The 113,650-nt window shown below is 70.9% G+C and carries 105 protein-coding genes, 7 tRNA genes and 1 other RNA gene (1 of these 113 cut by a window edge); 31 read left to right on the plus strand and 82 right to left on the minus strand.

Annotation, left to right across the window (positions count from 1 at the left end; genetic code table 11):
* Positions 1 to 204: 204 nt before the first annotated feature.
* Entirely contained in the window at positions 205 to 420 is a 216-nt protein-coding gene (locus tag EDF48_RS07715) for a hypothetical protein (RefSeq protein WP_123292166.1), read from the plus strand.
* A gap of 7 nt (positions 421 to 427) precedes the next feature.
* A complete protein-coding gene (locus EDF48_RS07720; protein ID WP_131879199.1) occupies positions 428 to 2,281 on the plus strand; it encodes an ABC transporter ATP-binding protein in 1,854 nt (617 codons plus the stop codon).
* A gap of 19 nt (positions 2,282 to 2,300) precedes the next feature.
* On the opposite strand, the gene EDF48_RS07725 is transcribed toward EDF48_RS07720, so the two are convergent.
* The 4 genes from EDF48_RS07725 to EDF48_RS07740 all read right to left on the minus strand — a co-directional run bounded on the left by EDF48_RS07725 (position 2,301) and on the right by EDF48_RS07740 (position 7,084).
* Positions 2,301 to 3,728 (minus strand): NAD-dependent succinate-semialdehyde dehydrogenase, encoded by a 1,428-nt coding sequence (locus EDF48_RS07725; RefSeq protein WP_243698076.1) that lies wholly within the window; start codon positions 3,726 to 3,728, stop codon positions 2,301 to 2,303.
* A gap of 134 nt (positions 3,729 to 3,862) precedes the next feature.
* A complete protein-coding gene (locus tag EDF48_RS07730) occupies positions 3,863 to 4,483 on the minus strand; it encodes an isochorismatase family protein (protein WP_131845653.1) in 621 nt (206 codons plus the stop codon).
* A 23-nt stretch (positions 4,484 to 4,506) separates the two neighbouring features.
* The gene (gene dacB / locus EDF48_RS07735; RefSeq protein ID WP_131879203.1) at positions 4,507 to 6,015 is read right to left on the minus strand and encodes a D-alanyl-D-alanine carboxypeptidase/D-alanyl-D-alanine-endopeptidase; all 1,509 of its coding nucleotides are present in this window, start codon (positions 6,013 to 6,015) and stop codon (positions 4,507 to 4,509) included.
* A gap of 73 nt (positions 6,016 to 6,088) precedes the next feature.
* Positions 6,089 to 7,084 carry a Gfo/Idh/MocA family oxidoreductase gene (locus EDF48_RS07740; RefSeq protein ID WP_131879205.1) on the minus strand — a complete coding sequence of 332 codons (996 nt, stop codon included), beginning with the start codon at positions 7,082 to 7,084 and terminating at the stop codon, positions 6,089 to 6,091.
* 129 nt (positions 7,085 to 7,213) lie between these two features.
* Between EDF48_RS07740 and EDF48_RS07745 the strand changes: the two genes are divergently transcribed.
* Complete coding sequence (locus EDF48_RS07745; protein ID WP_131879207.1) at positions 7,214 to 8,893, plus strand: HAD family acid phosphatase; 1,680 nt, start codon at positions 7,214 to 7,216, stop codon at positions 8,891 to 8,893.
* Positions 8,894 to 8,896: 3 nt separating this feature from the next.
* Here EDF48_RS07745 and EDF48_RS07750 read toward each other — a convergent pair whose 3' ends face one another.
* The 12 genes from EDF48_RS07750 to EDF48_RS07805 form a co-directional block, all read right to left on the minus strand.
* Complete coding sequence (locus EDF48_RS07750; protein ID WP_123938665.1) at positions 8,897 to 9,337, minus strand: BLUF domain-containing protein; 441 nt, start codon at positions 9,335 to 9,337, stop codon at positions 8,897 to 8,899.
* A gap of 179 nt (positions 9,338 to 9,516) precedes the next feature.
* Complete coding sequence (locus EDF48_RS07755; RefSeq protein WP_131879209.1) at positions 9,517 to 10,320, minus strand: glycoside hydrolase family 16 protein; 804 nt, start codon at positions 10,318 to 10,320, stop codon at positions 9,517 to 9,519.
* A gap of 195 nt (positions 10,321 to 10,515) precedes the next feature.
* Positions 10,516 to 10,588, minus strand: a tRNA-Thr gene (locus EDF48_RS07760).
* A 46-nt stretch (positions 10,589 to 10,634) separates the two neighbouring features.
* Positions 10,635 to 11,270, minus strand: coding sequence for a TetR family transcriptional regulator (locus EDF48_RS07765; protein ID WP_131879211.1), 636 nt, complete (start codon positions 11,268 to 11,270; stop codon positions 10,635 to 10,637).
* A 48-nt stretch (positions 11,271 to 11,318) separates the two neighbouring features.
* Positions 11,319 to 12,461 (minus strand): DNA polymerase III subunit delta', encoded by a 1,143-nt coding sequence (locus tag EDF48_RS07770; protein ID WP_123292158.1) that lies wholly within the window; start codon positions 12,459 to 12,461, stop codon positions 11,319 to 11,321.
* Positions 12,462 to 12,522: 61 nt separating this feature from the next.
* Positions 12,523 to 13,158: a dTMP kinase gene (gene tmk, locus EDF48_RS07775; RefSeq protein ID WP_131879213.1), complete on the minus strand. Its 636-nt coding sequence runs from the start codon at positions 13,156 to 13,158 to the stop codon at positions 12,523 to 12,525.
* Positions 13,155 to 15,962, minus strand: a complete 2,808-nt coding sequence (gene topA, locus EDF48_RS07780) for a type I DNA topoisomerase (RefSeq protein WP_131879215.1) — start codon at positions 15,960 to 15,962, stop codon at positions 13,155 to 13,157. Before topA ends, tmk begins: the two co-directional genes overlap by 4 nt.
* Entirely contained in the window at positions 15,938 to 16,387 is a 450-nt protein-coding gene (locus tag EDF48_RS19290; RefSeq protein WP_207913235.1) for a hypothetical protein, read from the minus strand. Before EDF48_RS19290 ends, topA begins: the two co-directional genes overlap by 25 nt.
* 16 nt (positions 16,388 to 16,403) lie before the next feature.
* Entirely contained in the window at positions 16,404 to 16,766 is a 363-nt protein-coding gene (locus EDF48_RS07790) for a TadE family type IV pilus minor pilin (protein ID WP_131879217.1), read from the minus strand.
* Entirely contained in the window at positions 16,750 to 16,962 is a 213-nt protein-coding gene (locus tag EDF48_RS07795; RefSeq protein WP_123292154.1) for a DUF4244 domain-containing protein, read from the minus strand. Before EDF48_RS07795 ends, EDF48_RS07790 begins: the two co-directional genes overlap by 17 nt.
* 84 nt (positions 16,963 to 17,046) lie before the next feature.
* Positions 17,047 to 17,847 carry a type II secretion system F family protein gene (locus EDF48_RS07800; protein ID WP_165932353.1) on the minus strand — a complete coding sequence of 267 codons (801 nt, stop codon included), beginning with the start codon at positions 17,845 to 17,847 and terminating at the stop codon, positions 17,047 to 17,049.
* Between the two features lie 59 nt (positions 17,848 to 17,906).
* Positions 17,907 to 18,803, minus strand: a complete 897-nt coding sequence (locus tag EDF48_RS07805) for an ATPase, T2SS/T4P/T4SS family (RefSeq protein WP_243698062.1) — start codon at positions 18,801 to 18,803, stop codon at positions 17,907 to 17,909.
* Positions 18,804 to 19,682: 879 nt separating this feature from the next.
* Here EDF48_RS07805 and acs point away from each other — a divergent pair.
* Positions 19,683 to 21,635, plus strand: a complete 1,953-nt coding sequence (acs, locus tag EDF48_RS07810) for an acetate--CoA ligase (protein WP_131879223.1) — start codon at positions 19,683 to 19,685, stop codon at positions 21,633 to 21,635.
* A 79-nt stretch (positions 21,636 to 21,714) separates the two neighbouring features.
* Here acs and EDF48_RS07815 read toward each other — a convergent pair whose 3' ends face one another.
* Both EDF48_RS07815 and EDF48_RS07820 read right to left on the minus strand, forming a co-directional pair.
* Positions 21,715 to 22,176: a RidA family protein gene (locus tag EDF48_RS07815; protein WP_131879225.1), complete on the minus strand. Its 462-nt coding sequence runs from the start codon at positions 22,174 to 22,176 to the stop codon at positions 21,715 to 21,717.
* The gene (locus EDF48_RS07820) at positions 22,173 to 22,331 is read right to left on the minus strand and encodes a DUF4177 domain-containing protein (RefSeq protein ID WP_017888699.1); all 159 of its coding nucleotides are present in this window, start codon (positions 22,329 to 22,331) and stop codon (positions 22,173 to 22,175) included. The genes EDF48_RS07815 and EDF48_RS07820 overlap by 4 nt, the downstream gene beginning before the upstream one ends.
* Before the next feature lie 50 nt (positions 22,332 to 22,381).
* On the opposite strand from EDF48_RS07820, the gene EDF48_RS07825 reads away from it, so the two are divergent.
* The 5 genes from EDF48_RS07825 (at position 22,382) to EDF48_RS07845 (ending at position 27,851) form a co-directional block, all read left to right on the plus strand.
* Complete coding sequence (locus EDF48_RS07825) at positions 22,382 to 24,943, plus strand: transglycosylase domain-containing protein (protein WP_131879227.1); 2,562 nt, start codon at positions 22,382 to 22,384, stop codon at positions 24,941 to 24,943.
* On the plus strand, positions 24,940 to 25,896 hold the full coding sequence (locus EDF48_RS07830; protein WP_131879229.1) for a metallophosphoesterase: 957 nt from the start codon (positions 24,940 to 24,942) through the stop codon (positions 25,894 to 25,896). The genes EDF48_RS07825 and EDF48_RS07830 overlap by 4 nt, the downstream gene beginning before the upstream one ends.
* A 91-nt stretch (positions 25,897 to 25,987) precedes the next feature.
* A tRNA-Pro gene (locus EDF48_RS07835) sits at positions 25,988 to 26,061 on the plus strand.
* A gap of 150 nt (positions 26,062 to 26,211) precedes the next feature.
* Positions 26,212 to 27,237, plus strand: coding sequence for an ATP-binding protein (locus tag EDF48_RS07840; RefSeq protein ID WP_131879231.1), 1,026 nt, complete (start codon positions 26,212 to 26,214; stop codon positions 27,235 to 27,237).
* Positions 27,234 to 27,851 carry a response regulator transcription factor gene (locus EDF48_RS07845; RefSeq protein ID WP_131879233.1) on the plus strand — a complete coding sequence of 206 codons (618 nt, stop codon included), beginning with the start codon at positions 27,234 to 27,236 and terminating at the stop codon, positions 27,849 to 27,851. Before EDF48_RS07840 ends, EDF48_RS07845 begins: the two co-directional genes overlap by 4 nt.
* 91 nt (positions 27,852 to 27,942) lie before the next feature.
* Here EDF48_RS07845 and EDF48_RS07850 read toward each other — a convergent pair whose 3' ends face one another.
* From EDF48_RS07850 to ffs, 12 genes are all read right to left on the minus strand, one after another.
* Positions 27,943 to 28,992, minus strand: coding sequence for an LLM class flavin-dependent oxidoreductase (locus EDF48_RS07850; RefSeq protein WP_131879235.1), 1,050 nt, complete (start codon positions 28,990 to 28,992; stop codon positions 27,943 to 27,945).
* A 375-nt stretch (positions 28,993 to 29,367) separates the two neighbouring features.
* Complete coding sequence (locus EDF48_RS07855; protein WP_123292145.1) at positions 29,368 to 29,994, minus strand: thymidine kinase; 627 nt, start codon at positions 29,992 to 29,994, stop codon at positions 29,368 to 29,370.
* Positions 29,994 to 30,626, minus strand: coding sequence for a response regulator (locus EDF48_RS07860; RefSeq protein ID WP_111084224.1), 633 nt, complete (start codon positions 30,624 to 30,626; stop codon positions 29,994 to 29,996). The genes EDF48_RS07855 and EDF48_RS07860 overlap by 1 nt, the downstream gene beginning before the upstream one ends.
* 55 nt (positions 30,627 to 30,681) lie before the next feature.
* Positions 30,682 to 31,926, minus strand: a complete 1,245-nt coding sequence (locus EDF48_RS07865) for a hypothetical protein (RefSeq protein ID WP_131879237.1) — start codon at positions 31,924 to 31,926, stop codon at positions 30,682 to 30,684.
* Positions 31,923 to 33,176 carry an ATP-binding protein gene (locus EDF48_RS07870; RefSeq protein ID WP_131879239.1) on the minus strand — a complete coding sequence of 418 codons (1,254 nt, stop codon included), beginning with the start codon at positions 33,174 to 33,176 and terminating at the stop codon, positions 31,923 to 31,925. The genes EDF48_RS07865 and EDF48_RS07870 overlap by 4 nt, the downstream gene beginning before the upstream one ends.
* A gap of 153 nt (positions 33,177 to 33,329) precedes the next feature.
* The gene (locus EDF48_RS07875; protein WP_131879241.1) at positions 33,330 to 34,436 is read right to left on the minus strand and encodes an Rv2578c family radical SAM protein; all 1,107 of its coding nucleotides are present in this window, start codon (positions 34,434 to 34,436) and stop codon (positions 33,330 to 33,332) included.
* A 46-nt stretch (positions 34,437 to 34,482) separates the two neighbouring features.
* The gene (locus tag EDF48_RS07880) at positions 34,483 to 35,970 is read right to left on the minus strand and encodes a malate:quinone oxidoreductase (RefSeq protein ID WP_131879243.1); all 1,488 of its coding nucleotides are present in this window, start codon (positions 35,968 to 35,970) and stop codon (positions 34,483 to 34,485) included.
* 96 nt (positions 35,971 to 36,066) lie between these two features.
* Complete coding sequence (locus tag EDF48_RS07885; protein ID WP_131879245.1) at positions 36,067 to 37,119, minus strand: aspartate-semialdehyde dehydrogenase; 1,053 nt, start codon at positions 37,117 to 37,119, stop codon at positions 36,067 to 36,069.
* A 32-nt stretch (positions 37,120 to 37,151) separates the two neighbouring features.
* Positions 37,152 to 38,417 carry an aspartate kinase gene (locus tag EDF48_RS07890; RefSeq protein ID WP_131879247.1) on the minus strand — a complete coding sequence of 422 codons (1,266 nt, stop codon included), beginning with the start codon at positions 38,415 to 38,417 and terminating at the stop codon, positions 37,152 to 37,154.
* A gap of 116 nt (positions 38,418 to 38,533) precedes the next feature.
* Positions 38,534 to 39,133 (minus strand): recombination mediator RecR, encoded by a 600-nt coding sequence (gene recR, locus EDF48_RS07895; RefSeq protein ID WP_111084231.1) that lies wholly within the window; start codon positions 39,131 to 39,133, stop codon positions 38,534 to 38,536.
* On the minus strand, positions 39,133 to 41,925 hold the full coding sequence (locus EDF48_RS07900; protein ID WP_131879249.1) for a DNA polymerase III subunit gamma and tau: 2,793 nt from the start codon (positions 41,923 to 41,925) through the stop codon (positions 39,133 to 39,135). The genes recR and EDF48_RS07900 overlap by 1 nt, the downstream gene beginning before the upstream one ends.
* Positions 41,926 to 41,996: 71 nt before the next feature.
* Positions 41,997 to 42,093: signal recognition particle sRNA small type (ffs, locus tag EDF48_RS07905), an RNA gene on the minus strand.
* A 37-nt stretch (positions 42,094 to 42,130) separates the two neighbouring features.
* Between ffs and EDF48_RS07910 the strand changes: the two genes are divergently transcribed.
* Positions 42,131 to 42,805, plus strand: a complete 675-nt coding sequence (locus tag EDF48_RS07910; protein ID WP_131879251.1) for an SDR family oxidoreductase — start codon at positions 42,131 to 42,133, stop codon at positions 42,803 to 42,805.
* Positions 42,806 to 42,972: 167 nt separating this feature from the next.
* On the opposite strand, the gene EDF48_RS07915 is transcribed toward EDF48_RS07910, so the two are convergent.
* Together EDF48_RS07915 and pta are read right to left on the minus strand one after the other, a co-directional pair.
* A complete protein-coding gene (locus tag EDF48_RS07915; RefSeq protein ID WP_131879253.1) occupies positions 42,973 to 44,169 on the minus strand; it encodes an acetate kinase in 1,197 nt (398 codons plus the stop codon).
* A gap of 66 nt (positions 44,170 to 44,235) precedes the next feature.
* Positions 44,236 to 46,344: a phosphate acetyltransferase gene (gene pta, locus EDF48_RS07920; RefSeq protein WP_123292134.1), complete on the minus strand. Its 2,109-nt coding sequence runs from the start codon at positions 46,342 to 46,344 to the stop codon at positions 44,236 to 44,238.
* A 121-nt stretch (positions 46,345 to 46,465) separates the two neighbouring features.
* Between pta and EDF48_RS07925 the strand changes: the two genes are divergently transcribed.
* Together EDF48_RS07925 and EDF48_RS07930 are read left to right on the plus strand one after the other, a co-directional pair.
* Positions 46,466 to 46,553: transfer RNA gene (locus EDF48_RS07925), tRNA-Ser, on the plus strand.
* 292 nt (positions 46,554 to 46,845) lie between these two features.
* Positions 46,846 to 47,490, plus strand: a complete 645-nt coding sequence (locus EDF48_RS07930; RefSeq protein WP_131879255.1) for a hypothetical protein — start codon at positions 46,846 to 46,848, stop codon at positions 47,488 to 47,490.
* A 19-nt stretch (positions 47,491 to 47,509) separates the two neighbouring features.
* Here EDF48_RS07930 and EDF48_RS07935 read toward each other — a convergent pair whose 3' ends face one another.
* Both EDF48_RS07935 and EDF48_RS07940 read right to left on the minus strand, forming a co-directional pair.
* Positions 47,510 to 49,528 (minus strand): helicase HerA-like domain-containing protein, encoded by a 2,019-nt coding sequence (locus EDF48_RS07935; RefSeq protein ID WP_131879257.1) that lies wholly within the window; start codon positions 49,526 to 49,528, stop codon positions 47,510 to 47,512.
* A gap of 64 nt (positions 49,529 to 49,592) precedes the next feature.
* The gene (locus EDF48_RS07940; protein ID WP_111084464.1) at positions 49,593 to 50,849 is read right to left on the minus strand and encodes a multidrug effflux MFS transporter; all 1,257 of its coding nucleotides are present in this window, start codon (positions 50,847 to 50,849) and stop codon (positions 49,593 to 49,595) included.
* 225 nt (positions 50,850 to 51,074) lie between these two features.
* Between EDF48_RS07940 and EDF48_RS07945 the strand changes: the two genes are divergently transcribed.
* The gene (locus EDF48_RS07945; protein WP_165932354.1) at positions 51,075 to 51,656 is read left to right on the plus strand and encodes a TetR family transcriptional regulator; all 582 of its coding nucleotides are present in this window, start codon (positions 51,075 to 51,077) and stop codon (positions 51,654 to 51,656) included.
* A 56-nt stretch (positions 51,657 to 51,712) separates the two neighbouring features.
* Here EDF48_RS07945 and EDF48_RS07950 read toward each other — a convergent pair whose 3' ends face one another.
* The 5 genes from EDF48_RS07950 to EDF48_RS07970 form a co-directional block, all read right to left on the minus strand.
* A complete protein-coding gene (locus EDF48_RS07950; protein WP_165932355.1) occupies positions 51,713 to 52,285 on the minus strand; it encodes a substrate-binding domain-containing protein in 573 nt (190 codons plus the stop codon).
* Between the two features lie 31 nt (positions 52,286 to 52,316).
* Entirely contained in the window at positions 52,317 to 53,723 is a 1,407-nt protein-coding gene (locus EDF48_RS07955) for an MFS transporter (protein ID WP_131879263.1), read from the minus strand.
* 90 nt (positions 53,724 to 53,813) lie between these two features.
* Positions 53,814 to 54,959: a cystathionine gamma-synthase gene (locus EDF48_RS07960; RefSeq protein ID WP_131879265.1), complete on the minus strand. Its 1,146-nt coding sequence runs from the start codon at positions 54,957 to 54,959 to the stop codon at positions 53,814 to 53,816.
* Positions 54,960 to 54,973: 14 nt separating this feature from the next.
* The gene (locus EDF48_RS07965) at positions 54,974 to 56,338 is read right to left on the minus strand and encodes a cystathionine beta-synthase (protein WP_131879267.1); all 1,365 of its coding nucleotides are present in this window, start codon (positions 56,336 to 56,338) and stop codon (positions 54,974 to 54,976) included.
* Positions 56,339 to 56,519: 181 nt separating this feature from the next.
* Positions 56,520 to 58,412, minus strand: a complete 1,893-nt coding sequence (locus tag EDF48_RS07970) for an ABC transporter ATP-binding protein (RefSeq protein ID WP_243698063.1) — start codon at positions 58,410 to 58,412, stop codon at positions 56,520 to 56,522.
* Positions 58,413 to 58,553: 141 nt separating this feature from the next.
* On the opposite strand from EDF48_RS07970, the gene EDF48_RS07975 reads away from it, so the two are divergent.
* Together EDF48_RS07975 and EDF48_RS07980 are read left to right on the plus strand one after the other, a co-directional pair.
* Complete coding sequence (locus EDF48_RS07975; protein ID WP_123338869.1) at positions 58,554 to 59,978, plus strand: amino acid permease; 1,425 nt, start codon at positions 58,554 to 58,556, stop codon at positions 59,976 to 59,978.
* Between the two features lie 186 nt (positions 59,979 to 60,164).
* Positions 60,165 to 61,091 carry a hypothetical protein gene (locus EDF48_RS07980; RefSeq protein WP_131879269.1) on the plus strand — a complete coding sequence of 309 codons (927 nt, stop codon included), beginning with the start codon at positions 60,165 to 60,167 and terminating at the stop codon, positions 61,089 to 61,091.
* A gap of 135 nt (positions 61,092 to 61,226) precedes the next feature.
* Here EDF48_RS07980 and rplL read toward each other — a convergent pair whose 3' ends face one another.
* The 4 genes from rplL to EDF48_RS08000 all read right to left on the minus strand — a co-directional run bounded on the left by rplL (position 61,227) and on the right by EDF48_RS08000 (position 64,691).
* Positions 61,227 to 61,607 (minus strand): 50S ribosomal protein L7/L12, encoded by a 381-nt coding sequence (gene rplL / locus EDF48_RS07985; RefSeq protein WP_123938632.1) that lies wholly within the window; start codon positions 61,605 to 61,607, stop codon positions 61,227 to 61,229.
* 51 nt (positions 61,608 to 61,658) lie between these two features.
* Entirely contained in the window at positions 61,659 to 62,174 is a 516-nt protein-coding gene (gene rplJ, locus EDF48_RS07990) for a 50S ribosomal protein L10 (protein ID WP_123292121.1), read from the minus strand.
* 265 nt (positions 62,175 to 62,439) lie between these two features.
* Positions 62,440 to 63,954, minus strand: a complete 1,515-nt coding sequence (locus EDF48_RS07995) for a HAMP domain-containing sensor histidine kinase (protein WP_131879271.1) — start codon at positions 63,952 to 63,954, stop codon at positions 62,440 to 62,442.
* Entirely contained in the window at positions 63,951 to 64,691 is a 741-nt protein-coding gene (locus tag EDF48_RS08000; RefSeq protein ID WP_131879273.1) for a response regulator transcription factor, read from the minus strand. Before EDF48_RS08000 ends, EDF48_RS07995 begins: the two co-directional genes overlap by 4 nt.
* Before the next feature lie 104 nt (positions 64,692 to 64,795).
* On the opposite strand from EDF48_RS08000, the gene EDF48_RS08005 reads away from it, so the two are divergent.
* The 5 genes from EDF48_RS08005 (at position 64,796) to EDF48_RS08025 (ending at position 70,426) form a co-directional block, all read left to right on the plus strand.
* Complete coding sequence (locus EDF48_RS08005; RefSeq protein WP_131879275.1) at positions 64,796 to 65,833, plus strand: acyl-CoA/acyl-ACP dehydrogenase; 1,038 nt, start codon at positions 64,796 to 64,798, stop codon at positions 65,831 to 65,833.
* A complete protein-coding gene (locus tag EDF48_RS08010) occupies positions 65,830 to 67,185 on the plus strand; it encodes a bifunctional PIG-L family deacetylase/class I SAM-dependent methyltransferase (protein ID WP_243698064.1) in 1,356 nt (451 codons plus the stop codon). Before EDF48_RS08005 ends, EDF48_RS08010 begins: the two co-directional genes overlap by 4 nt.
* A complete protein-coding gene (locus EDF48_RS08015) occupies positions 67,182 to 67,892 on the plus strand; it encodes a glycosyltransferase (RefSeq protein WP_243698065.1) in 711 nt (236 codons plus the stop codon). The genes EDF48_RS08010 and EDF48_RS08015 overlap by 4 nt, the downstream gene beginning before the upstream one ends.
* A 129-nt stretch (positions 67,893 to 68,021) precedes the next feature.
* Positions 68,022 to 69,614, plus strand: a complete 1,593-nt coding sequence (locus EDF48_RS08020) for an ABC transporter permease (RefSeq protein WP_131879281.1) — start codon at positions 68,022 to 68,024, stop codon at positions 69,612 to 69,614.
* 134 nt (positions 69,615 to 69,748) lie between these two features.
* Positions 69,749 to 70,426, plus strand: a complete 678-nt coding sequence (locus EDF48_RS08025; RefSeq protein WP_111084468.1) for an ABC transporter ATP-binding protein — start codon at positions 69,749 to 69,751, stop codon at positions 70,424 to 70,426.
* Between the two features lie 86 nt (positions 70,427 to 70,512).
* Here EDF48_RS08025 and EDF48_RS08030 read toward each other — a convergent pair whose 3' ends face one another.
* The 6 genes from EDF48_RS08030 to EDF48_RS08055 form a co-directional block, all read right to left on the minus strand.
* The gene (locus EDF48_RS08030; protein WP_131879283.1) at positions 70,513 to 71,445 is read right to left on the minus strand and encodes a hypothetical protein; all 933 of its coding nucleotides are present in this window, start codon (positions 71,443 to 71,445) and stop codon (positions 70,513 to 70,515) included.
* A 125-nt stretch (positions 71,446 to 71,570) separates the two neighbouring features.
* Complete coding sequence (locus EDF48_RS08035) at positions 71,571 to 72,410, minus strand: carbohydrate ABC transporter permease (RefSeq protein ID WP_111084253.1); 840 nt, start codon at positions 72,408 to 72,410, stop codon at positions 71,571 to 71,573.
* Positions 72,403 to 73,398: a sugar ABC transporter permease gene (locus EDF48_RS08040; protein WP_111084254.1), complete on the minus strand. Its 996-nt coding sequence runs from the start codon at positions 73,396 to 73,398 to the stop codon at positions 72,403 to 72,405. Before EDF48_RS08040 ends, EDF48_RS08035 begins: the two co-directional genes overlap by 8 nt.
* Positions 73,399 to 73,623: 225 nt before the next feature.
* Positions 73,624 to 74,925, minus strand: a complete 1,302-nt coding sequence (locus EDF48_RS08045; RefSeq protein ID WP_123938625.1) for a sugar ABC transporter substrate-binding protein — start codon at positions 74,923 to 74,925, stop codon at positions 73,624 to 73,626.
* Positions 74,926 to 75,029: 104 nt separating this feature from the next.
* The gene (locus EDF48_RS08050) at positions 75,030 to 76,175 is read right to left on the minus strand and encodes a Gfo/Idh/MocA family oxidoreductase (RefSeq protein ID WP_131879285.1); all 1,146 of its coding nucleotides are present in this window, start codon (positions 76,173 to 76,175) and stop codon (positions 75,030 to 75,032) included.
* Positions 76,172 to 76,918, minus strand: coding sequence for a sugar phosphate isomerase/epimerase (locus EDF48_RS08055; protein WP_111084257.1), 747 nt, complete (start codon positions 76,916 to 76,918; stop codon positions 76,172 to 76,174). Before EDF48_RS08055 ends, EDF48_RS08050 begins: the two co-directional genes overlap by 4 nt.
* Positions 76,919 to 77,062: 144 nt before the next feature.
* On the opposite strand from EDF48_RS08055, the gene EDF48_RS08060 reads away from it, so the two are divergent.
* Together EDF48_RS08060 and EDF48_RS08065 are read left to right on the plus strand one after the other, a co-directional pair.
* A complete protein-coding gene (locus tag EDF48_RS08060; protein ID WP_207913236.1) occupies positions 77,063 to 78,274 on the plus strand; it encodes an ROK family protein in 1,212 nt (403 codons plus the stop codon).
* A 67-nt stretch (positions 78,275 to 78,341) separates the two neighbouring features.
* Positions 78,342 to 79,025: a YqaJ viral recombinase family protein gene (locus EDF48_RS08065; RefSeq protein ID WP_123938623.1), complete on the plus strand. Its 684-nt coding sequence runs from the start codon at positions 78,342 to 78,344 to the stop codon at positions 79,023 to 79,025.
* Between the two features lie 9 nt (positions 79,026 to 79,034).
* Here the strand turns inward: EDF48_RS08065 and EDF48_RS08070 are convergent, their stop codons facing one another.
* From EDF48_RS08070 to EDF48_RS08095, 6 genes are all read right to left on the minus strand, one after another.
* A complete protein-coding gene (locus EDF48_RS08070; RefSeq protein ID WP_123292111.1) occupies positions 79,035 to 79,643 on the minus strand; it encodes a Pr6Pr family membrane protein in 609 nt (202 codons plus the stop codon).
* 100 nt (positions 79,644 to 79,743) lie between these two features.
* Positions 79,744 to 80,433 (minus strand): 50S ribosomal protein L1, encoded by a 690-nt coding sequence (gene rplA, locus EDF48_RS08075; RefSeq protein WP_123292110.1) that lies wholly within the window; start codon positions 80,431 to 80,433, stop codon positions 79,744 to 79,746.
* Positions 80,434 to 80,523: 90 nt separating this feature from the next.
* Positions 80,524 to 80,955: a 50S ribosomal protein L11 gene (rplK, locus tag EDF48_RS08080; RefSeq protein WP_022906459.1), complete on the minus strand. Its 432-nt coding sequence runs from the start codon at positions 80,953 to 80,955 to the stop codon at positions 80,524 to 80,526.
* Between the two features lie 144 nt (positions 80,956 to 81,099).
* The gene (gene nusG, locus EDF48_RS08085; RefSeq protein WP_123672358.1) at positions 81,100 to 82,113 is read right to left on the minus strand and encodes a transcription termination/antitermination protein NusG; all 1,014 of its coding nucleotides are present in this window, start codon (positions 82,111 to 82,113) and stop codon (positions 81,100 to 81,102) included.
* Positions 82,114 to 82,232: 119 nt separating this feature from the next.
* Positions 82,233 to 82,511 carry a preprotein translocase subunit SecE gene (secE, locus tag EDF48_RS08090; RefSeq protein WP_111084262.1) on the minus strand — a complete coding sequence of 93 codons (279 nt, stop codon included), beginning with the start codon at positions 82,509 to 82,511 and terminating at the stop codon, positions 82,233 to 82,235.
* 20 nt (positions 82,512 to 82,531) lie between these two features.
* Positions 82,532 to 82,604, minus strand: a tRNA-Trp gene (locus EDF48_RS08095).
* A 180-nt stretch (positions 82,605 to 82,784) separates the two neighbouring features.
* Here EDF48_RS08095 and EDF48_RS08100 point away from each other — a divergent pair.
* The gene (locus tag EDF48_RS08100; protein ID WP_131879556.1) at positions 82,785 to 83,966 is read left to right on the plus strand and encodes a pyridoxal phosphate-dependent aminotransferase; all 1,182 of its coding nucleotides are present in this window, start codon (positions 82,785 to 82,787) and stop codon (positions 83,964 to 83,966) included.
* 108 nt (positions 83,967 to 84,074) lie between these two features.
* On the opposite strand, the gene EDF48_RS08105 is transcribed toward EDF48_RS08100, so the two are convergent.
* The 3 genes from EDF48_RS08105 to EDF48_RS08115 are packed head-to-tail and all read right to left on the minus strand — an operon-like array spanning position 84,075 to position 85,977.
* A complete protein-coding gene (locus tag EDF48_RS08105) occupies positions 84,075 to 85,091 on the minus strand; it encodes a UDP-N-acetylmuramate dehydrogenase (protein ID WP_243692435.1) in 1,017 nt (338 codons plus the stop codon).
* A 14-nt stretch (positions 85,092 to 85,105) separates the two neighbouring features.
* A complete protein-coding gene (locus EDF48_RS08110; protein ID WP_123292107.1) occupies positions 85,106 to 85,531 on the minus strand; it encodes a MaoC/PaaZ C-terminal domain-containing protein in 426 nt (141 codons plus the stop codon).
* On the minus strand, positions 85,528 to 85,977 hold the full coding sequence (locus EDF48_RS08115) for a MaoC family dehydratase N-terminal domain-containing protein (RefSeq protein ID WP_123292106.1): 450 nt from the start codon (positions 85,975 to 85,977) through the stop codon (positions 85,528 to 85,530). Before EDF48_RS08115 ends, EDF48_RS08110 begins: the two co-directional genes overlap by 4 nt.
* A gap of 129 nt (positions 85,978 to 86,106) precedes the next feature.
* On the opposite strand from EDF48_RS08115, the gene EDF48_RS08120 reads away from it, so the two are divergent.
* Positions 86,107 to 86,505, plus strand: coding sequence for a hypothetical protein (locus EDF48_RS08120; RefSeq protein ID WP_131845699.1), 399 nt, complete (start codon positions 86,107 to 86,109; stop codon positions 86,503 to 86,505).
* Between the two features lie 170 nt (positions 86,506 to 86,675).
* Here the strand turns inward: EDF48_RS08120 and EDF48_RS08125 are convergent.
* The 5 genes from EDF48_RS08125 to EDF48_RS08145 form a co-directional block, all read right to left on the minus strand.
* A tRNA-Met gene (locus EDF48_RS08125) sits at positions 86,676 to 86,749 on the minus strand.
* A 32-nt stretch (positions 86,750 to 86,781) separates the two neighbouring features.
* Positions 86,782 to 86,853, minus strand: a tRNA-Thr gene (locus tag EDF48_RS08130).
* A gap of 93 nt (positions 86,854 to 86,946) precedes the next feature.
* Positions 86,947 to 88,170, minus strand: a complete 1,224-nt coding sequence (locus EDF48_RS08135) for a M23 family metallopeptidase (protein ID WP_131879289.1) — start codon at positions 88,168 to 88,170, stop codon at positions 86,947 to 86,949.
* A gap of 148 nt (positions 88,171 to 88,318) precedes the next feature.
* Entirely contained in the window at positions 88,319 to 89,140 is an 822-nt protein-coding gene (locus EDF48_RS08140) for an inositol monophosphatase family protein (protein WP_131879291.1), read from the minus strand.
* 57 nt (positions 89,141 to 89,197) lie between these two features.
* Positions 89,198 to 89,282 (minus strand) — tRNA-Tyr (locus tag EDF48_RS08145).
* A 136-nt stretch (positions 89,283 to 89,418) separates the two neighbouring features.
* Here EDF48_RS08145 and EDF48_RS08150 point away from each other — a divergent pair.
* On the plus strand, positions 89,419 to 89,907 hold the full coding sequence (locus EDF48_RS08150) for a YajQ family cyclic di-GMP-binding protein (protein ID WP_111084269.1): 489 nt from the start codon (positions 89,419 to 89,421) through the stop codon (positions 89,905 to 89,907).
* Positions 89,908 to 89,912: 5 nt separating this feature from the next.
* Entirely contained in the window at positions 89,913 to 91,373 is a 1,461-nt protein-coding gene (cls, locus tag EDF48_RS08155; RefSeq protein ID WP_131879293.1) for a cardiolipin synthase, read from the plus strand.
* A 40-nt stretch (positions 91,374 to 91,413) separates the two neighbouring features.
* On the opposite strand, the gene EDF48_RS08160 is transcribed toward cls, so the two are convergent.
* From EDF48_RS08160 to EDF48_RS08175, 4 genes are all read right to left on the minus strand, one after another.
* Complete coding sequence (locus tag EDF48_RS08160) at positions 91,414 to 92,529, minus strand: heparan-alpha-glucosaminide N-acetyltransferase domain-containing protein (RefSeq protein WP_131879295.1); 1,116 nt, start codon at positions 92,527 to 92,529, stop codon at positions 91,414 to 91,416.
* Between the two features lie 5 nt (positions 92,530 to 92,534).
* Positions 92,535 to 93,908 (minus strand): FAD-dependent oxidoreductase, encoded by a 1,374-nt coding sequence (locus tag EDF48_RS08165; protein WP_131879297.1) that lies wholly within the window; start codon positions 93,906 to 93,908, stop codon positions 92,535 to 92,537.
* Positions 93,909 to 93,994: 86 nt separating this feature from the next.
* Positions 93,995 to 95,071, minus strand: coding sequence for a polyprenyl synthetase family protein (locus EDF48_RS08170; protein ID WP_131879299.1), 1,077 nt, complete (start codon positions 95,069 to 95,071; stop codon positions 93,995 to 93,997).
* 32 nt (positions 95,072 to 95,103) lie between these two features.
* Positions 95,104 to 95,895 (minus strand): demethylmenaquinone methyltransferase, encoded by a 792-nt coding sequence (locus tag EDF48_RS08175; protein WP_111084274.1) that lies wholly within the window; start codon positions 95,893 to 95,895, stop codon positions 95,104 to 95,106.
* Positions 95,896 to 96,003: 108 nt separating this feature from the next.
* Here EDF48_RS08175 and EDF48_RS08180 point away from each other — a divergent pair, with 108 nt between their 5' ends.
* Entirely contained in the window at positions 96,004 to 97,263 is a 1,260-nt protein-coding gene (locus EDF48_RS08180; protein WP_131879301.1) for an isochorismate synthase, read from the plus strand.
* An 8-nt stretch (positions 97,264 to 97,271) separates the two neighbouring features.
* Here EDF48_RS08180 and menD read toward each other — a convergent pair whose 3' ends face one another.
* On the minus strand, positions 97,272 to 99,017 hold the full coding sequence (gene menD, locus EDF48_RS08185; RefSeq protein WP_131879558.1) for a 2-succinyl-5-enolpyruvyl-6-hydroxy-3-cyclohexene-1-carboxylic-acid synthase: 1,746 nt from the start codon (positions 99,015 to 99,017) through the stop codon (positions 97,272 to 97,274).
* Complete coding sequence (locus EDF48_RS08190) at positions 99,010 to 99,366, minus strand: PLD nuclease N-terminal domain-containing protein (protein ID WP_131921755.1); 357 nt, start codon at positions 99,364 to 99,366, stop codon at positions 99,010 to 99,012. Before EDF48_RS08190 ends, menD begins: the two co-directional genes overlap by 8 nt.
* Before the next feature lie 64 nt (positions 99,367 to 99,430).
* On the opposite strand from EDF48_RS08190, the gene EDF48_RS08195 reads away from it, so the two are divergent.
* Positions 99,431 to 99,766 carry a DUF4229 domain-containing protein gene (locus tag EDF48_RS08195; protein WP_123292098.1) on the plus strand — a complete coding sequence of 112 codons (336 nt, stop codon included), beginning with the start codon at positions 99,431 to 99,433 and terminating at the stop codon, positions 99,764 to 99,766.
* Between the two features lie 12 nt (positions 99,767 to 99,778).
* Here the strand turns inward: EDF48_RS08195 and EDF48_RS08200 are convergent, their stop codons facing one another.
* The 4 genes from EDF48_RS08200 to EDF48_RS08215 are packed head-to-tail and all read right to left on the minus strand — an operon-like array spanning position 99,779 to position 103,339.
* The gene (locus tag EDF48_RS08200; RefSeq protein WP_131879304.1) at positions 99,779 to 100,780 is read right to left on the minus strand and encodes a 1,4-dihydroxy-2-naphthoate polyprenyltransferase; all 1,002 of its coding nucleotides are present in this window, start codon (positions 100,778 to 100,780) and stop codon (positions 99,779 to 99,781) included.
* Positions 100,781 to 100,830: 50 nt separating this feature from the next.
* Entirely contained in the window at positions 100,831 to 101,961 is a 1,131-nt protein-coding gene (locus EDF48_RS08205) for an AMP-binding protein (protein ID WP_123938610.1), read from the minus strand.
* A 16-nt stretch (positions 101,962 to 101,977) separates the two neighbouring features.
* On the minus strand, positions 101,978 to 102,907 hold the full coding sequence (locus EDF48_RS08210) for a 1,4-dihydroxy-2-naphthoyl-CoA synthase (protein ID WP_111084280.1): 930 nt from the start codon (positions 102,905 to 102,907) through the stop codon (positions 101,978 to 101,980).
* Between the two features lie 21 nt (positions 102,908 to 102,928).
* Entirely contained in the window at positions 102,929 to 103,339 is a 411-nt protein-coding gene (locus tag EDF48_RS08215) for a hypothetical protein (protein ID WP_123292094.1), read from the minus strand.
* A gap of 133 nt (positions 103,340 to 103,472) precedes the next feature.
* Here EDF48_RS08215 and EDF48_RS08220 point away from each other — a divergent pair, with 133 nt between their 5' ends.
* Entirely contained in the window at positions 103,473 to 104,462 is a 990-nt protein-coding gene (locus EDF48_RS08220; RefSeq protein ID WP_131879306.1) for an o-succinylbenzoate synthase, read from the plus strand.
* 119 nt (positions 104,463 to 104,581) lie between these two features.
* On the opposite strand, the gene ccsB is transcribed toward EDF48_RS08220, so the two are convergent.
* The 6 genes from ccsB to EDF48_RS08250 form a co-directional block, all read right to left on the minus strand.
* Positions 104,582 to 105,610: a c-type cytochrome biogenesis protein CcsB gene (gene ccsB / locus EDF48_RS08225; protein WP_131879561.1), complete on the minus strand. Its 1,029-nt coding sequence runs from the start codon at positions 105,608 to 105,610 to the stop codon at positions 104,582 to 104,584.
* A 5-nt stretch (positions 105,611 to 105,615) separates the two neighbouring features.
* Complete coding sequence (locus tag EDF48_RS08230; RefSeq protein WP_235036025.1) at positions 105,616 to 107,325, minus strand: cytochrome c biogenesis protein ResB; 1,710 nt, start codon at positions 107,323 to 107,325, stop codon at positions 105,616 to 105,618.
* Positions 107,309 to 108,007 (minus strand): cytochrome c biogenesis protein CcdA, encoded by a 699-nt coding sequence (locus tag EDF48_RS08235; RefSeq protein ID WP_123292336.1) that lies wholly within the window; start codon positions 108,005 to 108,007, stop codon positions 107,309 to 107,311. Before EDF48_RS08235 ends, EDF48_RS08230 begins: the two co-directional genes overlap by 17 nt.
* A 45-nt stretch (positions 108,008 to 108,052) precedes the next feature.
* Positions 108,053 to 108,673 carry a TlpA disulfide reductase family protein gene (locus EDF48_RS08240; protein WP_131879308.1) on the minus strand — a complete coding sequence of 207 codons (621 nt, stop codon included), beginning with the start codon at positions 108,671 to 108,673 and terminating at the stop codon, positions 108,053 to 108,055.
* The gene (locus EDF48_RS08245; protein WP_123292091.1) at positions 108,670 to 109,326 is read right to left on the minus strand and encodes a histidine phosphatase family protein; all 657 of its coding nucleotides are present in this window, start codon (positions 109,324 to 109,326) and stop codon (positions 108,670 to 108,672) included. The genes EDF48_RS08240 and EDF48_RS08245 overlap by 4 nt, the downstream gene beginning before the upstream one ends.
* Before the next feature lie 68 nt (positions 109,327 to 109,394).
* Positions 109,395 to 110,885, minus strand: a complete 1,491-nt coding sequence (locus EDF48_RS08250) for a SulP family inorganic anion transporter (protein WP_131879310.1) — start codon at positions 110,883 to 110,885, stop codon at positions 109,395 to 109,397.
* Positions 110,886 to 110,954: 69 nt separating this feature from the next.
* On the opposite strand from EDF48_RS08250, the gene EDF48_RS08255 reads away from it, so the two are divergent.
* Complete coding sequence (locus EDF48_RS08255; protein WP_131879563.1) at positions 110,955 to 111,329, plus strand: MerR family transcriptional regulator; 375 nt, start codon at positions 110,955 to 110,957, stop codon at positions 111,327 to 111,329.
* Here EDF48_RS08255 and EDF48_RS08260 read toward each other — a convergent pair.
* Together EDF48_RS08260 and EDF48_RS08265 are read right to left on the minus strand one after the other, a co-directional pair.
* Positions 111,306 to 111,509, minus strand: a complete 204-nt coding sequence (locus EDF48_RS08260) for a hypothetical protein (protein WP_132084018.1) — start codon at positions 111,507 to 111,509, stop codon at positions 111,306 to 111,308. The genes EDF48_RS08255 and EDF48_RS08260 overlap by 24 nt on opposite strands.
* The gene (locus EDF48_RS08265) at positions 111,499 to 111,852 is read right to left on the minus strand and encodes a hypothetical protein (protein ID WP_131879312.1); all 354 of its coding nucleotides are present in this window, start codon (positions 111,850 to 111,852) and stop codon (positions 111,499 to 111,501) included. Before EDF48_RS08265 ends, EDF48_RS08260 begins: the two co-directional genes overlap by 11 nt.
* A gap of 173 nt (positions 111,853 to 112,025) precedes the next feature.
* On the opposite strand from EDF48_RS08265, the gene aspS reads away from it, so the two are divergent.
* Entirely contained in the window at positions 112,026 to 113,366 is a 1,341-nt protein-coding gene (gene aspS, locus EDF48_RS08270) for an aspartate--tRNA(Asn) ligase (protein ID WP_131879314.1), read from the plus strand.
* 160 nt (positions 113,367 to 113,526) lie between these two features.
* Here aspS and EDF48_RS08275 read toward each other — a convergent pair whose 3' ends face one another.
* Positions 113,527 to 113,650, minus strand: the 3' portion of a protein-coding gene (locus tag EDF48_RS08275) for a Dabb family protein (protein ID WP_131879316.1). The gene runs 170 nt beyond the window's last position; the window shows 124 of its 294 coding nt (coding positions 171-294); the start codon falls outside the window, past its right edge — the gene reads right to left on this strand; the stop codon is at positions 113,527 to 113,529.

Genomic DNA, 113,650 nt, shown 5'->3' on the forward strand with positions numbered 1-113,650 from the left:
GGCACGACTCGAGGGCATGAGCCCGGTTCAATACCGAGCTCACGCCCTCGCGGCCTAATCTGACTTCACGGTCCAACAAACCGGGACCAGTTCACAGCTGGCACCGGGCCTCCCGTCCATCCATCGTCGCGTCCACCGCACGGCGCGACCCTGTCCGTCAACTCAGGTTGACAGATGTCGGGGCGTCAATGTAGGTTGACAGCCATGGACCGACCGACCATCACGAGCCTCGCGGCCGGAGCCTCCGGGGACGACCCGTTCTCCGCCCTCGCCAACGTGCGCGAGCTCCGCCGTGAACTCGACCGGACCGAAGAGCTCGCTGCCCGTGCCGCCCGCAACGCCGGGGCGTCGTGGCAGGAGATCGCGACCCTGCTCGGTGTCAGCCGACAGGCAGTGCACAAGAAGTACGGCAGAAACTAGGAACACGATGAGTCTCCCCTTCGCGCGCCCCAAGAAGACCGACGGCCCCCGCGCCACCTTCGGCCGCCTGTTGTCCTACCTGTTCGAGAACAAGCCGGCGATGGTCGTCATCATCGTGCTGAGCATCCTCGGCGCTGGGGCGTCGCTCGCGCAGCCGCTGCTCGTCAACCAGGTCGTCACGGCGGTGCAGCAGGGCAACACGCTCAGCACGCTCGTCTGGCTGCTCGTCGGGCTCGTCCTGGTCGCCGGCATCCTGAACGGTGTGCAGCACTTCCTGCTCCAGCGTGCGGGCGAGGGCGTCGTGCTCTCCACGCGCCGCAAGCTCATCGCCCGCATCCTCAACCTGCCGATCTCGGAGTTCGACACCCGCCGCACCGGCGACCTGGTGTCCCGTGTCGGAAGCGACACCACCCTCCTGCGCGCCGTCCTGACCCAGGGCCTGATCGAGTCGATCGGCGGCGCCCTCACGTTCATCGGCGCGATCATCGCGATGGCGATCATCGACCCGCTGCTGCTCGTGATCGTGGTCGTCATCGTCCTGGTCGCGATCGTGGTCGTCGGCGGACTGAGTCGGCGCATCCGGATCGCGTCGAAGCGTGCGCAGGAGAAGGTCGGCGACCTGACCGCGGCGGTCGAGCGCGGCATCGGCGCCGTCCGCACCATCCGCGCGGCGGGTGCCACCGAGCGTGAGGTGCACGAGGTCGACGGACACGCGACCGAGGCCTACCAGCGCGGCCTCGACATCGCGAAGATGTCCGCCTTCGTCGTGCCGGTGGCGAGCATCGTCATGCAGGTGGCGTTCATCGCCGTGCTCGGCGTCGGCGGGGCCCAGGTCGCCGCGGGCACCATCACCATCGCCACGCTCATCACGTTCATCCTGCTGCTCTTCATGATGATCATGCCGCTCGGCCAGGCGATGGGCGCCGCCGTCGCGGTCGCCCAGGCGCTCGGTGCGCTCGGCCGGATCGAGGAGATCCTGCACCTGCCGACCGAGGCGCAGGACGACGCCGCTGCACGCCCCGCCGCCGCGGTCGCCTCCGACGACGCCATCACGTTCGAGCACGTCACGTTCCGGTACGCGGCTGCAGCGGATGCGTCCGGTCCGGACGGCGCCGTCGCGTCCGGCGCGGTGGACCGACCGGGAGGCCCGGATCGCCTCGCCGACGAGCGTCCGGCCGACGACGTGGTGCTCCACGACGTGTCGTTCCGCGTTCCCCGCGGCTCGCGGGTCGCACTCGTGGGCCCGTCGGGTGCGGGCAAGTCGACGACCCTCGCCCTGATCGAGCGGTTCTACGACCCGACCGAGGGCGTCATCCGGCTCGGTGGCATCGACGTCCGGGGCATGGACCGCCAGGAGCTCCGCGCCCAGATCGGCTACGTCGAGCAGGACGCCCCGGTGCTCGCCGGCACCATCCGCGCCAACCTGCTGCTCGGTTCGCCGGACGCGACCGAGGACGACTGCGTCCGCGTGCTCGAGGCGGTCAACCTCGGCGAGGTCCTGCACCGCGACCCGCGTGGGCTCGACGCCCAGGTCGGCGAGGACGGCGTGATGCTCTCCGGCGGCGAGCGTCAGCGGCTGGCCATCGCCCGCGCGCTGCTCGCCGCTCCCCCGATCCTGCTGCTCGACGAGTCGACGTCGTCGCTCGACGGCGTGAACGAGCAGAAGATGCGGCTGGCGATCGACGCCGTCGCCGAAGACCGCACCCTGCTCGTCATCGCGCACCGGCTGTCCACCGTGGTCGACTCCGACGTCATCGTCGTGCTCGAGCACGGCCGGGTCGTCGGCGCCGGCACGCACTCCGAGCTGGTCGAGTCGACGCCGCTCTACCGCGACCTGGCGAAGCACCAGCTGCTGGTCTGAGCCCCGCCGTCGGGCCCGTTCAGGCGGCGAACGGGTCCGGGGTGAGCACGTACACGGTCTCGAGGTACTCCTCGATGCCCTCGTGCGAGCCCTCGCGGCCGAGACCGGACGACTTCACCCCGCCGAACGGGAACGCTGCGTTCGACACGACGCCGGTGTTCAGTCCGAGCATCCCGGTCTCCAGGCGTTCGGCGAGCCGCTGCCCGCGCGGGAAGTCCGTCGTGAACGCGTAGGCGATGAGCCCGAACTCGGTGTCGTTGGCGAGCCGGATGCCCTCGTCCTCGGTCGCGAAGCGCGTGATCGACACGACCGGTCCGAAGATCTCGGTCGTCAGGATCTCCGACCCCGGCTGCACGTCGTCGAGCACCGTGGGCGCGTAGTAGGTGCCTGGCCGCTCGACGCGGTGTCCGCCGGTGACGAGCCGAGCACCGCGGGTGACCGCGTCGTCGACGAGTCCGGCAGCCTTGTCCACTGCACGGTCGTCGATGAGCGGGCCCATCGTCGTGCCGTCCTCGGTACCCCGGCCGATGCGGAGCGCGTCGACCTTCGTGGTGAGGGCGGCCACGAACGCGTCGGCGATGCCGTCCTGCACGAAGAACCGGTTGGCGGCCGTGCAAGCCTCGCCGACGTTCCGGAACTTCGCGAGCATCGCAGCGGTGACGGCGGCGTCGAGGTCGGCGTCGTCGAAGACCAACAGCGGGGCGTTGCCGCCGAGCTCCATGCTCGTCTTGAGCACGTTGTCCGCCGCCTGCTTGAGGAGCGCGGACCCGACCGGCGTCGATCCGGTGAAGGTGAGCTTGCGGAGGCGGCGGTCGGCGATGATCGGCTCGGACAGGCCCTTGGCGTCGAGGGACGGCACCACGTTGAGCACGCCGTCCGGCAGCCCGGCACGGCGGAACAGCTCGACCAGGAACAGCGTGGTCAGCGGCGTGAGCTCCGCCGGCTTCACGACGACCGTGCAGCCGGCCGCCAGTGCAGGGCCGATCTTCCGGGTCGCCATGGCGAGGGGGAAGTTCCACGGGGTGATCGCGTACACCGGGCCGACCGGACGCTTCAGGACGATCGCGCGTCCGGTGCCCTCGGGGTTGGTGCGGTAGTCGCCGCCGATGCGAACGGCCTCCTCCGAGAACCAGCGGAGGAACTCGCCGCCGTAGACCACCTCGCCGCGGGCCTCGGCCAGGGGCTTGCCCATCTCGAGCGTCATCAGGGCGGCAAGGTCGTCCTCGTGCGCGCGCACCAGGTCGAACGCGCGGCGCAGCACGTCGGAGCGCTGGCGCGGTGCGGTGGCCGCCCACTCCTGCTGTGCGGCGACCGCGGCGTCGAGCGAGGCGATGCCGTCCTCGGGGGTGGCGTCGGCGACCTCGGCCAGCACATCGCCGGTCGAGGGGTCGCGGACGGCGAACGTCGCGCCGCTCGCCGACGGGCGCCAGGACCCGCCGATGAACAGGCCCGTCGGGACGCCCTGCACGGTGACGTGGTCGTCGCCCACGGTCGTGGTGAGGTCGCCGGTCGTGGTGCTCGTGTCGGTGCTGGTGTCGGTGCTGGTGTCGGTGTTGGTCTCGGTGTCGGTCTCGGTCTCGGTCACAACTGTGCTCCTCCGGGGTTCGCGAGCCCTTCGTCCATGTCGCTGCGGTCGACGTGCCCACCGGCCGCTCGGATGTCGTCGAGCGCGCGGGCGCTGCGCTCGTCGTCGACGCCGGCGACCAGGTCCTCGTAGACCGCGACGTCGATGCCGGCGGCGCGGGCGTCGAGGGCCGAGGCCCGGACGCAGTGGTCGGTGGCGATGCCGACGATGTCGACGGAGTGAACCCGGTGCTCGGTCAGGATCTCCGGCAACGGCACGCCCGACTCGGTCCGCGCCTGGAACGCCGAGTAGTCCGGCGTGCCCTGGCCCTTGAAGACGTCGACGTCGATCGGCTCGGTGTCGAGCTCCGGGTGGTACTCGGCGCCGGGTGTGCCGGCCACGCAGTGCACGGGCCACGTGTCGACGAAGTCGGGACCCTCGGGTCCGGCGAAGTGTCCGCCGTTGTCGTCGTCGCCGTGGTGCCAGTCGCGGGAGCCGACGATCAGGTCGTACTCCTCGGCGTGCCGGCCGAGGAACGCGCTGATCCGTTCCGCGAGGGCCGCGCCCCCGGTGACACCGAGCGCACCGCCCTCGGTGAAGTCGTTCTGGACGTCGACGATGAGGAGAGCCCGTGCCATGGGCCCATCCAACACCCGGTGACTCAGGAGTCGGTGAGCTTGTTCCCGCACGAGTAGGCCGCCGCGGTCACCGCGTCGAGCGCCGGCAGCGCGGCCGCACGCGACGACCCGATGGCGTAGAACGCGAAGGTCAGGCGCGATCCGTCCGCGGCGTCGATGTACCCGCCGAGGGTGTTCGCGCTGTCGATCCACCCGGTCTTCGCGTGCACCTTGCCGCGGGCGACGGCGTTCGCGCCGGTGAAGCGGCTGGCCAGCGTGCCGGACTGCCCCGACACGGGCAGGGCGTTCGCGAGGGTACCGAGGCCCTTCGCACCGGCGGCGACCTGCACCATGAGGTGGGCGACGAAGTTCGGCGACACCGCGTTCGCGGCGCTCTCGCCCGAGCCGTCCTTGATGACGATGCCGGCCGGGTCGACGCCGTAGGAGCCGAGCGCCGACTGGTACACCGAGGTCAGCGACGCCGCCGACCCGTTCGAGCCGGACTCCTTCGACGACACCCGGGCGAGCATCTCGGCGAGGGTGTTGTCCGAGTTCGGGATCATCTGCCCGATCAGTGTCGACACCGGCTGCGACGACACCGTCGCGATGGTGTCCGTGCTGGTCGTGGCGCGCTTGACGATCTGTGCCGACCCCGCCCCGGCGACCCCGGCGCTCGCGAGTGCCGTCCGGAACGCGGCACCTGCACGGCCGACCGGGTCCTCGGACCGGGGCGAGGTCGCCGCGGCCGGGTTCGCCCGGTCACCGTCGACCATGAGCGCCGTCACCTTCGGCTGGTACCCGATGGTGCGCTCGGACACCGGCCACGTGGGGTCCCACGCGTCGGCGTCGCTCCAGTACGTGTCGTCGGTCACGATCGTGGTGACGGGGGTGTCGCCGACCTTCGCCTTGACCTGCTGGGCGAGCTGCGCGAGCGTCGGGGCCCCCGGGTAGACCGTGCCGTTGCCGGCGGACAGGGTGGCATCACCGTGCCCGACCAGCGCGATGGTCCCGCCGGACTCCTGCGTGACCGTGGTCGGGATGCGGTGGTCGCCGCCGAGCACCGCGAGCGCCGTCGCCGTCGTCAGGGTCTTCATGACGCTGCCGGTCTGGGCAGCCTTGTCGCCGTCCTTCGAGAACAGGACCTCGCCCGTCTTCGCGTCCATCACGTACCCCTCGAACGCGCCGAGACCGCTCGCCGACGCGGCGCCCGCGATCGAGCAGGTGCGCAGGGCGGAAGGGCCGGCCGGGTCCTTCGGCACGGCGCGGGCGTCCGGGGTCGGTGTCGGCGTGCTCGTCGGTCGCTTCGTGGTGGCGGTCGACCGGCTCGGTGTCGAGGTCGCGCTCGACGTGGTCGCCGGCGCGGCCGCCGTGCCCGTGTCCGGTGTCATCGCCGCCGCGACCGCGACGGCCCCGCCCGAACCGACCACGAGCAGGGCCGCGAGGCCACCGGCGATCCAGGGCACCGGGCGGCGCACGGCGGAGGCGCGCGCGGCCGCGACGGCGGCGCGGACACGCTCCGGTACGGAAGGCGGGGTGGGCTGCTGCTCGGACATCGCGACCGATCCTACGGAACTGCGGCAGCAGCCTCCAGGCCGGATCGTCCCGATGTGGACGACGCGACCCGGATCAGGGCGCTGTGGAGGCGTCGTCCGCGGGGTAGCGCACGCCGACCTGGCGGCGGGCTTCGTCCATGACGGCCATGATCGCGACCGACTGTTCGGCGTCCATCGGACCGCCCTCGTGCACGCCGGACGTGACCATCGCCTCGAACGCGCGCGCCTCGTGGCCGTAGCCGGCGAGCTCCTCGCGCGCGTCGAACTCCTCGACCACGACGCCGTCGCGGTCCCGGATCCGCCACGTCGTCGGGGTGTACCAGGTCGAGTCGACGTCGATGCGCCCCGACTCGCCGATCACCGAGGCCGTGTTCGGGCTGCGCACGTCCATCCCGAAGTGGATCACCGACTGTGCACCGCCGTCGTGCGTCAGGACGATGCCCATCTGCGTGTCGACACCCTGCTCGCTCAGCGTGCCGGCCGCGACGAGCGAGGTGGGCACCCCCAGCACGTCGACGGCGAAGGACACCGGGTACACGCCCAGGTCCAGCAGGGCTCCACCGCCGAGGGCGGGATCGCGCAGCCGGTGCGACGGGTCGATGGGCAGGGCCTGGTGGTGCGTCGCCTCGACGAGCACCGGCCGGCCGATGCGCCCCTCGGCCAGGACCTCGCGGATCATCGCCATCTGCGGCAGGAACCGGGTCCACATCGCCTCGGTCACCGCGACGCCCGCTCGACGGGCAGCATTGACCACGGTCCGCGCCTCGGCCGCCGTCATCGTGAAGGCCTTCTCGACGAGGACGTGCTTGCCGGCGCGGATCGCGAGCAGGGCGTCCTCGGCGTGCCGGACGTGCGGGGTCGCGACGTACACGGCGTCGACCGTGTCGTCGGCGACGAGGTCCTCGTAGGAGCCGTGCGCCCGTGGGATGCCGAACTCCGCCGCGAACGCCTCGGCACCGTCGCGGGTGCGGCTGCCGACCGCCGTGAACTCGATGCCCGCGGCGACGCAGTCGCCCACGAAGGACCGGGCGATGCCGCCCGTGCCGATGACTCCCCAGCGAACCGTCATGCGGCCATGTCTACCAGGACTGGCCGCAGCACTTTGGTATGGACTCCACTGGTGATTGCCAGCTAACGTGCTCCACGATCCCCCATCCGGGGGTCACTCCTCCCCGAGTCGAAGGTGTGCAGGTCCTCCATGCGCCGTTCCGTCCTCTCCGTCGTCGCCACCAGTGCGGCGATCGTCCTCACGTCCACCCTCGTCGGCGGTCCGGCCAGCGCACACGGGTGGGGCGACCCAGGACACGGACCGGGACACTCGCCGGGGCACTCCGCCGACGCCGGCCTGACCCCGCGGACGCACTTCACGATGGCTGCCGACGGCACGTCCGGTGCGACCCAGGGCGGCGAGGGCATCCCGAACATCGACTCCGTCAAGAAGACCATCGCCACCTACTACGGCGACCCCGGCACGGGCCTGGCGAACCGGACCGACTCCCCCTACATCCGCGAGATGCGATCGATCGTCGCCCGCCAGGGAGCGTCGCTGCAGCGCATCCACGACCGTGCCGTCCGGCACGGCGAGAAGCCCGCGATCGTCCTCGACGCCGACGACACCACCCTGTGGACGTACGACATGGAGGTCGCGGACATGCACTTCGTCTTCGACCCCGCACGGCAGGACGAGTGGGTGCAGGACGAGCGCTTCGCCGCCACCCCGTCCATGGTCGGCTTCGTCAACCGCGCCGCAGCGATGGGCTTCACCGTGTTCGGACTGACCGGCCGGAACGACGACCAGAAGACCGCGACCGTGCAGAACCTGTCGAAGGTCGGCTACACCGCCTTCACCGAGGACCGCTTCTTCACGAAGTGGACCGGCAAGGGCGCCTCGCAGCAGCCGTCGTACGTGACCTGCGCCGCCGCGAGCTGCACGACCGTCGAGTACAAGGCCCTGACCCGCAAGCACATCGAGCAGGACCTCGGCTACGACATCACGCTGAACATCGGCGACCAGTGGAGCGACCTGCAGGGCGGGTACGCCGACCGGTCCCTCAAGCTGCCGAACCCCACCTACTCCCTCCCCTCGGCCGATCTGCCCGGCGTCTCCGAGCCCCGGCTCGCGCCCCGCACACAGTTCACGATGGCTGCTGACGGCTCCTCCGGTGCGACCCAGCCCGGTGAGGGCATCCCGAACATCGACTCCGTCAAGAAGACCATCGCCACCTACTACGGCGACCCCGGCACCGGACTCGCGAACCGCACCGACTCCCCGTACATCCGCGAGATGCGGTCCCTCGTCCGGCGGCAGGCCCCCGTCGTCGCCGCCCAGTGCGCCGTCGGCCGCAAGCTGCACCGCAACCCCGCGATCGTTCTCGACGCCGACGACACCACGCTCTGGACCTACGACATGGAGGTCGCGGACATGCACTTCGTCTTCGACCCCGCACTGCAGGACGAGTGGGTGCAGGACGAACGGTTCCCCGCGACCCCGTCGATGACCTCGCTCGTGTCGATCGCACAGCGTTCCGGCTGCACGATCATCGGGCTGACCGGCCGGAACGCCGATCAGGAGACCGCCACCATCGACAACCTGCAGCGCGTCGGCTCCCCGCAGTTCTCGGCCACGAAGCGCGGCACCGAGACGTACTACACGAAGTGGACCGGGGTCGGGGCGTCGCAGCAGCCGTCGTACATCACCTGCGCCACGGCGAAGTGCACCACCGTCGAGTACAAGTCGCAGACCCGGGCGCACATCGAGTCACGATCGGGCGGCCGGTACGACGTGGTCGCGAACTTCGGCGACCAGTACAGCGACCTGCTCGGGGGCTCGGCGGACCGCAGCGTCAAGCTGCCGAACCCGACGTACTACCTGCCCTGACCCTCAGCGCCGGTGCTTGCCGAGTGCGGCGTCGGGCGCGGCCATCGGGTGGGTGCGGAACCAGCGCAGCAACGCCCGCGCCTTGCTGGTGTCCGCACTCCGGTCGCCGTCGGACAGGAACGTGTCGAAGCCGTCGGGGAGCGCGGTCTCGTGGTCGCGGTCGAACGCCATCGTCCACTCGCCGAACCGCGGCGTGTGGATCCGCTCCTCGACGAGCAGCCCGACGTCGGTGTGCCGGGGGTCCTCGGTGATGCGCTGGTACGTCTCGAGGACCGCGGCCTCGGGCCCCTCGAGCAGCTGCATGAAGCGGCCGTCCTTGTACACGAGCAGACCGGACAGGCCCGATGCGGCGTTCCGGGCCCTGGCGTGTTCGAGGAGCGCGTCGAGGCGGGGCTGGTCGAAGGGTTCGTCGGCGGCGCTCATGTAGACGAGTGACAGGAGCATGACGACCTTCCGAACGGAGAACACGGCTTCGGTTCGATCGTCCCGCACGACGGGGGTCCGGCGCAGCCCCAGAACGGGGAGCGGGTCGGCCCTGCCCGGCGTCACCGCGCGTCGGCGCGGCCAGGCGTGACTGCGCGTCGGCGCGGCCAGGCGTGACCGCGCGTCGGCGCGGCCCGGCGTCACTGCGCGTCGTAGGTACGGACCCAGTCGATCTGCAGGTGGCCGGCCTTGCCCCAGTCGCCGACCTGCACCATGTAGCGGTGCGGGGTCGTCGGGACGTTCCGCGCGACCGTGAAGACGAGCTTGCCGTCGAGGTAGTAGTGGATCGCCCGCCCGGGGATCCACTCCGTCGTGTAGGTGTGCCAGTCCCGCCAGGACACCCGGGTGTTGTAGTTGTCCGACGCCTTCTCGTCCCCGGGCAGCATCGAGTGGTGGAACACCCGCGGCGAGCCGTCGAAGTTGCCCTCGGGGTAGTTGAGTTCGCCGTCCGCCCAGTCGTTCGACGTCGGCCAGAGCATGATCGCTGCGCCGTTCTTGTCGCCGCCGGTGGCACGGGCGCGGACGCTGAACGACCCGCCGACGTGCGACCAGGCGTCCTCGGGGGTGCCGAACGTTCCGGCCGAACCGTGCTCGCCGTCGAGGGCGATGTCCATGTACCCGTCGTGCGCGCTGACCATCTTGCTCGACCAGTACTTGCCGCCGGTGCCGTCTGGGTACGGCTGCCACGACTGCGCGTACGTCGCCGCGAACGGGCCGTTCGCCGCAGCCGGCGTGTCGAAGTCCACCGAGAAGGTCGGCGTCCGCCCGATGGTCGGATCGGTGGCCACCGTGGTCGGGTGCGGGGTCGGGCTCGCGCTGCTGCTCGATCCGCCGGCCGGGGCCGCCGATGACGTCGCCCGCGACTCCGGTACCGCGGCGGCCGTGATGGCCAGGGCAGCAGCCGCAGCAGCCACCAGGACGACGGTCGTCGCACGCTTGAACACGGTGCCTCCGTCGGTCGTCCGCCGAGGGGGTACGGGGCGGTGCAGGTGGTCGGTCGCGGGGATCCCCGCGTCCTGACGAGGCTAACCCGCGCCCTCCCCCGCTGTCTGGTCCGGAGCCAAGGGGTGCGGTTTCCCGCAGATGCAGAAATCCCCGGTCAGGACCTGTTGCAGATCCGTGACCGGGGACGTGTTCTGAGCCGCCTGTCGGAATCGAACCGACGACCTATTCATTACGAGTGAATCGCTCTACCGACTGAGCTAAGGCGGCGCGCACGCTCCGAACCCGGAGCGGCACGATCAATGACTATACAGGTTCAGACGAGTGAACGCGAAACGAGCACGCCGAGCTCGGCGAAGGACCTGCGGAGCTCGTCGACCAGGTGCGAACCGGCCTCGGACCCGGACCACTCCCACCACGCGTGCCGGAGCGCACCGAGCGCCACGATCGACGCCAGGCGCGCCCGACGACGGAGCGCATCGGGGTCCGCGGCGAGTTCGGGGTCCTCGCGTTCGAGCCGCCGGGCGACCGCCGCCTGGATCTCGGCCTGGAACTCCTTCATCGACTCCATGCGACGGCTGAAGAGTTCGGGGTTCGCCCGGAGCACCTGCTGCCGCTCCTCGATGAGTCCGCGTTCCTCGATGAGCTCCTGCGTCGAGTGGACGAGCAGTGCGCCGAGGTCCGACAGCAGGTCGCCGTCCGGTCCCCCGTCGACGAACTCCTGCAGCGCGGCGTCATCGGGCAGCTCCGGGTCGTCCCCGAGGATCGCCTGTTCCTTGCTCGGGAAGTAGTTGAAGAACGTGCGCGGTGAGACGTCGGCCCGACGCGAGATCTCGTCCACGGTGACCGCACCGAGGCCGTCCTTGATCGCGATGCGGAGCGCGGCCGCCTGGATGGCGCGGCGGGTGGCGCGGCGTTTCCGTTCGCGCAGGCCGGGTTCAGCGTCGGGCATGCCGTGATTGTCCCATGCCCCACTCGTCGCGGGGAGAGTCCGTCACGGTCAGTGGCGGACGCGGGCGATCGTGACGAGCAGCGCCTCGAGCGCGAGCAACGCCGCCACGTTCGCGGCGATCCGCTGCCGGGCGAGGGCGATCGCGTCGAGCACCTCGAGCGCCGCGGCCGGCGTGACCGACTGCAGGGCCTGGTCGAGGTGATCACGCATCGCCAGGTTGACGGGTTCCGCCGGGGCACCGAGACCGAGCAGGAGCAGGTCGCGGTACAGCGAGGACACGTCGACCAGGATGCGGTCGAGACCGTCGCGCAGGCTGCGGGTCGCACGGCGCTTCTGGTCGTCCTCGAGCAGCCGGAGCTGCGAGCGGAGGGCCGGCGGGATCGTCCCGCCGGGTTCGATGCCGAGCGATCGCAGTGCGGCGTCGCGTTCTTCGGAGTCGCGCTGCTGCGTGATCGCCTTGGCGTCTTCGTCGGCGACGGCGAGCAGGTCGGCGGCGGCCATCACGGCGTCGCCGACGCTCCGGACGCCGAGCACGGTCGTCAGGGTGCGGCGGCGACGATCGCGGGCGTCCTCGCTCGTCGCCAGGCGCTGCGCCATGCCGATGTGGCTCTGCGCCTGCCGTGCTGCGTCCATCGCGAGGGCGCGGTCGATGCCGGTGCGGGCGACGAGCAGGTCGGCGACGGACTCGATGCCGGGGACCCGGAGGCGTACGGAGCGGACGCGCGACCGGATGGTGGGCAGCAGGTCGGCTTCACTCGGGGCGCAGAGGATCCAGACGGTGCGCTCCGGAGGTTCTTCGAGCGCCTTGAGCAGCAGGTTCGAGGTGCGTTCCGTCATGCGGTCGGCGTCCTCGATGATGACGATGCGGTACCGCCCGACCGAGGGCGAGTAGTACGACGAGGTCACGAGCTGCCGGATCTCGTCGATCGTGATGATCACGCGCTGCGTCGTGAGCACCGACACGTCGGGGTGGGTCTTCGCGGTGATCTGCTGCAGGGTGTGGTCGTCGTCGGGACCGTTGCCCACGAGGGCCGCGGCGAACGCCGTCGCCACGTTCGACCGGCCGGACCCGGGCGGCCCCGTGATCAACCACGAGTGCGTCATGCCGCCGGTGCCGTCGGTCGACTCCGCGGCGTTCCGGAGGGAGGCGACTGCTTCTTCCTGACCGGTCAGGCCGTCCCACACGCTCACGGGACCATCCTGTCAGCGACCACCGTCATGCGGGCTACCACCGACATGCGGGCGACCACGGTCATGCCGGGTCGATCGCGACGAGCGGGGCGACCGCGGCACGGATGGCACGCTGCACGTCCTCGGTGGATCCGCCGGCGTCGACCACCAGGAAGCGGTCGGGCTCGGCTGCCGCCATGTCCAGGAAGGCCTGTCGCACCGACTCGTGGAACGCCTCGGCCTCGGACTCCAGGCGGTCGAACGTGTCGCCACGGGCCGCAGCGATCCGGGCGCGTCCGACCGTCACGTCGAGGTCGAGCAGGATCGTCAGGTCCGGCGCCAGGCCGTCCGCCGCCCACTCCGACACCGAGCGGATGTGTTCGGCGCCGAGGCCGCGCGCGACGCCCTGGTAGGCGACCGACGAGTCGATGTACCGGTCCTGCAGCACGACCTCGTCGCGGGCGATCGCGGGACGCACGACCGTCTCGACGTGGTGCGCGCGGTCGGCCGCGTACAACAGCGCCTCGGCCCGGGGCGACACGTGCCCACGCTCGTGCAGCACGATCTCGCGGATCCGGAGGCCCAGGTCGGTGCCGCCGGGCTCGCGGGTGCGCAGGACGGTGCGGCCGTGCTCGACGAGCCACGCCGAGAGCAGCTCGGCCTGGGTCGTCTTGCCCGCGCCGTCGCCGCCCTCGAGCGTGATGAACCGTCCGGTCACTTCTTTTTCGCCGGCGCCCGTCGGGCCGGCGTCTTCTTCTTGACCGGTCCCTTGGCGCGCTTGTCCGCGATGAGCTGGACCGCCCGGGCGTGGTCGACGGCCTCGACGTCCTCGCCCTTCGGGATCGTCGCGTTCGTCTCGCCGTCGGTGACGTACGGGCCGAAGCGGCCGTCCTTCATCTTGATCGGCTTGCCGGACACGGGGTCCGCCTCGAACTCCTTGAGCGCGGAGCTCGCGGCACGGTTCCCGCCGTACTTCGGCTGCGAAAAGATCTCGAGCGCACCGGGGAGGTCTATGTCGAAGATCGCGTCCTCGCCCGGGAGCGTTCGGGTGTCCGTCCCCTTCTTCAGGTACGGGCCGTAGCGACCGTTCTGCGCGGTGATGTCGTTGCCGGTCTCCGGGTCCTGTCCGACGACGCGGGGCAGGTCGAGGAGCTTCAGCGCGGTCTCGAGGTCGACGGTCGCCGGGTCCATCGACTTGAAGAGCGAGGCGGTCCGTTCCTTGGGCGCCGCGGCCTTCTTCGTCGTCTTCTTCGCCGGGGCCTTCTTCGCCGGGGCCTTCTTGCCGGTCGTCGTCTCGACAGGGGACTCGGCCGCTGCGGGCTCCGGGGTGGCGGCCGCAGCGTCGACGACCTCGCCGGTCTTCGGGTCGACGGTGGGCTCGGGCTCCGGGGTGCGCTCCGTGACGTAGGGGCCGAAGCGGCCGTCCTTCGCCAGGACCTCCTTGCCCGTGTCCGGGTTGATGCCCACGACGCGGTCGCCGATGACGGGGGCGTCGACGAGTTCCTTGGCCTTCTCGACGGTCAGCTCGTCGGGTGCCAGCTCCTCGGGGACGTTGACGCGACGCGGCTTCTCCGGGTCGTCGCTGGGCACCTCGATGTAGGGGCCGTAGCGACCGATCCGCAGGGTGAGGCCCGGTGCGAGCTCGACCGAGTTGATCTCACGCGCGTCGATCTCGCCGAGGTTGTCGATGACGGTCCGCAGGCCGCGCTGGTCGTCGTCGCCACCACCGAAGTAGAAGCCCTTGAGCCAGTCGACCCGGTCGGCGTCGCCGCGCGCGATCCGGTCGAGATCCTCTTCCATCTCGGCGGTGAAGTCGTACTCCACCAGTTCGCCGAAGTACTCCTCGAGCAACCGGACCACGCTGAACGCGATCCAGTTCGGCACGAGCTGGGTGCCGCGCAGGGACACGTAGCCGCGGTCGATGATCGTCGGGCTGATCGTCGGGTAGGTCGACGGACGCCCGATCCCGAGCTCTTCCAGCGTCTTGATGAGGCTGGCCTCGGTGAAGCGCGGCGGGGGCGTGGTGTCGTGCCCCTTCGCCAGCACGTCGTGCACCTCGAGGTGCTCGCCCTGCTTGACGTCGGGCAGTGCGACGTCCTGACCGGCACGCTCGCTCGACTCGTGGCGGTCCTCGTCGCGGCCTTCTTCGTAGGCGCTGAGGAACCCGCGGAAGGTGATGACGGTGCCGGACGCGGTGAACTCGGCGTCCGTGCCGTTCGCGGTCGACGTGATGCCCTCGACCGACTCGGTCGACGCAATCCCGAGCACGATCGATGCGGTCGAACCCTTGGCGTCTGCCATCTGGGAGGCGACGGTGCGCTTCCAGATGAGGTCGTAGAGCCGCCACTCGACACCGGTGAGCGTGCCCTGGAGCTCCTGCGGGGTACGGAAGGAGTCGCCCGAGGGACGGATCGCCTCGTGCGCCTCTTGCGCGTTCTTGCTCTTGCTCGCGTACAGACGGGGCTTGTCCGGCACGGTCGCGGCGCCGTACAGGTCGGCCGCCTGCTTGCGGGCCGCGTCGATCGCCTGCTTCGAGAGCGAGACCGAGTCGGTACGGATGTAGGTGATGTACCCGTTCTCGTACAGCGTCTGCGCCGCACGCGCCGTCTGCCGCGGCGACAGGCGCAGCTTGCGCGCTGCCTCCTGCTGCAGGGTCGACGTGGTGAACGGTGCCGCCGGACGGCGGGTGTACGGCTTCGAGTCGACGCTGCGGACGGTGGCGTCCCCGGCGCGCTCGAGCACGGTGGTCAGCGAGGCGGCTGCGGCCTCGTCGAGACGTACGACGTCACCGCTGAGCGCACCGCGGTCGTCGAAGTCGCGCCCCGAGGCGACGCGGGTGCCCTGGATCCGGGCGAGTCGCGCCGAGAAGGGGGACTCCCCCGTCTTCTCGAACCGAGCGGAGAGGTCCCAGTAGTTGGCCGAGACGAAGGCGAGCCGCTCGCGTTCGCGGTCGACCACGAGCCGGGTCGCGGCGGACTGCACACGACCGGCGGAGAGGCCGGGAGCGACCTTGCGCCACAGGACCGGCGAGACCTCGTACCCGTAGAGGCGGTCGAGGATGCGGCGGGTCTCCTGCGCGTCGACGAGGGCGGTGTCGAGCTCACGGGTGGCCTCCTGCGCACGCTGGATCGCCTCCTTCGTGATCTCGTGGAAGACCATCCGCTTGACGGGGACCTTCGGCTTGAGGACCTGGAGCAGGTGCCAGGCGATCGCTTCACCCTCGCGGTCTTCATCTGTTGCGAGGTAGAGCTCGTCGGCATCCTTGAGCGCACGCTTGAGTTCGGCGACCGTCTTCTTCTTGGCGTCGGACACGACGTAGTACGGCTCGAAGCCGTTGTCGACGTCCACCGAGAACTTGCCGAGGGAGCCCTTCTTGAGCTCGGCCGGCAGGTTCTTGGGCTCGACGAGGTCGCGGATGTGTCCGACCGAGGCCTGGACTTCGTATCCGTCACCGAGGTATTGCGCGATCGTCTTCGCCTTCGCGGGGCTCTCGACGATCACGAGCTTCTTCGTGCCTGGCACGTGTCTCCTTGATCCGTGGTGCTGGTCGGCCCTGGACACGAACGTGTCCGGGTCGCCCGGGACATCGGTGACCGGTGGCCGACAGGCACACCATACACACCGTGGTCGGGGTGGTCGTCCGCCGGACCGGCGACCGCGGATGCGCCGACGGCGAACGGTCCGGAGCCGACGACCACCCGCACCCGGGCGGTCGCGGCGGCGAGGTCGCAGGCCACGAGGGCCGAGCCGTTCGCCCGTGCGACCCGCTCGGCGACGGTGCACGGCGACCCCGTGAGGAGTCCGACGGACGTCGCGGCGGCCGAGGTCGCGGCGGCGTCGGCGGCGTCCCCGGCTCGGACCGCCTGCGTGCGGTGTCCGGCGGCGGCGAGCGCTGACGACGCGACGAGCACCCCGACGCCGAGGACGGCGGCGACGAGCACGGTCACCGAACCGCGCTCGGGGTCAGCGTCCCCCGGCCGCAGCACACGCCGTCGCCCGGAGCGGCAGCGCCGAGAACGGACCGGTGCCGCCGCGCGTGGCGTCGACGCACACGAGGTCGTCGGTGCGCCGGATCGTGACGGAGGATCCCGGCGCGATCCGCTCGGCGGCGGCGAGTCCGACGGCGTCGTCCCCGCGCCCGACGCCCCGCGCAGCCGCCGCGGCGGCCGACTGCAGGCGTCCTTGTCCGTCGACGACCAGCACGGCCGCGACGAGCAGGGTGAGGACGAGTGCAATGGTGGGCAGCACGACCGCGAACTCGACCGTGACCGAGCCCCGGTCGGAGTCCCGGTCGGGGCGCCGCGCATGGTCACAGCGAGAGGGCACCGCGGACGAGCTCGGTGAGGATGGTCTGCACCTCGCCCGAGCGCATGACGGCGACGAGCACGCCGGCGAACGCCACGGCGGCGAGGATGACGACCGCGTACTCGGCCGTCGCGGACCCCTGGTCGTCCTGCGCGACGGCGCGGAGCCGGTCGACGACACGGCTGGTGCGACGGATTCGGTTCGGGGTGGTGCTCATTTGTTCGTCCCTTCTGTTGCGGTGATCCCAGCGTGGCGCGTGGCCACCGCACGATCGGGGCCTCGAGCGGCATCTGTGGAGAGGTCATCGCGCACCGACGACGGTGGAGGAGAGGACGCCGACCACGACGGGGACCACCCCGACGAGCACGAACGCGGGCAGGACGCAGACACCGAGCGGCAGCACCAGTCGGACGGCCAGGCGCTCGGCTGCGGCGAGGCCGGCGGCAGCAGCGTCGTCACGGACGTCCTCCGCGGCGCGGCGCAGCAGTCCCGCCGCGGGCACGCCCGCTCGCACGGCCAGGTCGAGGACCTCGCGCAGGCGAGCCACGTCGGCAGCCGGCGGGACGATCCCGTCGGCGGCACGACGGACCGCCTCGCCGGCGGCGATCCACGAACCACCGCCCGAGACGGCCACCGCCCAGGCGTCGAGGACGACCCCGGGCACGCGTCCGTCCGGCGTCGCCGACCGGACGAGCCGCGCGGTCCAGGCACGCCCGGACAGGACGAGCACGGCCGCGAGCGCCGAGCAGACCCAGCCGAGCGGCGAGCTCGTGAGGACCTGCACCGCTCCGGACCCCCACGCGGCCCCGAGTCCGAGGCCGAACAACGGCAGCGCCAGGACGACGCGGGCGCTGGTGCGCGGGCCGGCGAGGGCGACCCGGATCGCCCGGTCCGACGCTGCCGATCGGCGGAGCGCTCCGGCGAGGGCCCCGAGCGTCTCCGCGACGGGGGCGCCGGTCCGGTCCGCGACCCGCAGGACGACGGCGATGTCCGCGGAGGCGGGAGCGGTCCCTGCGGGGAGCCTGCCGACGAGCTCCCAGGCCCGCGGCGGCGGGACCCCGGCGGCGACGAGCGTCGCGACCCGGTCCAGGGTGCCGGCCACGCGCGCCGGGTCGAACGGCACGGGACGCCGGACCCGACGTCCCAGGAGCGACCCCCTGCTCACGGTGCCCCGTCCACCGGGCGCACCCCGAGCCTCCCGTCCGCCCCGACGTGGAACGCGCCCACCGCAGCGAGCCGTCGTCCGCCTGTCCGACGCTCGACGTGGAGCACCAGGTCGAACGCGCTGACCGCTTGTCGGGCGAGCGCCTCGACGCCGAGCCCGGCGAGGGCGCCGAGCGCCTCGAGCCGAGCGGCGACGTCCGCAACACCGTTCGCGTGCACGGTGCCGGCGCCACCATCGTGGCCCGTGTTCAGCGCGGACATGAGCTCGCGGACCTCGGCGCCCCGGCACTCCCCCACGACGATCCGGTCCGGGCGCATCCGCAGGGCCTCACGCACGAGCCGGTCGAGGCCGAGCGCGCCGACGCCCTCGGCGTTCGCCTGCCGCGCCTCGAGTGCGACCACGTGCGGATGGGCGATGCGCAGCTCGGCGACGTCCTCGACCGTGACGATCCGCTCGCCGGCCGGGACGGCGCCGAGCATCGCGGCGAGCAGGGTGGTCTTGCCGCTGCCGGTGGCACCGGTGACCAGGACGTTGCGGCGCTGGTGCACGGCGGCCTCGACGACGGAGCGCGGCACGTGCTCGAAGGTGCCGGCGCGGTCGAGCGCGGCGAGGGTCGGCCGGGCTGGGTGTGGGAGCCGGATCGAGATCGCTGTGCCACCGACCGAGACCGGGGCGAGCACGACGTGCACCCGGATCCCGTCGCCGTGCCGGACGTCGGCGCACGGAGTGGTCTCGTCGACGTGGCGTCCGCCGAGTGCCACCAGCCGCGTGGCGAGCTCCCGGGTGCGCGCCTCGCTCAGACGCGGCGCGGCGGCTTCGAGTCCGCCGCCACGGTCGGTCCAGGTGCCGACGCCGCCGACGACCAGGACGTCGGTGACCCCGGCGTCCGTCACGAGGCCGGCGAGTTCCTCGAACTCGACGACACCGTGCGGTTTGCGCCGAAGAGCGGCAGCGGCAGCCCCGGGCGGAACAGGCCCGGCCCCGGGCAGAAACGGTCCGGCCCTGGGCGGAACAGGCCCGGACCCGGGCAGGAACGGCGTGGCACGGTGACGGTGCATGACGCCAGAGCGTAGGAGGAGAGCCGTTTTCGGCATCCGGTGCCACAACCAGCCTGTGGAGAGGTAGGCGCCGATGGCACCAACGGACCGATTTGTCCCCCGAAACGGAAAGCCGTACCCCACTCGGCGAGGAGCGCCCGGCGCAGCGCGACGACAGACCACGCGAGCAGGTCCCCTCGATCACGGGCACCGGGACGGAGTAGCAATTGCTACGAGTCGGTCGGACGCTCCATGCGTGAGCATGTACCGGTCTGTCCACTCGACCGGCGTCCTCGTGCGGATCGCCGCCGATCACCGGCGGCCGGCGAGCGCTGATCGCTCGAGCCGGACCCCGGACAAAAGAAGAGGCGGCACCGGTTGGGGGGAACTGGTGCCGCCTGGACATCGAAGGATTGGGGGGAATCCGATTCGATGCCGCCGGAAACGAGTCCAGCAGGAACTACTGTACCCCACGATCCGCCCCTCGGGGCAACCCCCGACACGACCGCCGGGCGTGCCGCCGCGACCAGGACACACCGGTGTGCGCCGTCGCGGCCCCGCAGCCCCAGACCCGCGCCCGCCGCCGCAGCCCGACTCCCCCAGACCCGCGCCCGCCGCCGCGGCCCGGCTCCCCCGCACCCGGGCCCGCCGCTCGTCGCACAACCGCGCAGCGCACGGGCCGAGGGGTAGTCTCCGTGGCGCACCCTGAGGACGCAACGACGCGAAAGGACATCGATGTCCACTCCGACCCAGACCGACCACCGCGAGGACGACGGCGCCACCTTCCCGCCGACACCCGAGTTCGTCGCCGACGCCGTCGCGCGCGAAGACCTGCACGAGGCCGCCGCCGCCGACCGCGAGGCCTTCTGGGCCGAGCAGTCCCGCAGCCTGCTCGACTGGCGGACCCCGTTCACGCAGACCCTCGACTGGTCCGGCGCCCCGTTCGCGAAGTGGTTCGCCGACGGCTCGCTCAACGTGGCCGAGAACTGCCTCGACCGGCACGTCCGCGCGGGCAACGGCGACCGGGTGGCGATCCACTTCGAGGGCGCACCCGGCGACACCCGCCGGATCACCTACGCCGAACTCACCGCTGAGGTCCAGCGCGCCGCGAACATGCTCACCGACCTCGGCGTCGGGCAGGGCGACCGCGTCGTCGTCTACCTACCGCTCATCCCCGAGGCCGTCGTGACGATGCTCGCCGTCGCCCGCATCGGCGCCGTGCACTCCGTCGTCTTCGGCGGGTTCAGCGCCGAGAGCCTCCGCGCCCGCATCGAGGACGCCGGCGCGAAGCTCGTCGTCACGGCGGACGGCGGCTGGCGCCGTGGCGCGGTGTCAGCGCTCAAGCCCGCGGTCGACGAGGCACTCGAGGGCGAGGGCACCGGCAGCGTCGAGCACGTCCTGGTCGTCAAGCGCGGCGGCAACGAGATCGCCTGGAACGACCGCGACCTGTGGTGGCACGACGAGGTCGCGAAGGCCGCCCCGGAGCACACGCCCGAGGCGTTCCCCGCCGAGACCCCGCTGTTCATCCTGTACACCTCGGGCACGACCGGGAAGCCGAAGGGCATCGTGCACACCTCCGGCGGGTACCTGACCCAGGCCGCGTACACGCACAAGAACGTGTTCGACATGCACCCGGAGAAGGACGTCTACTGGTGCACCGCCGACATCGGCTGGATCACCGGGCACTCGTACGTCGTCTACGGCCCCCTGGCGAACGGCGTGACGCAGGTGCTCTACGAGGGCACACCAGACGAGCCGAAGCCCGGCCGCTGGTGGGACATCGTCGACTCCTACGGCGTCACCGTTCTGTACACCGCGCCGACGGCGGTCCGTGCGGCGATGAAGGCCGGCCGCGAGATCCCCGAGGCGCGCAGTCTCGAGACCCTCCGTCTGCTCGGCAGCGTCGGCGAACCGATCAACCCCGAGGCGTGGAACTGGTACCGCCAGGTCATCGGCCACGACCGCACGCCCATCGTCGACACGTGGTGGCAGACCGAGACCGGCGCGATCATGATCTCCGCGCTGCCCGGCGTCACGAAGCTCAAGCCCGGCGCAGCGCAGACGCCGCTGCCCGGCATCGTCGCCGAGATCGTCGACGACGACGGCAACCGCGCCGACCCGGGAGAGAGCGGCTACCTCACGATCACGGAGCCGTGGCCGTCGATGGCGCGCGGCATCTGGGGCGACCCGGACCGCTTCGTCGAGACCTACTGGTCGCGGTTCCCGGGCCGGTACTTCGCAGGCGACGGAGCGCGGCTCGACGGTCAGGGCGACATCTGGATCCAGGGCCGCGTCGACGACGTCATGAACGTCTCCGGGCACCGCCTGTCGACGGCCGAGATCGAGTCCGCCCTGGTCGGGCACGAGGGCGTCGCCGAGGCCGCCGTCGTCGGAGCCGCCGACGAGACCACCGGACAGGCGGTCGTCGCGTACGTCATCCTGACCGCCGAGGCCGCCGCCGACGTCGACCGCGAATCGGCATCGACCGAACTCCGCAACTGGGTGGGCAAGCGCATCGGTGCGATCGCGAAGCCCCGCCAGGTGGTCATCGTCCCGGAGCTCCCCAAGACGCGCTCCGGCAAGATCATGCGGCGCCTGCTGCGCGACGCGGCCGAGGGGCGCCGCATCGGCGACACGACGACGCTGGCCGACCCGGCGATCATGGCGACCATCGCGGAACTCATGTAGTCCGTGTCACGCAGGTGGGGCCTCCAGTCCATGTCGGACGGGAGGCCCCACCTGCGTTCGCTTCACTGCTGACGGTCCGTCAAGACGTCAGTTCCACCACCAGCTCGACCTCCACAGGAGCGTCCAGCGGCAGCACCGCCACGCCCACCGCGCTGCGCGCGTGGACGCCGGCGTCACCGAAGACCTCGCCGACCAGGGTGGAGGCGCCGTTCGCGACCCCCGGCTGGCCCGTGAAGGACGGCTCCGACGCGACGAACACGGTGACCTTGACGACCCGGGCGACGCGGTCGAGCGAGCCGGCGACCGACTCGACGGCGGCCAGGGCGTTGAGCGCGGCCACGCGGGCCTGCGCGGTGGCGGTCTCGGCGTCGACCGACGCCCCGACCTTGCCGGTGACGGGCAGTGCGCCGTCGACGAACGGCAGCTGCCCGGCCGTGTAGACGTACTGGCCGGTGACGACCGCGGGGACGTACGCGGCGACGGGTGCGGCGACCGGCGGGAGCGTCAGCCCCAGCTCGGCCAGGCGGTCCGCGACGCTCATGCGTCGGCCTTCGGACGCTTGAGGTACGCGACGAGCCCACCCTCGGGGCCGGTGACGATCTGGACCAGCTCCCAGCCCTCGTCCCCGTAGTTGTTGAGGATGGCGGTGGTGTTGTGGATCATCAGGGGCGTGGTGAAGTACTCCCAGCGAGTCATGCGGTTCCTTGCCAGCCTTTCAGTCGTGGGTGTCGTTTAGGCTGCATCCTATGTCTGCCCAGAAGACGTCTGCCTCGCGGACCAAGCCCGTCTCAGCAGTCGGCGCCTTCATCGGATTCGTCGGGTTCAGTGCCCTCGCCGGCCTGCTCGTCACGATCGGGGTCACCCCGGCCATCGCGGTCGCCGGTGTCACGACGACCTCGACGATCGGTGTGTTCGAGTCGCTGCCGGAGTACATCGAGATCGGTGACCTGCCGCAGCGCAACGAGCTGTACGCGTACTCGGGCGGCAAGTCGGTGCACTTCGCGACGCTGTACGACCAGAACCGGCAGGAACTGAAGTTCGACCAGATCAGCGACCAGCTGAAGAACGCGGCCATCGACGGCGAGGACAAGCGCTTCTACAGCCACGGCGGCGTCGACATGACCTCGCTCATCCGCGCCGGCGTGGGCAGCATCGCCGGTGGACTCGGCGACTCGGGCGGTGGGTCGACATTGACCATGCAGCTCGTCCGCAACATCAAGATGAACGAAGCGCTGAACCTCCCCACGAAGAAGGAGCAGCAGAAGGCCTACAACGAGGCCGTCGAGCAGACCATCCCCCGCAAGCTCGAGGAGATGAAGCTCGCGATCGGGCTGGCAAAGAAGTACTCCAAGAAGGAGATCCTCACCGCCTACCTGAACATCGCGTACTTCGGCGACCAGACCTACGGTGTGCAGGCCGCTGCGCAGCACTACTACAACAAGAGCGCGACGAACCTGACCCCGGCCGAGGCCGCCTCGCTGATGGCCATCGTGCAGTACCCCGAGGCGCGCAACCTGTCGACGCCGAAGAAGTACGACGCCAACGTCGCCCGGCGCAACGTCATCCTGCGCTCGATGTACGACCAGAAGAACCTGACCGAGGCCGAGTACCGCACGGCCCGCCTGTCGAAGCCCGCGGACTACGTGCACCTGACGCAGCCCTCGCAGGGCTGCCGGGCATCGGTCGGCGACGGCTCGCAGTTCTTCTGCGACTACGCCAAGAAGGTCGTGCTCGAGATGTCGCAGCTCGGCTCGTCGCAGAAGGCACGCGACACCGCGTGGCGGAACGGCGGCTACAAGATCCAGACGACGCTGAACATCGACCTCAACGCCGAGCAGAAGCAGCTCCTCAACACCTACGACAACAAGGCCGAGACGAACCTGGCCTTGGGCGCGACGCTCAACTCGATCGAGGCCGGCTCCGGCCGCATCGTGACGATGGCGCAGAACAAGGACTTCGACGAGTCGCTGAAGTCGGCACCGACATCGACCTCGTTGAACTACAGCGTCGACTACAAGTACGGCAACTCCGGCGGGTTCCAGACCGGCTCGACGTACAAGCTCTTCACCCTGCTGGATTGGATCAAGACCGGCCACGGGCTCAACGAGACCGTCAGCGGTGCTGAACGTGTGGTCACGCCGTGGACCATCTGCGGTCAGACCGACTACACGAAGTTCGACGTCTCGAATGACGCTCCGGGCGAGGGCGGCAACTGGAGCGTGCTCGGGGCCACCGCTGGCTCGATCAACGGCGCGTTCGCGTCGATGGCCCAGAAGCTCGACCTCTGCGACATCCGGGACATCGCGCAGTCGCTCGGTGTGCACCGCGCTGACGGCGGCGAGCTGCAGTACCAGAACCCGTCGGCCATCCTCGGTACCAACGAGATCGCCCCGATGACGATGGCCGCTGCCTACGCCGCTGTCGCGAACAACGGCATCTACTGCAAGCCGATCGCCATCGACCAGATCACCTCGCCGTCCGGCAAGCAGCTCGGCGGCCAGACGAAGGACTGCCAGCAGGCAGTTGACCCGGCGTTCGCACAGGCTGCGATCTACGCCATGAAGGGCACGATCACCAGCGGTACCGCGCGCGGTGCACAGACGCCGGACGGCACCCAGATGTTCGCCAAGACGGGCACGACCGACGAGGCTGACCAGATCTGGCTCGTCGGCGCGAGTTCACGCGTCGCCACCGCCTACTGGCAGGGCAACACCGACGGCAAGAAGAACAACCTCCGGCACTACAGCAACGGGGTCAACGGCACGTACGCCGGATCCCGCGCCGATGTGTGGCGGCAGGCGATGACCGCGATCAATGCCACCTATCCCGCCGGTGCCTTCACAGACCCGCAGCCCACGGCGATCCGTGGCAACGCCAAGGCACTCCCGAACCTGCAGGGGAAGACCGCTGACGAAGCCCGCGCAGCGATCTCCGGCGCCGGCTTCACCTACGTCGACGGTGGCGCCCGCCCCGGCACCGGCAACCCCGGTTCGGTGTCGTCGACCTCGCCGTCCGCTGGTGCACTCCTGTCCTCCGGTTCGAGCGTGACGGTCTACACCTCGGACGGCTCGCAGGCCAACGTGCCGGAGATCGGCGGTGACTCGCTCGGCGATGCCCGCTCGGCGCTGAACGACGCCGGATTCGGCAACGTCAACGTGTCGGACGACTTCGCGAAGGGCGGCGGGAACAAGACCTGCAAGGTCGCAGCCGTCGAACCCGCGATCGGCGCTGCCGCCGACAAGAACGCCGACGTGAACATCCAGTTGTACGGCGACAAGAACGGCAAGGCGCCCAAGGACTGCAAGTGACCCGCGGTCGCGCCGCGCTCGGGGTCCTCGCAGCCGGCGCGGCCGTCGGTGCTGCCTCGTTCGCCTGGGGCTCGCTCGTCGAGCGTCGACGCTTCGGCATCCGGTGGGAGACCGTCCCGGTCCTCCCGCCGGGGTCCCGTGACGTCACCGTTCTGCACCTGTCCGACATCCACATGGCCCCGTGGCAGGCCGACAAGCAGCAGTGGCTGCGCGACCTGTCCCTGGTCGAGGCGGACTTCGTCGTCAACACCGGCGACAACCTCGGGCACCCCACGGCGAACGCAGCCGTGGAGTACGCATTGGAGCCGTTCCGGGGTGTTCCCGGCGTGTTCGCGTACGGGTCGAACGACTTCTTCGGACCGTCGCCGCGCAACCCGCTGAAGTACTTCTCCGGCCCGAGCCGCATGCACAGCGAGGCGAAGCCCGTCGAGCTCGACATCGACCGGCAGACGGCGTTCTTCGAGTCCCTCGGGTGGCTCGACCTGAACGACCACGCCCGCGCCATCGAGCTCCGCGGCTCGCGGTTCGAGCTGTTCGGCACCTCGGACGCACACCGCGACTGGGACCGGCTCGACCTGCTCCCCACGAACGTCGACGAGATGCGCGGCGAGGTGCCCTGGTCCGAAGACGAGGACGGCCCAGCTCCCGTCGCGATCGGAGTCACGCACGCGCCCTACCGCCGCGTGCTCGACGCCTTCGTCACCCAGGGTGCGGACATCATCTTCGCTGGCCACACCCACGGCGGCCAGGTCCAGGTGCCCGGGGTCGGTGCCCTCGTCACGAACAGCGACCTGCCCCGCCGGTACGTCAGCGGGCTGCACAAGTGGGAGCACCGGAACCACTGGTCGTGGCTCGAGGTCTCGGCCGGTCTCGGCACCTCGATCTACGCGCCCGTGCGGTTCTCGTGCCGCCCCGAAGCGGTCGTCGTCACCCTCACCGCCCGCACCTCCTGACGACGCGCCCGGGAGTTCGCCGGATGGTCGTGAGCACCCCCGATCATCGGATAGTATTGTCGGGTTGCTCCGGTACGGAGTGATCACACCGCGGGGTGTGGCGCAGCTTGGTAGCGCGCCTCGTTCGGGACGAGGAGGTCGCAGGTTCAAATCCTGTCACCCCGACACTGTGTTGAGACAGTACGAAGAAGGCCCTGGTTCTCCGGAACCGGGGCCTTCTGCTTTTCCACGGTCGGGCGCTCGGCACTACACCTCCCGACACACGACGTGGCCGCCGCTCCGCCGGCTGCGACGACGCAGATACCCTCGACAGCGATGTCACGCGCCGACCACTTCCGCCCGGTCCTCGAACGGATCGCCGCACAGTTCCCCGAGCTCGCCGACGACCCGGTCCTGACGCAGAACCTCGTCGACAACGTGACGTCGATGATCGCCGAGGCACACGCGCGCTACGCCGCCGGTGCCGAGGACAGCGTGGTGAGCGGCGCGTACCTCGATCCGGAGCACCTGGCCTCCGGCTCCCTGCACGCCGAACAGTCCCAGCACCCCGCCGGCGCGATGCTCGCCGCGGAGATGCTCTTCGACGCCTACCTGCCGCTCTTCGTGGACGAGGTCGGCGCGGAATCCACCGCCGAGGTCCTGCGTGCCACCAGGGCGCTCCACGCGGGCATCTGGAGCCGGTTCCCCGCCGGGGCCGTCGCCTACACGGAAGCGCTGCGCCAGCGCGCCACGACGGCGCACCTGGACTCCCGCACGCAGATCGCCCGTGACCTGCACGACCGCGTCGCGCACGGCATCCTCGCCGGGCTCCAGCGGCTCGACCTCGTGCTGCTGACCGATCCCCCGGCCGGTGAACGAGCCGACCAGCTCGACGACGCCGCACGGCTGCTGCGCGGAGCACTCGGCGACGTGCAGGACCTCGCGGTGAGCCTGCACGCCCGCGTCGGCGACGCCCTGCTCGACGATGCGCTCGCCCGGCACGCCAGGGACCTGTTCTCCGACGACGACCGTTTGTCGTTCAGCACCACGGGTACGCCCGAGCACCTGCCGAACTGGCAGGCGGAAGAAGCACTGACGATCCTGCTCGAGGCGCTCACGAACCGCCGGAAGCACGCTCCGCACTCCACCGCCGAGGTGCACTTCGCGTGGACCACGGCATCCCTCGTCGTGACGGTCTCCGACGACGGTCCGGGCTTCGACCCCGATGCCGACGCCGACGGACGCCTCGGGCAGCAGACCATGCGCGAGCGGGCCGCGGTCATCGGCGCGCGACTCGACGTCGAGAGCACCCCAGGCACCGGCACCACCGTCCGCCTGACGATCCCGAGGGGCACGCTGTGACCGTCACGCACGTCGCCATCGTCGACGACCACCAGCTGTTCCGCGAAGGACTGGCCACGATCCTCGCCGCTGTCCCCACGATCCGTGTGGTCGCACACGGCGAGCGTCCGTCCGACGTCCTCGACTCCCCCGAGGCGGCCGCCATCGACGTCCTGCTCCTCGACGTCGAGCTCGACGGTCCGCCGGCACGCACCACGATCGCCACGGTGCGCCGCACCCGTCCGGACGTCCGCGTGGTGGTGCTCACGATGCACCGCGATGCCGTCCTGCGTCGGACACTGCTCGACGCCGGTGCGGTCGACTTCGTGACGAAGGACACCCCGAGCCGCGAGCTCGTCGACCGCATCGCCCGGGCCGCACACGCCGATGCCGCGCCGGTGACGTTCCCGGTCGACCTGGTCACCGAGGCCCGCGCGGGATCACCGCTCAGCGACCGCGAGCTCGAGGTCTTGCGGCTCCTCGCGGCTGCGCGCACCAACGCCGAGATCGCGACGGACCTGCAGCTCGCGATCGGCACGGTCAAGCGGCACGTCTACAACGTGTTCCGCAAGCTCGACGTCGGTTCGCGGGTCGGCGCCGTGGCTGCGGCGACGCGCCTCGGCCTGCTCACCTGAGGCTCCGCTCCACTTGGTGAGCAGAAATGGTCGGGTGCCCGACGGCGACCCGACCATTTCTGCTCACCAAGCGAACGAACGAGCGAACGAGCTAGACCGACGCGGACGCCGCCGCGCCAGCGCGCACGAGCCGCCCGGCGGCGTGCAGCCCTGCCACGACGTCGAGCGCCTGGTGCCGGTACCGCGCCTGCGCAGCACCCGGAGCGACGATCACGCCGTTCGCCCCGGTGGACTCCACGAGCGCGTTGATCTTGTCCGCCACCTGGTCGGCGGTGCCGTACGCCTGGCGCTCGGTGCGGGCGGCGATGAACCGACGCTCGAGGTCGTTGAACTCGTACGCGCGGGCCTCGTCCATCGAGACCGGCTCGGGCTTCCGTCCGGAGCGCATCCGGATGAACGAGATCATCCCGGGAGCGCTCTGCTCGTCGACGACGGCCGGGTCCTCGTCGGTGACGACCTGCACGCCGATGAGTGCGTTCGGCGTCTGGCGGAACCGCGAGGGCCGGAACGAGTCGCGGTACAGCGCGAGCGCCGCCTCGGTGTTGTCCGACGCGAAGTGGTGGGCGAAGGCGAACGAGACGCCGAGCGCCCCGGCCACCTGCGCGCTGTACCCGGAGGAACCGAGCAACCAGAACTCCGGCACGTCGCCGTAGCCGGGCACCGCGCGGATGCGGGACAGCGGGTTCGACTCGTCCATGCCGGTGAAGAACCCGATCAGGTCGGCGAGGCGGTCCGGGAAGTCGTCGACGTCGAGCCGGTCGGTGCGGCGCAGCGCCATCGCGGTCGCCCCGTCGGTACCCGGCGCACGGCCGAGCCCGAGGTCGACGCGGTCGCCGTACAGCGCTCGGAGCGTGCCGAACTGCTCGGCGATGACGAGGGGTGCGTGGTTCGGCAGCATGACGCCGCCGGAGCCGATGCGGATGGTCGAGGTGGCCGCGCCGACGGCGCTCAGCAGCACCGCGGGGGCCGACGAGGTGATGCCGGGCATGCCGTGGTGCTCGGCGACCCAGAACCGCTCGTAGCCGAGCTTCTCGGCGTGGACCGCCATGTCGATCGAGCCCTGCAGGGCTTCGGTGTTGGACTGGCCGTACTCGCGCGTCGCCAGGTCCAGGACGGACAGGTGCAGGGTGTCGTCGCTCATGTGGTCACCAACGCACGCCGCGGCACACGCATTCCACGACGAGACCGCCTCCTCCACCGGTCAGGACACGCCGTCGTCCGCCAGCCGACCGGTCACCAGGCGTCGCCCGGACGTCGCACAAGCGACGGTTCGCGACCGAACGGCGGACGCATGCGGCGCGCCTTGGACGTCAGGCGCGACGGCCGGGAGGCCCGTGGCGGGGCTGCACCGCGCCTCCAGGCCGTCTGCGGTCGCGTCTCGAGCGCCGAGCGGTCACGACCTGCCGCGCGCACCTCTCGGACTGGTCGCGTCCGGTCGCCCGACGGGCGGAGCGGCGACACGACGTGTCCGCTCGGCGAACGCGAGCGGTGTGTGACGATCTGCCCGCAGAGCGGATCAGGCGCCGTCGAGCCGGCCGCCGGACTCCGTCAGGTAGCAGTTGGCGCAGAGCGACTCGTAGGCGACGTCGACGCCGTCGATGGCGACCTGCGAGCCGTCGAACACGAACCGGCCGTCGACGGTGCGGGCGTTGAAGACGGCCTTGCGTCCGCACCGGCAGATCGTCTTGAGCTCTTCGAGCGAGTGCGCGACCTCGAGCAGGCGGGCGCTGCCCGGGAACGCCTCGGTGCGGAAGTCGGTGCGGATGCCGTACGTGATCACCGGGATCTCGTCGAGGACCGCGATGCGCAGCAGGTCGTCCACCTGCTGCGGCGTGAGGAACTGCGCCTCGTCGACCAGCACGCAGCTGACGGCGCGGACCATGCCGTCGAGGCGGTCGGACTCGGGGTCGACGGCGCCGGCCGCGGCGACCGCGGACCGGACGTCGGCATCGGGGGCGAAGACCAGGTCGACGGTGCGGGTCACGCCGAGGCGGGACACGATCTCACGGTCGCCCTTGGTGTCCACCGCGGGCTTCGCGAGCAGGACCCGGTGGCCGCGCTCCTCGTAGTTGTAGGCAGCCTGCAGGAGCCCCGTGCTCTTGCCGCTGTTCATCGCGCCGTAGCGGAAGTAGAGCTTCGCCACTACGCGAGGAACCCGTCCTCGGCGGCCCGCCGGATCAGGTCGGACTTCTTCGAGGCGGGACGGCCGACCTTGCTGTACTTCTCGCGGACCCGGCGCAGGTAGGTCTTCGCGGTCTCGTACTGCACGTTCATCTGCGCGGCGACTTCGTTCGTCGAGTAGCCGGACACGTACAGCCGGAGCGCTTCTTCCTCGCCGTGGCTGAGCTTCGGACGCTGGTGCGCAGCCGCTCCGGTGGGCAGCGGACGCCACTCCCGCGGCTGCGGGGTCTCGCGTGCGACGCCCATGATCTCGCGGGCGACGTCCATGACCTCACGCATCGGCAAGGACTTCGACAGGAACGCCGCGGCGCCTGCTGCCAGGGCACGGTCGCGGGACTCGCGGCTGTCGACGCTGGAGAGCACGATGACCTTCGCGCCGGCGGCACGGCAGGTGCGGACACGGGCCTCGATCGAGACGGGTTCCTTGAGCTGGAAGTCGAGGAACACCAGGTCGGTCGGGAAGCTGTCGCTGTGGACCATCTCGAGCCAGGTGTGCGCGGTCAGGGCCAGGTCGAAGTCGAACGCGTTCACCGCGATCCAGCTCGACAGGCTGTCCAGCAGCACCTCGTGGTCGTCGAGGATGGCCAACCGCACACGTCGTGCCCCCGGGTTCGGGAGGGACGGGGACCCCTCCGAGAGCCTGTTCGGGTCAGTGCTGGTCATAGGAGAACCTTAGTGCGAGGGAGGACGGACGAACCGCGACGTCGAGGTCGGGGAACGTCACACGGAGGACGGCGAAGTAGGGGTCGAAGGTGCGGTGGATCCCGATGTCGGAGTCGGCCACGGCGAGGTCGAGTTCGAGCAGCACGCGGGCGTCGCGGGCCGGGTCGGTGCGGGCGGTGTCGGTGCGGGCCGGGTCGGTGCGGGCCGGGTCGGTGCGCGCTGCATCGCCGCGTGTGGCCGCGTCGTCCTGCCCGTCCGCGCGTCGGAGCGTTGCCCGGAACCCGGCCGGGTCGACGGTCGAGGCACGGAAGGCGGCCCGCAGGAACGTCCGCACCACGGAGCGCTGGTCGGCGTCGAGCATCGCGGCGAGCCCGTCCGGGTCGTCGACCACCGGGGCCTCCCCGCCCTCGACCCGCACGGCCTGCTCGAACCAGGTGCGGTCCGCGTCGGCGACCATCGCCCGGCGGATGCCGTCGGCGATCAGTCGTGCCCGCTCGCGGTCGGCATCGGTGATGACCTCGCGCGTGCGCAGCTCGGCGAAGAACGGTGCGACGTCGCGGGCGAGGATCGTCGACCGGTCCTGCTGCACGCTCGCCGCGATGCCGTCCCGCTCCGCACGCTCGACCGAGTAGGAACCAGCCCGGATCTGCACCCGCTCGGCCAGACCCGCGAACGTCCACGCGAAGACGGCCGACGCAGCGGTCAGCACCAGGGTCGGTGCCGCCGCCAGGAAGGCCGCGACGGCGACGGGGATCTCGTGCGGGAACGTCGCTGCACCGACGCCCCAGGTCGCGGCGTTGACGACGGCGAGCAGGGCGCCGCCGATGGTCAGGTCCGTCCAGGGCCGGTACGGCGCGACCATCACGATGCCGGTCGCCGTGATGAGCGACATGAAGTCGTTCAGCGCGCTGCGGTCGGGTCCCCACTGCGCGGCGACGCTCGTCACCGACGCCAGGCCGAGCAGCCCGACGTGCGCGACGAACGCCCACCGCGGGAACGGTGCGCGGAACGGACTCGAGGCGGTGAACACGACCGCTGCCGACGCCGCGACCAGGATGACGGTGAGCGCGCTGAGGGTGGGGCTGCCCACAACGTCACGGTCGAACACGGACACCAGGAGCGCCCAGACGATGCTGGCCGCGCCGAGCCCGATCGCGAGCGGACGCGACCCCATCGCGCCGAGCGGGTCGTACTGCTGCGCGGTCCGACGCGCCTCGGTCGTGGCGCTCACCGGTCGGCTCCCTGCACGCCGCCGACCTCGTCGGGGACCACGGTGCCGACGTGGTCGGTGGCCACGGCGTCGGTCGTGGCGGTGACCGGTCCGAACGGCACCGTCATCATCACGCTCGTCCCCGAACCGGGCGACGACCAGATCTGGACGTCGCCGCCCACCCGCCCGATGCGGTCGCGGACCGAGCCACGCAGGCCCATCCGGTCGGAGCCCGTGGAGTCCTCGTCGAAACCGCGACCGTCGTCGACCACCATCACGGTGCACGACGCACCGTCGTCGAAGACGCTGACCTCGGCCGCGTCGACACCGGCGTGCTTGCGGACGTTGGCCAGACACTGCCCCACGGCGCGGACGAGCGCGGTGACGGCACGCTGGTCGAGCCGGTCGAGGGCGGACGGATCACCGGAAACCGTGACATCGAGACCGGCCGCACGGTGCTCGTCGACCATGACGGCGAACGCGTCGACGGCTGCACCCGGTCGCTGCCGGGCGGCCGGTGCCAGCCACCCCTTGCCGGTCAGGACGGCGACGTCGGCTTCGACGGTCCGTGCCAGGTGCGGGTCCATCGGTCCGTCGGGCGCCAGGGCGATCGCGTTGAGGTGGTTCAGGACGGTGTCGTGCAGGATCGCAGCCGCCTCGGCCTCGACCCCGGCGCGGTACGCGGAGACGTGCTCCTCACGCGCCGAGCGCAACAGCTCCGGCTGCACCCGCTCCGACCGACCGGTGCTCCGGCTCGTGAACAGCACCAGGACGACCACGAAGCCGAGCGTCACCCAGGCGAGCACGAGCGGACGCGGTGGGCCGTCGGCCTGGACGACCGCGATCCACGTCGCCACCCGTCCGGTCAGGAAGCCGAGGAAGGACCACAGCACGACGCGGCTCGGCACCGCGCCGGCACCGCCGACCAGGATGAGCGGGATGACCGCCAACGACAGCAGGTACGAGGTGACCCAGCCCAACGGGACCTGCTGCTGCACGACCATCGCGAACCACCACGCACAGACGCCGCCGACGATCAGGAACGCGACCGCGGAGCGCCAGGTGCCGAACTGCACGTGCACGCCGATCATGCCGAGCATCGGGACGAGCGCCAGGACCGCACTGATCACCTGCACGTCGGGCTCGGACAGCCGGTACAGCAGCAGCGCGATCGCCGCCGCCACCAACGATCCGATCGCACCGGCGTGGAAGGCCCGCACCGTCGACCACGCGTTCACTCGCGGAGCGAGGTGCGTGGGGATGCCGAGCACGAGATGGGTCCTTCCGGGTGGCGGGAATGCCGCCCACGATCAAACACCTCGGTGCTGACCGTGTACCCCGAAACAGCGTCCGTTCGGCGACCCGGTCGATGATACCGGCCCCCACCACGCACCGATGTCCCCCGAACGCGCAACCTTCGTTGCTCAGAACAACGTCTGCGGCGCGACCGGTCGGAGCAGAAGGCGGTCGAAGCCCGGATCCGCGCGCTTGAGCGGCGACGTCGTGGGGATCGACTGTTCCTGCGGCACCGTCGAGGGGTCCGAGAAGCCCATCGACCCCGTCGCCGGGTCCACGCGCCCGAGGCCGACGCCGTGCGCCGCCAGGATCGGTCGGATGCGCTCCGACAGCCAGCGGCGGTAGTCCTTCGGCGCGAAGGTGTTGTCGAGGTACATCGCCCGGTAGCGCGCCACCAGGTCGGGCCGTTCGCGTCCGAGCCACTCGAACCACCACGGCTTCACGCCCGGCCGCAGGTGCAGCGCGGAGTACATGACGCTCGTGGCACCGGCCGCCGCCGCCCGACCGACGGCGTCGTCGAGGTGTGCACGGGTGTCGGTGATGTACGGCAGCACGGGCATGAGGAACACTGCGCAGTCGAGCCCGGCGTCGCGGATCGCCCGCACGGTGGCGAGCCGCGCAGCCGTCGTGGGGGTGCCGGGCTCCACCGACTGCTGCAGGTCGTCGTCGTACACGGCGATCGACATCGCGAGGTCGACCGGCACCACCTTCGCCGCCTCGGCCAGGAGCGGCAGGTCGCGCCGGAGCAGCGTGCCCTTCGTCAGGATGCTGAACGGTGTGCGGCTGTCTGCCAACGCCTGGATCACCCCGGGCATCAGTCGGTACCGACCCTCGGCACGCTGGTACGGGTCGGTGTTCGTGCCGAGCGCGATCGGGTGACGGTCCCACGTGGGCTTGCCGAGCTCACGCCGCAGGACGTCGGCCACGTTCGTCTTCACGACGATCTGCTGGTCGAAGTCGGCTCCGCCGTCGAACTCGAGGTAGGTGTGCGTCGGCCGCGCGAAGCAGTACACGCACGCGTGACTGCACCCCCGGTACGGGTTGATGGTCCACCCGTAGGTGCCGGAACAGTCGGCGCTCGGCACCCGGTTCAGCGCGCTCTTCGCCAGCACCTCGTGGAACGTGACACCCGCGAACTCGGGCGTCGTCACACTCCGGACGAACCCGCTGTTCGACTCCATGCCCGGCAGTGCGTCGCTCTGCTCGGCATCGATCGCCTGTCCACTCCACCGCATGCCGTCATTCGAACACATGTTCGAACGGGCCGCAAGCCGGAGCTGGTCAGTGGTGCAGGCCGAGCACCTTCGCCGTGCGCTCGAGGGTGGCGTCGGCCAGGGCGGCGTCGTCACCGAGGTCCCGCCCGTAGGTCGGGACCATCTCGTGGACCGCGTCCTGCCAGCCGTCCCACCGGTCGGGGAAGCACTTCCGGAGCAGGCCGAGCATGATCGGCACGGCGGTCGACGCCCCCGGCGAGGCTCCGAGGAGCCCGGCGATCGAACCATCGGCAGCCGTGATGACCTCGGTGCCGAACTGCAGCACCCCGCCCTTGTCCTTGTCCGGCTTGATGACCTGCACCCGCTGGCCCGCGATGATCTTGTGCCAGTTCTCGGGCTCGGCGCTCGGCATGAAGTCGCGCAGCGCGTCGAACTTCGTCTGCTTCGAGGCGAGCAGCTGGCCGATCAGGTAGCGCACCAGGTCGAAGTTGGAGAACGCGACGCTCAGCATCGGGCGCAGGTTGTGCGGTCGGATCGACTTGAACAGGTCGAGCATCGACCCCTGCTTCAGGAACTTCGGGCTGAACCCGGCGTACGGCCCGAACATCAGCGACGCGTTGCCGTCGACGATGCGGGTGTCCAGGTGCGGCACCGACATCGGCGGCGCCCCCACGCTGGCCTTGCCGTAGACCTTGGCTGCGTGCTTCTGCACGACCTCGGGGTCGTCGGTGCGCAGGAACTCGCCGGAGACCGGGAAGCCGCCGTACCCACGGATCTCCGGGATGCCGGACTTCTGCAGCAGCTGCAGGGCCCCACCGCCGGCACCGACGAAGACGAACTTCGCGGCGATCTTCTGCGTCGACCGACCGACCTCGTTCAGGACGTCGAGCGCCCAGCCGTCGAAGTCCTTGCCCCGCGAGATGTTCTTGACCTGGTGGTTCGGTTCGAACTCGAGCCCGTCGAGCTCGAGCTGGTCGAACAACTGCCGGGTGAGCGACCCGAAGTCGACGTCGGAGCCCGCCGCCGAGTAGGTCGCGGCGATCGGCTGGTCCTTCTTGCGACCGGGGATGAGCGCGGGCGCCCACTTGCGGATCTGGGCGGGGTCGTCGGAGAACTCGATCCCGGCGAACAGCGGGTGCCCCCGCATCGCCTCGTAGCGCTTGCGCATGTACTCGACGTTGTCCGCACCCCAGACGAAGGAGATGTGCGGGGTCGGGTTGATGAAGTTGGACGGGTCGGGCAGCGTACCGATCTCGACCAGGTGCGACCAGAACTGCCGCGAGACCTGGAACTGCTCGTTGACCGTGACGGCCTTCGCGATCTCGACGCGACCGTCGGCGAGCTCGGGCGTGTAGTTCAGCTCGCAGAGCGCGGAGTGCCCGGTGCCGGCGTTGTTCCACGGGTTCGAGGACTCCTGCGCGACGGCACCGAGGCGCTCGTACACGCGGATCTTCCACGAGGGCTCGAGCCGGTGGATGATCGCGCCGAGGGTGGCGCTCATGATGCCTCCCCCGACGAGGACGACATCGATCGGGTCCACCTGCTTCACTGCCACCCGTCGATCCTACCGGCGTCGACCGACAGGCCGGTCAGCCGCGCGCGGTGACCGAGTCGCTGCGCGCGGCCGCGCCGCTGAGCGGCGACTCTGCCGCTACGCGGCGACGGTGCGGCGCGCGACGATCGCCTCGGCGATCTGCACCGCGTTGAGCGCTGCACCCTTCCGCAGGTTGTCGTTGCTGACGAACAGTGCGAGCCCACGCCCCTCGGGCGCGGACTGGTCGGCACGGATGCGCCCGACGAACGCGGGGTCCTGACCGGCGGCCTGCAGCGGCGTCGGAACGTCCGACAGCTCCACGCCCGGTGCGCTCGACAGGATCTCGGTCGCACGCTCGGGCGACAGCGGACGCTCGAACTCGGCGTGCACCGAGATGGAGTGGCCCGTGAAGACCGGCACACGCACGCACGTGCCGGCGACGAGCAGGTCGGGGAGCTCGAGGATCTTGCGGCTCTCGTTGCGGAGCTTCTTCTCTTCGTCGGTCTCCCCCAGGCCGTCCTCGACGATGCTGCCGGCGAGCGGCACGACGTCGAAGGCGATCGGGCGGACGTACTTGACCGGCTCGGGGAACGTCACTGCGGAACCGTCGTGGGTGAGCGCTGCGGTGTCCTGCTCGAGGGCGGCACGCGCCTGGCCGAGGAGTTCCTCGACGCCGGCGAGTCCGGAGCCGGAGACGGCCTGGTAGGTCGTGGCGACCAGACGGCGGAGCCCGGCCTCGGTGTCCAGCACCTTGAGCACCGGCATGATCGCCATGGTGGTGCAGTTGGGGTTCGCGATGATCCCCTTGGGGGCCTGGTCGATCGCGTGCGGGTTGACCTCACTCACGACGAGCGGGACCTCGGGGTCCATGCGCCAGGCGCTGGAGTTGTCGACGACGAGTGCCCCGGCGGCGGCGAACTTCGGCGCGAGGGCCCGCGAGGCGGTGGCACCGGCCGAGAACAGGGCGATGTCGATGCCCGACGGGTCGGCCAGCTCGGAGTCCTCGACCACGATCTGCTCGCCGCGGAACAACAGGGTCGTGCCGGCGGACCGGGCGCTCGCGAAGAACCGGACCTGGTCGGCCGGGAACGCGCGCTCTTCGAGCAGACGACGCATCACGGCGCCGACCTGTCCGGTGGCGCCGACGACGGCGACGGTGAGGGTGCTCATGCGGTGCTCCTGGTTCAGCGGGTCAGCGTGGGTCAGCGGCCGGTGCCGGCGTGGACGACGGCTTCGGCCTCGGCGTCGAGGTCGAACGCGTTGTGCACGACCCGCATCGCCTCGTTGAGGGTGTCGGCGCGGGTGACGACCGAGATGCGGATCTCCGAGGTGGAGATCATCTCGATGTTGATCGACGCGTCGTGCAGCGCGCGGAAGAGCTTCGCCGAGACGCCGGCGTTCGTGCGCATACCGGCACCGACCAGGGCGAGCTTGCCGATCTGGTCGTCGTACTGGATGCTCTCGTAGCCGATGTCGGACTTCGCGACCTCGAGCGCCGTGAGCACGGTCTGGCCCTGGTCCTTCGGCAGGGTGAACGAGATGTCCGTCCGCCCGGTCGACGCCGCCGACACGTTCTGGACGATCATGTCGATGTTCGCCCCGGCGCGTGCGACGTTGGTGAAGATCTCGGCGGCCTTGCCCGGCTTGTCCGGGACGCCCACGACGGTGATCTTCCCCTCGGAGAGGTCTCCGGCGATCCCGGTGATGATCGGTTCTTCCACGGTTTCCCCCTCGGCAGGGTTGTAGACGATGGTGCCCTCGGTGTTGTTGAACGAGGACCGGACGTGCAGGGTGACGCCGTGCCGGCGGGCGTACTCGACGGCACGGATGTAGAGGACCTTGGCGCCGGACGCCGCGAGCTCGAGCATCTCCTCGCTCGTGATGCGGTCGACCTTGCGGGCCTTCGGCACGACCCGAGGGTCGGCGGTGAAGATGCCGTCGACGTCGGTGTAGATCTCGCAGACGTCGGCGTCGAGCGCGGCGGCGAGGGCGACGGCCGTCGTGTCCGAGCCGCCCCGGCCGAGCGTGGTGATCTCGCCCGTCGTGCGGTTGAACCCCTGGAACCCCGCGACGATCGCGACGTGGCCGGAGTCGAGCGCCTCGCGCACGCGCTTCGGGGTGACGTCGACGATGCGCGCCTTGCCGTGCTGCGCGTCGGTGAGCATGCCCGCCTGGCTGCCGGTGTACGACGAGGCTTCGACCCCGAGGCTCTTGATCGCCATCGCGAGCAGCGCCATCGAGATGCGCTCCCCCGCGGTCAGGAGCATGTCGAGCTCACGGCCGGCGGGGATCGGGGTGACCGAGTGCGCCAGGTCGACGAGTTCGTCGGTGGTGTCGCCCATCGCCGACACCGCCACGACGACGTCGTTGCCGGCCTTCTTCGTCTCGACGATCCGCTTCGCCACGCGCTTGATGCTCTCGGCGTCCGCGACGGAGGATCCACCGAACTTCTGCACGATCAAGGCCACTGGCTGGTACTCCCGGAGACGGCGACACCGCGAGGTCACGCGGTCTCACAATGGTAGTAGGTGTTTCGAGGATGTTGCGTGCGAGCCGCCCCACACGCAACGATCCTGCGTGGAGCTCAGCCGCCGACGACGCGACGGCCCTCGAACGCGCGGCCGAGCGTGACCTCGTCGGCGTACTCGAGGTCGCCGCCGACCGGCAGGCCCGAGGCCAGCCGGGTCGTCCGGATGCCCATCGGGACGAGCAGCCGGCTCAGGTAGGTCGCCGTCGCCTCGCCCTCGAGGTTGGGGTCGGTCGCGATGATGACCTCTTCGACCGTGCCGTCGGCCAGGCGCGTCATGAGCTGCTGGATACGCAGGTCGTCCGGGCCGATGCCGTCGATCGGGCTGATCGCGCCACCGAGCACGTGGTAGAGCCCGCGGAACTCACGGGTGCGCTCGATCGCCGCGACGTCCTTCGCCTCTTCCACCACGCAGATCGTGGCCGGCGACCGGCGCGGGTCGCGGCAGATGCTGCACTGGACGTTCTCGGTGACGTTGCCGCAGATCTCGCAGAAGCGCACGCGCTCCTTGACGTCCGCCAGCAGCTCGGACAGCCGCGACGGGTCGAACGACTCGGTCTGCAGGATGTGGAACGCGATGCGCTGCGCCGACTTCGGGCCGATGCCCGGCAGGCGACCGAACTCGTCGATGAGGTCCTGGACGATCCCGTCGTACATCAGGCACCGTCCTGGTGGAGAGCGGTCTCCTCGATGAACTGGGCATTGAGGATCTCACGCACCACGGCCTCACCGTAGCGACCGGCGACCGGCGCACGACGTGCCGGTGGTGCGGTCCGCGGTGCGGCCGGCGGAGCCGTCTGTGCGCGCGGGGCGGTCGGTGCCTGCGCGGGCGCTGCAGCGGATCGGCCGTGACCGGGGTCCGGGAACGGCGCGCCGTCGTCGTACGGTTCGTCGTCCAGCGGGTAGTCGTCGACGGGCACGCCCGGTACGACGGGTCCTCCGGGAGGCGCGGCGACCGTCGACGACGCCGCCTGCGGTCCGCCGTCGGTCGGCTGCACCCCCTGCGGTGCGGTGGCACCGGCGGGTTGCGCAGGCGCCTCGGACCGGGGCTGCTGCGGGTCGACGGACTCGGCCGGGGCGACGGGCGCGGCGGCCGGAGCGGTGCCGAAGGGTGCCGCCCAGCCGGGTTCGACGGACTCGGGCACGGCGTCGGCGGTGGGGTCGCTCGCGGGGATCGTCGCGACCGCCCAGTCGGTGACGGGTGCGCCGGACGGTGCGGGCGCCTGCGCGGGAGCGGGTGCCTGCGCCGGAGCGGGTGCCGACGCAGCAGCGGGAGCCGGCGCCGACGCCGGAGCGGGTGCCTGCGCCGGACGGGGCTCCGGCTCGGTGGCGGCGGGACCGGACTCCGGCGTGGACGCCGCGGGTTCGGGTGCCGCCGTCGTGTCGGGCGCTGCGGAGGCGGCGGCCTCAGCAGGGGCGGCCGGACCGTCCCCGGTGGCTGCAGCGGCCTCGGAGGCCGGGGCCGGGGCCGACGTCGGAGCGGGCGCGGCGGACTGCGGCGCCGACGACGTCTGCGGCTGCGGCTGCGACTGCGGCTGCTCAGCGGGCTGGCTCGCCGGCGCCGGACGGCCGGCCGGGGCGGACGGCTGCTGCGTGGGGACCGGGGTGCGCTGTTGACCAGGCCCCCCGGGACCGCGGGCGACGAACTTCACGCGGAGCCCGATGACGTCCATGATCGCGGCGCGGAGCAGTTCGCTCACACTGGCCGAGGGGTCGGACATCTCCTTGAACGAGGCGACGTCCTGCTGGCTCGGGAAGGTCAGGGTCAGCACGTCGTCGCGCAGCGCGGTCACCTGTGCGGTGACGACGACCGACCACGCCGACCGCTTGGCGTGCTGCACGTGCTCGACGATCTGCGGCCAGGCGTCGCGCATCTGCTGGAAGCCCACGGCGCCGACGGTCCGGACCGCCGGCTCGTCACCGATCGTCGTGCCCTGGCCCGTGGACGAAGCACTGACTTGTTCGGTGGTCGGAGCAGCGGGCTCGGGAGCGCTCGGGACGGCTGCGGCCCAGGAGGCTGCGGCGTCACGTGCCGCACTTCCGGCGTCGGACTGAGCCGCCGCAGCCGCGTTCGCCGACGCCGCGGCGGGCTCCTGCTGCGCCGCTGGGGCCTGCTGGACGGCCGGGGCCTGCTGGGCGGCGGGGATCTGCTGCGCTGCGGGCTCCTGCCGACGCGGTGCCGCAGCCGACGACGGGGCCGGTGCGGGCGCCGTGCTGGTGGCGGCCGGCTGGGTGGACCCCGGCGCCGCGACTGCGCCGGACGGTGCCTGGTGTCCGCCGGCGTCCCCGACACCGACGCGGCGCTCGAGCCGCTCGACCCGGGCGAGGGCACCGCGCTGGGTGTCGTCGGCCTCGGGCACGAGCATGCGCGCCGTCATGAGCTCGAGGTGCAGCCGGGGCGAGGTCGCTCCGGTCATGTCGGTCAGCGCCTTGTTCGCGATGTCCGCGCCACGGGACAGCCCGGTGGCACCGAAGACACCGGCCTGCCGGGTCATGGTGTCGAGCTCGTCCGGCGAGACACCGCGCAGGACCGCTGCGGCGCTCTCGTTCGTCGCCGCGACGACGATCAGGTCGCGCAAGCGCTCGAGCAGGTCCTCGACGAACCGACGCGGGTCCTGACCGGTCTGCACGACCCGGTCGATCGCAGCGAAGGCGGAGGCCGGGTCGGCCACGGCGAGGGCGTCCACGACGTCGTCGAGCAGCGCGGCATCGGTGTAGCCGAGCAGGGCGACCGCGCGTTCGTAGGCGATCGCGCCGTCTTCGCTGCCGGCGATGAGCTGGTCGAGCAGGGACAGGGTGTCGCGGACGGAACCACCGCCGGCGCGCACGACCAGGGGCAGGACGCCGGGTGCGACCGTGACCGATTCCTGCGTGCAGAGCTGCTCGATGTACTCGAGCATGACGGCGGGCGGCACGAGCCGGAACGGGTAGTGGTGGGTGCGCGACCGGATGGTGCCGATGACCTTCTCCGGCTCGGTCGTCGCGAAGATGAACTTGACGTGCTCCGGCGGTTCTTCGACCAGCTTGAGCAGCGCGTTGAACCCCTGCGGGGTGACCATGTGCGCTTCGTCGAGGATGAAGATCTTGTAGCGGTCGCGCGCGGGGGCGAACACGGCGCGGTCACGGAGGTCGCGCGCGTCGTCGACACCGTTGTGGCTCGCGGCGTCGATCTCGATGACGTCGAGCGAACCGCTGCCGTCACGGGCGAGTTCGACACAGCTCGGGCAGACGCCGCACGGGGTGTCGGTCGGCCCCTCGGCGCAGTTGAGGCACCGCGCCAGGATGCGGGCCGAGGTCGTCTTGCCGCAGCCGCGCGGACCGCTGAACAGGTAGGCGTGGTTGACGCGGTTGGTGCGGAGCGCCGTGCGGAGCGGGTCGGTGACCTGCGACTGCCCGATCAGCTCGGCGAAGTTCTCGGGCCGGTAACGGCGATACAGGGCGGTGACCACGCGACCAGGGTAGCCGGGACGACCGACACCCGCGTGCCCCTCCACAGGTCTGTGCGCGTTGCCTCGAACGACGAAAAGACTCCCCACGCACCCGCCAGAGCCCGGCTACCCTTGCTGCGTTTCCGCCCTGGGGGAGTTCACCTGGATGGCGTCACGTGAGGAGCCGCCGACAACTCTACCGGATGCGACCGGGCAGGATTGACACATGAAGATCGCCATCGCCGGAGGACACGGCCAGATCGCACTGCTCCTCGCCCGCCAGATCACCGACGCCGGACACGACGCCGTCGCGATCGTCCGCAACCCCGCGCACGTCGCCGACGTGGAGCAGCAGGGTGCCACGGCGATCGTCGCGGACCTCGAACAGCTCGGCGACGACGACCTGGCACTGCGCCTCCGCGGGGTCGACGCCGTGGTGTTCGCCGCCGGCGCCGGGCCGAACAGCGGTGCGGAGCGCAAGCTCACCGTCGACCGGGACGGCGCGATCCTGCTCGCGGATGCCGCTGAGCGCGCGGGCATCGACCGCTACGTGATGGTGTCGGCGATGGCGGCGGACACCTACGACGCCGAGGCCGCGGTGGTCCCTGCGAAGGACGACGCCGCCGTGTTCCAGGTCTACCTCCGGGCGAAGGCCGAGGCCGACGCGAACCTGCGCGCCCGACGGCTGCGGTGGACGATCGTGCGTCCGGGAGCCCTGCTCGACACGCCGCCGCAAGGAACGGTCGACGTCGGGCGCACCGTGCCGCGCGGCTCGATCCCCCGTGCCGACGTCGCCACGGTCGTGCTGCACGCCCTGCTCGACGACTCGGCCGTCGGGGTCCAGTTCGAGGTCACGAGCGGGAACACGCCGATCCCCGCGGCCCTCGACGCCCTGTCCTGAGGCGCCCCCCCCCCGTCCGCACCGTGCGCACCTCCTCACCCCGTGCGAGCCTGCACGCTCCGTGCCGCGCTACAAGCGCGCACCCAGCCACCAACCCCGCACCAGCCCACCCAGGCCGCACCGTGCTGGCACCAGGCCACACATCGCTCCGCCCAGCACGCAGCGCGTCAGAGCGCGACCGCAGCCGACTGCCGGGCGATCTCCAGTTCCTCGTTCGTCGGGATCACGAGCACCGCGACACGTGAGGTGTCCGTGGAGATGACCCGGGCCTCCCGGGATCCCAGCTCGTTGCGGTCCGCGTCGATCTCGATGCCCAGGTGCTCGAGCCCGGCGAGCACGCGCCGGCGCAGCAGCGCGTTGTTCTCGCCGACGCCGGCGGTGAAGACCACCGCGTCGAGCCCGCCGAGCTGCGCCGTGTAGGCGCCGACGTAGCGACGGATGCGGTGGCGGTACACGGCGAGCGCCGCTTCGGCGACCTCGTCACCGTTGAGGGCGGCGTCCTGGACGTCGCGCATGTCGCCGTTGCCGGTCAGGCCGAGCAGCCCGGACCGCTTGTTGAGCATGGTGTCGAGTTCGTCGAAGGACAGCCCGGCCTCGCGGTGCAGGTGCAGCAGGACGGCGGGGTCGAGGTCGCCGGAGCGGGTGCCCATGACGAGGCCCTCGAGCGGCGTGAGGCCCATCGACGTCTCGATCGACTTCCCGCCGTCGATCGCTGCGGCCGAGGCACCGTTGCCCAGGTGCAGCACGATGGTCTTCAGCTCGGACAGCGGGCGGTCGAGGAAGACCGCGGCCTGCTCGGAGACGTACTTGTGGCTCGTGCCGTGCATGCCGTAGCGGCGGATGGAGTACTTCGCCGCCAGGTCGGCCGGGATCGCGTACGTGTACGCGTGCGGCGGCATGGTCTGGTGGAACGCGGTGTCGAACACGGCGACGTGCGGCACGTCGGAGAACACCTGCTTCGCGGCCCGGATCCCCTCGAGGTTCGCCGGGTTGTGCAGCGGCGCGAGGCTGTTGAGCGCCTCGATCTGTCGTTCGACGTCGTCCGTCACCACCGTCGCGCGGTCGAAGGTGGTGCCGCCGTGCACGACGCGGTGGCCGACGACGGCCGGCGGGTGCTCGTCGAACGACGGACCGACCTTGGCGAACGCGTCGATCATCGCCTGGAACCCGGCGGCGTGGTCCGGCACGGACGCTGCGTCGTTCGACGACGACTCCCCCGTCAGCGCGTTGGTGTGCTTCCACGCGCCGGCCGACTCGCCGATGCGCTCCACGAGCCCGGAGGCGAGCGTGCGCTCCCCCTCGAGTTCGATGAGCTGGTACTTGAACGAACTCGATCCGGAGTTCACGACGAGGGCTGCGGTCACGGGTGGTGTCGCTTTCTGCTCATGGCCTGGTCGGCCGGACGGGAGGCGCGGTGTGCGTGGCGCAGGTCAGGCCGCGTCGGACGCGGTGCCGGCCTGGATCGCGGTGATCGCGACGGTGTTCACGATGTCGCTGACGAGGGCGCCGCGGGAGAGGTCGTTGATCGGCTTGCGCAGTCCCTGCAGGACGGGCCCGATGGCGACCGCACCGGCGGAGCGCTGCACGGCCTTGTACGTGTTGTTGCCCGTGTTGAGGTCCGGGAAGATGAAGACGGTCGCCTTGCCGGCCACCGGCGAGTCCGGCATCTTCGTGCTCGCCACCGTCGGGTCGGCAGCGGCGTCGTACTGGATCGGGCCCTCGACGAGCAGGTCAGGGCGGCGCTCACGGACGAACGCGGTGCCGGCGCGGACCTTGTCGACGTCGGCGCCGGTGCCGCTGTCGCCGGTCGAGTAGCTGAGCATCGCGACGCGGGGGTCGATGCCGAACTGGGTCGCCGTCTCGGCCGACGAGATCGCGATGTCGGCGAGCTGTTCGCTCGTCGGGTCCGGGATCACCGCGCAGTCGCCGTAGACCAGGACGCGGTCGGCGAGCGCCATCAGGAACACGCTCGACACGATCGAGGTGTCCGGACGGGTCTTGATGATCTCGAAGGACGGCCGGATGGTGTGCGCGGTGGTGTGCTTCGCACCGGAGACCATGCCGTCGGCGAGTCCGAGCTGCACCATCATCGTGCCGAAGTACGAGACGTCGGTGACGGTGTCGCGCGCGAGCTCGATCGACATGCCCTTGTGGGCGCGGAGCCGGGTGTACTCCTCGGCGAAGCGTTCGCGGAGCTCGGGGTCGAACGGCGACACGAGCTGGGCGGCGTCGAGGTCGAGTCCGAGCTCGGTCGCGCGGGTGCGGATCGCAGCGGGGTCGCCGAGGATCGTCAGCTCGCAGACCTGGCGGGCGAGCAGCGTCGACGCCGCGCGGAGGATGCGGTCGTCCTCACCCTCGGGCAGCACGATGTGCTTGCCGTAGCCCCGTGCCCGGTCGAGCAGGCCGTGCTCGAACATGAGCGGCGTGACGACGCCGGACGGCGTGAGCTGCAGGCGGTCGCGCAGCGACTCGGCGTCCACGTGCTGCTCGAACAGGGCGAGCGCGAGGTCGGCCTTGCGGGGCGAGTCCGCCGCCAGGCGCCCGCGGGTCTGCGTGATGCGGAGGGCGGTGTCGTACGTGCCCAGGTCGTTCTGCGCGATCGGCAGCGAGCTCGACAGGCCCTCGAGCAGCCGGGAGATCTGCGGTGCGGTCTCGAACCCGCCGTTCAGGATGACGCCGGCCAGGCTCGGGAACGTGTCCGACTGGTTCGCCAGCAGGGTCGCGATGAGGACGTCGCTGCGGTCGCCCGGGACCACGACGATGCCGCCCTCGATCAGGCGGGGCAGGACGTTCTCCATGCTCATGCCGGCGACGACGGTGCCGAGTGCCTCGCGGTCGAGCAGGGCGTCGTCCCCGCGCACCAGGGTCGCGTCGGTCGCCTGCAGCAGCGCACGGACGGTCGGGGCGACGAGGACGCGGTCCTCCGGGATCGCCCACACGGGCACGTCCGGGTGGTCGTCGTGCACGGCCCGCTCGACACTCGCCACGATCGCGGCGAGGGCCTCCGGGTCGGCGCGGTTCACGACGACACCGAACAGCTGCGCGTGTGCCGCTCGCAGCTCGCTCGTCGTGACGTCCGCGACCTGCGCCATCCCCTCGGGCGTGCGGGCACCGCGCTCGGCTGCGTCACGACCACCGAGGACGAGGAGCACCGGGGCACCGAGGTTCGCGGCGACCTTCGCGTTGAACGACAGCTCGGTGGGGCTGCCGACGTCGGTGTAGTCGGACCCGAGCACGACCACCGCGTCGCACTGCCGCTCCACCTGGGCGAAGCGGTTCACGATGGTGCCGAGCGCTGCGTCCGGATCCGCGTGGACGTCGTCGTAGGTGACCCCCACGGCGTCGTCGTACGAGATCCCGACCGCGGTGTGCTGCAGCAGCAGTTCGAGCACGTAGTCGGGTTCGGCGACCGAGCGGGCGACGGGGCGGAACACGCCGACGCGGCCGACGGAGCGCGCGAGGGTCTCGAGGACACCGAGGGCGACGGTGCTCTTGCCCGTGTGCCCTTCTGCTGACGTGATGTAGATGCGGGTCGACACGCGCCCCAGGGTAGTCGCCGGACATGTCACGACAACTGGGAGCACCCGCCTCGACGACACACGGTCGTGAGCACCCCTGGGAACCTGTACCATTGGGTGTCGCCGTCGCGAGACAGCACAAGGAGAATTCGCCTAGTGGCCTATGGCGCACGCTTGGAAAGCGTGTTGGGTGCAAGCCCTCGGGGGTTCGAATCCCCCATTCTCCGCCAGTAAGGCCCCGCACCGAGTGCGGGGCCTTCGTCGTTCCGGGCGGTGCGCATCGTGGTCGCGCCGGCTGGTCCCCCACGCGGCGGACCCGCCTGTCCCCTGTTCGCCAAGGACTGGCCGTCAAACGCCGATCCGGGGTGGAACGGGCTGTCCCAGGTCCCCGTCGTGCACCTATGCTTGCCGGAGCGGACGACTCCGGGACGAGTCGACCGCGGTGCATCGAGCGGCAGGGGCGTCGCTCGCAGGGCGGCCGATTCGGCGTGCCCGGGAGACCCGAGGGTTCAGGAGACGCGCATGGGGGACATGACGGTGCCAGCGACGCCGCACCTGCGTGCCACCGTGTACGACGTCGTCCTCCGCCCCCGCCGGTCCCTGGTCCGTTCGACGGCGCTGAGCATCGTGTTCTCGGCCGTACCGCTCGCCGTCGCCCTGGTCTGGGTGTCGTTCCCGTTCCAGACGTGGGCGATGGTCGCGACCGTGGTCGTCGCGATGGCGGTCCTCGTGGGCGTCGTGTTCGTCCGACTGAGCACGGCGTACATCGGCATCGACCCTGACGGCCTGACGATCCGGGGCGTGGTCACCGCGCACCGTCGGATCCCCCGCGACCGCGTGCACAGTCTGGTGCTCGCCACCACCTACGGCAGCTCGGTCGACCGCACCATGCGCGAACTCGTGGCGTTCGACGCGACGGGTGCGCACCTGTTCCGCATCCGTGCCGACGTGTGGGGCGACGACGGGCTCGCCCAGGTCGTCGACGCCCTGGGCGTCCAGGTGACGGAAGAGGCACGTCCGGTCTCGGCCCGGGTCTTCGCGAAGCGCTACCCCTCGAGCCGTGCCTGGTACGAACAGCGGCCGGCCTACCTGCTCGTCGGCGGCGTGGCAGCACTCGTCGTCCTGGGTCTGCTCGTCGTCGAGTTCACCGGCCTGCTCGGTCGCTGACGCTCGGAGCTGCTGGACGTCACCGACGTCGGCGCAGCGTCGAGAAGATCCCCTGCACGACCTCCTTCGCGATCGTGCCGCCGAGCCGTGACCCGAGCAGGTCCGACAGCGGGTCGTCCGCCTTCCGTGAGGTCGTCGTCCGCGTGCTCCGCCCCGACCGGCCCGAACGCCGCGACGCCGCAGCCCGCTCGGCCTTCTCGAACTCGCGCTGCGTCCGCTCGTACTCCTTCTGCGCAGCAGCCCGCTCGCGTTCCTCCTGCTTGGCCTGCGCCGCGGCTTCCTTGGCCGCGGTCGCCGCCGCCCGCGCGGCTTCCTTCTCGGCCTCGGCCGCCGCGAGGGCTGCGTCCTTCTGCGCGTCCGCCGCCGCGGCCTCGGCAGCAGCTGCCTCCATCCGACGCGCGAGCATCTCGTGCGCCGAGTCCGGGTCCACCCGGGTGCCGTACGTCGCGAGCAACGGCGATGCCTGCACCCGCGACAGCATCTCGGCGGCGGGCATCGGGTCCATCGACCCCTGCGGCGCGCGCAACCGGGTCCACGCGACCGGCGTCGGCGCACCCTTCTCGTTCATGACGGTGACGATCGCCTCGCCGGTCGCCAGCGAGGTCAGCACCTCGCCCAGGTCGTAGTCGCTCGACGGGTAGGTCGACACCGTCGCCCGGAGCGCCTTCGCGTCGTCGGGGGTGTGCGCCCGCAGCTGGTGCTGGATGCGCGACCCGAGCTGCGCCAGGACGTCGTTCGGCACGTCCTTCGGGGTCTGGGTCACGAAGAAGATCCCGACGCCCTTCGACCGGATCAACCGCACGGTCCGCACGATCTGGTCCGTGAAGTCCTTCGACGCCCCGCTGAACAGCAGGTGCGCCTCGTCGAAGAAGAACACCAGCTTCGGCTTGTCCTGGTCGCCGACCTCTGGCAGTTCGTTGAACAGGTCGGCCAAGAGCCACATCAGGAACGTCGAGAAGACCTCGGGCTGGTCCTGCACGCCCGGGACCTCGAGCAGGCTCACGATGCCCCGGCCGTCCGCCGCCGTGCGCAGGAACACCTGCGTGTCGATCTCGGGCTCGCCGAAGAACTGGTCGGCACCCTTGTCGGCGAACGTGATGAGCTCGCGCAGGATCACCCCGGCGGTCTGCTTCGACAGACCACCGAGCTCGGCGAGCTCGCCCTTGCCCTGGTCGCCCACCAGGAACGTCAGCACGCTCCGCAGGTCGGCCAGGTCGACGAGCGGCAACCCGGCCTGCTCCGCGTAGTGGAACACCAGTCCGAGCGAGGACTCCTGGGTGTCGTTCAGGCCGAGCACCTTCGACAGCAGCAACGGCCCGAACCCGGACACCGTCGCGCGGATCGGCACGCCCGCGCCCTGACCACCGAGCGAGAAGAGCTCCGCCTGGCTCGCGACGCCCTGCCACTGCTGGCCGATGCCCGCGGTGCGCGCGAGCAGCTTCTCGTTCCCCTGCCCGACCACCGCGAGCCCGGACAGGTCGCCCTTGATGTCGGCCGCGAAGACCGGCACGCCGTTCGCCGCGATCTGTTCGGCGAGGACCTGCAACGTGCGGGTCTTGCCGGTGCCGGTCGCGCCGGCGACCAGCCCGTGCCGGTTCAGCATGCCGAGCGGGATGCGGACCTGGACGTCGGGCTGCGCCTCGCCGTTCACCAGGGCACCGAGTTCGAGCGCCTGCCCCTCGACGGTGTAGCCGGTGCGGATCGCGGCGACGGCGTCCGGTCCGAGCGGGGCTGCGCCACTGCCGGGAGGCGCGGTGCCGGTCGCCGGGGCGTCCGCCGGTGCCGGGACGGCCGCGTCGGGAGCCGCCGTCGCGTCGTCCGGGACGGCTGCGGTGGGTCCTGCGGCGGTGGGCTCTGGAGCCGGTGGGGTGGCGGAGGCGGGCTCCGCGTCGGGGGCGAGCCGGGCCTCCTGTCCGGCGAGTGCGGCGGCGAGCTCCTCGGCCCGCTGCACGGCTTCGTCGGCCAGCCGGCGTGCCTCGTCCGCTGCCTGCCTGGCGGCCTCGGCCGCTGCCCGTGCCTGCTCCACCGCGTCGCTCATGGGCACAGCCTATGGACGCGCGGGGGCCGCTGTCCGGCTGATCCGGGCAGCTGTGGAGAACGCGTCAGTGCGTGAGCTCGGGGACCGTCCGGGGCCGCACCACGAACCACAGGATCAGGATGGCCATCACCGAGGTCGAGGCCATCACGATCGCCATCGGGGTCGCGGTGGTGATGCCGAGCCAACCGACGATCGGCGAGATCAGGCCGGCGACGCCGAAGTTCAGGGCGCCGAGCAGCGACGCCGCCGTCCCGGCCTCCTTGCCGTGCGCGGCCAGGCCGATGACCTGGACGAGGGGGAACGAGAACCCGCACGCCGCGATGAAGAACCACAGGGGCACGAGCACGCCCACGAGTCCCGCACCGAGCTGGTCGAGCACGATGATCGCGATCGACGCCAGGAAAAGGGTCGCCGTCGAGCACGCCAGGATCCACTGCGGCCCGACGCGCTGCGCCAACCGCGCGGAGATCTGCACACCGAGGACGACGCCCACCGAGTTCACCGCGAAGAGCAGTCCGTACTGCTGGGCGTCGAGTCCGTAGACGCCCTGGAACAGGAACGGCGACGAGCTGAGGTACGAGAACAACCCGCTGAACACCATCGCCCCGATGAGCGCGACCCCCACGAAGATCCGGTCGGAGAACAGCGCCTTGTACCGCTGACCGATCGTGGAGTGGCCGGCCTCGCGGCGACGGGCCGGGGGCAGGGTCTCGACGATGAGCAGGATCGACGCGATCACCACGGCCAGGCCGTAGCAGGCGAGGAACACGAAGATGCCGCGCCAGCTGGTGAACTGGAGCATCTGCGAGCCGATGAGCGGCGCGAGGATCGGCGCCAGCCCGTTCACCATCGCCAGGCGGGACAGCATCCGGACGAGCGGCTTGCCGCCGAACAGGTCGCGGACGGTGGCCATCGCGACGACACCGCCGGCGGCCGCACCCATGCCCTGGAGCACGCGGAACACCGCGAGGAGCTCGATGTCAGGAGCGGTCGCCGCGCCGATCGAGGCGGCGATGTGCACCGTCGTCGCGATGATGAGCGGCAGCCGGCGGCCGACCTTGTCGCTCCACGGACCGACGAGCAGCTGCCCGAACGCGAACCCGAGCGTCGTCGCCGTGAGCGTCAGCTGCACGGCGCCGTCGGTGACGCCGAACTGCTCCTTGATCGCCGGGAACGCCGGCAGGTACAGGTCGATCGTGAACGGCCCGAGCGCCGTCAGGGCGCCCAGGACGAAGACGTAGACGAGTCGCTGCCCACGGGAGAGGGAGTCTCCGGGGTGCAGGACGACACGGAGCGAACCGGTGGTGGCGGGCGCGGTCACGAGCAGGAGTCCTTCGGCGGTGAGGGGCGGGGAGGTGATCGCGGCGTCGATCGAATCGATTCGTCCGCGGAACCATCCTACGGGCCGCAGGAGCGCTCCCGACGCCGTCGGCTCGGATTGCCCGCGTGTTGCCACCCGCCGTCCGCGTGCCGATCCCGTGCCATGCGGTACCGTCGGACTGCTCGGGGGCCTCCGGGTGAACCGGATCAGAAGGGGGTGGGCGTCATGGTGGATGCCCGGATCCTGCACACGACCGCCGCCCTGCGCGAAGCGATCCTGCGACTGGCGGCCGACCGCCCCGTCTCCGAGATCACCGTCGCGGACGTCACCCGTGCCGCCGGCATCAACCGCGCGACGTTCTACTCGCACGCGGTCTCCCCCGGATCGCTGCTCGCCGACGTGCTGACGCCGGAGCTCGACCGCATCCGGCAGGACGACGCCGACGACCGACGGGCCGCAGCCGCCCGCGGGGCCGACGCGGCCGAGCTCGCGACCATCACACGGCGGGGCATCAACGCGGTCGTCGAGCACGTGACCACCCACCGCGACATCTACGCCAAGGCACTGCCGGACCCGAACGACGCGTCACTGCACCGGCTGCTCGTGGGCCACTTCACCGAGTCGAGTACCCTGCACATCCGCGAACTCGACGCCGACCGCCGCCCCGAGCTCCTCTACGACGTGGCCGCTGGCTACGTCGCGCAGGGCTTCGTCGGGGCGATCGAAGCGTGGCTCGCCGGGCCCCGACGGTCGCGGAAGGCGCTGGTCGAGACGATCACGCTGTCGTTCCCGGCCTGGTGGAGCTGAGCTGAGCCGCCTGGTGGCACGGCGCTGACCGGCCTGGTGGCGCGGCTCGCCTCGGCTCACTCGGCGTCGGTCGAGTCGCCGTCGCTCGGTTCGGTCTCCGGCTTCTCGCCGCGCTGCAACGACTGCACGACCTCGACCGCGGTGGCCGCCAGGTCCGCGTCGTCCGCCGCTGCGGGCACCCGGTAGTCGGCCGACACACCGTCGCCGCCGGTACCGCTCGCCGGCAGCGGATCGCCCAGGGACACCACCACGACACCGGCGTCGTGCGCGGTCTGGATCACCCCGGTGAGCGCGGACGGCCGAGCCGCGTGCACGAGCAGGGCCTTGGCGCCCTTGCGGACGAGCTGGGCGACCGCGGTCCGCTGGGACGCCGCCGCACCGGACGCGGGTGCGACCCGGACGTCGGGACGGAACCCGGCATCGGACAGGCCGGTCCGCAGGTCCTCGCCCAGGGCCGCGTCGTCGTCGACCAGCACGACGCCGATGACGGCCTGCTTGTCGAACCCGCCGTCGGAGCTGGTCAGGTCCGTGCTCTGCACCGGCGTGGGCGCAGCGGACGTCGTGCCCTGGCAGCCGGCCAACGCGAGGGCGGCCGTCAGGATGACGGCTGCAGCGACGATGCGCACCACGGGTGTCTCCTCTTCGGTCCGGTCTGCCACGCTACCCGGCTGCGCGGTCCGACGACGCCGACGACACCGGCGCGGGGACGGGGACGGGTCCGAGCCGCCGGACCGCGGCGATCGCCAGTGCGGCGAAGCAGATCATCGCCGCGAAGACCAGCGGGAAGGACACCGTGCCCTCGGCGCCGCCGGTCGCGGTGAACAGCAGCCCGGTGACCGCCAGGCCGATGACGCTGCCCGCGGCGTCGGCGATGGTGAGCGCCGAGCTCGCGAAGCCGTCGTCGCCCTCGCCCGAGAACCGCAGGGTGAGCATCGACGTCCGCGGGTAGATCGCCCCCATGCCCGCGCCGCCGACGAACCAGCCGGCGACGAGCACCCACCACGGCAGGTCGAGCGTCGCCACCGCGAAGGCCGCCAGCAGGCTCACCAGGACGAGCACGAGTCCGACACCGAAGGTCCGACGTGCGGTCAAGCGCTGCTCCCCCAGCCGACCGTGCGCCCAACTCGACGCCGCCCAGCTGAGCGCGGCGACGGTCAGCGCGAGCCCCGCAGCCGAAGCGGACAGGCCGTGCTTCGCCTGCAGCAGGAACGGCACGTACGCCTCGCTGCCGAAGAACGACGCCGCCACGAGCCCGCGCAGCAGCACCACCGAGGGCAGGCCCGCGGCGGCGCGGAAGGTGCCGGTCGGCAGCAGCGGGCGCAGCGCGAACCACGTCCCGACCAGGCCGACCACGACCGCGGCCACCATCCCCCGCGGGGTCAGGTCCGGCGCGACGTTCAGCAGCAGGATCGACACGGCCGCGGCGACCGACCACCCGATCCGGATCCGCTGCCACGGCGGTCGCAGCTCGACCGCCGGTGCCTGCAGCCGCCCGAGCGTCGGCACGAGCACGGTGAACGCACCCACGGCGATCACGAGCGCCCCCGCGAAGACCCAGTGCCAGTTCCAGGTGTCGGTGACGATGCCGGCGATCGCCGGGCCGATGAGCGCCGGGACCACCCACGCGGCCGCGAACCCGGCGAACACCGGTCCGTGCAGCTCGGCGGGGAAGATCCGGGCGACGAGCACGTACAGCACGACGTCGATCGAGCCGGCACCGAAGCCCTCGACCAGTCGACCGACGAGGAAGACCTCCATCGTCGGCGCGAGCATGACCACGGCGGTCCCGACGGCGAACAGCAGCGCGGAGACCCAGGCGACGATCCGGCCGCCCGCGCGGTCGGTCCAGTTGCCGGCGAGCACCATGCCGGGCACCCCGGCCGCGAGCGGTGCCGCGAAGGCCAGGGCGTACAGGGCCTCGCCGTCCAGGTCGCGACTGATCACCGGCATGATCGTCGTCATCGCCAGGTTCTGGAACGCCGCGACGCCCACGATGGCGACCATGCCGATCGTCGCGAGGGCGTACCGCCCGCTCAGCAGGCCCGTCCTCGTCGCCGTGGTGCTCACCCGCTCATCGTAGGGGCGAGGGGCGACACCGCCGACGTCGCGGGGCGCGGACCACGCGCGATGCGCGTCAGCGCGTGCTGCAGGTCCGCGTCAGCGCGTCAGCGCCTGCTGCAGGTCCGCGATCAGGTCGCCCGCGTCCTCGATGCCGACGGACAGGCGCACCACGTTCTCGGGCACCGCGAGCTCCGTGCCCTTCACCGAGGCGTGCGTCATCTCGCTCGGGTACCCGATGAGCGACTCCACTCCCCCGAGCGACTCGGCCAGCGCGAACAGCTCCGTGGACTCCGCGAAGCGCCGGGCAGCGTCCGGGCCGCCGGACAGTGCGACGGACAGCATCCCGCCGAACCCGCGCATCTGGCGGGCGGCGATGTCGTGCCCCGGGTGGTCGGCGAGCCCCGGGTAGTAGACGCGCTCGATGCCCGGCGCTGCGACGAGCCCCTCGGCGACGGCCTGCGCGTTCGTGGAGTGCCGCTCCATCCGGACCGCCAGGGTCTTGATGCCGCGGGTGGTCAGGAAGGCGTCGAACGGCGACGAGATCGCACCGGCGCCGAACTGCAGGAACTGCACCTTCGCCGCGAGCTCCTGGTCGGCGAGTACGACGGCCCCACCGACGACGTCGGAGTGGCCACCCAGGTACTTCGTCGTCGAGTACACGACGACGTCGGCACCGAGCGACAGCGGCTGCTGCAGGTACGGCGACGCGAAGGTGTTGTCCACGACGACGAGTGCGCCGGCCTCGTGCCCGAGGGTCGCGAGTCCGGCGATGTCGGCGATCTTCATGAGCGGGTTGGTCGGCGTCTCGACCCAGAGCACGGTGTCCTCGGGGGCGCCCTGCAGCGCGGCCCGGACCTGGTCGAGCTCGCTCATGTCGACGACGACGAGCTCGACGCCCCACGGCACGTGCAGTCGGCTGACCAGACGGTGGGTCCCGCCGTACACGTCGTTCCCCATCACGACGCGGGCCCCGGGACGGAGCGCCGCCCGGAGCAGGGCGTCCTCGGCGGCGAGACCGGAAGCGAAGGAGTACGCGGCCACGCCGCCGTCCAGGTCGGCGAGCAGCGTCTGCAGGGAGTCGCGCGTCGGGTTGCCGGCACGGGAGTACTCGTAGCCGTTCCGCATCCCGCCGATGCCGTCCTGCACGTAGGTGGACGTCAGGTGGATCGGCGGGATGACGGCGCCGGTGGGGCCGTCGGGCTCCTGGCCGGCGTGGACGGCGCGGGTGCTGAACTCGGTCATGCTGGCTGCGTTCCTTACTCGGAGAGGTAGGTCAGGAGGTCGTGGCGGGTCAGGACCGTGACCGGCTTGCCGTCCTCGACGACGAGCAGGGCGTCCACCGTCTCGAGGGCTCGACGCGCTGCGGACACGGACTCGCCCACGCCGATCAACGGGAGCGACTCGCCCACGAAACCGGTCAGGGCGTCCGTCATCTTCGCGGCACCGGTGAAGACCTGTTCGAGCAGGTCCTTCTCGGCGACGGCGCCGATGACCTCGCCGATGACGACCGGCGGTTCCGCGCTGAGCACGGGCATCTGGGACACCCCGTACTTGGTCATGATGTCGACGACCTCGCGCACGGTGTCCGCCGGGTGCGCGTGCACCAGGTCGGGCAGACGTCCGTCCTTGCCGGCGATGAGCGAGCCGACGGTGCGCGCCTCGTCGGTCTCGGCGAAGCCGTACGAGCGCATCCACCGGTCGTTGAAGATCTTGCCGAGGTAGCCGCGACCGCCGTCGGGCAGCAGCACCACGACGACGTCGTCCTCGGTCAGGTCGCGGGCGGCCCGCATCGCGGCGACGACCGCCATCCCGCTGGACCCGCCCACGAGCAGGCCCTCTTCCCGCGCCAGGCGGCGGGTCATCGCGAACGAGTCGGCGTCCGACACCGCGATGATCTCGTCCGGCACCTCGGGGTCGTACGCGGTCGGCCAGAAGTCCTCGCCCACACCCTCGACCAGGTACGGCCGGCCGGTGCCGCCGGAGTAGACCGAGCCCTCGGGGTCGGCCCCCACGATGCGGACACGGCCGTCGGACGCCTCCTTCAGGAAGCGCCCGGTGCCCGAGATGGTGCCACCCGTCCCGACGCCCGCGACGAAGTGGGTGATCTGCTGCTCGGTGTCGCGCCAGATCTCCGGACCGGTGGTCTCGTAGTGGCTGCGGGGGCCGTTCGGGTTCGCGTACTGGTTCGGCTTGTAGGCGCCGGGGATCTCGCGGACGAGCCGGTCGGACACCGAGTAGTACGACTCCGGGTGCTCGGGCGCCACTGCCGTCGGTGTGACGACGATCTCGGCGCCGTACGCCGTCAGGACGTTGCGCTTGTCCTCGCCGACCTTGTCCGGCAGCACGAACACGCACCGGTAGCCGCGCTGCTGAGCGACGAGCGCCAGCCCGACCCCGGTGTTGCCCGAGGTGGGTTCGACGATCGTCCCGCCGGGTCGCAGGTCACCGGAGGCCTCGGCAGCATCGATGATGCGCGTGGCGATGCGGTCCTTCGACGATCCGCCGGGGTTCAGGTACTCGACCTTCACCAGGACGGTCGCGCGCACCCCCTCGGTGACGCGGTTGAGCTTGACGAGCGGGGTGTCGCCGACGAGGTCGACCACGGAGTTCGCGTAACGCACGGGGCCGAGTCTAGGACGCCGACACCGCGTTCTGCTGGGTCGTGACGTGCGCCTCGCCCTGGTCGTGCCCCGTGTCGGACGGGAGGCCCGTGGCGGGGCCGCCACGGGCCTCCCGTCCGGTCTGGGGGCGCGTGTCCGATCGGCGCGCCCGCCCGCAGGTCGGTGGCCGTGATCGGCGGGGTCAGCGGCCGACGGCGTCCGCCGGGGCGTTCTGCTGCCGGTGCAGGAGCGCGTAGGTGCCGTCGAGCGCGAGGAGTTCGTCGTGCGTGCCCTGCTCGACGATCCGCCCGTGGTCGAGCACGAAGATGACGTCGGCGTCCCGGATCGTCGACAGCCGGTGCGCGATCGAGATGGTGGTGCGCCCCGCGGCGGCGGTGTCGAGCGCGGTCTGCACCACGCGCTCCGAGATCGAGTCGAGCGCGCTCGTGGCCTCGTCGAGCACGAGCACGGGAGGGTCCTTCAGGAGCACCCGCGCGATCGCGATCCGCTGCTTCTCGCCGCCGGACAGTCGGTACCCGCGTTCCCCCACGACCGTGTCGTAGCCGTCCGGGAACGAGGCGATCGTGTCGTGGATGTTCGCCGCGCGTGCCGCCCGTTCGACCTCGTCGTCGGTCGCGTCCGGCTTGGCGTAGCGCAGGTTGTCGCCGATCGTCGCGTGGAACAGGTACGTCTCCTGGCTGACGATCCCCACGTGGCGCATGAGGTCCTCGTGCACGAGGTCGCGGACGTCCTGTCCGGCGAACCGCACGGAACCCTCGGTCGCCTCGTACAACCGTGGCACCAGGTACGACACGGTGGTCTTGCCCGCGCCCGATGGACCGACGAAGGCGGCGAACTGCCCGGGTCGGAGGTCGAACGAGACCCCGCGGAGCGTCGGCTTGTCGGCCTCGCCGTCCGGGTACGTGAACGTCACGTCGTCGAACGCGACGTGACCGACCATGGTGTCGTCGACGGGCTTCGCCGTGGGCGAGTCGGTGATCGCGGGCTTCAGGTCGAAGTACTCGAAGATCCGAGCGAACAGCGCTCCGGAGGTCTGCAGGTCGAGCACCACCCGGAGCAGGCCGACCGTCGGGAACAGCAAGCGCGACTGCACCGTCGTGAACGCGACGATGGTGCCGGCGGTGATCGGGACGTCGCCGATGATCAGCCAGGCCGCGACGAGGTAGATGATCGCCGGGATGATCGACAGGAAGATCTGCACGATCGCGAAGAACCACTGCCCGGACATCTGCTGGCGGACCTGCAACTGGATCTGGTTGCGGTTCTCGTCCCCGTAGCGGCGGGTCTCACTGCGCTGCTGGTTGAAGCTCTTGGCCAGCAGGATGCCGGAGACGCTCAGTGCCTCTTGCGTGATCGCCGTCATGTCGGACAGCGACTCCTGCGTCTGCCCGGCGATGCGGGCACGGACCTGCCCGACCCGACGCTGCGCGATGACGAGCAACGGCAGCAGCACGACCGCGACCAGGGTCATCTGCCAGCTCAGCAGCAGCATGGCGACGATGGCGGCGATGACCGTGACGGTGTTGCCGAGCACCGACGAGATCGTGTTGTTCAGCACGCTCGCGACGCCGCCGACGTCGTTCTGCAGGCGGGACTGGATGACCCCGGTCTTCGTGCGGGTGAAGAACGCGAGTTCCATGCGCTGCAGGTGCCCGAACAGGCGCATCCGCATGGCACCCATGACCTTGTTGCCGACCGTCGCCGTCAGGTAGGTCTGCCAGACGCCCACCCCGGCGCTCGCGATCCAGAGGAACACCATCGCCGACACGAGCTCGACCAGCACCGGGACGTCGGGGCTGCCGGAGGGTGGGAACAGGCCCCGGTCGAACGCCTGCTGCGTCAACAGCGGCGGGATCACCGAGATCGCAGCACCGACCAGCACGAGGACGACCGTCAGGACGATCGACCGCCGGTGCGGGACGAACAGCCCGGCGATCCGCTTCACCAGGTGCGGGATCTTCGGCGCTTCGGCGTTGGCGGCCTTCTGCGCACGGAAGTCACCGCTGGAGATCCGGCCGCCGCCGCGCGGACCACCGCCACCGCCGCCCCCGCGCATCCCGCCGCCCATGCTCATGCAGCAACCGTATCCCCGCGGTCGGACATCGGCGCGCGCTCGACGACCGCCGTTCCGCAGTGCAGTCCGACGGCCGTATTTGACCCCGTTCAGGGGGCGTGCGAGCATGTGCCGTCCCCGCCCCCGCACCACCGAGGTCCCATGACGTCCGCGCCGTCCCGTCCCACGTCCCTCCGCCAGCAGCTCGCCCGCCGCAAGCCGATCGAGCAACTGCAGTCCGAGGCGGCCGTCGGCGTCAACGGCGAACCGCTCCGCCGGTCGCTCGGTGTCTGGCACCTGACGATGATCAGCGTCGGCGCGACCCTCGGGACCGGCATCCTCGTGGTGCTCGGCACGGCCGTGCCGCTCGCGGGTCCCGCCGTGTGGATCTCCTTCGTCGTCGCCGGGATCGCGGCCCTGCTCTCGGCACTGTCCTACGCCGAGATGGCCGGAGCCGTCCCGACCTCGGGGTCGAGCTACTCGTACACCTACGCCACGATGGGCGAGGGCATCGCGTGGGTCTGCGGATGGTGCCTCGTCCTCGAGTACGCCGTCTCGGTGGCCGCGGTCGCGGTCGGCGCGAGCGAGTACGTGGACGAGACCCTGCGCGTGTTCGGGTTGCACCTGCCGACGGCACTGTCCGCGCCTCCGGGCGACGGCGGCGTCGTGAACCTGCCGGCGGCCGTCCTGGTCCTGCTCGCCACCGTCGTCCTGATCCCTGGTGCCCGCGAGAGCGCCTGGGTGAACACCGTCATGGTCGTCGTGAAGATCGCACTGCTCGTGTTCTTCGTGGTCGTCGCCTTCACGGCCTTCCAGGCGCAGAACTTCGAGCCGCTGGCGCCGATGGGTGCCGCTGGGGTGACGGCCGCGGCGTCTAGGCTCTTCTTCTCGTACATCGGTTTCGACGCCGCCTCCACCGCCGGCGAAGAGGCGAAGAACCCGCGCCGCGACCTCCCCCGGGCGATCATCGGTTCGATCGCGCTCATCACGGCGCTGTACATCCTCGTCGCCATCGCCGCGATCGGTGCCCGTTCGTGGACGGACTTCTCGTCGTCCGAGGCCTCGCTCGTCCGCATCGTGGTCGACGTCACCGGACAGCCCCTCGTCGCGCTGGTGTTCTCGATCGGCGCGGTGATCGCGATCGCGAGCGTCGTGCTGACCGTGCTCTACGGTCAGACCCGGATCCTGCTCACCATGGCCCGCGACGGCCTGGTCCCGAAGGTCTTCGGTCGGGTCTCCCGGCGCACCGGCACCCCCATCGCGAACACGTTGATCATCGGCATCGCGGTCACGATCGTCGCCGCCCTGGTCCCCCTGGGCGAGCTCGCCGACGCCACCAGCATCGGCACCCTCGTCGCGTTCGCGCTCGTCAACGTGTCGGTCATCGTGCTCCGTCGCTCGCAGCCCGACCTCGAGCGCTCGTACCGCGTCCCGCTGTTCCCCGTCGTGCCGATCCTCGGCGCCCTGAGCTGCGTGCTCCTGGCGGTGTTCCTCGGCGCCACGACGTGGATCGCCTTCGGCATCTGGATGGTCGTCGGCGCCGTGCTCTACCTGGCCTACGGCCGCCGTCACAGCACCTTGCGCTGACCCGCGCCTCCCTCCGGCGACTTCGCGGGCCCAGCGACAGTTCACGCGCCCCACTGCCCGTGAGACGTCGCTGAGCCCGTGAACTCGATGCTGGCTCATTCCTCCACAGGGACGGCGCCGGGGCTCCAGGTCCACAGGTGTCCGACGGGCAGACACGGCACGGACCGCCTCGACGATCATCACGGCATGAACGAGAGCACCCACCGGCCACGCCTGCTCCGGGCGACAGCACTGGATCCGGCGAACGCAAGACTCCTGCAACGCAAGCATGCGTCGGGCACACTCGTCCGCCTGCTCGCTGGCGTGTACATCCCAGCGGACGAATGGGAGGCCCTCAGCCCTGTCGGCCAGCACCTCGCTCGCGCACGGGCGATCGCACCACGGCTCCGAGTCGGGTCGGTGTTCTCGCACGTCACCGCCGCATTGATGCACGGGTGGCCGCTGGTCGGGACCGCTCCAGATCGCGTCCACGTCATCGACCCGGCGGTCCCGTCGATCCAGCACCGAGCAGGTCTCGTCCGGCACCCCTGGCCAGGGCCGCCCCTGAACGACTCGGTCGCCTTCGACGGTGTGCCGGTCACCGCCGCACTCGACACCGCGCTCGCGCTCATCACCTCGAGTGCACCCCACACCGCAGCGGTCGCCGTCGATGCGGCAGTCCGGCAGGGAGCGATCGCTCGCGACGACCTCCGCCGGTCTGTCCCGATCCGTCCAGCGCGCGGATCCGTGCGTGCGGAGACCGTGCTCGCTGCGTTGGACGCTCGACACGAGTCGGTCGGCGAGTCGTTCGCCGCGATCCGGTTCGTCCAGCTCGGACTCCCGCCGTGCGAGCCACAGGCCGAGTTCCGACACCGAGACGGCACCGTCGACCGCGTCGACTTCTGGTTCCCGACGTTGGGCGTGATCGTCGAGTTCGACGGGCGACAGAAGTACGTCGACCCGTCCATGCTGCGGGGGCGCGATCCTGCGGACGTGCTCTGGGCTGAGAAACGACGTGAAGACCGGCTCCGTGCGCTCCCCATCGTCCGCGCCGTCATCCGCGTCACCTGGTGGCACCTGGTCGAGCCCGATCGCCTCCGCGCGCTCTTCCGCTCGCACGGCATCTCTTTCTGAGCAGTGCGACCTCACGCGCTGTGCGACACCTCACGCCACCGGCGACCCGCGAACTGTCGCTGAGCGCGAAAGGTCGCGCACGACGAAGGCCGCCACCCCGAGGGGCAGCGGCCTTCGTGAACCGAACGGTCGAGACTACGCGAGCTCGATCGTGGCGCCAGCGGCCTCGAGGGTCGCCTTCGCCTTCTCGGCGGTCTCCTTGTTCGCACCCTCGAGGATCTTGGCGTCGGCGGTCTCGACGAGCGCCTTGGCCTCACCGAGGCCGAGCGACGTCAGGCCACGGACCTCCTTGATGACCTGGATCTTCTTGTCACCAGCGGACTTGAGGATGACGTCGAACTCGGTCTTCTCCTCAGCGGCCTCGGCCGGGGCAGCGGCGGCCGGAGCGGCAGCAGCGGCCGGGGCAGCAGCGGTGACCTCGAAGACCTCTTCGAACTTCTTCACGAAGTCCGAGAGCTCGATGAGCGTGAGCTCCTTGAAGGCCTCGATGAGCTCGTCCTGCGAAAGCTTCGCCATGATTTTCTCCTACTACTCAGTAATACGTGTGGTTGTGGAACGCGAGCCTGATCAGGCCGCGGACTCCTGCTTCTCGCGAAGGGCGTCCACGGTGCGGACGGCCTGCGAGAGGGGGGCCTGGAACAGGTACGCAGCACCGAACAGCGAGGCCTTGAAGGCGCCGGCGAGCTTGCCGAGCAGAACTTCACGGGACTCGAGGTCGGCGAGCTTGTCCACCTCGGTCGCGGTGAGCGGGTTACCGTCGAAGTAACCGCCCTTCACCACGAGCTCGGGGTTCGCCTTGGCGAATGCACGCAGCGACTTCGCGACGGCGACGGTGTCACCGTGGACGAAGGCGAGAGCGGACGGACCGGCGAGTTCCTCGTCGAACGAGGAGATGCCGGCGTTGTTCGCCGCGATCTTGGTCAGCGTGTTCTTCACCACGGCGTACGTGGCGTGCTCACGGATCGAGTTGCGGAGCTCCTTGAGCTGCGCGACCGTGAGACCGCGGTACTCGGTGAGCAGAACGGCGTTCGAGCTACGGAAGGACTCCGTGAGCTCGGCGACCGCAGCTTCCTTGTTCGCCATGGTTCTCCTTGGGGTTTCTTGCCGGTAGCCCCAGGTCCACGAACGAAAAAAGCTCCGGCGCAGAGGCTCGGAGCTGCTCTCACCAGATGGTGGGAGTGGTTCGGAACACCTGCGCGGGATGCCTCACGAGTGAGGACCTTCGATCACGCTGCGAGCAGCACGACATCCGGCGGTCTTTGGCTTCGAGAACTGTACCAGACGCCGTGGGCGTCACCAAACACGGGACGGGAGGCGCGGTGCGGGCCCGCCCCGCGCCTCCCCAGCGTCAGTGGGTCGCGTCCACCGCAGCGGGCGTCCCCGACCAATCAGCGGACACCGCAGCAGCGGCCGACGCGGCCGACGCGGCCGACTCCGACGCGGCCGACGGGTCCACCGGCAGGTGCACCGTGAACACGGTGTCGCCCGGCACGCTCGCCACCTCGACGCTGCCGCCGTGCGCCTGCACGACCGCGTCCACGATCGCGAGCCCGAGCCCGGTCGACCCCACGGTGCGCGACCGGGAGCTGTCGGCACGGGCGAACCGCTCGAACAGCTTTGGCAGGAACTCCGGGTCGATGCCCTGCCCGGTGTCCCGCACGGTCAGGTCGACACCGGGGCCCGACGGCGACGGCGCGAGGCCCACGGTGATGCGCGTGCCCTCAGGGGTGTGGGTCCTGGCGTTCGTGACGAGGTTCACGATGACCTGGTGCAGGCGCGCGGCGTCCCCCACGACCACGACGGGCGACGACGGCACGTCGATCTCGATGACGTGCTCCGGCGATGCGGCGTGCGCGTCGTTCACGGCGTCGAGCACGAGCCCGGTCAGGTCGACCTCGTCGAACTGGATCTCGCGCCCCTCGTCGAGGCGGGCGAGGAGCAGCAGGTCCTCGACCATCGACGTCATCCGGATCGACTCGGACTCGATGCGGCTCATGGCGTAGACGACGTCCTTCGGCAGGTCACCGCCCATCCGACGGGTGAGCTCGGCGTACCCGCGCACCGAGGCGAGCGGGGTGCGGAGCTCGTGCGAGGCGTCGGCGACGAACTGCCGGACCTTCTGTTCGGACCGTTCCCGGGCCTGCATCGCGCTGCCGATGTGCCCGAGCATCCGGTTGAAGGCGCTGCCGACCCGGCCCACCTCGGTGCGGGGGTCGGTGTCGGGCACGCGGACGCCGTCCAGGGCGTCACTGCGGTCGAGGGGCATCCGGGCCACGGTCGAGGCGGTCTCGGCGACGCGCTCGAGCGGGCGGAGCGAACGCCGGACCACGACGGCGGCGACGATCGACGCGGCGAGCAGCGCGGTGCCGACGACGATGACGACCACCCAGAACAGCGACCAGACGCTGGCGTAGACCGGGGCCATCGGCAGTCCGACGACCAGGACGGCGGGACCGACGGTGACGGCGGTGAGCCGGTAGCGCCCGATGTCCGAGCCGAGGTCGACGGTCTCCGGGTCGCCGCCCACGCGCACCTGGCCGAGGGCCGCGGCACTCGACTGCGTGATGGAGCTCGGTCGCCCGTAGTCGTCGAGGACGTTCGCGATGACGACCTGCCCGTCCACGAAGTAGGCGGTCAGGGTCCCCGCGGCCTGCCCCGACGGACGGGACAGGTCGATGCTCGGCTGCCCGCTCTGGTTCTGCTCGAGGTAGCGCTGCGCACGGTGGGTGGCGCTGGTGATCTGCTTGTCGATCGCACCGGTCTGGATCGAGGAGAGCGCGATGATGCTCACCGCCCCGATCACCGCGCTGACGGCGACGACGAGGGCGACGATGCTCAGGACGAGCCGGCGCCGGAGGGTCACGAGGTGGGCTTGATGACGTACCCGACGCCGCGCACCGTGTGGATCATCGGGGTCTCACCGGCGTCGATCTTCTTGCGCAGGTAGGAGATGTAGATCTCGACGACCGAGGACTTGCCGCCGAAGTCGTACGACCACACGCGGTCCAGGATCTGCGCCTTCGACAGCACGCGACGGGGGTTGCGCATCAGGAAGCGGAGGAGCTCGAACTCGGTGGCGGTCAGCTCGATCGGCCGGCCAGCACGGTGCACCTCGTACGACTCCTCGTCGAGCACCAGGTCGCCGACGACGATGCGGGAGTCGCCGGCCTCGGAGATCGCGATCTGCGAGCGGCGGATGAGGCCCCGGAGTCGCGCCACGACCTCCTCGAGGGAGAACGGCTTGGTGACGTAGTCGTCGCCGCCGGCGGTGAGCCCGGTCACGCGGTCCTCGACCGAGTCCTTCGCGGTGAGGAACAGCACCGGGGTGTCGTCGTTGTTCTGCCGCAGCCGGCTGAGCACCTGCAGGCCGTCGAGGTCCGGCATCATCACGTCGAGCACCATCGCGTCGGGCTTGAACTCCCGCGCCGTCGTCAGGGCGTCCTGCCCGCCGTTCGCGCTCTTCACGTCCCAGCCCTCGTAGCGGAGCGCCATGGACAACAGGTCGGTGAGGCTGGCTTCGTCGTCGACGACCAGGATGCGCAACGGGGTTCCGTCGGCACGCGTGAGGCGCGGGGCTGCTGCAGGCTGGGAGATGGTCACGTCTTCGAGTATCGAGGAATTCCTATGAGCTGTCTGTGGACCGCCCCTCCGCGCTCTGTGGATCGCTCCGAGTGCACTCGGCCGCTCCTTCGTAGGTTGGGGGGATGCTGCGATCCTCCGCTTGGCCACCGTCCGCCAGGCACGTCGACACCGCGGGGATCGAGGAGACGGCCGGGAGGCCCGGCTCGAGCCCGGCAGACCGTCTGACGGCCGCGCGCACGCTCGCCGCCACCACCCCGCTCCTGTCCGCGGGGACCGCCGGCGGCTTCCTCGCCACGCTCGCCGCCGTCGCCGCGGGCGACGTCGCGACCGCCCGCACCGTCGAGCCGCACCTCGACGCGCTCGGCATCCTGCAGCAGGCCGACGTGCCGGTCCCCGCCGACTCGACCTGGGGCGTCTTCGCTGCCGAGGGCCCGGGACTCCGCCTCGAGGCCGCGCTCCAGGACGACGGCACGGCGATCCTGACCGGCACGAAGCCGTGGTGCTCCCTCGCGTCGACGCTGTCGCACGCGCTGGTGACCGCGCACGCCGGCGACGACCGTGTCCTCGTCGCCGTGGACCTGCGGCAGGACAGCGTCACCGCGCACGACGAGGCCTGGGTCGCCCGGGGCATGCCCGACGTGCCGAGCGGCCCGGTGGACTTCGACGGCGCCACGGCACGGCTCGTCGGCGCACCCGGCTGGTACCTGCAGCGACCGGGCTTCGCGTGGGGCGGCATCGGCGTCGCCGCGTGCTGGTGGGGCGGTGCGGTGGGCCTCGGCCGGGTCCTGCGCGCGCTGGCCGCGGCCCACCCGGAGTCCGAACTGCTGCAGGCCGCGCTCGGTGCGACCGTGCTCGACCTCGCGGACGCCGAGGACGCCCTCGCCGACGCCGCCGCCCGGATCGACCGCTCCGAGGAGCCCGACGCCGCGGAGGTCGACTGGCCGCTGCTCGCCCAGACGGTGCGCTCCCGGGTGCGCCGAGCGGTGGACGCCGTGCGCGAGCGGGTCGTCGCCACCGTCGGCCCGGCTCCCCTGACCTCGGATCCCGCGGTCGCGGCACGGGTCGCCGACCTCGAGCTCTACGTGCTGCAGGACCACGGGGCCCGCGACCTCGCCCGGATCGGCCGCATCGTGACGGAGCGCGGCGGTGTCGCGTGGTGAGCTTCGACCACCGCGAGCCGGGCACCGACCCCGCGGTGTGGACACCGTTCCTCGACACGCGGTCGGCCACGCCCCTCGACCTGGACGGCATCGGCTCCGTGGTGGTCCTCGCGCCGCACCCCGACGACGAGACCCTCGGTGCCGGCGGGCTCATCGCGACCGCAGCCGATGCGGGACTCCCCACCCACGTCGTGCTCCTCACCCGCGGCGAGCGCTCGCACCCGGACTCCCCCACCACGACGGCGCCGGAGCTGGCGGCCGTGCGCGACGACGAGTTCGTCCGGGCCCTCGCCACGCTGCACCCCGGGGCGACGGCGTCGTCGGTCGGGATCCCTGACGGCGGGACGCGGGAGCACCGGGACGAGGTCACCGACGCCCTGCGGCGAGCGCTCGACGACGCCGCGCGGCCGACGCTCGTGGTGGCGCCGTGGCGCGGGGACGGTCACCGGGACCACCGCATCGCTGGTGAGGTCGCCGAAGCGGTGACCGCCGATGCCACCGGGGTGTCGCTGCTGACGTACCCGATCTGGGCGTGGCACTGGGACGAACCGTCCGCGTCCGCACAGCCGTGGGACCGAGCCCGGGTCCTGCCGTTGGCCGACGCCGTTCGGGGGCGGAAGCGCGCCGCCCTCGACGCCTACGCCTCGCAGATCCGCCCGCTGTCCGGAGCCGCCGGGGACGAGGCGATCATCGACGACCGGCACGCCGCGCACCACCTGCGGTCGGCCGAGTGGTTCTTCGCGCCCGAGCCGACGGCGTCGCGCTCGCGGGAGTCGTTCGACGCGCACTACGAGCGGAAGCCGGAGGGCTGGGACTTCGAGCGCTCCTGGTACGAACACCGCAAGCGGGCGGTGACGCTCGCCGCGCTCCCCCGCGAGCGGTACCGGTCCGCGCTCGAGCTCGGCTGCGCCACGGGCGTCCTCACTGCAGCGCTCGCCGAACGGGCCGACGCCGTGCTCGGCACCGACATCTCGGCAGCGCCGCTGGACCGGGCTGCCGTCCGTGCGCCGGGGGCCCGGTTCGTGCGGGCCTCGCTGCCCGCCGAGTGGCCGACGGGTCGGTGGGACCTCGTCGTGATGTCCGAGGTGGGCTACTACCTGTCCCCCGCAGACCTCGACGAGACGATCGACCGGGTGCTGGCGTCGCTCGACGACGACGGCGTGCTGGTCGCCTGCCACTGGCGCCACCCCGACGACGAGGCGGTGTCGAGCGGTGACGCGGTGGACGCCCGGCTCGCGGAACGGTGGCCACGACCGGCGCTCGTCCGCCACGTCGAACCGGACTTCGTGCTGAGCGTCCTGCCCGGCCCCGGCGTCGTGTCGGTCGCACGGGCCGAGGGGCTCGTCCGGTGACCGCGCCCTCCGGCGTCACGCGGATCGACGTCGTGCTGCCCGCCCACGACGAGGAGGACCGCATCGCCGCCTGCCTCGACGCCCTGCTCGCCGCCCGCGCCCGACTCGGCGGGGAGCACCCCGACGTGGCGGTCTCGGTGACGGTCGTGCTCGACGGCTGCACCGACGACACGGCGACGGTCGTCGAGCGCTTCCCCGTCGACGTCGTCGCGACCGCCCACGTCGGCGTCGGTCGGGCGCGGACCATCGGGGCCACGCACGCGCTCCGGCAGCACCCCGCCGACCCGGCGTCCCGCTGGCTCGCCCACACCGACGCGGACTCGCGGGTGCCGGAGGGCTGGCTGGTCCAGCAGGCCGACGCCCTCCGCTCCGGGGCGCACGTGCTCGTCGGCGCCGTCGTCCCCGACCCGGACGACCTGGACCCGGTCGTACTCGCCCGGTGGACGCAGGCGCACCCGCCCGGCGCCGCGCTCGGGCACGTGCACGGCGCGAACCTCGGCGTGCTGGCATCGGCGTACCTGGCGCTCGGCGGGTTCGACCCCGTCCCTGAGCACGAGGACGTCCGGCTCGTCGAGCGGGCGCACGCGATGGGGTTCCGCGTCGACGCGACGGTCGACCTGCCCGTGGTGACGAGCGGTCGGTTCGCCGGCCGGACGCCCGGCGGCTACGCGGAGCACCTGCGCCGGGAGTACGGCGACGCGAGCTGAGGGCCCCTTAGACAGCTCATAGGCTGCCGATGGGGCGGCCACTGACCGGCTGCCTACGTTCTCCTCCGTCGGCCCCGCCGTGCGCTCTGCGCGGCCGGTGACCCCAGCCGGCCACCACCGAGGAGAACCATGTTCCTGACGTACCTCAGGCGCGAACTCACGAACCGCAAGAAGCAGACCGTCATCATCGCGATCGGCATGGCGTTGGCCATCGCCCTCGTGGTCATCGTGTCCTCGATCGCCGGCGGCGTGAAGGCGGCCCAGTCCAGCGTCCTGCAGTCCGTGTACGGCGTCGGCACCGACATCACCGTCACGAAGACGACGACCCCGAGCGCGTCGGGCTCCGGTCGGCCGAGCTTCGACTTCGGCAGCCAGAGCGGTGACGACAGCGACAGCAGCGGTTCGACCGACCTGTCGCAGTCACGGCTCGCCGTCGCCCGCGGCACGAGCACGCTCAGCGCAGCGAACCTCACGACCGTGACGGGCACCGACGGCGTCAAGGCGGCGACCGGCGTCCTGACCCTCGAGAACAGCACGTTCTCGGGGCAGGTCCAGCAGTCGACCGACGGCAGCAGCACGGACAGCAGCAGCTCCGACAGCAGCAGCTCCGACAGCAGCAGCACGGACAGCAGCAGCACGGACAGCTCCACCCAGCAGGGCCCGCCGAGCGGCGACTCCGGCCAGGGCGGCGGCGGCTTCGGCGGCGGCTCGTTCAACGTCGACTCGTTCACCGTGACGGGCATCCCGGTCTCCGGAGACGCCGTCGGACCACTGACCAGCACCGAGCTCACCAAGGGCCGCACCTTCACCGCGAAGGACGCCGGCGAGGACGTCGTCGTGCTGGACGCGTCCTACGCCAAGAGCGAGTCGAAGGCGGTCGGCGACACCGTCGACATCGGCGGCACCGACTTCGAGGTCATCGGCATCGTCACCTCGACGGGCTCGTCGTCGACCACGGGCTCGAACACCTACATCCCACTCGACACCGCGCAGGCGCTGGCGGACCTCGACGGCAAGGTCACCTCGATCTACGTGTCCGCCGAGTCGTCGTCGGACGTCAGCGCGATCAAGACCGCCCTGCAGCAGAAGCTCACCACCGCCACGGTCTCCACCGAGTCCGACCTGGCGTCGAGCGTCTCCGGTTCGCTGAGCACCGCGTCGAGCCTCGTCTCGAACCTCGGCACCTGGCTGTCGATCGTGGTGCTGGCGGCGGCGTTCCTCATCGCGATCCTCTTCACGATCTCCGGCGTCACGAGGCGCACCCGCGAGTTCGGCACCCTCAAGGCCATCGGCTGGTCGAACGGCCGCATCACCCGGCAGGTCGCCGGCGAGTCCCTCGTGCAGGGCCTCATCGGCGGTGTCCTCGGCGCAGCAGCCGGCCTGATCGGCATCCTCGTGGTGAACATCATCAGCCCGACCATCTCGGCGAGCGCCTCGAGCACGACCGGTGGCGGCGGCGCAGGTGGCGGCGGTGGCATGCCCGGTGGCGCGGCGACCGCGGCCGCGGGCAGCGGCACGACGGGCGGCGCCCCGGCCGGCGGCTTCGGCGGCGGCGCGAGCACCGCGTCGACGACCGACGTGGTGCTGCACGCCCCGGTGACCGTCGAGGTCATCCTGCTGGCGATCGGCCTCGCGATCCTCGGTGGCCTCATCGCCGGCGCACTCGGCGGCTGGCGCGCGAGCAAGCTCCGTCCGGCCGAGGCACTGCGGAGCGTGGCCTGATGCCCGGCCCCGCCACCGGCGCGGTGCCGACCGCCGGACCCGCACCGACCCCGACCACGCGACCAGAAGGAGTGACCGTGACCAGCACCGACACCGCACCCGGCCAGGCAGAGGCGAGCCGCGCCTCCAGTCCGATGTACCGGCTGACCAACGTCAGCAAGACGTACAAGCAGAAGAACCGCACCGTCACCGCCCTGACGAACGTGGACCTGACGATCCCGCAGGGACAGCTCGTGGCGATCCAGGGGCCGACCGGCGGCGGAAAGTCGACGCTGCTGCAGATGCTCGGGGCGCTCGACCGGCCGACGGCCGGCTCGATCCACCTCGGCGGCGACCGCGACGTGGCGAAGCTCGGCGACCGTGCGCTGACCGACCTGCGGGCGACGGAGATCGGCTTCGTGTTCCAGAGCTTCAACCTCATCCCGACGCTGACGGCGCTCGAGAACGTCGAGACGGCGTTCGCGGGGTCGCTCGCGAACCGGGCACGTTCGGAGATCCGCGAGCGGGCCACGGCGGCGCTCCGCGAGGTCGGGCTCGGCGAGCGGATGGAGCACCTGCCGGCCGAGCTCTCCGGCGGGCAGCAGCAGCGCGTGGCGATCGCCCGTGCCCTGGTGAAGAACCCGAGCGTCCTGCTGGCGGACGAGCCGACCGGCGCGCTCGACGAGGGCACCCGCGACGAGATCATGGGGCTCATCGAGAAGCAGTGGAAGGAACGCGGGCTGACGGTCGTCATCGTCACGCACGACTCGTGGGTGGCGAAGCGGGCCGAGCGTCGCCTGCACCTCAAGCAGGGGCAGGTGCGCGAGGTCTGAGGGGCTCCGCCGACGTTTCGCGCTGAGCGACAGTCCACGGGCCACCGGGCGCGTGGACTGTCGCTCAGCGCGTGGACTCGCGGCGGCTACGGCGCCACGGGGTAGTCGCAGTAGACGAACCAGCGGGAGTCCGGGGACCACGGCGGGACGTTGACCGTGCCCTGGCCGCCGTCGAGCACGACGAGGGTCTCCGGCACCGGCATCATCCGGGCGCCGCGGACGAGCACCCCGGGCAGCCGCCGCAGTTCCACGCGGTGGTCGGCCGGGTGGCCCTGCACGCCCGGCTCGTAGGACAGGTAGAGCAGGTGCTCCCCGTCCGGCGAGACGTGCGGGAACCAGTTCACCCGGTCGTCGTTCGTGATCCGGACCGGGTCGGTCGCCCCCGGCCAGAGCGCGACGAGCTGCGCGGTGCCCGGCGTGAACCGCTCCGAGTTCCACACGAGCATCTCGCCCGCGAACGAGACACCGTCGTCGGGGTGCTCGTCGCGGGTCAGGAACGTCGGGTCGCCGGTGGCGGGGTCGACGAGTGCGACGTCGGTGGTCCAGACGCCCGCCTCGGTGCGTTCCCCGACGATCGCCGCGAGGGTCTCCCCGTCCGGAGCGATGCCGTGCAGGTAGAACTTCCGGACGACCGGCAGCGCGGTGGTGACGTCGGTGAGGGTCGCGGCCGCTCCCCCGGCCGGCACGGGCACCCGGTACAGGTCCCCGTCGCGGCCGCTCACCACGACCGACTTGCCCGAGGGGTCGAGCACGTGGTCGTTGTTGATCTCGGGGACGCCGGGCATCGGCACCGGGACGAGCGCGGTCTCGTCGAGGACCTGTGCGCCGTCGGCGAGCGGCAGCAGCCACAGGTCGCCGTTCCCGTTCAGCACCAGGGTGCCGTCGTCGAGCACGTTCGGCGCCTCGACGAGCACCGTCCTCGACTCGAACACCAGCCGCGATGTCCGCGACTCGAGGTCGTACACGTGCACCCGGCTGCTCTGTCCTGGCAGCAGCTGCCGCCCGCGCGCTCCACTCATGCGCCCCATCCTGCCGTGTCGTGTTCCAGTGGCACGGACCGGTACGCGAAAGCGACAGATTCCCGGCGATGTTCGCCGGGAATCTGTCGCTTTCGCGAAGCTGGAGCTGGGGTCGAGCCAGCTGCCTACTTCACCGCACCGGCGGTCAAGCCGGCCACGAACTGGCGCTGCACGATGAGGAACGCGATCACCACGGGGATGGACACGACCAGGGACGCGGCCATGATCTGGTTCCAGTACACGTTCGTCTGCGTGGAGTACTGCTGCAGACCGACCGCCAGGGTCTGCCCGTCGCCGTTGGTCATGACCGAGGCGAACAGCACCTCGCCCCAGGCCGTCATGAACGAGTAGATGCCGACCGCCACCAGACCCGGACGGGCCGAGGGCAGGATGACCCGGAACAGGGCACCCATCGGGCCGGAACCGTCGACCATCGCGGCCTCGTCGAGCTCCCGCGGGATGGTCTCGAAGTAGCCGGCGAGCATCCAGATCGAGAACGGGAGCGTGAACGTCAGGTACGTGATGATCAGGCCGGTCCAGCTGCCGACGAGCTGGATGCCGAGCGAGTTCCCGAGGTTCGTGAAGATGAGGAACAGCGGGAGCAGGAACAGCACGCCGGGGAACATCTGGGTGGAGAGCACCGCGGTGGTGAAGGTGCTCTTGCCCTTGAAGTTCCAGCGCGAGACACCGTAGGCGGCGAACGTCGCGATGATCAGCGAGAACACCGTGGCGACCGTGCAGACCACGAGCGAGTTCACGAAGTACTTGCCGAGCGGCACCGTCGACCACATGTCGATGAACGGCTGGATGGTGATGTTGGTCGGGATCCACGTGAAGTCGTTCTGCACGTCACCGAGCGGCTTGATGGCCGTGGTGATCATCACGTAGAGGGGCACGACCGTGAACAGGGTCAGGATGACCAGGGTCACGACCTTGAAGGACTTGGCGCCGAATGTCTCACGCACGGACGGACCTCCGGTTGGTCACGGCGAGGTAGATGCCGGTGACGATGAGCAGGAAGATGAGGAGCAGGACGCTCATCGCGGCACCGGAGCCGAAGTTCCAGGTGATGAAGGACGCGTTGTAGATGTGGAAGCTCAGCAGGTCCGCGGCCGGGGGCTGCGCGGTCGAGCCGAACAGCACGAACGGCGTGTTGAAGTCGTTGAAGGTCCAGAGGAACATCACGAGCACGAGCGTCACGTTGACCGGGCGGACCATCGGCAGCGTGATCGAGCGCCACTGCCGGAACGGCTTCGCACCGTCGACCGAGGCGGCCTCGTACACGTCGTTCGGCACGGACTGCAGGCCGGCCATCAGCATCAGGAACGCGAAGGGCCAGGTCTTCCAGATCGCCACGACGACGACGGAGACGAAGGCGTTCGAGCCGATCAGCCAGAACGGGCCGGTGCCGTTGAACAGGTGCAACTGGTCGACCAGGACGTGGTTCACGGCGCCGGAGTCACGCTGGAACATGAACTTCCAGGTGATGATGCCGGCGTACATCGGCAGCGCGTACGGCACCAGGAACAGGGTGCGGAACAGCCCGCGGCCCCTGAACGGCTTCTGCAGTGCGACCGCGGCGGCCATGCCGAAGGTCCAGGAGAGGCCGACGACGAGCACCGTGAAGCCGCAGGTGATCAGGAAGGAGTGCAGGACGCCCTTGCCGATCGCCTGGTCGAAGTCGACGACGACCGAGTAGTTGTGCAGTCCCGCGAAGGGTGCAGCGCCCCAGTTGGCGATGAAGTACTTGGTGAGCTGGATGAACGAGATCCAGATGCCGGTGAGCATCGGGACGATGTGGATGAGCAGCTCGAACAGGATGGCCGGCGCGACGAGCGCGTAGGGCAGCCAGTTGGTCTTGCGCTTGCGACCTGGCGGACGGCCCGACAGCGTCGAGCCCTTCGTGTGCGTCAGGTCGATGCGCTCCGCATCGGGCAGGACCGTCGTGGACATGGGCGGGGGCCTTTCGGCAGGAGGGGGTTCGGGTGCTTCGCACTCCGGTCCGTGGCAGCGGACGGGAGGCACGGCGTGCGTGAGACGGGACGCTCACTGCCGGCGGATGGCCGGCTCTGGGGCTGTGGGGCCGGTGACGACCTGCCCCGGCGCGTCCGGCTGTGGACGCGAGGGGTGGAGGCCCGGGGGCGTCCTTGCGGACGCGCCCCGGGCCTCCTGGCTGGATCAGCCGTTCGCCTGGGACACCTGGTCCTGGGCGGTCTGCAGCGCGGTCTTGATGTCGCTGTCGGACACGGAGCCGCCGGTGGCGATCTTGGCGAACATGTCGTTCATCGCCTTGCCGACGGTGGACTCGAACTGGTCCTCGGCGGGGACAAGCGGGAGGGGCTTGGCCTTGTTGTTGTAGATGTCGAGGAACGTCTTCGTCTGCTCGTCGGTGACCGAGTCAGCTGCGGCGGCGAGCACCGGGAGGGCCGAGTACGGCTTGTCGAGCGTGGTCTGCGTGTCCGCGCTCGTCATGTACTTGACGAACTTGAGCGCGCCGTCCTTGTTCTTCGTGTTCTTGAAGATCGACAGGTTGATGCCGGCCGGGAACGACGCGATGTCCGCGCCGTCAGCGGTGGTCGGGAACGGCACGACGCCGAACTCGTCCGTCTTCATGCCCTGCGAGGTGATCGTCGCGTTCGCGTTGTTCTGCGTCAACATCATCGCGGCCTTGCCGTTCGCGAAGTCCGAGACGGCCTGCGTGCCGTTGTCGTACTGCGCGTTCGAGGTGTTGACGACCTTGTCGGACTGCATCAGGTCGAGGTAGCGCTTGATGCCGTCGACGTTCGCCTTGTCGGTGAAGGTCGGCTTGCCGTCCTTGTCGAACCACTCGCCACCGTTCTGCGCCGAGGTGATGAACGCGAAGTGCGAGTTCTCGGTGTACGAACCACCGGCGATGGTGAAGCCGTACTTGCCGCCGGTCGTGAGCTTCTTGGCGTCCGCCGTGAGGTCTTCCCACGTGGTCGGTGCCTCGAGGCCGGCGTCCTTGAACATGGACTTGTTGTAGTACAGGCCGTACGCGAGGCCGTAGAGCGGGACGCTCGTGACGGTCTTGCCGGGGGCGCCACCGGTGGAGAGCGCGACCTTGCCGAACTTGTCGGCACCGCCGATCGCCTTCATCTCGGAGTCGCCGTACTCCTGGAACGCACCGGTCGCCTGGAGCGAAGTGGCCCAGGTGTTGCCGATGTTGACGACGTCCGGGCCCTGGCCCGAGGTGACGGCGGTCTGGATCTTCGTCTGCAGGTCGTTCCAGCCGATGACCTGGAGGTCGACCTTGATCCCGGTCTCCTTCGTGAACTTCTTGAGGACGGGGGTCAGCACCTCCTTGTCGTTCTGGAGCGACGTGCCCTGGTTGGACGCCCAGTAGGTGAGCGTCTTGGAGTCGCCGGAGGAACCGGACGATCCGGAGGAGCAGGCTGCGAGGCCGGTCACGGTGAGTGCGGCGGCCGCGGTGATGGCCAGTGCGCGGATGGCAGTGCGCATGACTCTCTACTTTCTCGTCGTTGAGATGGTGCAGGGATGGTGCAGGGGTGGTGCGGGATGGATCTTCGGGTGCTGCTGTGGTGTGCGGGGCGGATCCGGGCCGGTCAGGCCAGGGTCTGCTCCGCGGGGTCCCAACCCTCTGGGAGGGTCTGGGAGGGCGACACGGTGCTCTCGACGAGCACCGCCTCGCCACGTTCTGCCGCCTCGGCGATGGAGACCATCACGTCGAGGACGTGGAAGGCGAGGGCACCGGGGACCCGGTTCTCGTCGCCTGCGCGGAGCGAGCGGGCGAGGTCGACCACGCCGGTGCCGCGCGAGTAGGTGGAGCCGACCGCGGGGATCGTCTCGGGCTCCTCGGCACCGAGCGCGTACAGCTCGGTGTCGCCGTCGAAGTTGTTCGGGTCCGGGAACACGACGGTGCCGGTCTCGCCCGCGATCTCGACGACGCCCGTGCGACCGCGGTCCGACTCGAACGAGAAGACGCTCTGCGCGCTCCCGCCGTCCTCGAACTCGATCAGTGCGGAGTGGTTCGTCGGGACGTCGACGGGGAACTCGGTGCCCGCCTTCGGGCCAGAGCCGATCGTGCGCGTGGCGCGGGACCTCGACGCCGTCGCCGTGACCTTCTTCACCGGACCGAACGTCTGCACCAGGGTGGTGATGTAGTACGGGCCGATGTCGAACAGGGGGCCCGCACCGTACGCGAAGAGGAACTCGGGGCTCGGGTGCCAGGACTCCGGGCCGGGGCTCTGGAAGAGCGTCAGGCCGTTGAGCGGCTTGCCGATGCGGCCGTCGCGGATGGTGCGGAGCGCGGTCTGCAGGCCGGCACCGAGGAAGGTGTCGGGTGCGACGCTGACGGTCTTGCCCGCGGCGCGTGCGGCGTCACGGAGTTCGGTCGCGCTCTCGCGGTCGAGGGCGTAGGGCTTCTCGCCCCACACGTGCTTGCCGGCGGCGAGGACCTGCAGGGCGACCTCGACGTGGGCGGCCGGGATCGTGAGGTTGACGACGATCTCGATGTCGTCGTCGGCCAGGAGCTCCTCGACCGTGCCCGACCCGGCGACGCCCCACTTCTCGGCCTGGGCGGCTGCGCGCGGCAGGTCGATGTCGGCGATGAAGCGGACCTCGACGTCGGGGAAGACGGTGAGGTTCGACAGGTACTGGTCGGAGATGACCCCGGCGCCGATGACGCCGACGCCGACGCGGCCGGTCCGGGTGCTGCTGTCGAGGGCGGTGGACGCCGTGGTGTCGGTCATGCGCGGGCCCCCTCGAGGAACGTGTAGGAGTCGGCGACCGCCTGGAAGACGTCGCCCTCGTGGCCGTCGAGCTCGACGACGTGGAGTGCGTCGGGTGCGGCGGCGAGGATCTCGCGGATCGGCATGATGCCGTTGCCGACGGCGACCTGCTTGTCGTCGTCGTGCGAGCCGTCGCCGTCCTTGACGTGCAGGAACTCGATCTTGTCGCCGTACTTGCCGATGATCGCCACCGGGTCGTCACCGCCGACCTTGACCCAGTAGGTGTCGAGCTCGAGCACGACGTCGTCGGACAGCGCGTCGGCGAAGACCTCGTAGGCGCTGACGCCGTCGATGCGGTTCGAGAACTCGAACGCGTGGTTGTGGTAGCCGAGGACCAGGCCGTGGTCGGCCGCGCGGGGTGCGAGGGCGCTCAGTTCGCGGGCGATGGCCTCGACGTCCTCGCGGGTGGTCCAGCGGGCCTCGTCGATGTGCGGGTCGATCAGGGTGCCGAGTCCGACGGTGACGCTCGCGTGGAAGATCCGCTCGAGGTCCTGCTCGCCGGCGTCCAGCAGTCGTGCGTGTCCGCTCGGGGCGGCGAGGCCGGCGTCGCGGAGCGCGGCGGCGAGTTCGTCGGCGTTGTCGACGAAGCCGAAGGCCTCGACGTTCGTGTAGCCGATGTCGGCGATGCGCTGGAGCGTGCCGGGCAGGTCGGCCGAGAGGGCGTCGCGGACGGTGTAGAGCTGAACCGAGATCGGTTGGGTCACCAGGGGTTCTCCTCGTCGAGATGGTGCGGTCGTCACTGACCGAGCGTCACACTATGACCACTTCTGTCGGCGGTCAAGCAGAAGTTCGTGGAAGGTCGACGAACTTCGTTGCGTGGCGCGTTCGATGTGTGCTTCACTCCCCCCATGGTCGACTTGACTCGGACGGCAGCGTCGCCTCCGGTCGGGACGAGCGAGCTCTTCCAGATCCTCCGCGACGGCGTGCCGCGGACCCGGGCCGAGCTCGCCGCACTGACAGGACTCGCACGCTCCACCATCGGCGTGCGCCTGGACTCCCTCATCGAGGTCGGTCTCGTCGGCCCCGTCGACACCGCCGTCTCCACCGGAGGACGGCCGCCGGCCCAGGTGGCGCTGAAGCCCCGCGCCCGGCTCGTGATCGCCGCCGACCTCGGCGCCTCGCACGGCCGTGTCGCCGTCACGGACCTGGTCGCTGCCCCGCTCGCCACCCGCGAAGCGCGCATCGACATCGCCGCCGGCCCGGTGGAGACCCTGTCGTGGCTGGTCGCCACCATCGACGAGCTGCTCGACGAGGTCGGCCGCGCCCGACAGGACGTCATCGCCATCGGCATCGGCGTGCCCGGTCCGGTGGAGTTCTCGACCGGACGCCCGGCGAACCCCCCGATCATGCCCGGGTGGGACGGCTTCGACGTGCCGTCGTGGCTCCGCCAGCACATCGCGGCGCACGTCCTGCTCGACAACGACGTGAACATCGCGGCCCTCGGCGAACGGGAGCACGGCTGGCCCGACGTCGACCACCTGTTGTTCGTCAAGGTCGCCACCGGCATCGGGTCCGGCATCGTGTCGGACGGCGAACTGCAACGCGGCGCCCAGGGCACCGCCGGTGACATCGGCCACGTGCGGGTGTCCCGTGCCGGCGACGTCCCCTGCCACTGCGGCAACACCGGGTGCCTCGAGGCGGTTGCGTCCGGTCCGGCGATCGCCCGTGCCCTGCGTGCGAAGGGGCACGACGCCCACACTGGCGCCGACGTGCTGGACCTGGTGAACCGCACCGACCTCGACGCCATCTACGCCGTCCGACAGGCGGGCCGCGACATCGGCGAGGTGCTCGCCACGTGCGTCTCGCTCATGAACCCGTCGGTGATCGTCCTGGGCGGCTCGATCACGCAGGCTGGTGAGCACCTGCTCGCCGGCGTCCGCGAGGTCGTCTACTCGCGGTCGATGCCGCTCGCCACCGAGCACCTCGTCATCGCCCAGTCGCGTGCGGGGTCGCTCGCCGCGCTGCAGGGCGCAGCGGCGCTCGCGATCGGCTACGCGCTCTCCCCCGCCGGGGTCGACGAGCTGGTCGCCTACGCCGAGGGGCGTGAGCTGGTCTCCTGACGTGTGCGCTGCGCCTCGTGAGCGCGTCGGATTCGGTCTTGCCGGTGGTCGGGGGGAGAATCGACGGGTGACGATCGTGCAGCCCACCCTGTGGGGCGACCTGGACCCCGGACTGGAGGAGCTGTCTGCCTCCGCCACGCCGGCTGCGGTCCCCGGGCGCGACGCGTTCACCGCCCTGCGCGGCCACACCGAGCGGATCGTCGCGCACTCCTCGGACCGCTTCGCCTGGCTCCGCGCCCGCGCCGCGGGCATCACCGCGACCGACGTCGCTCGGCTCGCCTCGCTGCACGCGGTCGAGGCCGTCGTCACCGAGAAGCGCTACGGCTCACGGTTCTCCGGCAACGCGTTCACCGAGCACGGCAAGGACCGCGAGCCCCACATCGCCGCCTGGGTCGCGGCCACGCACGGCATCCAGCCCTCGGCGCACCTGTTCCACGCCGCCGCGAACCGGGCGCACCTCGCGACCCCCGACGGCGTCGGTGTCCAGGGCTCGCGGGTGGTGCTCGCCGAGATCAAGACCACCGCGAAGGGCTGGCGGAGCATCCCCCGGCACTACCTGCGGCAGATCTGGTGGCAGCAGTACGTGCTCGGTGCCGACCGCACCCTGTTCGTCTGGGAGCGCCACGACGGCTTCGTCCCCGTCGCCGACGAGCCCGAGTGCCGCTGGGTCGACCGTGACGACGACCAGATCCGCGGACTCGTGCAGCTCGCCGACCTGGTGCTCGACAAGCTGCGCGACTTCCGCTCGTAGCCCGTCAGCTCAGACCTTGACGAGTCTCAGCCGGCTCATCCCCACGACCAGGACGCCGAGCAACCCGATCGAGACGCCCACGCCGACGCAGTAGATCGCCACGACGCCGTACCCCTGCGCGGGGTCGAGGAACGGGTACGGCACCCAGCCGTCGGTCGCGCCCCGGATCAGGATGACGATCGTCCACACCGCCGGGTAGACCAGGAACCACCAGACGTGGCGGAGGAGCAGCTTCGACCGGTCGGAGAACAGCAGCCAGTCGAGGACCGCGTACGCGGGGATGACCTTGTGCAGCACGTCGTTCGACCACTGGACGCTCGCCGACACGTCGACGTTCGTCAGCAGGGTGTTGTAGACGATCCCGGTCGTGGCGATGTAGACCGTGCCGGCGCCCCGGAGCAGACTCACCCGCAGGTCCCCACGCTTGCGGCGGGCCGAGGCGACGAGGGTCACCGCCAGGGCCACGGCGATGATGACGTTCGACTGGATCGTGAAGTAGCCGAAGAAGTTCCACGGGTTGTAGACGTCCGTCTTCGAGCTGACGAGCCACTGGGCGACGATCGCGACGACGACGGCGATGACGGCGATCAACCGGAGCGAGTTCACGAGGGTGCGCACGAGACCACGCTACCGGGACGCGCGCCCCTGCACGCGAAAAGGGCCCGCACCGTTGCCGGTGCGGGCCCTTCTGCGAGTCAGTGACTCGGAGTCAGTGGACTCAGATGCTGTTGACGTCCAGCGGGATGCCGGGGCCGAAGGTCGTCGAGACGGCGCCCTTCATGACGTAACGGCCCTTCGAGGAGCTCGGCTTGAGGCGGTTGATCTCCTCGAGCGCGGTCGAGATGTTCTCGTCGAGCTGCTCCGGCGTGAACGAGGCCTTGCCGACGACGAAGTGCACGTTGGCGTGCTTGTCGACGCGGAACTCGATCTTGCCGCCCTTGATGTCGTTGACGGCCTGCGCCACGTTCGGGGTCACGGTGCCGGTCTTCGGGTTCGGCATGAGGCCACGCGGGCCGAGCACCTTGCCGAGACGACCGACCTTGCCCATGAGCTCGGGCGTCGCGACGGCGGAGTCGAAGGACGTGTAGCCCTCGGCGACCTTCGCGATGAGCTCGTCGCCACCGACCTCGTCGGCGCCGGCTGCGATCGCGGCCTCGGCCGCTGCACCCGTCGCGAACACGATGACGCGGGCGGTCTTGCCCGTGCCGTGCGGCAGGATGACCGTGCCGCGGACCATCTGGTCCGCCTTGCGCGGGTCGACGCCGAGCTTCAGTGCGACCTCGACCGTGGAGTCGGTCTTCGCAGAGCCGGTCTCCTTGGCCAGGGCGACTGCCTCGGTCGGGGTGTAGAACTTGTCGGCCTCGATCTTCGCGGCCGCGGCTTCGTAGGCCTTGGACTTCTTCGCCATGGTGGTCTCCTTGCGAGATACGTGGTTGACGAGCCGGCGCGGCTCTCCCACGGAAAGGTGTCTGGGTGTGGGCCGGAGCCCGATCGGTGCTTAGGCCTCGACCGTGATGCCCATCGAGCGTGCGGTGCCGGCGATGATCTTCGCGGCCTGCTCGATGTCGTTGGCGTTCAGGTCGGCCTGCTTGGTCTCGGCGATCTGACGGACCTGGTCCATCGAGATCTTCGCGACCTTGACCGTGTGCGGGGTCGCGGACCCCTTCTGCACACCAGCAGCCTTCTTGATGAGCTCAGCGGCCGGCGGGGTCTTGAGGACGAACGTGAACGAACGGTCCTCGTAGACGGTGATCTCGACCGGCACGACGTTGCCACGCTGCGACTCGGTCGCCGCGTTGTACGCCTTGCAGAACTCCATGATGTTGACGCCGTGCTGACCGAGTGCCGGACCGATCGGCGGGGCCGGGTTGGCGGCTCCCGCGTTGATCTGCAGCTTGATCAGGCCCGTGACCTTCTTCTTCGGTGCCATGACTTGTCTTCCTCCTGGAATCGAACGCACGGGGATCCGTGCACTCTCCCGCTGGTCCGGCCGTTCCGGACCGCGGTGAAGGCCCACACGCACGAGGCGTGCGGGCCCAAACTCGATGAGTCTACCCGAATGGGGAGACCTGGACTAGAGCTTCGTGACCTGGTCGAAGCTGAGTTCGACCGGGGTCTCGCGCTCGAACAGCGAGACGAGGACGGTGAGCTTGCCGCTCTCCGGCTTGATCTCGGAGATCGAACCCGGCAGGCCCGCGAACGAGCCTTCCTTGATGGTGATCGTCTCGCCGACCTCGAAGTCGACCTCGGCAGCGGGCTGCGCCTGCAGGGAACCGCCGGACTTCGAGCCACCCTTGGTCGGGGCGGCCTCGGCGACCTGCACGAGGGACTTGAGCATGCCGAACGCCTCGTCGAAACGGAGCGGCGTCGGGTTGTGGGCGTTGCCGACGAAGCCGGTGACACCGGGGGTGTGCCGGACGACGGACCACGAGTCCTCGTTGAGGTCCATGCGGACGAGCACGTACGAGGGGATCCGGACGCGGGTGACCAGCTTGCGCTGCCCGTTCTTGATCTCGACGACGTCCTCCATCGGGACCTCGACCTGGTAGATCGACTCCTCCATCGACATCGACACCATGCGGTTCTCGATGTTCGACTTCACGCGGCGCTCGAAGCCCGCGTAGGAGTGGATGACGTACCACTTGCCCGGCTTCATCCGCAGCTCGACCTTGAAGGCCTCGTACGGGTCGACCTCGGCCTCTTCGGCGTCGTCGTCTTCGGCGTCGATCGCTTCGTCGGCGGCGAGGGTCTCGTTCGCCTCTTCGGCGGTCTCGGACTCGAGTTCGATCTCTTCCTCGTCCTCGACGGCCTCCACCGCGGCCTCGGCCTCGTCGGTGGAGTCGATCTCGAGGGCGTCCTCGACGACGGCGTCGGCCTCGGGGTCCTTGGACTCCTGCAGTGCCGTCAGCTCCTCGTCGATGCCGAGGGACTCGTCGTCCTCGGACTCGACGGAGATCGCGCGCTCCTCGGCGGACTCGGCGGAGCGCTCCTCGCCGGTCTCGACGTCGCCTTCCTGGTTCTCCTCGACCTCGGAGGACTGCTCGGCAGCCGTCGCGAGGTCGATGTCGTCGCGGGAGTAGTCAGACACAGTCGATTCTTTCCGTTCGGTGGTGCGGGTCGGGATGGCGGACGGTCCTGGTCACGATCGGCACCGTCTCGGGCGACCGTACTCCAGTGGACTGCCGCACTCGGCAGTCGACGTCCGGGTCAGGCCGTGGGCCCGTTGCCGAAGACGTACCCGACGCCGAGACCGAACACGAAGTCGAGGATCGACACCAGGATCATCATCACGACGACGAAGACGAGCACGACCAGCGTGTAGCTGAAGAGCTCCTTGCGGGTCGGCGTCACGACCTTGCGCAGTTCGCCGATCACCTGACGAATGAAGAGCACGATGGCAGCGATCGGACCCCGGCGCTCGGCCCGGTCCTGCTTCGCCTTGGCGACGACGTCGTCCGCCGTCGTCTCCATGTCTTTGCTCGCCAACTTCTACCCTTCCAGAGTTGCAGGGCGGACAGGACTCGAACCTGCAACCTGCGGTTTTGGAGACCGCTGCTCTACCAATTGAGCCACCGCCCTTCAGAGCACGTCCGTCACCGATCGTGTTCCGGTGGTCGAGTGTACGGGAGTCCGTCACACGGTGTCCACTTGGCCCCCTCCACGGCGTGCCGCGCCGATAGGCTGGCACCCGTGAGCACCGCAGCCCCCGGCCCCGAGTCCACCGCAACCCCCGCCGCCGCGCCGACCGATCGGCCGCGCATCGCGTCCCGCATCGCGGCGATCGCCGAGTCCGCGACGCTCAAGGTCGACGCGAAGGCCAAGGCCCTGAAGGCCGCGGGCCGACCCGTCATCTCCTTCGCCGCCGGCGAGCCCGACTTCGCCACGCCCGACCACGTGGTCGTCGCCGCGGTCGAGGCCGCACAGGACCCGAAGAACCACCGGTACACGCCGGCGACCGGTCTGCCGGAGCTGAAGCAGGCCATCGCCGAGAAGACCGCACGCGAGTCCGGCATCACCGTCGACCCGTCGCGGGTGATCGTCACCAACGGCGGCAAGCAGGCCGTCTACCAGGCGTTCCAGACGATCGTCGACGCCGGCGACGAGGTCCTGCTCCCCGCCCCGTACTGGACCACCTACCCCGAGGCCATCCGCCTGGCCGGTGGCGAGCCGGTCGAGGTCTTCGCCGGCAGCGACCAGGGCTACCTCGTCACCGTCGAGCAGCTCGAGGCCGCGCGCACCCCGAAGACGAAGGCGCTGCTGTTCTGCTCGCCGTCGAACCCGACGGGCGCCGTCTACACCGCCGAGCAGACCACGGCCATCGGCGAGTGGGCACTCGAGCACGGCATCTGGGTGATCAGCGACGAGATCTACCAGGACCTCGTGTACGACGGACTCCGCTTCACCGGCATCCTCGACGCCGTGCCGGCCCTCGCCGACACCACGATCCTGGTCAACGGCGTCGCGAAGACCTACGCGATGACCGGCTGGCGCGTCGGCTGGTTCATCGGTCCCGCCGACGCGGTCAAGGCCGCGTCGAACCTGCAGTCGCACCTGTCGTCGAACGTGTCGAACGTGTCCCAGCGCGCCGCGATCGCCGCGCTCACCGGGCCGCAGGAGCCGGTGGCGGCCATGCGCGAGGCCTTCGACCGCCGTCGCCAGGCCATCGTCGCCGGGCTCAACGCGATCCCGGGCTTCGTCACGCCGACCCCGCAGGGCGCCTTCTACGTCTACCCCGACGTCACCGCACTGCTCGGTCGCGAGTGGGCGGGCTCGACCCCGACGACGACCCTCGAGCTGGCCGACCTGATCCTCGAGCACGCCGAGGTCGCGGTCGTCCCGGGCGAGGCCTTCGGTCCGTCCGGCTACCTGCGCCTGTCGTACGCGCTCGGCGACGACGACATCGCCGAGGGTGTGGCCCGCCTGGCGGAGTTCTTCGCGTAGTCCCCGCGCCCACGACACCCCGCAGAACGCAGAACGGGCCGCCTCGTCGAGGTGGCCCGTTCTGCGTTCCGGGAGGCCCGTGGCCGGGTCGTGCCCGTGCCCGTGCGCTCAGTCGAGCAGGTCCCCCACCACGACGGGCTCCGGCACGAGCGACACCCCGAAGCGGTTCAGGACCGTGACCTGCACGTACCGCGCGAGCTCGGCCACCTGGGCCGCCGTCGCGCCGCCACGGTTGGTCAGGGCCAGGGTGTGCTTCGACGAGATCGCCGCGCGCGACCCCGGCACGGCGTAGCCACGGTGCACCCCCGCGTGCTCGATGAGCCAGGCGGCGCTGAGCTTGACGTCGTCGCCGGCCGGCCACCGTGGCGCGTCGGCGGGGAGGGTCTCGGCGAAGGCCGCGGACACGATCGGGTTCGTGAAGAACGACCCGGCGCTCCAGGTGTCCCGGTCGTCGGCGTCGAGCACCATGCCCTTCGAGGCGCGGAGGCGCAGGACCTCGTCACGGACCGTCGTGGGTTCCACGAGGGCACCGAGGTCGACCCCGAGCGAACCGGCGAGCTGGGCGTACCGCACCGGCACGCCGTGCTCCCCCGCCGTGCCGAGCCGGAACTCGACCGTCAGCACGACACCGCGGCGTCCGTGCTTGAGGGTTGACGTGCGGTAGCCGAGCGCCAGCTCGGCCGCGGGCACCCACGTGCGCTCCCCCGTGGCCGCATCGAGGAACTCGACCCGGGTGAGCACGTCGGAGAGCTCGACCCCGTAGGCGCCGATGTTCTGCACGGGGGCGGCGCCGACGGTGCCCGGGATGCCGCTGAGGGCCTCCAGGCCGGTCCAGCCGTTCGCGACGGTGGTGGCGACGAACGCGTCCCAGGGTTCGCCGGCGGCGACGCGGACGGTGACGCCGTCGGCGTCCGTGTCGGCGTCCACCCCCGTGGTGCGGACCAGGACGACGGTGCCGTCGAAGCCGGAGTCGGCGACCAGCACGTTGCTGCCGCCGCCGAGGACCAGCCACTCGTGGTCGTCCCATGCGGTGCGCGTGTGGGCAACGAGCTCGTCGGTCGTCGTGGCCGTGAGCAGCCGCGCGGCCGCCCCACCGACGCCGAGCGTCGTGAGGTCGGCGAGCACCGGCTCGTGCACGGTCAGCGGAACGCCACCGTGACCTGCGCCTTGCCGAGCACGGTCTGCCCGCCGGCGGTCACGGTGAGGTCGATGCGCTTCGGTCGGCCGTCGTCGTCGACGGTTCCGACCTTGGCGACGATGCCGATGGTCGCGCCCTGCTCCGGGTCCACGACGACGGGGCGGGTGAAGCGGACGCCGTAGCCCGCGACCCAACCGCTGTCACCGAGCCACTCGGAGACCGGCTGCACGGCGAGGCCCATCGTGAGCATGCCGTGCGCGAGGACGCCGGGCAGACCGACCGAGGCGGCGACGTCGTCGCGGTAGTGGATCGGGTTGAAGTCACCGGAGGCGCCGGCGTAGCGGACGAGCGAGTCGCGGGTGACGTGCACCTCGCGCTCGGCGACGACCGTGCCGACCTCGATCGCGGTGGCGGGTGCGGCGGTCATGCGTCGTCTCCTCGGACCACGAGGGTGGACGTCGCCGTGACGACGTGCTCCCCCGAGGCGTCGTTCATGGTGCTCTGGGCCGTGACCATCGCGTTGCCGCCGAGCGTCTTGACGCTCGTGACGGTCAGGGTCGCGGTGAGTTCGTCACCGGCCACGATGGGCCGGTCGTAGGTGAAGGACTGCTCGCCGTGGACGACACGGGAGAAGTCGATGCCGGCGTCCGGCTCGGCGAGCAGCTGCGCGAGCGTGGCTTCCTGCACGACGACCGCGAAGGTCGGCGGGGCGACGACGTCGGCGTACCCGGCGGCGCGGGCCGCGTCGGGTTCGTGGTGGACGGGGTTGGTCGCGAACACCGCGCGCGAGAACTCGCGCACCTTCTCGCGACCGACCAGGTAGGGCTGGGCCGGCGGGAACGTCCTGCCGACGAGCTCGGGGTTCACTGACACGTCGGCAGTCTACCGACGCCCGTCCGGGGGCCTGTCGATGCTGAGGATGCATCGGCTAGGCTTGCCGGGCCGGTTCGGGGGAATCGGCGGTCCGGTCGCGACACCGGATCAGGGGACGGGGGAGCAACCATGGACACCAGGACCGAGTTCGCCGTGCACACGGGCGACCGGTGCACCGCGATGGAGGTCGCCGGCGCGGCACTCCGCACGGCGGGACACCACGTCGAGTCGACCGGCGGGACCCTCACCGCGACGACCGGCAACCGGCTGCTGACGATCCTGCTCGGCGCGCTCGTGCACCCGTCCCGCGAGTTCCGCCGCTACGAGCTGTCGACGACCGTCACCGGGGCGTCCACCACGATCACGCTGCGGCACCGCGGACACGGCACGGCCGTCTCCGGCGGCAGCATCGGCGCGAGCCGGCGACGAGCCGCCTGGCACGAGGTGAACGCGGCGATCGAGCGCGCGCTGCGCGCGGCCGGCGTGCTGCAGACGCGGACCGACACCGGGTCGCACTCCGCGCTGTAGGGCCGGCCCCAGGGCGGACGGGAGGCCCGGTGTGCGTCCGCCACGTGCCTCCTGGCACGCACCTGGTCCAGCGCACAGCCGAAGTGCGTCCGCACCGCTGTGCACGCAGCCCGGGAACAACGCAGCCCGGGAACGACGAAAGCCCGGCGAACAGATCGCCGGGCTTGCTGTAGCGAGGGCGGGACTTGAACCCGCGACCCCACGATTATGAGTCGTGTGCTCTAACCAACTGAGCTACCCCGCCAGAGATCCGGAGCGACACGCGCACCGGGTCGGAGCCCCGAGTCAGGATTGAACTGACGACCCCCTCCTTACCATGGAGGTGCTCTACCACTGAGCTATCGGGGCGATGTGCCGCGAACGGCACCACACGAGGATAGCAGACCTCCGACGCTGCTCCGGAACCGGGCGAGACGCCCGGGCGTGCCGCGTCGGCGACCGCTAGTTCGCGTTGGTCTGGAGCCACGCCAGCGGGTCCACGGGGACCCCGTCGACGTGCACTTCGAGGTGCAGGTGCGGGCCCGTGGAGTTGCCCGTGCTGCCCACGAGACCGAGCTCGTCGCCGACCTCGATCTGCTGACCGGTGACCACCTTGAAGGAGTTGTCCTCCATGTGGCCGTACACGCTGACGAACTGCTTGCCGTCGACGTCGTGCTCCACCCAGACGTCGTTGCCGAAGCCGCCGTCGTTCGCCTGGACCTTGATGACGGTGCCGGCGGCGATGACCCGGATCGGGGTGCCCTCGCCGGGAGCGAAGTCGACGCCCATGTGGTTCGTCGAGCAGAACGAGCAGCCCGCGACCTGACGACCGCCGAAGCCGGAGGTGATCGGGACGCCGGTGAGGAACGGCCACTGGATCGTGCCGGTCGGGTCGTTGGTGAAGCTCGAGGCGTCGACGTTCTTGTACTGCGTGGCGTCCGACACCGTGTACTGGTCGCGGCTCGTCGATCCGTCGGCTGCGGCGCTGACGCTCATCGACTGGGTCGCACCGCTCGCCGTCGACCGGGCCGCGGTCGAGCCGGTCTCCGGCACGTAGAGCGCCTGGGCGGGCAGTGACGTCGAGACGACGAGGCCGGCGACGAAGAGGAGCGCACCGACGGCCGTCACGCGCGAGGCCGCACGGCGGAACGAGGCGCCCTGCTTCCGGGCAGCAGCAGCCGGGGCGGGCGCGGCAGCGGTGCGGCTGGCCGCGATGTGCCGGGTGGCGCGGTCGACCTGCACGGCCGGTGCGGCACGGCCGGTCCGCCGACGGGACGCCGGGACCTGGCCGATGACACGGCGGGGCTGGGGCGCGATGGACTCCGCTGCAGCCGTCGCGGTGCGCGGCGCCGTGGCGCGGACGTCCGGCGACGTGGGAGCCGGCGGCGTCGTGATGCGGGAGGCCGGACGGACCGCCGACTCGGGCAGCGCGGGCGACACCGGCGCGAGGTCGATCGGCGACACGGGAGCCGCGGCCGACGACGGTGTGGTCAGCCCGACGACCTCGTCGAACGACGGGCCCGCGGCACGGTCGGGTGCGACGTCCTGCGCGTGGTCCTGCGTGACGGGAGCGCCCTTCGCAGCCGCTCGCTCCGCCTCGATCCGTGCTCGTCGGGTCAGGTGGACGACCGGGGTGGCGGCGTCGACGGGACCGGTGGGGACGGACGTCAGTGGGGAGTGGGGCATGCGTGCGGTGGCGATCCTGATCGGGGAAGGGGCGCGCTCGTTGGTAACGAGCAGATAACGGGACCTGAGCACGGTAGCAAACGTCGTCGCACGTCGCCAGTCGTGGTCATGTCCACCGGGCACCCCCAGACCGAGGGACCGACGGACCTCAGACGCCGAGCGCCTCGGCTTCCAGCCCGCGCAGCAGCGCCTCGAGGTCGTCGGCCACCGCGGGGCTCGCGAACAGGAAGGAACGGGTGCCGCCGGCCTCCCAGATGCGGACCGACGCTCCGGCCTCGCGCGCGACGACGGAGCCGCCGGCCATGTCCCACGGGTTGATCCCGCGCTCGTAGTAGGCGTCGACGACCCCGGCTCCTACCGCGCAGCAGTCGAGCGACGCCGCTCCCCCGCGCCGGATGTCCCGCACCTCGCCGATGAGTCCGGCGAGCACCGCCACCTGCTCGCGGCGCCGGTCGGCCGTGTACCCGAAGCCCGTCGCCACGAGTGTCTCGGCGAGCGAGGCCGGAGCGCTGACGGACAGGGGGACGCCGTCGCGGGTGGCGCCCTGTCCGGCGGCGGCACGGAACACCACCCCGGTCGCGGGGGCCACCACGATGCCGGCGATCGGCTCCCACGTCATCGGGTCGGCGGAGCCCCGCACGACGCCGATGCTCACGCCGTACTCGGCGCTGCCGTACAGGTAGTTCACCGTGCCGTCGATCGGGTCGACGACCCAGGTGATGCCCGACTCCCCCGACGCCGAGCCGGACTCCTCGCCGTGGAACGCGTCGTCCGGCCGGGCCTCGGCGATCCGGGCGCGGATGAGCGCCTCGACCTCGCGGTCCGCCGCCGTGACCACGTCGACGATGCTCGACTTCCGGTCGGCGACCTCGACGCCCTCGGCCCGTCGTCGTGCGGCGAGCGTGGCCGCTTCGCGCGCGATCGTCTCGGCGAGGTCGGCGAACTGGGACGGTGTGCAGTCGGATGCCATGCACCGATCCTGCCAGGGACGACGAAAGCCCCGTCCGGGTCGGACGGGGCTTCGCGATGGTGGCAAGTGAGGGATTCGAACCCCCGAAGGCTACGCCGGCTGATTTACAGTCAGATCCCTTTGGCCGCTTGGGTAACTTGCCATGCGCACCCAGCCGGTGTGATCACCAACCGAAGGCGCGCACAAAAGCATAGCGGATCCGGAACGGTGGTCGTGACCACCGCGAGCCGACCGCCGGAGCCGAACCGGCCCTCCCGTCCGCCGTTAGGCTGTCCGGCATGGCAGACAGTTCCTTCGACGTGGTCAGCAAGGTCGACAAGATGGAGGCGGAGAACGCCCTCAACCAGGCGGCCAAGGAGATCGAGCAGCGGTACGACTTCAAGGGCGCGGACGCGTCGGTCGCCTTCAGCGGCGAGGACGTCCTCATCAAGGCGAACTCGGAAGAGCGCGCGAAGGCCGTCCTCGACGTCCTGCAGAGCAAGGCGATCAAGCGCAACATCAGCCTGAAGAGCCTCGACGCCGGCGACCCCTACCCCTCGGGCAAGGAGTACCGCATCGAGGTGAAGTTCAAGAACGGCATCGAGCAGGACGTCGCGAAGAAGATCGGCGCGTTCCTGCGCGCCAACGCCCCGAAGACCGTGAAGAGCCAGATCCAGGGCGACGAACTGCGGGTCTCCTCGAAGAGCCGCGACGACCTCCAGAACACGATCCAGCTCCTCAAGGGTGAAGAGTTCGACGTCCCGTTGCAGTACATCAACTTCCGCTGACGTCCGTGGAGCACTGGCTCACCGTCGCGATCACGGTCCTGGCCGTCCTGCTGGACCTGGCGATCCGCGTCTTCTCGATCATCTACGTCCCGATCAACCGGAAGCCGCAGACGGCGACCGCCTGGTTGCTCGCGATCTTCCTCATCCCCTACATCGGCTTCATCGTCTTCCTCGTCATCGGGTCGACGAAACTGCCGCGTGCACGGCGTGAGAAGCAGACCGAGATCAACGCGTACATCCTCGAACAGACCGAGGGCATCGAACGCGTGCGCCGTGACCACCCGTGGCCGCTGTGGCTCGAGAGCATCACCACGCTGAACCGCGAACTCGGCGCGATGCCGCTGGTCGGCGGCAACTCGGCGGAGCTCTACCCCGACTCCGAGGAGTCGATCGCGGAGATGACCCGGGCGATCGACCAGTCGCGCCGGTTCGTGCACGTCGAGTTCTACATCGCCACGCTCGACGACACCACGCGACCGTTCTTCGACGCGCTCGCCCGTGCACAGGCCCGCGGCGTCACCGTCCGGTTCCTGCTCGACCACTGGGCCAGCCGCGGCTACCCCGGGTACAAGGACACGCTGGCGTTCATGGACCGCGCCGGCATCGAGTGGCACCTCATGCTCCCGCTGCTGCCACTGCAGGGGAAGTTCCAGCGCCCCGACCTGCGCAACCACCGGAAGATCATGGTCATCGACGGCTCGGTCGCGTTCACCGGGTCGCAGAACCTGATCGACCCCTCGTACGACATCAAGTCGCACATCGAGAAGGGCATGGTCTACAAGGACCTGTTCGCCCGGTTCGAGGGACCGGTCGTCGCGGGGTTGAACGCACTGTTCGTCACCGACTGGTACAGCGAGACCGACGAACTGCTGCTCCGTGAGAGCGACCCCGTCCAGCGGGCCGACCGCGGCGACGCCCTCGACTGCCAGGTCGTGCCGTCCGGGCCCGGGTTCGACGGCGAGAACAACCTGCGCCTGTTCAACGCACTGCTCTACTCGGCGCAGAAGAAGGTGTCGATCACCTCGCCGTACTTCGTGCCGGACGACTCGATGCTCTACGCCATCACGACGACCGCCCAGCGCGGCGTCGAGGTCGAGCTCTTCGTCGGCGAGATGGGCGACCACGCCATGACGTGGCACGCGCAGCGCTCGTACTACGAGGGACTCCTCCGCGCCGGCGTGCGGATCTGGCTGTACCGGGCACCGACGATCCTGCACGCCAAGCACTTCACCATCGACGACGAGGTGTCGGTGATCGGGTCGAGCAACATGGACATGCGCTCGTTCAGCCTGAACCTCGAGGTCTCCGTGATGGTCCGGGGCCACCGCTTCGTCGACGCCCTGCGCAAGGTGCAGGACGCCTACAAGGAGCACAGCTTCGAGCTCACGCTCGACGAGTGGGTCGACCGTCCGCGCCGGTCCAAGGTGCTCGACAACGTCGCGCGGCTCACGGCAGCGCTGCAGTAGCGGACGACCGGGAGGCGCGGCTCGGCCCCGGCAGGGGCGCTCAGCGCATCGGGACGGTGGACGCCAGGGCCGCGACGGCCCGCTCGAGCGGGCCGCGGCCGAGGAACCGGCGCCAGACCATCGCGAACACGACCGAGCCCAGCGCGAACCAGCCCCACGCCTCGGCCGACTCCGGGTACTCGGGAAGCATCGCGATCACCAGGAGGTGTCCCGAGTAGATCGTCAGGGGCATCGACCCGACGGCGGCGAGCGGGAACGCGATCCGCTCGGCGACCCGCCCGCGCCCGTCGAACACCAGGGTGCAGAGGGCGATGACCGCCACCGCCACCCCCGCGGTGCCGATCACGTCGACCGTCGTCGACGAGTGGTCGCGCGGTGACAGGAAGAGCTGGGCGAGGGCCTCGGCCGGCGTGCTGCCCTCGGCGGCGTACGGGACGCCCGGGAACGCGAACGCGGCCCCGGCCGGCAGCGGCGCCAGCACCGTGCCGACGACGTACGCGGTGGCGGCGACCAGTGCGCCGGATGCGAGGAGCGCGACCTGCCGGCGGCGTGGGCCCAGACCGGACCTGGCGACGGCGAGACCGACCAGGACGTACGCCAGGAAGGTGACCACGGGGTAAACCAGGCCGAGCTGCTGTCCGACCATGCCCGAATCGGCGTAGGCCGGTGCGGTCGCGACGGCGACGATCGGCGACAGTACGGCGCAGGCGCCCGCGATGGCGAGGAGCCACGCCGGGCGGACCCGGAGCACCGGGATCACCAGCAGGAACAGCACCCCGTACGTCGGCAGGATGACGTAGACCGGGGTGTCCAACGCGATGAGCACGAACCCGATGCCGACGACGGCCGCGGCGCGGATCGCCAGGCGCGCCCGGACCCGTCCGATCGTCGGGGGTCCTGGCGGAGTCGTGCGACCGCTCGTCAGGCCGATCGACACCCCCGCGAGGACGGCGAACAGCGTGGACGGGCGCCCGTGCGCCACGGCGGACCACGTCGAGGGATCGGACCAGTCGAGCTGGTCCGCGATGCCGCCGATGTGCGCGGCCATCATGCCGAGCAACGCGACGGCCCGCGCGACGTCGACGCCCTGCAGTCGCACGCCGGACGCGGACGCGCCCCGCACCGCGGCGGACGGGACGGGGCGCGTGTCGGTCATCGGTGTCAGTTCGTGGGCACGTCGACGCGACCGAGGGACACGTCGATCATCTCGTCGCGGGGCACGACCTTGATGCGCTCACGGCCCTCGGCAGCACCGAGCGCGAGCTCGTGGGTGTCCAGGTGGTGCCAGCCCTCGAGGTCGGTGTACTCGACACCGCGCTCGCGGAGCAGCGCCGGGATCGCACCCTCGGAGGGGTCCTCCGGCGTCCACCAGCTCGCCTGGTCGTTGACGATGTGCTGCACGGTCTCCATGGCGTCGGACTTCGTGTGGCCGATGAGCCCGACCGGACCGCGCTTGATCCACCCGGTGGCGTAGACGCCCGGGATCTGCTGGTTGTCGTCGTCGAGGACCTGGCCCTCGTGGTTCGGGATGACGCCGTGGCGCTCGTCGAACGGCAGCCCGGGCAGCGGGGAACCGAAGTAGCCGACGGCACGGTAGGCCGCCTGGATCGGGATCTCACGGATCTCGCCCGTGCCCTCGACACCGCCCTCGCCGTTCGGCCGCGTGCGCTCGTACCGGATCGCGGTGAGGTTGCCCTGCTCGTCGCCGATGAACTCGGTCGGCTTCGCGTAGAAGTGCAGGTGCAGCCGCCGGCTCGCCTGGCCGGTCTCGCGGGTGCGCCACTGCTCGAGCACCCGGTTGATGACCATGACCTGCTTGTTCGTGGCGATCGCGGTCTTCGACGCCTCGTCGTGGTCGAAGTCCTCGTCGTAGACGACCATGTCGACGTCACGGACCTCGCCGAGCTCGCGGAGCTCGAGCGGCGTGAACTTGACCTGGGCGGGACCACGGCGGCCGAAGACGTGGACGTCCGTGACGGGCGACGCCTTGAGGCCCTCGTACACGTTCGCCGGGATCTCGGTCGGCAGCAGGTCGTCGGCGTGCTTCGCGAGGATGCGGGAGACGTCGAGCGCGACGTTGCCGACCCCGATCACCGCGACGCTCTCCGCGGTCAACGGCCAGGTGCGCGGGACGTCGGGGTGGCCGTCGAACCAGCTGACGAAGTCAGCCGCACCGTAGGAGCCCCGGAGGTCGACGCCGGGGACGTCCAGGTCGGCGTCCTTGATCGCGCCCGTCGAGAAGACGACCGCGTTGTAGTGCTTCTTCAGGTCCTCGAGGGTGATGTCCTCGCCGAAGCGGACGTTGCCGAACAGCCGGACGACACCGCGGTCGAGCACGTCGCGCAGGGCGTTGACGATGCCCTTGATCCGCGGGTGGTCGGGGGCGACGCCGTACCGGACGAGTCCGTACGGCGCGGGGAGCTGCTCGAACAGGTCGATCGACACGTCGTGTCCGTGGGCCTCGCGCAGCAGGATGTCCGCGGCGTAGATGCCGGCGGGTCCGGCGCCGACGATGGCGATTCGGAGGGTGGGCACTGATCGTCTCCAGTTCGTTCGGGTGGGGTGCTCCCGGCGGTGCGTCCCGCGCGGCGACCGTGGGGTCGTCCGGTCGCGGGTGGTGTTCAGCGGCTGCGGTCGACGACGGAGTCGGCGAAGCGGGTGAGTGCCCGCTTGACGGTGCCGTCGGGCAGCGGGGCGAGGGCGTCCACGGCTTCGCGGGCCCAGCGGACCGCGACCGTGCGCGTCGACGCGGTCGCTTCGTGGTCACGCAGAGCGGCGACGGCCGACTGGTACGGCACGGAGCCGACCGCGTCGTCCGGGGCGCCGTTCACGTCGCGCTCGATGCGCAGGACGAGGTCCTGCGCCGCCGGGTCGGTCGCCGCGTGCCGACGCAGGTGCAGCATCGGCAGCGTGTCGACGCCGGCTCGGAGGTCGTTGCCGGCGATCTTGCCGGTCTTGTCCGTCGCCGGTGCCAGGTCGATGACGTCGTCGACGAGCTGGAAGGCGACGCCCACCTTCTCGCCGAAGGTCCCGACGGCGTCGAGGTAGGCACGGTCGGCGCCGGAGAACATGACACCGGCGCGGGCGGCGGTCGCGATGAGCGAGCCGGTCTTGTCGCTGAGCACCTGGATGTAGTGCTCGACCGGGTCGTCGTCGGGCTGCGGGCCGGTGGTCTCGTGCAGCTGCCCCATGCAGAGGCGCTGGAAGGTCTCGGCCTGCATCCGGATGCCGTCGGTGCCCAGGTCGGCGGTGATGAGGCTGGCGCGGGCGAAGAGCAGGTCGCCGGTCAGGATCGCGACGTTGTTGCCGTACGTGATCTGCGCTGCGGGGACCCCGCGGCGGACGGGCGCTTCGTCCATGACGTCGTCGTGGTAGAGCGACGCCAGGTGGGTCGTCTCGATGCTGACGGCGGCCTTGACCACGGCGTCGGTCACCCCGTCGCCGAGCTGCGCGATGAGCAGCGTCAGCGTCGGACGGATCCGCTTGCCGCCCGCGGACAGCAGGTAGCGGCTCGTGGTGTCGGCGAGGGTGTCCGTGGACCGCATGGCGTCCTCGAGCCCCTGCTCGACGAGTTCGAGACCGTCGTCGACGGCGGCGATGAAGCGGCGGTCGGCGGGCGTGGCGAACAACCGCTCGCCGATGCCCAGCGAGGCGCGGAGGCTCGGCGCGCGACGTGCGACCGGGACGCTCGGATTCAAGTGCTGCTCCGTCTTCGGGGGATGGTGACCGGTCAGTCGTCGGCCGGGTCGACGCGCGGCTGCTCGCCGGTGGTCTGGTGGTCGCGGCGTGCCTTCGCACGACGGGCCGCGGACTCGCGCACCGTGTCGGCGACGGGCTTGCGGCCACGGTGCAGTGCGACGATACCGGCCGTGAGGTTCCGGTAGGCGACCACGGAGAAGCCGACGCCGCGCAGCCACTGGGTGAGGACCTGCTGGTCCGGCCACGCGTCGATCGACTCGGCGAGGTAGCGGTAGGCGGCGGGGTTGCTGCTCGAGAGCTTCGCGATGCCCGGGAGCACGCGCTTCAGGTAGGTGCCGTAGCCGAGGCGCAGCAGCGCACGCGGCGGGGTCGAGAACTCGCAGATGACCACTCGGCCGCCGGGCTTGAGGACCCGCAGCATCTCGGCGAGCGCCTGCTTCGGGTCGTTCACGTTGCGCAGCCCGAACGAGATCGTGACGGCGTCGAACGTGTCGTCGTCGAAGGGCAGGTGCTCGGCATCGCCCTCGACGAAGGTGATCTCGGGGTGCCGCTCGCGACCGACCGCGATCATGCCGGCGGAGAGGTCGAGCGCGCTGACCTCGGCCCCCTTCTTCGCGAAGGCCGCGGCACTCGTCCCGGTGCCCGCGGCGATGTCGAGGACCTTCTCGCCGGGCTGGGGGTCGACCGCCCGCACCGTGGCGACACGCCACAGCGGTGCGTTGCCCGCCGACAGGATGTCGTTCGTGAGGTCGTACTTGGCCGCGACGTCGTCGAACATCGCCGCCACCTCGTCCGGCCGCTTGTTCAGGTCCGCTCTGCTCACCCGACCAATCCTAGAGGTCCCGACCGTACGTTCACCGGACTCGCAGCAACGGCCCACTCGTCGAGCGCGCGGCCAGGTGGTCCACCGACCGCGCGTAGCATCGGAGCCGTGACCCGAACCACCACGGCGGCGCCCCCGCTGACGGTCTCCACCCGGATCCTCGACGACCCGGGCACCGTCCTCCGCCACACCCTGCGCGACCGTCCCCTGGCCTTCGTCCGGAACGGTGACGGCATCGTCGGCATCGGGGAGGCGCTGCGGTTCACGTTCACCGGCCCCGACCGGATGCGCGACGCCGCCGCGGTCTGGCGCACCGTCGTGGAGTCGGCCGTCGTCGACGACCCGGTGCAGCTGCGCGGCTCCGGCCTGGTCGCGTTCGGCTCCTTCGCCTTCGCCGACGACTCCGCCGACGAGAGCGTCCTGATCGTCCCGCGCGTGGTCATCGGCCGTCGGCGCGGCAAGGCCTGGCTCACGGCGATCGACACGACCGTCGGCGCCGAGCCGCTCACGTTCACGCGGACCTCGGTGCCGGTCCCCCACGTCGGACCACACGTCTCCGTCGCGCTGCACCCCGGCCGGATCGACGAGGCCGCCTACGCCGCGAACGTCGCCGAGGCCGTGCGACGCATCGCCGCCGGGAGCGCGCAGAAGGTCGTCCTCGCCCGCGACCTCGTCGGCGAGATGCCAGCGGACGCCGACCACCGCGCCCTGCTGCTCGACCTCGCCGCCGCCTACCCGCAGTGCGTCACCTTCGCGGTCGACGGCCTGGTCGGTGCGACCCCCGAGACGCTCGCCCGCACCGACGGCACCCGGTTGACGGCGCGGGTGCTGGCCGGCAGCGCCGCACGCGGCGAAGACGAGGTGTCGGACCGTGCCGCTGCCGAAGCCCTTGCCGCCAGCGCGAAGGACGTCGAGGAGCACGCGTTCGCGATCGACAGCCTGCTCGCTTCGCTCCGCCCGCTCGTGACCGAGTTGCGCGCCGACCCCGAGCCGTTCCGGCTGCAGCTGCCGAACCTGTGGCACCTGGCGACCGACGTGCAGGCGACCCTGCCGCCGGACACCACCTCGCTCGACGTCGCCGACGCCCTGCACCCGACGGCCGCCGTCGCGGGCACCCCCACCGACGTGGCCGTCCGGCTCGTCGCCGAGCTCGAGGGCGTCGACCGCGGTCGCTACGCCGGCCCGGTGGGCTGGATGAGCGCCACCGGCGACGGTGAGTGGATGCTGGCGCTCCGCAGCGCCCGGATCGACGACGACGGCACCGTCCGGGCCTGGGCGGGTGCGGGCGTCGTCGCGGGGTCGGAACCGGCGCGCGAGGTCGCCGAGACCGCCCTGAAGTTCCGACCGGTCACCGACGCGCTGGCCTGAGCGCCGCGTCAGTCGGCCAGCGGGACCTCGATCACGACCCGCTCGGCCGGGTCGGTGAGCACCCGCTCGAGGTCGCCCCACGTCTCCGCGCGGCGGTACTCCCAACCGAGGCCGGTCACGACCCGTTCGACGTCGACGTGCTGCGGGGTCGACATCATCCGGCGCATGTCCTCTGGTGGAGTGGTGCGTGCCACCTCGAGCCCGCGGAAGATCGCGCCGCCGTGGTCGTTGCCGACGACGACCTGGACCCGGTGCGTGCGCTCCTCTGTCCCGGTGACGAACGCCCCGAGGTCGTGCAGCAGGGTCAGGTCGCCGAGCAGCACGCGCGTGGTGCCGACCGACGCCGACGACTGTTCGAGGGCCGCGGCGATCCCGAGCGCCGTCGACACGGTGCCGTCGATGCCGGCGAGCCCACGGTTCGCGTGCACCCGGATCTTCTTGCCGAGCACGCGCCCGTCGGCGACGCGGATGATCTGCGAGGCGCCGAACACGAGCCGGTCGTGCGGCCACGTCACGCCCCACACGGCGTCGGCGAGCATCGCGCGGTCGACGGGTCGGCGGCGGAGGGCGACCTCGTCGCGCAGGAACTTGTTGCGCTCGGCACGGTCCGGGGACCGCTTGGCGCCGAGGTCGGGTCCGGCGTCACCATCGCCCAACAGCTGACGGCTCGCGCCGACCCAGCGGCCGACCCACGCACGGTGCTCCGGCCGGGTCCGGCCCGTCACGCGGACGTCGGACACGAAGGTGGTGTCGGAGGGCCGGGAGGCGCGGGCTGGGTCGAAGGGGTCGGCCGCGTGTCCGCGGACCACGAACGTCTCGACCCCCTGCCGCTGCAGGAGCGCCGGGACCTCGCGACTGAGGGTGGGGTGGCCGAGCACGACGGCACGACGGACCGCTCCGCCGAAGTCCTGGTCGCGCAGGAGTTCGCGGTAGGTGACGACGAGGTTCCGGCCGAACCGTGCGCCGCTGGAGACCTCGGCGAGCAGGGGCGCCCCGAGCTCCCACGCGATGCGCTCGGCGTCCTCGCCGGCGTCGTGCCCGGCGATGACGACCGTGCCCGGCTCATCGTCCGGCGACAGCTCGGCCACCGGGAGTCCGCCGTGCGCACGACGGGTGGCGAACGCGGTGTCGACCTCGTCGTCGGGGACGCCCTGCACGCGCTCGGCGTCGAGGCCGGCGGACAGGGGTTCACGGAACGCGACGTTGAGCTGCGCTGGCCCCGGTTGTCCGGTGTGTCCGGCGGCCGCGGCGACTGCCTGGCGGGCGAGGTCGCGGAGCGCTGCACGCACCGAGGCGTCGGCTCCGTGCGCAGAGGGCGCCTCGACGTCGCGGACGAAGGCGACCGCGTCGCCGAACATCCCCGGCTGGACGGTGGTCTGGTTGCTGCCGATGCCGCGGAGCTCGTCCGGCCGGTCGGCGCTCAGCACGATCATCGGCACACCGGAGTGGTGCGCTTCGAGGACGGCAGGGTGCAGGTTGGCGACGGCGGTGCCCGAGGTCGTCACGACGGCGGCCGGTCGACCGGACTCCACCGCGAGCCCGAGGGCGAAGAACCCGGCGGTGCGCTCGTCGAGCCGGACGTGGACGGTCAGGCCGCCGGCTCGCTCGAGGGCGACGGCCGCGAGCGCCAGGGCCTGGGATCGCGAGCCCGGACTGACGACGACGTCGGTGACGCCGGCGCGGACGAGTTCCTGCAGCAGCGTCAGGGCAGCGTCCGTCGCCGGACTGCCCGATCCGGCGGGACCGTCAGCGATCGGTGCGGCCGTCGTCGTCTCGGTCGTGGAACTGGTCTTCGAGGTCTCGGAGGGTCGCGTCGTCCTGGTCCTTGTCCGTGAGGGTGTCCCCCGGAACGGGCGTGGTGCCGAGGAAGTCCGGGTCGTCTTCGGGTCCACGGTACCGGGCTGTCGTGCCCGGGGACGCCGGCGAGCGGCCGAGCAGGAACCAGAGCACCCCACCGAGGACGGGGAGGACGATCACGAGGAGGATCCAGACACCCCGCCTGAGGGATCGGACACGTTCGCGGGGCATCGTCGCGCAGTCGATGGCCGCGTACACCGTGAAGGCGACAGCGGCGACGACGACGATCAACCACAAGCGGACCATGCCCAGGAGTCTAGGTCGCGAGCCTGTGACGACCCTGCCGGTCGGCCGTCCGTAGACTCGCAGGGTGAAAGCGTGGCTCCTGTACACCCTGGCCCGGCTCGGCATCTTCGCGGCGGCGCTCGTGCTCCTCCGGCTCCTGACCCCGATGCCCTGGTACTGGGCGACGATCATCGCCGCCCTCGTCGGGCTGCTGGTGTCCTACATCGCGCTCGCCGGACTCCGCACCAAGGTCGCCCTGAGCCTGGCGAACCGCCGCGGTGGCCCGGAGCGCGATGCGGACACCGACTTCGAGGACGACTTCGTCGACGCGGCGGACACCGACGCCGCGGACACGCCGACCGTGCGCCCGGTGTCGGACGCCGACCGGCACGCCGCGCGCCGGGACACCGACGCGGAGTAGTCCGGCGGAGTCCTACGGCTGGACGGCGAGCGTGATGCCGAGCACGACGCCGAAGACCAGCGAGGCGAACGACGACAGCTGCAGTGCCGTGATGAGTTCACGGGGCTTGCGGGACGACACCCCGATCGCGAGCGCCGGCAGGGCCAGCAGCAGCGAGAAGTACGTGAAGCCCGTGCGGAAGTAGAGCAGGACGAACCAGAGCAGCACGACGTACGGCAGCAGCAGGAACAGGCCGTACAGCACCCGTGCCACCGGTCGTCCGACGACGACGGCCAGGGTGCGCTTGCCGGCGAGACGGTCCTCGTCGATGTCGCGGATGTTGTTCACCATCAGGACCGCGCAGGCGAAGAACCCGGCGGCGACCGCGGCGGCCCACCCGCTCGTGGTGGCCTGGCCGATGAGCACGTACTGGGTGCCGAGCACGGCGACGAGTCCGAAGAACACGAAGACGAAGACCTCGCCGAGCGCGTTGTACCCGTAGGGCTTCTTGCCGCCGGTGTAGAACCACGCGGCGACGATGGCCGCGGCGCCGACGAGCAGCAGCCACCACAGCTGGGTGAGCACCACGATGACGATCCCGGCGACGGCAGCCAGCCCGAAGAACGTCAGCGCGACGGTCAGCACCGTGCCGGGCTTCGCGAGGCCGGCCCCCGTCAGTCGAGCGGGGCCGACGCGGTACTCGTCGGTGCCGCGGACCCCGTCGGAGTAGTCGTTGCTGTAGTTCACGCCGATCTGCAGGAACAGTGCCACCGCGAGGGCGAGCAGCGCGATGGCGAGGTGCCCGTCCTGCGCCAGGAACGCGCCGAAGTCGCCCGTGGTGCCGCTGTCGACGAAGCCCACGGTGGTGCCGAGCACCACGGGGACGACGCCGAGCGTCAGCGTGCGGAGTCGTGCCCCGCCGATCCAGTCCCGCGCGGTCGCCCGGCGCTTCGAGCGGACCGGGGTCGCAGCCTTCGCCGGGTTGCCCGAGCGGCCCTGCTTGTGCGTCGTGTTCTTCGTTCGTGCCACGACCACCGATCCTATCCGCGCCGCGTCGCACTGCACCGCGGTGCCGACGCGCGGGCCTACGAGGACGCCAGGTCCTGGATCGCCCGCCGGTCGGGTTTGCCGGACGCGAGCATCGGCAGCCGGTCGACCACCACCACCGCGGCCGGACGTGCGGCTCGGCCGAGGGCGTCGCCCACGTGGGACCGGACGGTGTCGAGGTCGAGCGGTCGCTCGGTGACCACGACCGGCACCTCGCCCCACTCCCCCGAGGCCCGTCGGGTGACGACTGCGCCGTGCTGGTCGGGCAGGTCGCGCACGAGCCGCTCCACCGCGCCGAGCCGGACCTTCTCGCCGCCGGAGATCACCACGTCGTCGAGGCGTCCGAGCACCCGGACCACCCCGTCCGACACCGTGGCGGCGTCCCCCGTGCGGTACCAGCGCAGGCCGTCGCGCTCGCCGAACGTCGCGGCCGTGCGGTCCTCGTCGCCGAGGTACCCCTCGGCGAGCATCGGACCCGCCAACTGGAGCTCGTCGTCCACCACCGCGGTGCGGACGGTCCCGAACGGCACGCCGTCGTACACGCAGCCGCCGCTCGTCTCGCTGGCGCCGTAGGTCGTCACGATGCGCACGCCTGCGGCGACCGCTCGCTCGCGGAGCGCCGCCGGGGTCGCCTGCCCGCCGACGAGGACCGCGTCGAACCTGCCCAGTGCAGCCGTCGCGCGGTCGTCGTCGAGCACGCGGGCGAGCTGCACGGGGACGAGCGACGTGTAGCGACGGGGCGCCGCAGGGCCGGTGACGAGCTGGTCCGCGGCGTCCGCGAACGCCGTGGCGTCGAAGTGCCCCGGTGCCACGACGACCGGCGTCGTCCCCGCGGCGATCGAGCGGGTCAGGACGTTGAGGCCCGCGATGTAGTGCGTGGGCAGCGCCAGCACCCAGCTGCCCGGTCCGCCGAGCGCTGCGTCCGCCGCTGCGGCACCGGCGAGGAGCGCCTCGGACGAGAGGGCCACGCGCTTGCCGGTGCCGGTGGACCCGCTCGTCTCGACCACCAGGGCGACCCGCTGCCGGACCTCGGCCGGTGGCAGGGTCGGCAGCGCCGGTGCTCCCTCGGCGACGGGGAGCAGCGCGGGGCCGCCGGCGAGCGCTGCCTCCAGGCCGCGGAGCACCGCCAGCGGATCCGACGTGCCCAGCGCGACCAGCGGACGGCTCATGCCGGCACCGCCGGGCTCAGTAGTGCCACGGGAACGACGTCCACTCGGGGGCGCGCTTCTCGAGGAACGAGTCGCGGCCCTCGACGGCCTCGTCGGTGCCGTAGGCGAGCCGCGTCGCCTCGCCCGCGAAGACCTGCTGCCCGACCATGCCGTCGTCGACGGCGTTGAACGCGTACTTGAGCATCCGGATCGCCGTCGGGGACTTGCCGAGGACGATCTCGCCCCAGCGGATCGCCTCGCGCTCGAGGTCCTCGTGCGGGACGACCGCGTTCACCGCACCCATCTCGTACGCACGTTGCGCCGAGTACTCCTGCGCGAGGAAGAAGACCTCGCGCGCGAACTTCTGGCCGATCTGCTTGGCGTAGTAGGCGCTGCCGTACCCGCCGTCGAACGACCCGACGTCGGCGTCGGTCTGCTTGAACCTGCCGTGCTCGGCGCTCGCGATGGTCAGGTCGCAGATCGCGTGCAGCGAGTGCCCGCCGCCGGCTGCCCAGCCGGGGACCACGGCGATGACGACCTTGGGCATCATGCGGATCAGGCGCTGCACCTCGAGGATGTGCAGTCGTCCCATCGACGCCTGCGCGGCGGCGGGGTCGACTCCTTCGGGCGGCGCACCCTCGTCGCCGACGTACTGGTAGCCGCTGCGCCCCCGGATGCGCTGGTCGCCGCCGGAGCAGAACGCCCAGCCGCCGTCCTTCGGGCTCGGACCGTTGCCGGTCAGCAGGACGACGCCGACGCGGGGGTCCTGGCGGGCGTCGTCGAGCGCCCGGTAGAGCTCGTCGACGGTGCGCGGACGGAAGGCGTTCCGCACCTCGGGCCGGTCGAACGCGACCCGGACGATCCCCTTCGAGACGTGCTTGTGGTACGTGATGTCCGTGAACTGCTCCGCGATCGGAGCCGCGGTCCAGACGTCGGGGTCGAACAGGTCGGAGACGGGAGCAGCCATGCCCCCAACGTACCGCCGCCGTCAGGCGCCCATGCCGGTCAGGACCTCGGGCGCGACGAACACCAGGATCACGATGAGGATCACCGGGTTGGCGAAGAAGGCCACCACGACACCGATCGCCCCGTACCACCGGCCGAGGCCACCGACGGCCGCGACGAAGCCGAGCACCGCCGCGATGAGGGTCAGGAACACCACGACGAAGCAGATCCCGAACGCGAACTCGGTGTCACCGCCCATGAAGACCGCGAAGGCGCTGGCGTCCACCGCAGCGGACACCACCGCGAGGCCGAGGGCGATCTTGCCGACGATCGGGCTGCGGCGCTTCCGACCCGCCGTCTGGCGGACGTCGACGGTGTTCTGCTGCATGAGCCGCGCGAACTCGTCGGTGTCGCGACCGGGGCGCTGCGCACGCTGCTGCGGTTCCCGCGCCACCGCGCCTCCCTCGTTCCGGACGGTTCGATCCGGGTCGTGACCAGTGCCGACCGAGGCCGACCGATGCATGCTAATGCCCTGCCCTGGCGGTCCCCTCCGAGGAACCGGCAGGTGCCCTGGGTGCGGTGGGAGGATGGCCGACGTGCTCCCCGACCTCGCCGAACTCACCGCCGACGCGCACGTGGTCGCCCTGCCCATGCGGGTGCGGTTCCGCGGCATCACCACGCGCGAGGCGCTCGTCCTCCGCGGCCCCTCGGGCTGGACCGAGTTCTCACCCTTCGTCGAGTACGACGACACCGAGGCCGCCGCGTGGCTCCGGGGCGCGATCGACTTCGGCTGGACCGAGCACGAGGCCGCCGCCGACTCGGTGCCGGTGAACGCCACGGTGCCGGCGATCGCCCCGGACCAGGTCGCCGCACTGCTCGCGCGCTACCCCGGGTGCACCACCGCCAAGGTCAAGGTCGCCGAACCCGGTACCACCGTCGACGACGACGTCGCCCGGGTCGCCGAGGTCCGACGGGTGATGGGCCCCGGGGCCGCCGTCCGGGTGGACGCCAACGGACTGTGGAGCGTCGACCAGGCCACCGAGGCGCTCGAACGCCTCGCTCCCTTCGACCTGCAGTACGCCGAGCAGCCCTGTCGGACCGTGCCGGAGCTCGCCGCGCTGCGGGCACGGATCGACGGCCTCGGGGTGCGGATCGCCGCGGACGAGAGCGTTCGCAAGGCCGCTGACCCCCTCGCCGTCGCACGAGCCGGAGCGGCCGACGTCCTGGTCGTCAAGGCACAACCGCTCGGGGGCGTCACCGCGGCGCGTACGGTCATCGCCGAGGCCGGGTTGCCGTGCGTGGTCTCCAGCGCGCTCGACACCTCGGTGGGGCTCGGCATGGGCGCGTTCCTCGCCGCGGCTGCGATGTCCCCGGGGTACGCCGCCGGGCTCGGGACCGCCGCGATGTTCGCGTCCGACGTCACCGCGGACCCGCTGCTGCCGGTCGGGGGCCGCGTGCCGGTGCGACGGGTCGCGGTGTCGGCGGACCTGCTCGACCGGAACGCCGCGTCGCCGGAGCGGACGGCATGGTGGCTCGCGCGGGTGGCGCGAGTGCACGCCGTACTTGCCGCCGCGTAGACCCGTCTCCCTGGCCCTGCACGCGACCGGACGACGGACGGGAGGCACGGTGCCAGCTGGCACCGTGCCTCCCGTCCGGTCCTGGTCGCGACCAGAGCCGCGTCAGTGACGCGCGTCGCTCACAGGCCCGAGTAGCTGTGCAGGCCCTTGAAGAAGACGTTCACGACCGAGAAGTTGAACATCACGGCGGCGAAGCCGATGAGCGCCAGCCACGACGACCGCGCACCGCGCCAGCCGCGGGTCGCACGGGCGTGGATGTACCCGGCGTAGACGACCCAGATGATGAAGGTCCAGACCTCCTTGGTGTCCCAACCCCAGTACCGGCCCCAGGCACGCTCCGCCCAGACCGCACCGGCGATCAGGGTGAAGGTCCAGAGGACGAAGCCGACGAGCAGGACGCGGTAGGTCAGGACCTCGAGGCGGTCGGCGTCCGGCAGGGTCGCCATGAAGCGGAGCTTGCCCGAGGCGGTCCGGCCCTGGCGGTACGTCTGCACGAGCTGCGCCACCGCGAGCCCCGCACCGAGCGCGAAGAACCCGGTGCCCGCGATCGCCACGAAGACGTGGATGACGAGCCAGTACGACTGCAGCGCCGGCTGCAGCGGCACGACGGGGACCCAGTAGTTCACCGTCGCGATGCCGAGCAGGATGATCGTCAGCCCGGTGATGAAGACGCCGAGGAACTTCAGGTTCTGCCAGAACTGCACGAGCAGGAAGATGAGCGTGATGAGCGCCGTGCCGGTGAGCGAGAACTCGAACATGTTGCCCCACGGCACACGGTCGGCCGCGATGCCGCGCAGGACCACCGATGCGACGTGCAGCACCAGCGCGAGGATCGTCATGGCCATGCCGACGCGCTCGAACTTCGTGCCGCGCGCGGCCGAGCCGCCGGCGTTCGCCGGGGGTGCCGCGACCGGTTCGAGCACGACGGTGCCGCCCCGGACGGTGGCGACGGTCTTCGTCGAGCGGGCCGCGCCCACCGAGGCGGTCGCCGCAGCGTCGTCCGAGTCCGCACCAGCGTCCTTCGCCGCTGCCGTCACCTCGCCGGAGCGTTTCGCCATGTCCAGCGCGAACGAGATGAACGCGATGACGTAGACCGCCATCGCGGAGTACGTCAGCACGACCGAGTAGGTCGCGAGGTTCGTGGTCATGTCGTTCACTGGGGCATCCTAACTCCGAGGTCCGACGTGTGGCGCTGTGCGATGTCCGCGACGGCCCGTTCGAGGTTGGGGTCCTCACCGCGGGCGAGGCCCGCGTACTCCAAGTCGTACTCGCCGTGCTCTGCGCCCTTGCGGGGGACGACCTTCACCCACACGCGTCGGCGCGGGACGAAGAGCGACGTGAGCAGCCCGAGCGTCGAGAGCAGCGCGAAGGCGGCGACCCACGCCTGCGACGGGTCGTGGTGCACGTCGAGCGACACGTAGCGCTTGACGCCGTCGAAGGTGATCGACCCGGCACCGTTCGGCAGCTTCTTGGTCTGCCCGGGCTCGAGCGCGATGCTCGCCGTGTCGGACTGACGGCCGGCGATCTGCGTGAGGCCCTTGGTGTCGAGCGTGTAGACGCTCTGCGGCACGCCGCTGTCGAGGCCGAGGTCGCCGGTGTAGACCTGCAGCGTCAGCAGCGGGTTCTGCGTGTCCGGGTAGGCGCTCGTGTACGCACCCGAGGCGAGCTTCGACGCCGTCGGGTAGAAGAACCCGACCATGCCGAGCTGGTCCGGCAGCGCGTCCGGCACCTTGATGACGCCGGTGGACGTGTAGTTGGCGTCCTCGGGCAGGAACGGCACGACGTCCTGGAACGCCACGTTGCCCTCGCCGTCGCGCACCGTGACGTTCATCGCGTAGCCGTTGCCGAGCAGGTAGACGTTGGTGCCGCCCACGTGCAGCGGGTCGTTCACGCCCAGGCGGCTGGTCGTCGACTCGCCGCCCTTCTCCTTGCTCGTCACGGTCGCCGAGTAGTCGAGCGCCTGGCCGAGGGCGTCGAGGTTGCGCTCCTCGTACTTCGTGACGAACTTGTCGAGCGTCAGGTTGTAGCCCTTGAGGTCGGTCTGCTGGAACCAGCGACCCGGGTTGAACGAGTCGTAGGAGCCGAGGACGTTCGAGAACGTCTGCCCCTCGACCAGCAGCCGCTGGCCGGTGAACCCGAACCCGCCGCCGACACCGACGGCCAGCAGGACACCGACGAGCGCCGCGTGGAACACCAGGTTGCCGGTCTCGCGCAGGTAGCCGCGCTCCGCGCTCACCGAGTCACCGAAGCGCTCGACGCGGTACCCGGAGCGCTTCAGGATCGCCATCGCGCGCGTCACCGCGTGCTCGCTGGACGGGAGGCCCGTGGTCACGTCGATCCCGGTGGTGCCGTCGATCATCGCGTCGGGCTGCACCGCCACGGTGCGGAAGCCCGCCAGTCGTGTCAGGCGGACGGGGGTCCGGGGCGGACGGGTGCGGAGCGCCTGCCAGTGGTGCTTCGTGCGCGGCACGATGCAGCCGATCAGGGAGACGAACAGCAGCAGGTAGATCGCCGAGAACCACACCGAGGTGTAGGTGTCGAAGACCTGCAGCTTGTCGAGGATCGGGTAGAGCGTGGCGTGGTCGGCCTTGTACTGGACGACACCGTTCGGGTCGGCGGTGCGCTGCGGCACGAGCGAGCCCGGGATCGCCGCGAGGGCGAGCAGCATGAGCAGGAACAGCGCGGTGCGCATGCTCGTGAGCTGTCGCCAGAAGAACCGGAGGGTGCCGACGAAGCCGAGCTTCGGCTGGTTGATGCCGGCGTCGCCGGGTCCGGAGCCGTCGACGTGGTCGGACGGTCGCTGCGGGTCCGACGCGGTGTCGGCGCCCGTCGCTTCGGTTTCGGGATCAGACCGCGGGGACAAAGCTCTGGATCACCGCCCCGACGCTCGACATGACGGCCGACCAGATTCCGGTGACCATGAGCAGACCGATGACGATCAGGATCGCTCCTCCGATGATGTTGACGGTGCGCATGTGCCGCTTCACGGCGCGGATCGCACCGGTCGCCCAGCCGGCCCCGAGGGCGACGAGGACGAACGGGATGCCGAGGCCCAGGCAGTACGCGACGCCGAGCCACATGCCCTGCCAGGCACTGCCCGACTGCACACTGAGCAGGTTGATGGCGGCGAGGGTCGGGCCGAGGCACGGGGTCCAGCCGAGGCCGAACACGATGCCGAGCAGCGGGGCGCCGACGAGTCCGGTCGCGGGTGTCCAGCTCGGCTTGATGGTGCGCTGCATGAACGTGAACCGGCCGACGAACACCAGCCCCATCGCGATGACGACGACGCCCAGGATCTGCGTGATGAGGTCGCGCCACCGCACGAGCCAGAACCCGAGCGCGCCGAACACCGTCGTGTACGCGACGAAGACCGCCGTGAAGCCGAGGATGAACAGGAGCACGCCGAGCACGACCCGCCCTCGGCGCTGCCCGCCCTCGGCGATCCCACCGACGTACCCGAGGTAGCCGGGCACGAGCGGGAGCACACAGGGCGACAGGAACGAGACGAGCCCCGCGAGCGCCGCCACGGGCAGCGCGACGGCCATCTGGCCGCTGAGGATCGCCTCGGCGAAGGGGTTGGAGGCCACGGGTCAGGAGGCCTTGCCGGCGTCGACTTCGTCGCTGATCAGGGTCTTCAGGATGCTCGTGCCGTCGACGGCGCCGAGCACCCGGGCAGCCACGCGGCCCTTGGTGTCGAGGACGATCGTGGCCGGCACGGCGTTCGGGGCGATCTGACCGGACAGGGCGAGCTGCATCGTGCCGGTCTTCTGGTCGAGGACGGTCGGGTAGTCGACGCCGAAGGTGCGCTCGAAGGCGGCTGCGGTCGCTGCCTCGTCGCGGACGTTGACGCCGATGAACGCGACGTCGTCGGCACCGGCGTAGGACTCGTGCACCTCGTTGAGGTACTTCGCCTCGGCGCGGCACGGCGGGCAGCTCGCGTACCAGAAGTTCAGGACGACGACCTTGCCCTTGAGGTCCTTCGACGAGACGGTGTCGCCGTCGGAGTCCTTCGCCTCGAAGTCGACCGCGTCGGACCGCTTGTCGGCGGTGACCTCGGTCACCGCGCCGTCGCCGGAGATGTAGTTCTGGGTGGTGCCGTTGCCGTACTGCTTGGCGAGGCCACCGTTGTCCGACGAGCACCCGGACAGGAGGAGCGCCGCGGCGACCGCCGTCGCTGCGAGGACCGCGAACCGCTTGCTGATGACGCTCACACTGCTCCTTCGTCGATGGCGGTCGCGCGCAGCTCCTGCGCGGGATCCGTGTACCCGACCTCGGTGAACCGACCGGTCGACGTGGCGGGCACCCGTTCGACGGTCGTGATGCTCGACAGGTCGCAGCGGCGCTTGCGTGGGTCGTGCCAGAGCGACTCCCCCGCGAGCTTCCGGTGGACCGTCCAGATCGGCAGCTGGTGGCTGACCAGGACGACGTCGCCGCCGTCCACGCTCTCCCACGCCGTGGTCATCGCGGCGAGCATGCGGTTCGCGATCGACTCGTACGCCTCGCCCCAGCTCGGCCGGAACGGGTTCGCGATCCAGGGCCACTCCGCCGGACGGCCGAGCGAACGCTTCGTGAAGCCCGGGGGCTGCCCCTCGTACCGGTTCGTCGGCTCGATGAGGCGCTCGTCCAGCGTGACGTCGAGCCCGTACGCGGCCGACCACGGCGCCGCGGACTCCTGCGTGCGCTGCAGCGGCGAGGCGACGATCCGGCGCACGTCGACACCGGCGTCCTTCCACGCGGTCGCCGAGGCGAGGGCCATCTGCTTGCCGAGGTCGCTCAGTCCGAAGCCCGGGAGCCGCCCGTACAGGACGCGGTCGGGGTTGTGCACCTCACCGTGCCGGACGAGGTGGAGTCGGGTGGCGGGCATGGGTTCCAGTGTAGGTCGCCCACCGGTGCTCACCGGCCCCACAGCCGATTCACCGGATGCGGAAGCGCTCAGCCGAGCTCGCCCGACAACCGCCCGTGGATGGCCACCGACCCGGTGTTGAGGCCCACGACCTCGACCGTGGACCCGTGCTTGGCGAACCGCTGCTCGACGCCGTCCAGTGCCGCGACCGTCGAGGCGTCGAAGACGTGCGCGTCGGACAGGTCGATGACCACGTGCTCCGGGTCCTCGGCGTAGGAGAACCGCGTGACGAGGTCGTTCGACGACGCGAAGAACAGGGCGCCGCGCACCCGGTACCGCACGGTGTGCTCGTCGACCGGCTCGCGGACGACGGTGACGACGTGGGCCGCCCGGCGAGCGAAGACCAGTGCTGCGACGACGACCCCGACGAGCACGCCGGTCGCGAGGTTCTCGGTCACGACGACCACCACGACGGTGATGAGCATGACGGCGGTCTCCCCGAGGGGCATCCGCCGCAGGGTGCGCGGACGGATGCTGTGCCAGTCGAAGGTCGCCACGCACACCATGAGCATCACGGCGGTCAGCGCGGCCATCGGGATCTCGGCCACGAGGTCGTGCAGCACGATCGTCAGGACGAGTACGGAAGCACCGGCGACGAAAGTCGAGATCCGGGTCCGTGCGCCCGCGGTCTTCACGTTGATGACCGTCTGGCCGATCATCGCGCAACCACCCGTCCCGCCGAAGAACGCCGACGCGATGTTGGCGACGCCCTGCCCCCAGGACTCCCGCCACTTGCTCGAGCCGGTCTCGGTGATGGAGTCGACGAGCTGCGCGGTCAACAGGGTCTCGATGAGGCCGACGATCGCGACGCCGAACGCGTACGGCGCGATGATCTGCAGCGTCTCGAAGGAGAAGGGGGTGACGATGCCGTTGAACCCGGGCAGTGCGGTGGGCAGTTCGCCCTCGTCGCCGACCGTGGGGACGACGACGCTGAAGAGCATGGTGATGCCGGTGATCACGACGACCGCGATGAGCGGCGCGGGGACGGCCTTGGTCAGGAACGGGAAGCCAACGATGATCGCGATGCCGAGGGCGGTGAGCGGCCAGACGACGAACGGGACGTCGGGGCCGAGCAGGTTGGGCAGCTGCGCGGTGAAGATGAGGATGGCCAACGCGTTGACGAACGCCACGTTGACGCTGCGCGGGATGAAGCGCATCAGGCGCGCGACCCCGAGGAACCCGAGCACGAGCTGGAACACGCCACCGAGGACGATCGCGGGCACGAGGTACTCGATGCCGTGTTCGCGGACGAGCGGCGCGATGACCAGGGCCACCGAACCGGCCGCGGCGGACACCATCGCCGGACGGCCGCCGACGATCGAGATGACGACGGCGATGATGACGCTCGAGAACAGGCCGACCGCGGGGTCGACCCCGGCGACGACGGAGAACGAGATCGCCTCGGGGATGAGCGCGAGCGCGGTGACGACACCGGCGAGGACCTCGCGGGTGAGCATGCGGGGTGAGCGGAGGGCGGTGAGGACGCTCGGGGCCGCCGGCGCGTGTGTGATCACGGACATCGATCGGAACTCTACCCTCACGTGAGGGTAGAGTTGTGCACCGTGAGCACCACCGACACCCCGGACACGATGCACATCGGCGAGCTGGCGGACCGTGCCGGCATGTCCCTGCGGACGATCCGCCACTACGACGAGGTCGGGCTGCTCGTGCCGAGCGGCCGCACCACGGGCGGGTTCCGGGTCTACACCGCGCAGGACCTGGACCGGCTGCTCGTGATCCGCCGCATGAAGCCACTCGGGTTCACGCTCGACGAGATGGCGGACCTGCTGCGGGTCGTCGATGCGCTGGCGGCGAAGGACCCCGACGACGAGCCCGCGCTGGCTGCACGCCTCGACGAGTACCTCGACGATGCCCGGGCCCGGCACGCCACGCTCGTCGAGCGCGCCGGCATGGCCGAGGAGTTCATCGGCACCCTGGGGTCACTCCGCGCTTCGCTCCCCTGAGCGCTCGTACCGCGCGAGCCATCGCCGCTCAGCCTCGGCTGCTTCTTCCGGGGAGTACTCCAGACGTGCCTCCACCCGCTCGAACATGGCGATCATCTTCCGCGCCTTCCGCTTCGGGTACGCGTCGAGGATGACCTGGTTGAGCCGGACCTGCGCACGCCGGCGTTCCTCACCGGTCATGTGCATGAACATGCGTTGCATCGCGTTCCTCTTCTCCGAGTGTTCGTACCAGGACACTCACACCTGGATCGTCGACCCGTCCATGAATCTGCATGTCGTACATCGCGCCCGCGACCATCCGTCCGATCTCGGCCTTGCCGACGTCGTCGGACGACACCATCTCCGCTGCCCAGACAACCTGTTGCCAGACGTACGCTCGCTCGATCGCACGGTGCTCTCGCCGCCACCGCATGAACGACCAGACCGTTGCCGTCGTGGTGCCTCCGAGCGCCAACAACGACGCGACGATCGTCGCGATCGCCGCAGGCGGCCAGGTCGCGAGCTCCCCCGTCCCCGTCCCCACCCGGTCCCCCTCTCGTCTCGCGACCCGGCCACGTCGAGAACGCTACGGACCCACGCGACGCCCCACGGGCCTCCCGGTCCGACCTGTGGACGACGCCGGAAGCGGGCCGCCCTGTGGAGGAGGACACCCTGCGGACCGACGCCGCCGGACGCAGACGGTTAGACTCGACCACCGTGATCGAACGCACCCGCATCGCCGACCTCGCTGCCCTCCCCGACGGCCCCGTCTCCGTGGCCGGATGGGTCGAGACCGTCCGAGACCAGAAGAAGGTGCAGTTCGTCGTCCTCCGCGACGAATCCGGCGCCGTCCAGCTCGTGAACCCCGCCACGCGCGAGGCCGAGGACGGTGACGACGCCGCCCAGGCCGCGCTTGCCACCACCACCGAGATCTCGGCCCTCGCCCACGGCACCTTCATCCACGCCACCGGCACCCTGAAGCACGACGAGCGCGTCAAGCTCGGCGGGCTCGAGGTCAAGGTCGGCACGCTCGAGGTGGTGAGCGCCGCGATCCCGGAGACCCCGATCGCCGACGACTCGTCGCTCGACAAGCGGCTCGACTGGCGCTTCCTCGACCTGCGCAACCGCAAGCAGAACCTCATCTTCCGCATCCAGACGACCCTGGAGCACGCGTTCCGCACCTACTGGGTGGACCGCGACTACATCGAGATCCACACCCCGAAGCTGATGGCGTCGGCGTCCGAGTCGCGCGCCGAGCTCTTCCAGCTCGAGTACTTCGAGACGACCGCCTACCTGGCGCAGTCGCCGCAGAACTTCAAGCAGATGGCCCAGCCGGCCGGCTTCGGCGCCGTGTTCGAGATCGCCGACGCGTTCCGCGCGGACCCCTCCTTCACGAGCCGCCACGCGACCGAGTTCACGAGCGTCGACGCCGAGTTCTCGTGGATCGAGTCCCACGAGGACGTCATGGCGATGCACGAAGAGGTCCTGGTCGCAGGCATCACCGCGGTCAAGGAAAAGTACGGCAAGGACATCCAGGAGGCCTTCGGCTTCGAGCTGCAGGTCCCCGCGACGCCGTTCCCCCGCGTGACCCTGGCCGAGGCCCGGAAGATCGTGGCCGACAGCGGCCACGACGTCGTCCGTGCCGACGGCGACCTGGACCCCGAGGGCGAGCGCCGCGTTGCCGCCTGGGCGAAGGAGCACCACGGTTCGGAGTTCGTGTTCGTCACCGAGTACGACGCGTCGATCCGGCCGTACTACCACATGCGGAAGCCCGGCGACCCGTCGCTCACGAACAGCTACGACCTCATCTTCAACGGCGCGGAGATCTCCACGGGCGCACAGCGCGAGCACCGCGTCGACGTGCTCGAGGCGCAGGCCGTCGAGAAGGGCCTCGACCCCGAGGAGCTCGGCTGGTACCTCGACTTCTTCCGCTACGGCGTGCCGCCGCACGGTGGGTTCGGCATGGGCCTTGCGCGCGTGCTCATGCTCATGTTGGGTGAGCCGTCCATCCGTGAGGTCACGTACCTCTTCCGTGGACCGACGCGCCTGACGCCGTAGTCACGTCGCGCGGCGCCCCGCGCGAGCGCACGTCGCGCGGCGCCCCGCGCGAGCGCACATGGTGAACAGGAATGGTCGCCTCCCGATGCGGGAGGCGACCATTTCTGCTCACGAAGCGCCGCAGCGCACGCAGCGCCGGGGGCGGGACGGGAGGCCCGGCTCAGCTCTGCCAGTCGATGGCAGCCCGCCCCGTGACCAGTCCACGGATCTCGGCTGCGGCAGCCTGGTGGTCCGGGTGCACCTGGTACTCGTCGAGTCCGGCGAGGTCGTCGAACGACGCGACG

The organism is Curtobacterium sp. PhB191, assembly GCF_004346515.1.
GTDB lineage: Bacteria > Actinomycetota > Actinomycetes > Actinomycetales > Microbacteriaceae > Curtobacterium.

Excerpts from the sequence above, each read along its gene's own strand:
- EDF48_RS07715 (WP_123292166.1), top strand. The coding sequence starts at position 205 with ATGGACCGACCGACCATCACGAGCCTCGCGGCCGGAGCCTCCGGGGAC.
- EDF48_RS07720 (WP_131879199.1), top strand. The coding sequence starts at position 428 with ATGAGTCTCCCCTTCGCGCGCCCCAAGAAGACCGACGGCCCCCGCGCC.
- EDF48_RS07730 (WP_131845653.1), bottom strand. The coding sequence starts at position 4,483 with ATGGCACGGGCTCTCCTCATCGTCGACGTCCAGAACGACTTCACCGAG.
- dacB (WP_131879203.1), bottom strand. The coding sequence starts at position 6,015 with ATGTCCGAGCAGCAGCCCACCCCGCCTTCCGTACCGGAGCGTGTCCGC.
- EDF48_RS07740 (WP_131879205.1), bottom strand. The coding sequence starts at position 7,084 with ATGACGGTTCGCTGGGGAGTCATCGGCACGGGCGGCATCGCCCGGTCC.
- EDF48_RS07745 (WP_131879207.1), top strand. The coding sequence starts at position 7,214 with ATGCGCCGTTCCGTCCTCTCCGTCGTCGCCACCAGTGCGGCGATCGTC.
- EDF48_RS07750 (WP_123938665.1), bottom strand. The coding sequence starts at position 9,337 with ATGCTCCTGTCACTCGTCTACATGAGCGCCGCCGACGAACCCTTCGAC.
- EDF48_RS07765 (WP_131879211.1), bottom strand. The coding sequence starts at position 11,270 with ATGCCCGACGCTGAACCCGGCCTGCGCGAACGGAAACGCCGCGCCACC.
- EDF48_RS07795 (WP_123292154.1), bottom strand. The coding sequence starts at position 16,962 with ATGAGCACCACCCCGAACCGAATCCGTCGCACCAGCCGTGTCGTCGAC.
- acs (WP_131879223.1), top strand. The coding sequence starts at position 19,683 with ATGTCCACTCCGACCCAGACCGACCACCGCGAGGACGACGGCGCCACC.
- EDF48_RS07815 (WP_131879225.1), bottom strand. The coding sequence starts at position 22,176 with ATGAGCGTCGCGGACCGCCTGGCCGAGCTGGGGCTGACGCTCCCGCCG.
- EDF48_RS07820 (WP_017888699.1), bottom strand. The coding sequence starts at position 22,331 with ATGACTCGCTGGGAGTACTTCACCACGCCCCTGATGATCCACAACACC.
- EDF48_RS07825 (WP_131879227.1), top strand. The coding sequence starts at position 22,382 with ATGTCTGCCCAGAAGACGTCTGCCTCGCGGACCAAGCCCGTCTCAGCA.
- EDF48_RS07840 (WP_131879231.1), top strand. The coding sequence starts at position 26,212 with ATGTCACGCGCCGACCACTTCCGCCCGGTCCTCGAACGGATCGCCGCA.
- EDF48_RS07850 (WP_131879235.1), bottom strand. The coding sequence starts at position 28,992 with ATGAGCGACGACACCCTGCACCTGTCCGTCCTGGACCTGGCGACGCGC.
- EDF48_RS07875 (WP_131879241.1), bottom strand. The coding sequence starts at position 34,436 with ATGCGGTGGAGTGGACAGGCGATCGATGCCGAGCAGAGCGACGCACTG.
- EDF48_RS07885 (WP_131879245.1), bottom strand. The coding sequence starts at position 37,119 with ATGAGCACCCTCACCGTCGCCGTCGTCGGCGCCACCGGACAGGTCGGC.
- recR (WP_111084231.1), bottom strand. The coding sequence starts at position 39,133 with ATGTACGACGGGATCGTCCAGGACCTCATCGACGAGTTCGGTCGCCTG.
- EDF48_RS07910 (WP_131879251.1), top strand. The coding sequence starts at position 42,131 with ATGAAGATCGCCATCGCCGGAGGACACGGCCAGATCGCACTGCTCCTC.
- EDF48_RS07930 (WP_131879255.1), top strand. The coding sequence starts at position 46,846 with ATGGGGGACATGACGGTGCCAGCGACGCCGCACCTGCGTGCCACCGTG.
- EDF48_RS07935 (WP_131879257.1), bottom strand. The coding sequence starts at position 49,528 with ATGAGCGACGCGGTGGAGCAGGCACGGGCAGCGGCCGAGGCCGCCAGG.
- EDF48_RS07945 (WP_165932354.1), top strand. The coding sequence starts at position 51,075 with ATGGTGGATGCCCGGATCCTGCACACGACCGCCGCCCTGCGCGAAGCG.
- EDF48_RS07960 (WP_131879265.1), bottom strand. The coding sequence starts at position 54,959 with ATGACCGAGTTCAGCACCCGCGCCGTCCACGCCGGCCAGGAGCCCGAC.
- EDF48_RS07970 (WP_243698063.1), bottom strand. The coding sequence starts at position 58,412 with ATGAGCATGGGCGGCGGGATGCGCGGGGGCGGCGGTGGCGGTGGTCCG.
- EDF48_RS07975 (WP_123338869.1), top strand. The coding sequence starts at position 58,554 with ATGACGTCCGCGCCGTCCCGTCCCACGTCCCTCCGCCAGCAGCTCGCC.
- EDF48_RS07980 (WP_131879269.1), top strand. The coding sequence starts at position 60,165 with ATGAACGAGAGCACCCACCGGCCACGCCTGCTCCGGGCGACAGCACTG.
- rplL (WP_123938632.1), bottom strand. The coding sequence starts at position 61,607 with ATGGCGAAGCTTTCGCAGGACGAGCTCATCGAGGCCTTCAAGGAGCTC.
- rplJ (WP_123292121.1), bottom strand. The coding sequence starts at position 62,174 with ATGGCGAACAAGGAAGCTGCGGTCGCCGAGCTCACGGAGTCCTTCCGT.
- EDF48_RS08005 (WP_131879275.1), top strand. The coding sequence starts at position 64,796 with ATGCTGCGATCCTCCGCTTGGCCACCGTCCGCCAGGCACGTCGACACC.
- EDF48_RS08020 (WP_131879281.1), top strand. The coding sequence starts at position 68,022 with ATGTTCCTGACGTACCTCAGGCGCGAACTCACGAACCGCAAGAAGCAG.
- EDF48_RS08025 (WP_111084468.1), top strand. The coding sequence starts at position 69,749 with ATGTACCGGCTGACCAACGTCAGCAAGACGTACAAGCAGAAGAACCGC.
- EDF48_RS08030 (WP_131879283.1), bottom strand. The coding sequence starts at position 71,445 with ATGAGTGGAGCGCGCGGGCGGCAGCTGCTGCCAGGACAGAGCAGCCGG.
- EDF48_RS08040 (WP_111084254.1), bottom strand. The coding sequence starts at position 73,398 with ATGTCCACGACGGTCCTGCCCGATGCGGAGCGCATCGACCTGACGCAC.
- EDF48_RS08045 (WP_123938625.1), bottom strand. The coding sequence starts at position 74,925 with ATGCGCACTGCCATCCGCGCACTGGCCATCACCGCGGCCGCCGCACTC.
- EDF48_RS08050 (WP_131879285.1), bottom strand. The coding sequence starts at position 76,175 with ATGACCGACACCACGGCGTCCACCGCCCTCGACAGCAGCACCCGGACC.
- EDF48_RS08060 (WP_207913236.1), top strand. The coding sequence starts at position 77,063 with ATGGTCGACTTGACTCGGACGGCAGCGTCGCCTCCGGTCGGGACGAGC.
- rplA (WP_123292110.1), bottom strand. The coding sequence starts at position 80,433 with ATGGCGAAGAAGTCCAAGGCCTACGAAGCCGCGGCCGCGAAGATCGAG.
- rplK (WP_022906459.1), bottom strand. The coding sequence starts at position 80,955 with ATGGCACCGAAGAAGAAGGTCACGGGCCTGATCAAGCTGCAGATCAAC.
- EDF48_RS08110 (WP_123292107.1), bottom strand. The coding sequence starts at position 85,531 with ATGACCGCCGCACCCGCCACCGCGATCGAGGTCGGCACGGTCGTCGCC.
- EDF48_RS08120 (WP_131845699.1), top strand. The coding sequence starts at position 86,107 with ATGGACACCAGGACCGAGTTCGCCGTGCACACGGGCGACCGGTGCACC.
- EDF48_RS08135 (WP_131879289.1), bottom strand. The coding sequence starts at position 88,170 with ATGCCCCACTCCCCACTGACGTCCGTCCCCACCGGTCCCGTCGACGCC.
- EDF48_RS08140 (WP_131879291.1), bottom strand. The coding sequence starts at position 89,140 with ATGGCATCCGACTGCACACCGTCCCAGTTCGCCGACCTCGCCGAGACG.
- EDF48_RS08150 (WP_111084269.1), top strand. The coding sequence starts at position 89,419 with ATGGCAGACAGTTCCTTCGACGTGGTCAGCAAGGTCGACAAGATGGAG.
- EDF48_RS08160 (WP_131879295.1), bottom strand. The coding sequence starts at position 92,529 with ATGACCGACACGCGCCCCGTCCCGTCCGCCGCGGTGCGGGGCGCGTCC.
- EDF48_RS08190 (WP_131921755.1), bottom strand. The coding sequence starts at position 99,366 with ATGGTCCGCTTGTGGTTGATCGTCGTCGTCGCCGCTGTCGCCTTCACG.
- EDF48_RS08205 (WP_123938610.1), bottom strand. The coding sequence starts at position 101,961 with ATGAGCCGTCCGCTGGTCGCGCTGGGCACGTCGGATCCGCTGGCGGTG.
- EDF48_RS08210 (WP_111084280.1), bottom strand. The coding sequence starts at position 102,907 with ATGGCTGCTCCCGTCTCCGACCTGTTCGACCCCGACGTCTGGACCGCG.
- EDF48_RS08220 (WP_131879306.1), top strand. The coding sequence starts at position 103,473 with ATGGCCGACGTGCTCCCCGACCTCGCCGAACTCACCGCCGACGCGCAC.
- ccsB (WP_131879561.1), bottom strand. The coding sequence starts at position 105,610 with ATGACCACGAACCTCGCGACCTACTCGGTCGTGCTGACGTACTCCGCG.
- EDF48_RS08235 (WP_123292336.1), bottom strand. The coding sequence starts at position 108,007 with ATGGCCGTCGCGCTGCCCGTGGCGGCGCTCGCGGGGCTCGTCTCGTTC.
- EDF48_RS08245 (WP_123292091.1), bottom strand. The coding sequence starts at position 109,326 with ATGCCCGCCACCCGACTCCACCTCGTCCGGCACGGTGAGGTGCACAAC.
- EDF48_RS08250 (WP_131879310.1), bottom strand. The coding sequence starts at position 110,885 with ATGTCCGTGATCACACACGCGCCGGCGGCCCCGAGCGTCCTCACCGCC.
- EDF48_RS08255 (WP_131879563.1), top strand. The coding sequence starts at position 110,955 with ATGCACATCGGCGAGCTGGCGGACCGTGCCGGCATGTCCCTGCGGACG.
- EDF48_RS08260 (WP_132084018.1), bottom strand. The coding sequence starts at position 111,509 with ATGACCGGTGAGGAACGCCGGCGTGCGCAGGTCCGGCTCAACCAGGTC.